This window comes from Heliomicrobium gestii, assembly GCF_009877435.1.
GTDB classification, from domain to species: Bacteria; Bacillota; Desulfitobacteriia; order Heliobacteriales; family Heliobacteriaceae; genus Heliomicrobium; species Heliomicrobium gestii.
Genome location: NZ_WXEX01000004.1, coordinates 1 through 115,343 on the forward strand (window position 1 = coordinate 1; position 115,343 = coordinate 115,343).

General features: G+C 58.4%; 108 protein-coding genes and 5 tRNA genes. 39 read left to right on the plus strand and 74 right to left on the minus strand.

Annotated features, from left to right (window positions below; translation table 11 throughout):
• Positions 1 to 138: 138 nt before the first annotated feature.
• Both yunB and tyrS read right to left on the minus strand, forming a co-directional pair.
• Entirely contained in the window at positions 139 to 834 is a 696-nt protein-coding gene (gene yunB / locus GTO89_RS05265) for a sporulation protein YunB (RefSeq protein ID WP_161261035.1), read from the minus strand.
• A 273-nt stretch (positions 835 to 1,107) separates the two neighbouring features.
• Positions 1,108 to 2,361 (minus strand): tyrosine--tRNA ligase, encoded by a 1,254-nt coding sequence (tyrS, locus tag GTO89_RS05270; RefSeq protein WP_161261036.1) that lies wholly within the window; start codon positions 2,359 to 2,361, stop codon positions 1,108 to 1,110.
• A 178-nt stretch (positions 2,362 to 2,539) separates the two neighbouring features.
• Between tyrS and GTO89_RS05275 the strand changes: the two genes are divergently transcribed.
• From GTO89_RS05275 to GTO89_RS05290, 4 genes are all read left to right on the plus strand, one after another.
• A complete protein-coding gene (locus GTO89_RS05275) occupies positions 2,540 to 5,044 on the plus strand; it encodes a transglycosylase domain-containing protein (protein WP_161261037.1) in 2,505 nt (834 codons plus the stop codon).
• A gap of 73 nt (positions 5,045 to 5,117) precedes the next feature.
• Positions 5,118 to 5,900, plus strand: coding sequence for a response regulator transcription factor (locus GTO89_RS05280; protein ID WP_161261038.1), 783 nt, complete (start codon positions 5,118 to 5,120; stop codon positions 5,898 to 5,900).
• Between the two features lie 25 nt (positions 5,901 to 5,925).
• Positions 5,926 to 7,362 (plus strand): sensor histidine kinase, encoded by a 1,437-nt coding sequence (locus GTO89_RS05285; RefSeq protein ID WP_161261039.1) that lies wholly within the window; start codon positions 5,926 to 5,928, stop codon positions 7,360 to 7,362.
• A gap of 144 nt (positions 7,363 to 7,506) precedes the next feature.
• On the plus strand, positions 7,507 to 8,121 hold the full coding sequence (locus GTO89_RS05290; RefSeq protein WP_161261040.1) for a hypothetical protein: 615 nt from the start codon (positions 7,507 to 7,509) through the stop codon (positions 8,119 to 8,121).
• Between the two features lie 108 nt (positions 8,122 to 8,229).
• Here GTO89_RS05290 and GTO89_RS05295 read toward each other — a convergent pair whose 3' ends face one another.
• Together GTO89_RS05295 and GTO89_RS05300 are read right to left on the minus strand one after the other, a co-directional pair.
• A complete protein-coding gene (locus tag GTO89_RS05295; protein ID WP_161261283.1) occupies positions 8,230 to 10,620 on the minus strand; it encodes an endonuclease MutS2 in 2,391 nt (796 codons plus the stop codon).
• A gap of 38 nt (positions 10,621 to 10,658) precedes the next feature.
• Positions 10,659 to 13,328, minus strand: coding sequence for a DUF3656 domain-containing U32 family peptidase (locus tag GTO89_RS05300; RefSeq protein WP_161261041.1), 2,670 nt, complete (start codon positions 13,326 to 13,328; stop codon positions 10,659 to 10,661).
• Between the two features lie 407 nt (positions 13,329 to 13,735).
• Here GTO89_RS05300 and GTO89_RS05305 point away from each other — a divergent pair, with 407 nt between their 5' ends.
• Together GTO89_RS05305 and cydB are read left to right on the plus strand one after the other, a co-directional pair.
• Positions 13,736 to 15,091 (plus strand): cytochrome ubiquinol oxidase subunit I, encoded by a 1,356-nt coding sequence (locus tag GTO89_RS05305; protein ID WP_161261042.1) that lies wholly within the window; start codon positions 13,736 to 13,738, stop codon positions 15,089 to 15,091.
• Complete coding sequence (gene cydB, locus GTO89_RS05310) at positions 15,088 to 16,125, plus strand: cytochrome d ubiquinol oxidase subunit II (RefSeq protein ID WP_161261043.1); 1,038 nt, start codon at positions 15,088 to 15,090, stop codon at positions 16,123 to 16,125. The genes GTO89_RS05305 and cydB overlap by 4 nt, the downstream gene beginning before the upstream one ends.
• Before the next feature lie 159 nt (positions 16,126 to 16,284).
• Here the strand turns inward: cydB and GTO89_RS05315 are convergent, their stop codons facing one another.
• The 11 genes from GTO89_RS05315 to infC form a co-directional block, all read right to left on the minus strand.
• On the minus strand, positions 16,285 to 17,241 hold the full coding sequence (locus GTO89_RS05315; RefSeq protein ID WP_161261044.1) for a Nif3-like dinuclear metal center hexameric protein: 957 nt from the start codon (positions 17,239 to 17,241) through the stop codon (positions 16,285 to 16,287).
• 85 nt (positions 17,242 to 17,326) lie between these two features.
• The gene (gene polX, locus GTO89_RS05320; RefSeq protein ID WP_161261045.1) at positions 17,327 to 19,090 is read right to left on the minus strand and encodes a DNA polymerase/3'-5' exonuclease PolX; all 1,764 of its coding nucleotides are present in this window, start codon (positions 19,088 to 19,090) and stop codon (positions 17,327 to 17,329) included.
• An 81-nt stretch (positions 19,091 to 19,171) separates the two neighbouring features.
• On the minus strand, positions 19,172 to 19,435 hold the full coding sequence (locus tag GTO89_RS05325) for a cell division protein ZapA (RefSeq protein WP_328793866.1): 264 nt from the start codon (positions 19,433 to 19,435) through the stop codon (positions 19,172 to 19,174).
• A gap of 180 nt (positions 19,436 to 19,615) precedes the next feature.
• Positions 19,616 to 22,075: a phenylalanine--tRNA ligase subunit beta gene (gene pheT, locus GTO89_RS05330; RefSeq protein ID WP_161261046.1), complete on the minus strand. Its 2,460-nt coding sequence runs from the start codon at positions 22,073 to 22,075 to the stop codon at positions 19,616 to 19,618.
• 27 nt (positions 22,076 to 22,102) lie between these two features.
• A complete protein-coding gene (gene pheS / locus GTO89_RS05335) occupies positions 22,103 to 23,125 on the minus strand; it encodes a phenylalanine--tRNA ligase subunit alpha (protein WP_161261047.1) in 1,023 nt (340 codons plus the stop codon).
• A 506-nt stretch (positions 23,126 to 23,631) separates the two neighbouring features.
• Entirely contained in the window at positions 23,632 to 24,447 is an 816-nt protein-coding gene (locus GTO89_RS05340; RefSeq protein ID WP_161261048.1) for a TrmH family RNA methyltransferase, read from the minus strand.
• Complete coding sequence (locus GTO89_RS05345; protein ID WP_161261049.1) at positions 24,447 to 25,118, minus strand: potassium channel family protein; 672 nt, start codon at positions 25,116 to 25,118, stop codon at positions 24,447 to 24,449. The genes GTO89_RS05340 and GTO89_RS05345 overlap by 1 nt, the downstream gene beginning before the upstream one ends.
• Positions 25,119 to 25,128: 10 nt before the next feature.
• A complete protein-coding gene (locus tag GTO89_RS05350) occupies positions 25,129 to 26,508 on the minus strand; it encodes a TrkH family potassium uptake protein (protein WP_161261050.1) in 1,380 nt (459 codons plus the stop codon).
• 129 nt (positions 26,509 to 26,637) lie between these two features.
• On the minus strand, positions 26,638 to 26,997 hold the full coding sequence (rplT, locus tag GTO89_RS05355; RefSeq protein WP_161261051.1) for a 50S ribosomal protein L20: 360 nt from the start codon (positions 26,995 to 26,997) through the stop codon (positions 26,638 to 26,640).
• A 62-nt stretch (positions 26,998 to 27,059) separates the two neighbouring features.
• A complete protein-coding gene (gene rpmI / locus GTO89_RS05360) occupies positions 27,060 to 27,257 on the minus strand; it encodes a 50S ribosomal protein L35 (protein ID WP_161259377.1) in 198 nt (65 codons plus the stop codon).
• Positions 27,258 to 27,291: 34 nt separating this feature from the next.
• Positions 27,292 to 27,891: a translation initiation factor IF-3 gene (gene infC, locus GTO89_RS05365; RefSeq protein WP_161261285.1), complete on the minus strand. Its 600-nt coding sequence runs from the start codon at positions 27,889 to 27,891 to the stop codon at positions 27,292 to 27,294.
• A 301-nt stretch (positions 27,892 to 28,192) separates the two neighbouring features.
• Between infC and GTO89_RS05370 the strand changes: the two genes are divergently transcribed.
• From GTO89_RS05370 to GTO89_RS05455, 18 genes are all read left to right on the plus strand, one after another.
• Positions 28,193 to 28,369, plus strand: coding sequence for a Flp family type IVb pilin (locus GTO89_RS05370; protein ID WP_161261052.1), 177 nt, complete (start codon positions 28,193 to 28,195; stop codon positions 28,367 to 28,369).
• Between the two features lie 118 nt (positions 28,370 to 28,487).
• Positions 28,488 to 28,664 (plus strand): Flp family type IVb pilin, encoded by a 177-nt coding sequence (locus GTO89_RS05375; protein WP_328793867.1) that lies wholly within the window; start codon positions 28,488 to 28,490, stop codon positions 28,662 to 28,664.
• Positions 28,665 to 28,766: 102 nt separating this feature from the next.
• Positions 28,767 to 29,264, plus strand: coding sequence for an A24 family peptidase (locus GTO89_RS05380; RefSeq protein ID WP_161261053.1), 498 nt, complete (start codon positions 28,767 to 28,769; stop codon positions 29,262 to 29,264).
• A 21-nt stretch (positions 29,265 to 29,285) separates the two neighbouring features.
• On the plus strand, positions 29,286 to 29,954 hold the full coding sequence (cpaB, locus tag GTO89_RS05385; protein ID WP_161261054.1) for a Flp pilus assembly protein CpaB: 669 nt from the start codon (positions 29,286 to 29,288) through the stop codon (positions 29,952 to 29,954).
• 16 nt (positions 29,955 to 29,970) lie between these two features.
• Positions 29,971 to 31,215, plus strand: a complete 1,245-nt coding sequence (locus tag GTO89_RS05390; RefSeq protein ID WP_161261055.1) for an AAA family ATPase — start codon at positions 29,971 to 29,973, stop codon at positions 31,213 to 31,215.
• A gap of 79 nt (positions 31,216 to 31,294) precedes the next feature.
• A complete protein-coding gene (locus GTO89_RS05395) occupies positions 31,295 to 32,578 on the plus strand; it encodes a CpaF family protein (RefSeq protein WP_161261287.1) in 1,284 nt (427 codons plus the stop codon).
• Between the two features lie 13 nt (positions 32,579 to 32,591).
• Positions 32,592 to 33,509 (plus strand): type II secretion system F family protein, encoded by a 918-nt coding sequence (locus GTO89_RS05400; RefSeq protein ID WP_161261056.1) that lies wholly within the window; start codon positions 32,592 to 32,594, stop codon positions 33,507 to 33,509.
• Between the two features lie 5 nt (positions 33,510 to 33,514).
• Positions 33,515 to 34,408 carry a type II secretion system F family protein gene (locus tag GTO89_RS05405; RefSeq protein ID WP_161261057.1) on the plus strand — a complete coding sequence of 298 codons (894 nt, stop codon included), beginning with the start codon at positions 33,515 to 33,517 and terminating at the stop codon, positions 34,406 to 34,408.
• A gap of 12 nt (positions 34,409 to 34,420) precedes the next feature.
• The gene (locus GTO89_RS05410) at positions 34,421 to 35,590 is read left to right on the plus strand and encodes a sensor histidine kinase (RefSeq protein WP_161261058.1); all 1,170 of its coding nucleotides are present in this window, start codon (positions 34,421 to 34,423) and stop codon (positions 35,588 to 35,590) included.
• A 3-nt stretch (positions 35,591 to 35,593) separates the two neighbouring features.
• Complete coding sequence (locus GTO89_RS05415; protein WP_161261059.1) at positions 35,594 to 36,088, plus strand: TadE/TadG family type IV pilus assembly protein; 495 nt, start codon at positions 35,594 to 35,596, stop codon at positions 36,086 to 36,088.
• A gap of 120 nt (positions 36,089 to 36,208) precedes the next feature.
• On the plus strand, positions 36,209 to 37,336 hold the full coding sequence (locus tag GTO89_RS05420; RefSeq protein ID WP_328793868.1) for a 3-dehydroquinate synthase II: 1,128 nt from the start codon (positions 36,209 to 36,211) through the stop codon (positions 37,334 to 37,336).
• 15 nt (positions 37,337 to 37,351) lie between these two features.
• Positions 37,352 to 38,161 carry a 2-amino-3,7-dideoxy-D-threo-hept-6-ulosonate synthase gene (locus tag GTO89_RS05425; protein WP_161261060.1) on the plus strand — a complete coding sequence of 270 codons (810 nt, stop codon included), beginning with the start codon at positions 37,352 to 37,354 and terminating at the stop codon, positions 38,159 to 38,161.
• A 20-nt stretch (positions 38,162 to 38,181) separates the two neighbouring features.
• The gene (locus GTO89_RS05430; protein WP_161261061.1) at positions 38,182 to 38,850 is read left to right on the plus strand and encodes a tetratricopeptide repeat protein; all 669 of its coding nucleotides are present in this window, start codon (positions 38,182 to 38,184) and stop codon (positions 38,848 to 38,850) included.
• Between the two features lie 19 nt (positions 38,851 to 38,869).
• Entirely contained in the window at positions 38,870 to 40,120 is a 1,251-nt protein-coding gene (locus GTO89_RS05435; RefSeq protein WP_161261062.1) for a tetratricopeptide repeat protein, read from the plus strand.
• A complete protein-coding gene (locus GTO89_RS05440; RefSeq protein ID WP_161261063.1) occupies positions 40,117 to 41,454 on the plus strand; it encodes a phenylacetate--CoA ligase family protein in 1,338 nt (445 codons plus the stop codon). Before GTO89_RS05435 ends, GTO89_RS05440 begins: the two co-directional genes overlap by 4 nt.
• Positions 41,451 to 42,227: an amidohydrolase family protein gene (locus GTO89_RS05445; RefSeq protein WP_161261064.1), complete on the plus strand. Its 777-nt coding sequence runs from the start codon at positions 41,451 to 41,453 to the stop codon at positions 42,225 to 42,227. Before GTO89_RS05440 ends, GTO89_RS05445 begins: the two co-directional genes overlap by 4 nt.
• Complete coding sequence (locus GTO89_RS05450; protein ID WP_161261065.1) at positions 42,224 to 43,477, plus strand: phenylacetate--CoA ligase family protein; 1,254 nt, start codon at positions 42,224 to 42,226, stop codon at positions 43,475 to 43,477. Before GTO89_RS05445 ends, GTO89_RS05450 begins: the two co-directional genes overlap by 4 nt.
• Positions 43,478 to 43,616: 139 nt before the next feature.
• Complete coding sequence (locus GTO89_RS05455) at positions 43,617 to 44,159, plus strand: hypothetical protein (RefSeq protein ID WP_161261066.1); 543 nt, start codon at positions 43,617 to 43,619, stop codon at positions 44,157 to 44,159.
• A 67-nt stretch (positions 44,160 to 44,226) separates the two neighbouring features.
• Here GTO89_RS05455 and thrS read toward each other — a convergent pair whose 3' ends face one another.
• Positions 44,227 to 46,158, minus strand: a complete 1,932-nt coding sequence (gene thrS, locus GTO89_RS05460) for a threonine--tRNA ligase (RefSeq protein ID WP_161261289.1) — start codon at positions 46,156 to 46,158, stop codon at positions 44,227 to 44,229.
• 169 nt (positions 46,159 to 46,327) lie between these two features.
• Positions 46,328 to 47,254 carry a putative sporulation protein YtxC gene (gene ytxC, locus GTO89_RS05465; protein ID WP_161261067.1) on the minus strand — a complete coding sequence of 309 codons (927 nt, stop codon included), beginning with the start codon at positions 47,252 to 47,254 and terminating at the stop codon, positions 46,328 to 46,330.
• Between the two features lie 130 nt (positions 47,255 to 47,384).
• On the opposite strand from ytxC, the gene GTO89_RS05470 reads away from it, so the two are divergent.
• Both GTO89_RS05470 and GTO89_RS05475 read left to right on the plus strand, forming a co-directional pair.
• Positions 47,385 to 47,927 (plus strand): GerD family protein, encoded by a 543-nt coding sequence (locus GTO89_RS05470; protein WP_161261068.1) that lies wholly within the window; start codon positions 47,385 to 47,387, stop codon positions 47,925 to 47,927.
• 250 nt (positions 47,928 to 48,177) lie between these two features.
• Entirely contained in the window at positions 48,178 to 48,657 is a 480-nt protein-coding gene (locus GTO89_RS05475) for a ribonuclease H-like YkuK family protein (RefSeq protein WP_161261069.1), read from the plus strand.
• Positions 48,658 to 48,687: 30 nt separating this feature from the next.
• On the opposite strand, the gene GTO89_RS05480 is transcribed toward GTO89_RS05475, so the two are convergent.
• Positions 48,688 to 50,115, minus strand: coding sequence for a GTP pyrophosphokinase (locus GTO89_RS05480; RefSeq protein WP_161261070.1), 1,428 nt, complete (start codon positions 50,113 to 50,115; stop codon positions 48,688 to 48,690).
• Between the two features lie 447 nt (positions 50,116 to 50,562).
• On the opposite strand from GTO89_RS05480, the gene GTO89_RS05485 reads away from it, so the two are divergent.
• From GTO89_RS05485 to GTO89_RS05495, 3 genes are read left to right on the plus strand one after another with little or no spacing between them, the layout of a single operon-like run.
• Positions 50,563 to 51,408 carry a YitT family protein gene (locus GTO89_RS05485; RefSeq protein ID WP_161261071.1) on the plus strand — a complete coding sequence of 282 codons (846 nt, stop codon included), beginning with the start codon at positions 50,563 to 50,565 and terminating at the stop codon, positions 51,406 to 51,408.
• Positions 51,409 to 51,451: 43 nt separating this feature from the next.
• Positions 51,452 to 52,555, plus strand: coding sequence for a DUF262 domain-containing protein (locus tag GTO89_RS05490; protein ID WP_235920263.1), 1,104 nt, complete (start codon positions 51,452 to 51,454; stop codon positions 52,553 to 52,555).
• Entirely contained in the window at positions 52,552 to 53,202 is a 651-nt protein-coding gene (locus GTO89_RS05495) for an MAE_28990/MAE_18760 family HEPN-like nuclease (RefSeq protein ID WP_204758179.1), read from the plus strand. Before GTO89_RS05490 ends, GTO89_RS05495 begins: the two co-directional genes overlap by 4 nt.
• Before the next feature lie 81 nt (positions 53,203 to 53,283).
• Here the strand turns inward: GTO89_RS05495 and GTO89_RS05500 are convergent, their stop codons facing one another.
• Both GTO89_RS05500 and GTO89_RS05505 read right to left on the minus strand, forming a co-directional pair.
• Positions 53,284 to 54,402: a helix-turn-helix domain-containing protein gene (locus GTO89_RS05500; protein ID WP_161261073.1), complete on the minus strand. Its 1,119-nt coding sequence runs from the start codon at positions 54,400 to 54,402 to the stop codon at positions 53,284 to 53,286.
• Positions 54,403 to 54,648: 246 nt separating this feature from the next.
• Positions 54,649 to 55,278 carry a deoxynucleoside kinase gene (locus GTO89_RS05505; RefSeq protein ID WP_328793869.1) on the minus strand — a complete coding sequence of 210 codons (630 nt, stop codon included), beginning with the start codon at positions 55,276 to 55,278 and terminating at the stop codon, positions 54,649 to 54,651.
• A 317-nt stretch (positions 55,279 to 55,595) separates the two neighbouring features.
• Here GTO89_RS05505 and GTO89_RS05510 point away from each other — a divergent pair, with 317 nt between their 5' ends.
• Entirely contained in the window at positions 55,596 to 56,327 is a 732-nt protein-coding gene (locus GTO89_RS05510; protein ID WP_161261074.1) for a LysE family translocator, read from the plus strand.
• A 64-nt stretch (positions 56,328 to 56,391) separates the two neighbouring features.
• On the opposite strand, the gene GTO89_RS05515 is transcribed toward GTO89_RS05510, so the two are convergent.
• Positions 56,392 to 57,060 (minus strand): PspA/IM30 family protein, encoded by a 669-nt coding sequence (locus tag GTO89_RS05515; RefSeq protein WP_161261075.1) that lies wholly within the window; start codon positions 57,058 to 57,060, stop codon positions 56,392 to 56,394.
• Positions 57,061 to 57,126: 66 nt separating this feature from the next.
• Positions 57,127 to 57,642: a DUF4178 domain-containing protein gene (locus GTO89_RS05520; protein WP_204758177.1), complete on the minus strand. Its 516-nt coding sequence runs from the start codon at positions 57,640 to 57,642 to the stop codon at positions 57,127 to 57,129.
• A gap of 138 nt (positions 57,643 to 57,780) precedes the next feature.
• Between GTO89_RS05520 and GTO89_RS05525 the strand changes: the two genes are divergently transcribed.
• Positions 57,781 to 58,476 (plus strand): peptidylprolyl isomerase, encoded by a 696-nt coding sequence (locus tag GTO89_RS05525; RefSeq protein ID WP_161261076.1) that lies wholly within the window; start codon positions 57,781 to 57,783, stop codon positions 58,474 to 58,476.
• Between the two features lies 1 nt (position 58,477).
• Here GTO89_RS05525 and GTO89_RS05530 read toward each other — a convergent pair whose 3' ends face one another.
• On the minus strand, positions 58,478 to 60,430 hold the full coding sequence (locus GTO89_RS05530) for a methyl-accepting chemotaxis protein (RefSeq protein WP_161261077.1): 1,953 nt from the start codon (positions 60,428 to 60,430) through the stop codon (positions 58,478 to 58,480).
• Between the two features lie 144 nt (positions 60,431 to 60,574).
• Between GTO89_RS05530 and GTO89_RS05535 the strand changes: the two genes are divergently transcribed.
• From GTO89_RS05535 to GTO89_RS05550, 4 genes are all read left to right on the plus strand, one after another.
• Entirely contained in the window at positions 60,575 to 60,865 is a 291-nt protein-coding gene (locus tag GTO89_RS05535) for a hypothetical protein (RefSeq protein WP_161261078.1), read from the plus strand.
• Positions 60,866 to 61,084: 219 nt separating this feature from the next.
• The gene (locus tag GTO89_RS05540; RefSeq protein ID WP_161261079.1) at positions 61,085 to 61,621 is read left to right on the plus strand and encodes a hypothetical protein; all 537 of its coding nucleotides are present in this window, start codon (positions 61,085 to 61,087) and stop codon (positions 61,619 to 61,621) included.
• A gap of 45 nt (positions 61,622 to 61,666) precedes the next feature.
• Positions 61,667 to 61,870 carry a hypothetical protein gene (locus GTO89_RS05545; protein WP_161261080.1) on the plus strand — a complete coding sequence of 68 codons (204 nt, stop codon included), beginning with the start codon at positions 61,667 to 61,669 and terminating at the stop codon, positions 61,868 to 61,870.
• A gap of 69 nt (positions 61,871 to 61,939) precedes the next feature.
• On the plus strand, positions 61,940 to 64,729 hold the full coding sequence (locus tag GTO89_RS05550; protein ID WP_161261081.1) for a putative amidoligase domain-containing protein: 2,790 nt from the start codon (positions 61,940 to 61,942) through the stop codon (positions 64,727 to 64,729).
• Positions 64,730 to 64,851: 122 nt separating this feature from the next.
• On the opposite strand, the gene GTO89_RS17145 is transcribed toward GTO89_RS05550, so the two are convergent.
• Both GTO89_RS17145 and GTO89_RS05565 read right to left on the minus strand, forming a co-directional pair.
• A complete protein-coding gene (locus GTO89_RS17145) occupies positions 64,852 to 66,663 on the minus strand; it encodes a LysM peptidoglycan-binding domain-containing protein (protein ID WP_207708916.1) in 1,812 nt (603 codons plus the stop codon).
• A gap of 300 nt (positions 66,664 to 66,963) precedes the next feature.
• Positions 66,964 to 67,605, minus strand: coding sequence for a YigZ family protein (locus GTO89_RS05565; RefSeq protein ID WP_161261082.1), 642 nt, complete (start codon positions 67,603 to 67,605; stop codon positions 66,964 to 66,966).
• Positions 67,606 to 67,743: 138 nt separating this feature from the next.
• On the opposite strand from GTO89_RS05565, the gene GTO89_RS05570 reads away from it, so the two are divergent.
• The gene (locus GTO89_RS05570; RefSeq protein ID WP_161261083.1) at positions 67,744 to 68,637 is read left to right on the plus strand and encodes an EamA family transporter; all 894 of its coding nucleotides are present in this window, start codon (positions 67,744 to 67,746) and stop codon (positions 68,635 to 68,637) included.
• A 239-nt stretch (positions 68,638 to 68,876) separates the two neighbouring features.
• On the plus strand, positions 68,877 to 69,344 hold the full coding sequence (locus tag GTO89_RS05575; protein ID WP_161261084.1) for a TspO/MBR family protein: 468 nt from the start codon (positions 68,877 to 68,879) through the stop codon (positions 69,342 to 69,344).
• Positions 69,345 to 69,402: 58 nt separating this feature from the next.
• Here the strand turns inward: GTO89_RS05575 and GTO89_RS05580 are convergent, their stop codons facing one another.
• The 5 genes from GTO89_RS05580 to GTO89_RS05600 form a co-directional block, all read right to left on the minus strand.
• Entirely contained in the window at positions 69,403 to 69,963 is a 561-nt protein-coding gene (locus tag GTO89_RS05580) for a rubrerythrin family protein (RefSeq protein WP_161261085.1), read from the minus strand.
• Positions 69,964 to 70,181: 218 nt separating this feature from the next.
• A complete protein-coding gene (locus tag GTO89_RS05585) occupies positions 70,182 to 72,308 on the minus strand; it encodes a methyl-accepting chemotaxis protein (RefSeq protein ID WP_204758176.1) in 2,127 nt (708 codons plus the stop codon).
• 32 nt (positions 72,309 to 72,340) lie between these two features.
• The gene (locus GTO89_RS05590; protein ID WP_161261087.1) at positions 72,341 to 73,297 is read right to left on the minus strand and encodes a ketopantoate reductase family protein; all 957 of its coding nucleotides are present in this window, start codon (positions 73,295 to 73,297) and stop codon (positions 72,341 to 72,343) included.
• Positions 73,298 to 73,801: 504 nt separating this feature from the next.
• Positions 73,802 to 73,888 (minus strand) — tRNA-Leu (locus tag GTO89_RS05595).
• 26 nt (positions 73,889 to 73,914) lie between these two features.
• Positions 73,915 to 73,989, minus strand: a tRNA-Cys gene (locus tag GTO89_RS05600).
• A 72-nt stretch (positions 73,990 to 74,061) separates the two neighbouring features.
• Here GTO89_RS05600 and GTO89_RS05605 point away from each other — a divergent pair.
• Positions 74,062 to 74,301, plus strand: a complete 240-nt coding sequence (locus tag GTO89_RS05605; protein ID WP_161261088.1) for a hypothetical protein — start codon at positions 74,062 to 74,064, stop codon at positions 74,299 to 74,301.
• A 159-nt stretch (positions 74,302 to 74,460) separates the two neighbouring features.
• On the opposite strand, the gene GTO89_RS05610 is transcribed toward GTO89_RS05605, so the two are convergent.
• From GTO89_RS05610 to GTO89_RS05700, 19 genes are all read right to left on the minus strand, one after another.
• Positions 74,461 to 74,535: transfer RNA gene (locus GTO89_RS05610), tRNA-Gly, on the minus strand.
• Positions 74,536 to 74,538: 3 nt separating this feature from the next.
• Positions 74,539 to 74,614: transfer RNA gene (locus GTO89_RS05615), tRNA-Phe, on the minus strand.
• Positions 74,615 to 74,618: 4 nt separating this feature from the next.
• Positions 74,619 to 74,695, minus strand: a tRNA-Asp gene (locus tag GTO89_RS05620).
• 68 nt (positions 74,696 to 74,763) lie between these two features.
• A complete protein-coding gene (gene speE, locus GTO89_RS05625; protein WP_161261089.1) occupies positions 74,764 to 75,603 on the minus strand; it encodes a polyamine aminopropyltransferase in 840 nt (279 codons plus the stop codon).
• Positions 75,604 to 75,732: 129 nt separating this feature from the next.
• Positions 75,733 to 76,191: a pyruvoyl-dependent arginine decarboxylase gene (locus tag GTO89_RS05630; protein ID WP_161261090.1), complete on the minus strand. Its 459-nt coding sequence runs from the start codon at positions 76,189 to 76,191 to the stop codon at positions 75,733 to 75,735.
• A gap of 170 nt (positions 76,192 to 76,361) precedes the next feature.
• Positions 76,362 to 77,609, minus strand: a complete 1,248-nt coding sequence (locus GTO89_RS05635; RefSeq protein ID WP_161261091.1) for a glycosyltransferase family 2 protein — start codon at positions 77,607 to 77,609, stop codon at positions 76,362 to 76,364.
• A gap of 170 nt (positions 77,610 to 77,779) precedes the next feature.
• Complete coding sequence (locus GTO89_RS05640; protein ID WP_161261092.1) at positions 77,780 to 78,508, minus strand: DUF421 domain-containing protein; 729 nt, start codon at positions 78,506 to 78,508, stop codon at positions 77,780 to 77,782.
• 153 nt (positions 78,509 to 78,661) lie between these two features.
• Entirely contained in the window at positions 78,662 to 79,240 is a 579-nt protein-coding gene (locus GTO89_RS05645) for a lytic transglycosylase domain-containing protein (protein WP_161261093.1), read from the minus strand.
• Positions 79,227 to 79,829, minus strand: coding sequence for a dephospho-CoA kinase (gene coaE, locus GTO89_RS05650; RefSeq protein WP_161261094.1), 603 nt, complete (start codon positions 79,827 to 79,829; stop codon positions 79,227 to 79,229). The genes GTO89_RS05645 and coaE overlap by 14 nt, the downstream gene beginning before the upstream one ends.
• 54 nt (positions 79,830 to 79,883) lie before the next feature.
• Positions 79,884 to 80,627 (minus strand): manganese efflux pump, encoded by a 744-nt coding sequence (locus GTO89_RS05655; protein ID WP_161261095.1) that lies wholly within the window; start codon positions 80,625 to 80,627, stop codon positions 79,884 to 79,886.
• A 69-nt stretch (positions 80,628 to 80,696) separates the two neighbouring features.
• Positions 80,697 to 82,700, minus strand: a complete 2,004-nt coding sequence (locus GTO89_RS05660) for an ABC-F family ATP-binding cassette domain-containing protein (protein WP_161261096.1) — start codon at positions 82,698 to 82,700, stop codon at positions 80,697 to 80,699.
• 15 nt (positions 82,701 to 82,715) lie between these two features.
• On the minus strand, positions 82,716 to 83,549 hold the full coding sequence (gene mutM, locus GTO89_RS05665; protein ID WP_161261097.1) for a bifunctional DNA-formamidopyrimidine glycosylase/DNA-(apurinic or apyrimidinic site) lyase: 834 nt from the start codon (positions 83,547 to 83,549) through the stop codon (positions 82,716 to 82,718).
• Positions 83,550 to 83,592: 43 nt separating this feature from the next.
• Positions 83,593 to 86,373 carry a DNA polymerase I gene (gene polA / locus GTO89_RS05670; RefSeq protein WP_204758175.1) on the minus strand — a complete coding sequence of 927 codons (2,781 nt, stop codon included), beginning with the start codon at positions 86,371 to 86,373 and terminating at the stop codon, positions 83,593 to 83,595.
• A gap of 84 nt (positions 86,374 to 86,457) precedes the next feature.
• Positions 86,458 to 87,567, minus strand: coding sequence for a glycoside hydrolase family protein (locus GTO89_RS05675; RefSeq protein WP_161261098.1), 1,110 nt, complete (start codon positions 87,565 to 87,567; stop codon positions 86,458 to 86,460).
• A 146-nt stretch (positions 87,568 to 87,713) separates the two neighbouring features.
• The gene (fdhF, locus tag GTO89_RS05680; protein WP_161261099.1) at positions 87,714 to 90,527 is read right to left on the minus strand and encodes a formate dehydrogenase subunit alpha; all 2,814 of its coding nucleotides are present in this window, start codon (positions 90,525 to 90,527) and stop codon (positions 87,714 to 87,716) included.
• 14 nt (positions 90,528 to 90,541) lie between these two features.
• Positions 90,542 to 92,518: an NADH-quinone oxidoreductase subunit NuoF gene (gene nuoF / locus GTO89_RS05685; RefSeq protein ID WP_161261100.1), complete on the minus strand. Its 1,977-nt coding sequence runs from the start codon at positions 92,516 to 92,518 to the stop codon at positions 90,542 to 90,544.
• Positions 92,519 to 92,532: 14 nt separating this feature from the next.
• Positions 92,533 to 93,024: an NADH-quinone oxidoreductase subunit NuoE gene (gene nuoE / locus GTO89_RS05690; protein WP_161261101.1), complete on the minus strand. Its 492-nt coding sequence runs from the start codon at positions 93,022 to 93,024 to the stop codon at positions 92,533 to 92,535.
• The gene (locus tag GTO89_RS05695; RefSeq protein WP_161261102.1) at positions 93,017 to 93,598 is read right to left on the minus strand and encodes a 5-formyltetrahydrofolate cyclo-ligase; all 582 of its coding nucleotides are present in this window, start codon (positions 93,596 to 93,598) and stop codon (positions 93,017 to 93,019) included. Before GTO89_RS05695 ends, nuoE begins: the two co-directional genes overlap by 8 nt.
• Positions 93,599 to 93,871: 273 nt before the next feature.
• The gene (locus tag GTO89_RS05700) at positions 93,872 to 94,549 is read right to left on the minus strand and encodes a redox-sensing transcriptional repressor Rex (protein ID WP_161261103.1); all 678 of its coding nucleotides are present in this window, start codon (positions 94,547 to 94,549) and stop codon (positions 93,872 to 93,874) included.
• Between the two features lie 265 nt (positions 94,550 to 94,814).
• Here GTO89_RS05700 and GTO89_RS05705 point away from each other — a divergent pair, with 265 nt between their 5' ends.
• Complete coding sequence (locus GTO89_RS05705; RefSeq protein ID WP_161261104.1) at positions 94,815 to 95,237, plus strand: PadR family transcriptional regulator; 423 nt, start codon at positions 94,815 to 94,817, stop codon at positions 95,235 to 95,237.
• A gap of 116 nt (positions 95,238 to 95,353) precedes the next feature.
• Here the strand turns inward: GTO89_RS05705 and GTO89_RS05710 are convergent, their stop codons facing one another.
• The 25 genes from GTO89_RS05710 to GTO89_RS05830 form a co-directional block, all read right to left on the minus strand.
• Positions 95,354 to 96,070, minus strand: coding sequence for a metal-dependent hydrolase (locus tag GTO89_RS05710; protein ID WP_204758174.1), 717 nt, complete (start codon positions 96,068 to 96,070; stop codon positions 95,354 to 95,356).
• 31 nt (positions 96,071 to 96,101) lie between these two features.
• On the minus strand, positions 96,102 to 96,986 hold the full coding sequence (locus GTO89_RS05715; protein ID WP_161261105.1) for a carbohydrate deacetylase: 885 nt from the start codon (positions 96,984 to 96,986) through the stop codon (positions 96,102 to 96,104).
• A 624-nt stretch (positions 96,987 to 97,610) separates the two neighbouring features.
• Entirely contained in the window at positions 97,611 to 98,261 is a 651-nt protein-coding gene (locus GTO89_RS05720) for a class II aldolase/adducin family protein (protein ID WP_161261106.1), read from the minus strand.
• A 14-nt stretch (positions 98,262 to 98,275) separates the two neighbouring features.
• Positions 98,276 to 99,325, minus strand: coding sequence for a tRNA (adenosine(37)-N6)-threonylcarbamoyltransferase complex transferase subunit TsaD (gene tsaD / locus GTO89_RS05725; RefSeq protein ID WP_161261107.1), 1,050 nt, complete (start codon positions 99,323 to 99,325; stop codon positions 98,276 to 98,278).
• A gap of 13 nt (positions 99,326 to 99,338) precedes the next feature.
• Complete coding sequence (locus GTO89_RS05730; RefSeq protein ID WP_161261108.1) at positions 99,339 to 99,641, minus strand: hypothetical protein; 303 nt, start codon at positions 99,639 to 99,641, stop codon at positions 99,339 to 99,341.
• A gap of 141 nt (positions 99,642 to 99,782) precedes the next feature.
• Positions 99,783 to 100,577: a methyltetrahydrofolate cobalamin methyltransferase gene (locus GTO89_RS05735; RefSeq protein WP_161261109.1), complete on the minus strand. Its 795-nt coding sequence runs from the start codon at positions 100,575 to 100,577 to the stop codon at positions 99,783 to 99,785.
• Positions 100,578 to 100,687: 110 nt separating this feature from the next.
• Positions 100,688 to 101,077, minus strand: coding sequence for a CBS domain-containing protein (locus GTO89_RS05740; protein WP_161261110.1), 390 nt, complete (start codon positions 101,075 to 101,077; stop codon positions 100,688 to 100,690).
• A gap of 77 nt (positions 101,078 to 101,154) precedes the next feature.
• Positions 101,155 to 101,700, minus strand: coding sequence for a ribosomal protein S18-alanine N-acetyltransferase (rimI, locus tag GTO89_RS05745; RefSeq protein WP_161261111.1), 546 nt, complete (start codon positions 101,698 to 101,700; stop codon positions 101,155 to 101,157).
• 3 nt (positions 101,701 to 101,703) lie between these two features.
• Complete coding sequence (gene tsaB / locus GTO89_RS05750) at positions 101,704 to 102,480, minus strand: tRNA (adenosine(37)-N6)-threonylcarbamoyltransferase complex dimerization subunit type 1 TsaB (protein WP_161261112.1); 777 nt, start codon at positions 102,478 to 102,480, stop codon at positions 101,704 to 101,706.
• Positions 102,468 to 102,980, minus strand: a complete 513-nt coding sequence (gene tsaE / locus GTO89_RS05755) for a tRNA (adenosine(37)-N6)-threonylcarbamoyltransferase complex ATPase subunit type 1 TsaE (RefSeq protein ID WP_235920265.1) — start codon at positions 102,978 to 102,980, stop codon at positions 102,468 to 102,470. Before tsaE ends, tsaB begins: the two co-directional genes overlap by 13 nt.
• A 158-nt stretch (positions 102,981 to 103,138) precedes the next feature.
• Positions 103,139 to 103,708: a uracil-DNA glycosylase gene (locus tag GTO89_RS05760; protein ID WP_161261113.1), complete on the minus strand. Its 570-nt coding sequence runs from the start codon at positions 103,706 to 103,708 to the stop codon at positions 103,139 to 103,141.
• 149 nt (positions 103,709 to 103,857) lie between these two features.
• A complete protein-coding gene (locus GTO89_RS05765; RefSeq protein WP_161261114.1) occupies positions 103,858 to 104,664 on the minus strand; it encodes a Dam family site-specific DNA-(adenine-N6)-methyltransferase in 807 nt (268 codons plus the stop codon).
• 226 nt (positions 104,665 to 104,890) lie between these two features.
• Positions 104,891 to 105,325 (minus strand): response regulator, encoded by a 435-nt coding sequence (locus GTO89_RS05770; protein WP_161261115.1) that lies wholly within the window; start codon positions 105,323 to 105,325, stop codon positions 104,891 to 104,893.
• A gap of 185 nt (positions 105,326 to 105,510) precedes the next feature.
• Positions 105,511 to 106,755, minus strand: coding sequence for an amidohydrolase (locus GTO89_RS05775; protein ID WP_161261116.1), 1,245 nt, complete (start codon positions 106,753 to 106,755; stop codon positions 105,511 to 105,513).
• Between the two features lie 5 nt (positions 106,756 to 106,760).
• Positions 106,761 to 107,762, minus strand: a complete 1,002-nt coding sequence (locus GTO89_RS05780; protein WP_161261117.1) for an asparaginase — start codon at positions 107,760 to 107,762, stop codon at positions 106,761 to 106,763.
• Positions 107,763 to 107,796: 34 nt separating this feature from the next.
• Entirely contained in the window at positions 107,797 to 108,954 is a 1,158-nt protein-coding gene (locus GTO89_RS05785) for an HD-GYP domain-containing protein (RefSeq protein WP_161261118.1), read from the minus strand.
• Positions 108,954 to 109,691 (minus strand): gamma-glutamyl-gamma-aminobutyrate hydrolase family protein, encoded by a 738-nt coding sequence (locus GTO89_RS05790; protein ID WP_161261119.1) that lies wholly within the window; start codon positions 109,689 to 109,691, stop codon positions 108,954 to 108,956. Before GTO89_RS05790 ends, GTO89_RS05785 begins: the two co-directional genes overlap by 1 nt.
• Before the next feature lie 76 nt (positions 109,692 to 109,767).
• Positions 109,768 to 110,118, minus strand: coding sequence for a type II toxin-antitoxin system PemK/MazF family toxin (locus tag GTO89_RS05795; protein WP_012282784.1), 351 nt, complete (start codon positions 110,116 to 110,118; stop codon positions 109,768 to 109,770).
• 5 nt (positions 110,119 to 110,123) lie between these two features.
• Complete coding sequence (locus tag GTO89_RS05800; RefSeq protein WP_161261120.1) at positions 110,124 to 110,393, minus strand: CopG family ribbon-helix-helix protein; 270 nt, start codon at positions 110,391 to 110,393, stop codon at positions 110,124 to 110,126.
• 97 nt (positions 110,394 to 110,490) lie between these two features.
• A complete protein-coding gene (alr, locus tag GTO89_RS05805; RefSeq protein ID WP_204758173.1) occupies positions 110,491 to 111,729 on the minus strand; it encodes an alanine racemase in 1,239 nt (412 codons plus the stop codon).
• An 11-nt stretch (positions 111,730 to 111,740) separates the two neighbouring features.
• Positions 111,741 to 112,211 carry a CBS domain-containing protein gene (locus GTO89_RS05810; RefSeq protein ID WP_235920266.1) on the minus strand — a complete coding sequence of 157 codons (471 nt, stop codon included), beginning with the start codon at positions 112,209 to 112,211 and terminating at the stop codon, positions 111,741 to 111,743.
• Between the two features lie 37 nt (positions 112,212 to 112,248).
• Complete coding sequence (locus GTO89_RS05815) at positions 112,249 to 113,796, minus strand: NAD(P)H-hydrate dehydratase (protein WP_161261121.1); 1,548 nt, start codon at positions 113,794 to 113,796, stop codon at positions 112,249 to 112,251.
• Complete coding sequence (acpS, locus tag GTO89_RS05820) at positions 113,784 to 114,179, minus strand: holo-ACP synthase (RefSeq protein WP_235920288.1); 396 nt, start codon at positions 114,177 to 114,179, stop codon at positions 113,784 to 113,786. Before acpS ends, GTO89_RS05815 begins: the two co-directional genes overlap by 13 nt.
• A gap of 97 nt (positions 114,180 to 114,276) precedes the next feature.
• Positions 114,277 to 114,753: a chemotaxis protein CheW gene (locus GTO89_RS05825; RefSeq protein WP_161261123.1), complete on the minus strand. Its 477-nt coding sequence runs from the start codon at positions 114,751 to 114,753 to the stop codon at positions 114,277 to 114,279.
• Positions 114,754 to 114,812: 59 nt separating this feature from the next.
• Positions 114,813 to 115,211, minus strand: coding sequence for an ATP-binding protein (locus tag GTO89_RS05830; protein ID WP_161261124.1), 399 nt, complete (start codon positions 115,209 to 115,211; stop codon positions 114,813 to 114,815).
• Positions 115,212 to 115,343: the final 132 nt, after the last annotated feature.

The window sequence follows — 115,343 nt, forward strand, 5'->3', positions numbered from 1 at the left end:
GTGACGCTGTCAAACACTGTAGCTGTTCTTGCGTCAACGAAGGATAGTTTATCACATTCGCTGACCAGAAGTCAACTGGGTATTTTTTGTTTTTTTCGTCAGCGACAAGAAGTATCTTAACACAGCCACCGATTTTCGTCAACTGCCACTTTTTAGATCTAAGGAAGGATGAATGGCCGACTCTCCGCGCAAGTAGACATTCGGAACAGCGCCGGAAATGATTGTTGTAGCCACAGGGATGCGGGTGCTTACGGGGAACTCTGCTGAAACAAGGGGAACAAGGATGCGGATCGACGCTTCTACAGTGAGGTAGATCATGTGTTTCGTTTGATTGATTCCCGCTTCTTCAAACGACTCAACCGGTTCCACCTTCACGTTCCCGATGGGCAGCATATGAACGTGCAGCTTCGGTCCCCAGTTTGCCAACAGTCGTGTGCCTGTCATCTGGCCCAACGGAATCTGGATGTCTTTTTCATTTAAGTTTGAAAGGGTCTGTTGCACGTCAATGGCTGTTTCCGCAGCCAACTGATTGATGCGCAGGGTATTCGGCTGCAAGAGGACAATGCGTCCCTCCTGGTCGGTTTTATAAAAAATCAGGTCGCGAAAGTTGGCGTCATTCGAAACCCGGCGCAGGATCGATTCATGAATCGCCTCTGTGGCGATGGTTTTTGCCTGATTTTCCGCAACTGCTAGGATGGTGTTCTTCATATTCACTTCCGCCAGTGTCAGCGCAAACAGGCACAGCAACAGCAGGATCACCGGGGCTATCCAATAGGCCGGCGATCCTCGCCGTGTCCATCGTTCCCATCGCAATCGCCAACGCAGCCAAAACAAATCGGTCACCCCCTGCCTAGTCAAACTATGCACGGGGTTTCGCAGAGGTGATATAAAAAGGACGCTGATTTCACCGCCGATCACTTTATCCAGCCACGTCCAGCAATTCACCAATAGGAATCGATTCGATATTAAAGGCCGGAAAGGTTGGTTAGTGCTTAAAAAAGAGAAAGTCCGGGCAGTCTTTCGACCGACCGGGCTTTCACTCAATTCACATCTGATTTATCGCCTAATAAGCTAAACGGCCTTTCAGGAATCCCTGCGGCTCACCGCTTACGACATAACCAGTCGGACAAACTTGCGCTTGCCCAACCGGAGCAGCGTGTCCCCCACAGGGACCATGGCGTTGATATCCTTGACCGTCTCATGGTTCACCTTGACAGCCCCCTCGCCGATCTTACGACGGGCCTCCCCGTTGGAGGCAGCCAACCCGGAGAGGACGAGCGCCTTGACCAGCCCAACCTGGCCATCGGCGATCTGATCCGCCGGGACGACGAAATCGGGGATCTCATCGGGCAGTTCTTTCTTCTGGAAGATGTTGATGAATTCTTCCTGAGCGTTCTGGGCCGCCTCGACGCCGTGAAAGAGGGCGACGATCTCCCTGGCCAGGCGCATCTTCACATCACGAGGATGCAGCGCGCCGCTCTTCACGCCTTCGGCGATCGCCTGAATCTCCTCGGCAGGCACCCGCGTCACCAGTTCAAAATAACGAACCATCAACTCATCGGCAATGGACATGGTCTTGCCGTAAATCTCCCGCGGCGATTCGTTGACACCGATATAATTGCCCAGGCTCTTGCTCATCTTGTTGACGCCGTCAAGCCCTTCCAGGATCGGCATCATCAGCGCCACCTGGGGTTCCTGGCCGTATTCCTTTTGCAGCACCCGGCCGACGAGCAGGTTGAATTTCTGGTCGGTTCCGCCCAGTTCCACATCGGCTCTCAGCGCCACCGAGTCATACCCTTGCATCAAGGGATAAAAAAGTTCATGAACACCAATGGGCAGATTCTCGCGCATGCGCTTCGAGAAGTCATCCCGTTCCAGCATGCGAGCGACGGTATATTTGGCTGCCAATTGCAGGATATCAGCAAAGTTCAACGGCTGCAGCCAATGGGAGTTGAAAGTCATCTCCGTCTTGGCTGGATCGAGAACCTTAAAAATCTGTTCCTTATAAGTGGCCGCGTTGCGGTTGACCTCTTCCTCGGTCAGTTGTTTGCGCGTCTCCGATTTTCCGGAGGGATCGCCGATGCGGCCGGTAAAATCGCCAATGACGATAACCACTTGATGGCCCAGATCCTGAAAATCGCGAAGTTTGCGCAGGACAACGGTGTGCCCCAGGTGAATGTCAGGCGCCGTCGGATCCAGCCCCAGCTTAATCCGCAGCGGGCGCTTCTCCACAATGGCCTTTTCGAGCTTTTTGACGAGATCCTCTTCAGGAACGATTTCGGCAGTCCCCCGCCGGAGCAACGCCAACTGGCGATCAATCTCATCCTGGATATGTTTCGGCAGTGTCTTCGTCTCGGACAATGTTCTCCCCCTCCCACGCGCCCCAACGGCGCGCCGCGCGTCGAGAAACCCCGCTTAAATACTTTGCCCATTTTATCATGTATTTCCACCTCTTTCAACAAAGACAGGCTGTCCATTTCTCCTCACTGTCGCCTATGCTATAATATCCCTAGTTTGACGCCACAAAGGAGGCTGTTTCGTGGATCCTGAAAACCGCCAGCCAAATACGCCCACCCCGCCCGGAACAACGCAAAAGGGCGCCCGCAAAAAAATCCGCTGGCCCCGCATGATACTGTTGATAACGGCTGTGCTCCTTGTCTCCACCATCGGCATCGGCTCCGGTCTCATCTTTGCCTGGGCAGTGGAAGCGCCCGGCTTTAAAGCCGGAGACTTGGATGTACATACCACTTCCGTCCTCTATGACATGAATAAACAGGAGTTCGCTAAGCTGCACGCCGGGGAAAACCGCACCCTGGTGGAGAACATCAACGACGTGCCCATTCAGTTACGCCAAGCTTTCCTGGCAATCGAAGACAACAAGTTTTACGAGCACCATGGCGTGGACGTGCTCGCCAATATCCGCGCCATCTTGGCCAACGTCACCGGCGGCTTTGGCTCGCAAGGCGCCTCGACAATCACCCAGCAGTTGGTGAAACTCACCTTCCTCACACCCGAAAAAACGCTGAAGCGGAAGGTGCAGGAACTGGTCCTGTCGATGCAGTTGGAACGACAGTACTCGAAGGACGAGATCTTCCTCATGTACCTGAACCGCATCAACTTCGGCGAAGGCGCCTATGGCGTCAAAGCGGCCGCAAAGACCTTTTACGGCAAGGAACTGAAGGATCTCAAACTGCCCGAAGCGGCCCTTTTGGCCGGTCTGCCCAATGCGCCCTCCAAATGGTCGCCCTATAAAAACCCCGATGGAGCGGAACAACGGCGGCAGTTGATCTTGACACAGATGGCCAAATACGGCTACATCACCAACGATGACGCCGAAAAAGCGAAAAAGACGCTCCCCCAGTTGCTTGATCAACCGAAGCGCTCCGTCACCGGCAACGACATCAACTTCCCCTATTTCACCGACGCCGTCATCGAGGAATGCATCGATACCTACGGCATCACGGAAGACATGCTTTATAAAGGCGGCCTGAAGATATACACCACCGTCGATCCGAAGGCGCAGAAGGCGGCGGAAGCCGCCCTGTCCGACCCCGGCAACTACCCGCAAGGAAAAGACAATGTTCCTATCCAGGCGGCTATCGCCGTGGTAGACCACAGCACCGGCGAGGTGCGGGCGGTCGTGGGCGGACGGGACTACACAGCCCGCCGTGGCTTGAACCGGGCCACCGCGCAAATGCGCCAACCGGGTTCCGTCTTCAAGCCCATCGCCGTATACGGCCCCGCCCTGGAAAAAGGGCGCTCGCCGGCGACGGTCATTGATGACGTGCCGACCCGCTACGGCAGTTATGAACCGGGCAACTATGACGGTCAGTACCGCGGCTTGATCAACATGCGTGAAGCGGTCCGCCTCTCCGTCAACATCTACGCCGTCAAACTGCTCAACGAGATCGGCGTGCAAAACGGCTTCGCCTTCGCCCGCAATCTGGGCATCTCCAATCTTGATGAGAAAAACGATATGACCCTTCCCCTGGCCTTGGGCGGCCTTTCGAAAGGAACGAATCCCTTGGAACTGGCCGGCGCCTACGGCGCTTTTGCCAACAAGGGCGTATGGATTGAACCCCACCTGATTGTCAAAGTGGAGGATCGCGAGGGTAAGCCCCTGGTGGAGGTAAAACCCAAGCGTCAGGTGGCGATGAAAGAGACGACCGCCTACCTGATGACAAACATGCTGCAAACAGCGGTCAATGAAGGCACCGGCTCGAAAGCCCAGCTTGACCGTCCGGTGGCAGGCAAGACCGGCACTACCGAACTCCCCAGAGAGGTCTTCGGAAACATCACCGGCAATAAGGACGCCTGGTTTGCCGGCTTTACGCCGGAACTGTCGGGCGTCGTCTGGATGGGCTATGACAAAACCGACCAAAACCACTACATGTACAAAACCTATGGCGGCTCCTATCCGGCGCAGATGTGGCGCTCTGTCATGAGCAAGGCCCTTCAAGGCGTCGGCGGCAAAGGTTTTGACCGGCCTCCCGGCATCGTCGATGTGAATGTGGACATCAAATCCGGCCTCTTGCCAAGCGCCCTGACACCGCCGGAATTTGTTCAGACAGAACTTTTTGAGGAATCAACGGCGCCGACCCAGACGAGCAACGCCTGGATCAAGGTGGATATCAACGCCGATACCGGGTTGCCCGTAAAGCCGGGAGACAATGCATCTCACGTTGAGAGCAGGATATTCTTGAAGCGGCCGGACTACGATCCCGATCGACCGCCGGCTGATGCGGAACTGGCTGCGCCGGCTGGCGCAACGCCCTCTGGGAGCAACGGTTCTGCCAAAGCAGAGGAAGGACACGGCGCAAACGCCAAGCCGTCCACCCCAAGCACAACGGACAGCAAAACCACCCCACCTACGGCTCCCACTCCTCCGGCCTCGCCCTCTGGGGCAAACGGAGCGAGCACCCCATCGGGCGGGGGCACAGGGACTTCGAAAAACGGAGCTGCCACCAACGGCAATGGCGGCAAGAACTCGACGACACCCGCCGTTCCGCCAACCCCTTCGGGTGTGGTGGGACCGCAAGGGTAGCTAGGAATCGTTGATCATGCATCATCAGAGCCTGAACGCAAGTTCGGGCTCTTTTTTAAGGAGTGATGATCCGATGACCCGGATTTACATCGCCGACGATGAGCCGCCGATTCTGGAACTCATCCGCCGTTATTTGGTCAGGGAAGGGTTTGAGGCGACCACCTTCACCAATGGCGACGATCTGCTGGACGCCTGCGGTCAGCAGGCCCCAGACCTTGTCATCCTCGACATCATGATGCCGGGAATGAGCGGTCTCGATGTCTGCAAAGCCCTTCGCCGAGACAGCGACGTGCCGATCATCATCGTATCGGCCAAGGATGATGAGATCGACCGGATTTTAGGATTGGAACTGGGCAGTGACGACTATCTCTCCAAACCCTTCAGCCCCCGGGAACTGGTGGTCCGCGTGAAAAACATCCTGCGCCGGGCGCGTCCCATAGGCACGGAAAAACCATCCTGCGAATCAACAGCCACCTCGACAGCGATGCTATCGGAAACTCGGCAACCGGCGGGCGTCGACTCGACAACGTCCCCGCAGTCTCTGCTCTGTCATGACCTGCAAGTCTGCCTCGATGAACGGCAGATCATCGGACCCAACGGCGAGATCGATCTGACGGCCAAAGAATTCGACATGCTTATTTTTTTGGCAAAACACAAGAAAAAGGTCTTCACACGGGAACAACTGCTGGATCAGATTTGGGGCTATAATTTCGCCGTGAGCCTTCGTTCTGTCGATGACCTGATCAAGCGGCTCCGCAAAAAATTGGCCCAGAGCGGCTCCACCCTGGAGATCAAGACCGTGTGGGGCTATGGCTACAAGATCGACGCGCCCCTCGCGGGCGAAAAGCAAGGGTAGCGACCATTCGAAGGGGAGCGATGGCATGGACAAAAGAGCGGCTTCTCCTTTCCGGCGTTCCCTGGGATTGCGCATCACCGCCAGCTATTTTATCCTGCTGGTCCTGGCCTTTCTCATCGCCGGCACCTCTTTCAACACTCTCACCCGCCAGTTTCTGATCCGTGAAACAAAAGAAAACCTGCGCGAACAGGGCAATGTGATTGTGAATATGTACAAAGGTCCGTCGTCTCTGCCCACCCAGAATGATCTGCGAACAGGCCGTGTCCTGGCCAACCTGATCGACGCCGATTCGGTCATTGTCGACACGAAGGGCGTCATTACAGCCACGAACCGCCCCCGCCGTTTTCCCGTCGGTGATATCCTCGTCTATCCGCGCATGCAAAAGGTGTTAGCAGGCAGTGAAGAGTCTGACCTATGGAACGACCGTGACCGCGACATGGTCGCCGTCGGTCTGCCCTTGCTGTATAAGGATGGCGCCGTCAAGGGCGGTGTCTTTCTGTTTTCTCGTCTGGAAGGCATCGATGCCATGGGACGCCAGATCAACCGCGCCCTCTTCAAAGGCCTCCTCCTGTCCGGACTGATTGCCCTCATCATCGGCGTCTTTTTCTCCCGTTCCATCTCCAAACCGGCCCGAACCTTGTCTGCTGCGGCCATGGCCCTTGCCGGCCGGCGCTATGATACGGACCTGCCCCTTGACCGCGCCGACGAACTGGGCGAAGTGGCCCGATCCTTCGCGGTCATGCGCGACCGTATCCGGCGCTTTGATGAGATGCAGCGTTCCTTCTTACAAACAGCCTCCCATGAGTTGAAGACACCTTTGATGTCGATTCAGGGGTATGCCGAGGGGATCAAAGACGGTGTTTTCGAAGGCGCCGAAGCGGAGAAAGGGCTTGACATCATCATCACCGAGAGTCAGCGGCTGAAAGGGATCGTCGATGAGATGATCCTCCTGTCCAAGCTGGAATCGATGGACGGCTTGTACCGCTTCCAACCGATCCGCCTCTCCGAGGTGGCTCACGAAGGAGTGGAGAAACTGCAAGGACTGGCGCTGGAGTTGGGAAAAGAACTTCGCTTTGCCGCCCCTTCCGACGTCTCTGGCGCTTCTGATTCCGATGAGCTTGTGTCCGGCGACCGAGACAAACTGCTTCAGGCCATCATCAATCTGATGAGCAACGCCTTGCGCCATGCCAGGGACGGTGTCCTTGTGACCGCATCAAACCATTGTATTCAGGTGCGTGATGATGGCGACGGCATCGACCCCGATGAACTTCCTCACCTGTTCCAACGATTTTTCAAAGGTAAACGCGGCGATACCGGTTTGGGTCTTTCCATCGCCATGGTCATCGCCGAAAAACATGGCGGAACCATCACCGCCAGCAACGCTCCTGCCGGTGGCGCACTTTTTGAACTGTCCCTTTCTTCTAGCCGCCATTCTGCCGAGGCAGTCGCTTCCCCCAATTAAATACGAAAAGGGCCGGCTTTTTCACAAAAAAACCACAATCATCCTATGAATCCGCCGCAAGTGAGTTTTAGTATAAGGATCACCGGGACGACAACACCGCCCGTCGCCGGAAAAAACTCAACGATGCGAGGAGGAACCATCACCATGAAAAAATGGGTATCCGCCATCACCCTTAGCGCCGTCCTGCTCATGACCCCAGCGGCCTTCGCCGCAGACGCCGCCAGCGCGCCAACGACCGCCACGGCAGACCAAACGGATACGAGCGCGACGCCTCAAGTGAAAATGACCGCCGAACAACGACAAGCCTGGAAAGGGGCGCTCGCACCCAAACTGGAACAATTGAAGGCCCTTAACGAACAACTGAAGGATTTGCACAGCCAGTTGAAGACACAGCAGGAAGGCAACAAATCGTTGCGCCAGTCGCTAAAAGGCCATCTGACGAAGGAACAGGCGCAGGCCCTTCACGCCTCGACCAAGGCCAACCTGGAAAAACAGAAGACGCTCCACAGTGATCTCAAGGCTCTGCAAGAACAGGTGAAAGCCGCCCGCGCTGCCTTGAAAGCAGCCCGGTCTTCGGTCGATATCACCGCCGCTTCCGCCGCACTCGACCAGTTGATCAGCCTGAAGCAGCAGATCCTGACCAAGACACCGGAACTCTTGCAGGCAAAAGAGGAATTGAACCAAATCTTGACGACAGCGCAATCACAAGCGACGGCTCCGGCGACGGCGGCCGCTCCCACGCCTGCTCCAGCACAATAAAACAGGGAAAATAAAAAGAACCGGCGAGTGCAGCGCATGCTGTAAGTCGCCGGTTCTTTTTATCATTCTGTTGGTATCCTCTGTAGATCGGTTTACCCCTTCGCCGGTTTAACCCTTCAGTTCGACAACCGTCACTCCGACGCCGCCCTCTCCATGTTCGCCGCTGCGGAAGGATTTGACATAGCGGTGCTTTTGCAGGTAGGCGCGGATGGCCGCCCGCAGGGCGCCGGTTCCCTTGCCATGGATCAGGTTGACCGAGTCCAATCCCGCCAAATAGGCGTCATCGAGGAATTTCTCGACCAACTCGATGGCCTCGTCAGCGGTGGTGCCCCGGAAATCCAACTCCCGCGACATGTCACGAGCCTTGTTGCGGGCCATGGCCGCATACTCCGTCTGGCCGATCGTGGGCTTATCTTCTTTTGTCGCTTGCAGTTCACTCAGCTTGACGTTCAGTTTCAGGATGCCTGCCTGGATCTGCAGTTCTCCCTGGGGGTTGGGAAGGGTGAGGACGGCGCCTTTTTGGTTGAGGCGCGGCACAAATACCGTCTGGCCCACCTTCACCGATTTGAGCGCCAAGGGACTGGCGCCGGTGTCCCGGCTGGCCCGGTCGTCGCCCAGCTTGTTCTGCATCTCCCGAAGACGTTGACGCTCCGTTTCGGCGCGGGCCATCTCCTCCTTGACAGGCGCCCGGTTCATCACCTCTCGCAGGGAACGGACGATCTGGTCGCTCTCCTCCTTGGCCTTGCGAACCAATGCGTAGGCTTCTTCACGCGCTTTTTCCAGGATGGCCGTTTCTTTTTCCCGCAGCGACTGCTCCCGCTGCTCCAGCTTGCGCCGCAGTTCATACGCCTCCCGGCGTAACTGCTCGGCCTCCTGCCGTTCCCGTTCCGCCGTCACCTGATTGGCTTCCAGGTGTTCGATCAGGTCAGCCACATCCCGCTCGTCCTGGCTGAGCAGGGCGCGGGAGCGATCGACCACAGGGGCGCTCAATCCCAGGCGCAGGGAGATCTCGAAGGCGTTGGAACGACCCGGCCGGCCGATGAGCAGCCGGTAGGTGGGCCGCAGTGTCTCCACATCAAACTCGACGCTGGCGTTTTCCACACGGCTGTGGCTGTAGGCAAAGGCCTTTAACTCGCTGTAGTGGGTGGTGGCGATCGTTTTCGCGCCGCAGGCGAGGAGGTGTTCCATGATCGATTGGGCCAGTGCCGCCCCTTCTGTCGGATCGGTCCCGGCGCCCAGTTCATCGAGGAGGACCAAACTGGACGGACCCACATTCTCCAAGATGCCGACGATGTTGGTCATGTGGGAAGAGAAGGTGCTCAGCGATTGCTCGATCGATTGTTCATCGCCGATGTCGACAAAGATATGTTCAAAAAGCGAGAGTTCCGTATCCGCCTCGGCAGGCACATGGAGCCCCGATTGGGCCATCAGCGTCAGAAGGCCCACCGTTTTCAAGGTCACCGTCTTGCCGCCTGTATTTGGACCCGTGATGACCAGGGTGTCGAAGGCGTATCCCAGTTCAATGGTGACCGGGACGACCTTTCCCGTGATCAGGGGATGGCGTCCCAAACGGATTTTGAGTCTGCCCTGTGTGTTAACGGCCGGCTCGCCGGCGTCCATACGGGTGGAAAGCTTGCCCTTGGCAAAGATGAAATCCAGCCGGGCCAGCACCTCCAGGCTGACGCCGATATCCTCGGCATCCTTGGCCACCAGCAGGGACAGATCGCGCAGGATGCGAACGATCTCTGTCCGTTCGGCCGCCTGGTTGCGCTTAAGTTCATTGTTCAGTTCCACCACGGCCATGGGTTCGATAAAGACTGTCGCACCAGAAGCCGACTGGTCATGGATGAGGCCCGGAATCTGGCCGCGGTATTCGGACCGGACAGGCACGACATAGCGATCGCCCCGCACCGTGACGAGGGCGTCTTGCAGATATTTCTGGTTGTCGGGGTTGCGGATCAACCCATCCAACTTCTCGCGGACACGGTTTTGAATCGTCTTCATGGCGCGGCGAATCTTTAGCAGTTCCGGCGAAGCGTCGTCGGCCACCTCCCCCTCGCCGACGATGCAGCGGTCAATCTCGACCTCGGCGTCGCGATAGAGGCCCAATCCCTCAGCCAGCGCGGTCAGGATCGGCGCGCTTTTTTTGTCGTCTCCCTTTTTCTCGTCGCCGAGCAGGAAAGAGCGAACCTGGCGGGAGATGCGCAGCGCCGCTGCCACCTGCTGCAGTTCCGCTGCCTCCAGGATGCCGCCGACAGCGGCTTTGCGGAGGTAGGGGCGAATATCGTGAAAAGCCGCCAGGGGGACATTGGGCCGCAGGCGCAGGACTTCCTTTGCCTCCGTCGTCTCGCTCTGTCCCTCCTGGACCTGCCAGAGCTTCCCTTTGGGCCGGAGCGCCAGGGCGATCTCTTTGCCCATCTCCGAGGCGCAGTGATTGGCGAGGCGCTCCAGGACGCGATCGTATTCCAGTTTGCGCAGGGTCCGTTCGTTCAACTTGATCTCCCTTTCCGTCGTGGGGGCTACTTCTATCGGGATTCCTACTCTACCCCTCGAAACAGGTGGCCCTTTGTATACCCCGCTGGATGAACTTTTTCCAATTCGGCGCGCCAGCCGGCGACGCGGTTTTCGTCCCAGCGACCGGAAGCGGCGGCCTGGATGGCTTTGCGGTAGAGGGGCAGCACGGCTTTCAGCCAGGCGGCGTTTTCGGTGCGCCCTTCGACACGCAGGCGTGTAAAGCCGAGGGTCATCAGTTCCGGCATATGCTCGAGCAGGGCGAGGTCTTTGGGATTCATCACATGCATTCGACAGAAAGCGTCCGTATAGAGGGGGAACCGGAAATTCAGTCGATCCAGCAGGTAGAGTTCCCGGTGGCGGCTGCAGGCGTTGTCGCAAGGCTTTTCCAGCGTTCGCCCGCCAAGCAGGGCGCCGGTGGCGCAGTACTCGCTGACCATCATCGGCAATGACCCATGGACGACGATCTCCGCATGTGATGGATGGGAATCGGCGCGGTGCAACCCATGACGGGACAGAGCTTTCAGTTGTTCCAGCGACAGTTCCGGGCTGACGGTGAAACCCGCAAGGCCCAATTCGGCAAGAAAACGAGCCGCCTGACCGTTAAACACCCACAAAGGGTAATCCGCGCGGGCCTCAACGCCTTCGATTTGCTGAAGCAACCCTAAATAGCCCAGGTTCGCCAGAAGAAACCGCCTCGCCCCTGCAGCATGCCAGCGCCGGATGATGTTTTCCACAGCCGAACGCTGATCCGGTCGATACAGGCGCGGGAGCGCCACGACAGCCGTTACGCCCGCCTCTCGGCAGCGTTGCATGGCCGCTGGCTCGTCGCCGGAACGGAAGGGGTTCCCGTGACGGTACCCTTCGACGCTCAACATCACCTCATCCACACCGGCAGACAAAGCAGCCTCTAATGCCGCCATACCTTCCAAGGCAACGGTCAGCAGCGGCGTAGCCGGAGGATTCCTCGTCTCGGAAGCCTTCCGGCCGGCCGGGTGACCACTCAGCCCCAGTTCCCCCAGCGCCTGCCGCCAGCCCACCTGTTCGATGGGCCTTCTCTCCGTCCCGGCGCTCCGCAGTGTCTCCAACGCCTCAATCGCCTGGCGGCGGGCTTCGTTCAACTGGCTCAAAGGAACCATCGCCTTGCCGTCGCCTTCGAGCGTCACGCCGTCAAGGCGAAAGGGTGTATTGCCCAAACGACCCAACTGCTCATGAAGCACCGCTTCCGTCAAGGGGCGCTTCAGCGCCGCCTGGGCCGCATCAGCCGTGATCCCCCGTCCCCTGCGACCCTCGTCGTCCCAAAATTCGACGGTCACCGGTTCCCCCACGTGGGCACGCACATGGGCGGTCAGCGGGAACCGGCGTTCGTCCCCCGGGCGCTGGTAGGACTCGCGGGCTCGCGCCTCAAGCGCCTCATCATGAATCTTGAAGATCCGATCGCCCGGGCGCAGGTGTCCGCGCCACTCGACAAAGGCCGCTTCACCGGGAAGCGCCTGTTCCCGCGTCTCGCCGCCCACGCGGAGGCGCTGCACCGTCACCGTTGTCCGGCCGCCCCGGGTCACCCAGGCCTCAATCTCGTCACCGATGCCAAGCGGCTCCACCAGGTCGACGGAAACCTCACCCTTCCGTGGATCAACGCTTGCCAGGCGCCCCAAAAAGAGACCCCGGTGATTGGGCCGCTTGTAGCTCATCAGTTCTCTGCCAGGGTTCCCTCGCAGATAGGCGGACGAAAAATCGCGGTTGAAGATCTGCCGCAGCGCCCGTTCCGCTTCATCATGGCTCCGACGCCCTTTTGCTTCTCTCTGGCTTCGCCCAGCGTCATGGGTCGACCTTTCTTCCGCCGCGCCTTTTGCCGCCTGGTCTGGCTGCGTCTCCCCGTCGAGCGAACACCTGTCCAAGGCCTCCCGGTACTGCCGGACGACGGTGGCCACATACTCCGGTCGCTTCATGCGGCCTTCGATCTTTAACGAGCGCACACCCGCCCGGATCAGGTCCGGCAGCAGTTCCAGGGTCATAATGTCACGAGGGCTCAACAGGTGTTGCCCCACCTTTTGCCGGTCCACCAGTTCCCGCCCGGCGCCGTCGACAAGACCGTAGCCGAGACGGCAAGGCTGGGCGCAGCGACCCCGGTTCCCGCTGCGGCCGCCAATCAGACTGGACATGAGACACTGGCCTGAATAGCCGATGCAAAGGGCGCCATGGACGAAGACCTCCACCTCGGCGCCCGACTCCCCCGCCACCTGGGCGATCTCTGGCAATGTGAGTTCCCGCGCCAGGACAACTCGCTTTACTCCTTGCGCTGCCAGGAGGCGCGCGCCTTCCACATTGCTGACGGTCATCTGGGTGCTGGCATGAATCTCCCATTCGGGCAAGAGCTGACGAATCAGGCGAAGAGCCCCCAGGTCCTGCACAATGACAGCATCGACGCCGGTTTCATAGAGTTCCCGAATGTAGCCGGGTAAGTCAGCCAATTCCCCATCGTCAAGCAGCGTGTTGACGGTCACATAGATCGGCACATTGCGCCGGTGACTATAGGCGACAGCCTCTTGTAGCTCTTCCTGATCAAAATTCGACGCATATTGGCGCGCGCCAAAACGCTTGCCGCCAAGATAAACGGCGTCGGCGCCGTTTTCCACGGCGGCCCGCAGCGCCTCCATCGAGCCAGCCGGCGCTAATAACTCCGGTAATTGCTTCAACGGGAAACCTCCACATCGTTTCTCTTCCTACTAGTATAACCTGTCAGAGATGAATGCGGGACAAAAAGCTCCCTTTCACTGGCAGGTTAAACAGAAACCTTGGTCACGAAGCGCGGCACTCGTTGATCTTTTGACGAGCGAACAGCGACTGAACGGTCTGCTAAGCTCCGTGAAACGCCAGCGAAAGTCAAACAGGCATACGGAAAGTTAAAAATTTCAATAATGATTATTGCTATCATTGAAGTTTAGCTTTTATTCGAATATAATTGTTATTGTGAGAACAAGACTCTGAAATTCCCCACTGATCACAAAGGGCACGCAAATCGTGTCCACCGAGCGGTTGCAACTCCCGGCACAGACACCGACAGCATCGCCGCACAAAAACAGATTCAAAGGAGGTTGTCTGGATGGACGTCGTTCTGTTATCGCGGATTCAGTTTGCTGTCACGGCGGGGTTTCATTTCATCTTCCCCCCGCTGACCATCGGCCTTTCTTGGCTGATCGTCCTCATGCAGACCCGCTACCTGCAAACTGGAGAGGAATTGTACCAGCGCATGACCCGCTTCTGGCTTAAAATCTTTGCCATCACCTTTGTCGTCGGCGTGGCTACGGGCATCACCATGGAGTTTCAATTCGGCACCAACTGGTCTGAATACTCCCGTTTCGTAGGGGACATCTTCGGCGGACCCCTTGCCGCAGAAGCACTCTTTGCGTTTTTTCTGGAATCGGCCTTTATGGGCATCTTAATCTGGGGCGCTGACCGGGTCTCGAAAAAAGTCTACTGGTTCTCCTCTCTGATGGTCGCCGTCGGTTCCACCCTTTCGGCCCTCTGGATCATCATCGCCAACTCGTGGCAGCAGACGCCGGCCGGATACCACATCGTCAACGGCCGCGCCGAACTGGTCGACGTGAAGGCGGCCCTCTTAAACGCGTCCACCGTTCCCCGTTACTTGCACACGGTGGATGGCGCGTTGGTCACTGGCGCCTTTTTCGTCATGGGCATCTCGGCCTGGTACCTGCTCCGTCGCCGGGAAGTGGTCTTTGCCAAGAAGTCGATGAAATACGCGCTCACCCTGGCCCTTGTGGCGTCGCTCGCTCAGATCCCCATTGGGCATATGCACGCCGTACAGGTCGCCCAGACTCAACCGGAAAAGCTGGCCGCCATCGAAGGCCACTTTGAAACAGAAAAGGGGGCTTCCCTCCTCCTCTTCGGCATCCCCGATGAAAAAGCCGGCGTCACCCACTTCAAGATCGGGATCCCCAAAGCGCTCAGCCTGCTGGCGACAGACGACCTCAACGGAGAAGTGAAGGGATTGAACGCCTTTCCTAAGGAAGAGCGTCCTCCCGTATTCCTGCCCTTCCTCACCTTCCACATGATGGTCGGCCTCGGAACCTTCTTCATCCTCTTTTCGCTCTGGGGCATCTGGCTGATGCGCAAAGGCACGCTGCAGGACAGTCCCCTTTTCCTCAAACTGGCGCTCTGGTCGATCCCGCTCCCCCTCATCGCCAATGAGGTCGGCTGGATCGCCGCCGAGGTGGGCCGCCAGCCCTGGATCGTGTACAAGCTCCTGCTGACGGTAGATGGCATCTCCTACACCGTGCCGGCCTGGCAGATTCTCGCCTCGATCATCCTCTTCGTGCTTGTCTACAGCCTGCTCTTTGTCGTCTGGTTCTACCTGCTGCGCAAAAAACTGGCGGCCGGACCTGAGGCTTTCGCGACAGCCGCAGGCGCCAATAAAACCGGAACGGGGGTGGGCGTATGATGGAACTGCAGATCACCTGGTGGGTGCTCATCGGCGTACTCCTGCTCGGCTACGCCCTGCTGGATGGTTTTGACCTGGGCGTCGGCGCCCTCTACCTGCTGACGAAGGACCCGGAAGAACGCAAGCGCCTGATCTACTCGATCGGCCCCTACTGGGACAGCAATCAGGTCTGGCTGCTCACTGGCGGCGGCGCCATCTTTGCCGCTTTTCCCATGGTCTACGCCACCGTGTTCAGCGGTTTCTATCTCGCCCTGATGCTGGTTCTCTTCGCCCTTATCTTCCGGGCCGTATCGCTCGAGTATCAGCACCAACTGGACAGCCCCGGCTGGCGCAAGTGGTGGGATCTCGGCTTCGGAATCGGCAGCCTGCTTCCATCGATCCTCTACGGCGTGGCTGTCGGCAACATCCTACGGGGCATCCCCCTCGATGCAAAGGGCGGCTACCTGGGCGACTTCCTGAGCCTGCTCAATCCCTACTCGCTCGTGATGGGTCTTGTCAGTCTTTGCCTCTTCGCCATGCACGGCGGCGCCTTCATCATTTCCCAGAGCGACGGCGCTCTCCAGCAGAAAGCCCGCCGTTGGGCTCGCGCCGCCTGGCTGGCGCTGATCCCCCTCTTCCTCATCGGCACAGCTTGGAGCTATCTGGGCACCCCCAGGCTCTTTGGCAATTACCTCAGCGTTCCCCTGATCTGGGTGCTCCCCTTGATCGCCCTGATCGGGCTTGCCTATTTCCCCGTCGCCTTAAAAGGCGGTCGCGCTTACGCCCCGCTCAGCGCTTCGGCCCTGACCATCTTCGGTCTGCTGTCCACCCTGGCGGCGAGCCTCTTCCCTTATATCGTTCCAGCGTCCAACAACCTGGCCAACAGCCTCACCGTCTTTACGGCATCCTCATCGGAGCGGACATTGATGATCATGTTGATTTTGGCGCTGATCGGCCTGCCGATTGTGTTGACCTATACGGCCTATATCTACCGGACTTTCATCCGGAGAGGACGGTCGGTTTCGACAGGAAATCATTTCAGCGTGAAGTCTTGAGCACTCAATCCGATATTTTATTAACCGCCGGCAACCAAGCCGGCGGTTTTTTCTTCTTACAGGCACCGCCACACGGCCAACATTCAGTAGCCTCCGATATCCAACAGCAAAAATCCCCCGGATCAACCAATCCGGGGGATTTTTGCGTCTGTAATGGCCTTATCCGTTCCGGCTCACGCGCGTGAATCCGGCGCAGGGCACGATCTCCACACCGCGCTTTTCCAGTTCGTCGAGCAACAGATTCATCCCCAAGGAATCGCTGGCCATGTGACCGGCGATGACCACATTGATGTGGTTCTTCTCCGCTTCCTTGCGGTGCTTTTCGCCCATGTGCATGCCGACAATGGTGCCGACGCCGGCCTGGACCAGTTTGGCGTAGGCGTCTTCCGAGCCGGAGGTGCCGCCGGTCATGTCGACCATCACTTTGCCGCAGCGACCTTCTTTGCGGCCCGCAAAAAGGGTCGGACCCGATCCGGCCCGTGCGGCCTCCTTGTATTCGGGGATCTCTTTGAGCAGATTGAGGATATCACCGACGGTAGCAGGCTTCTTCTCGTCGATCCGCTTTTCCAAAAAAGTCTGCACCTGGTTGTCAGCCGGCGTATGGACGCACATCATGGACAAACCCATGAGGCGGGCGGCGTCAACGGCGCGGTTGTGGTTCAAGGGGGCGAGGCCGCGCTTGACTTCGCTGATCCGGCTGGCCATGATCCCCTCGGCCACATTGATCGGCACGCCCACTTTGGCCAGCAAGTCTTCCTGCATATGCATCACATCGTGCAGAGCCGACAAGGCCTTGCCTTCCGGGTGGTGAGCGATAATCAGGTCGATGGCACGACCTTTCTCGCCAAGCCGGTCAGCCAACAACACCTCACCGACTTCCATGTCAATGCCGACGAGCACCCGTTTGACCTCTCGATCGGGCTCGCCCACGAGGAGCCGCGTGTCACTGTAGGGGTTGGTCAACGATTCCTGATCGTAGTTTTCCTTCTCTTCATCCTTCAGTTCGGCAAACTGCTTTTTCCGCTGGTTCAGTTGACGGTCCACATCCGCCCGTCCCCGTGGATCGGCGTCGATCCCTTTGGCGACAAAAAGTTCGTAAATCTCGCGGGCTTTCATATCCTCAACCTCCTGTATCCGTTTCCTCTATCCATTTCATGCACCTGTACCCGTTTCTATTTCCTCGATCCGTCGCTGATCCCCTTTAGCCTTTGGGCCGGGAGAGAATCTTTTTCACCTCTGCCAGGGGTTTCGTGTTCAAGATGTCCTCCCGCTCCAACCCGGCCCGCCGCGCGTTGGCGACGCCGAAAGCCATTTCGCTCAACCGGGCGCGGTCATGGGCGTCTGTATTGATGGCGATCATGACGCCTCGCTCTTTGGCCAGACGGGCATGGGGGGCTGAGAGATCGAGCCGGTCGGGCGAAGAGTTGATCTCAAGGATGGTCCCCGTCTTGGCGGCCAGGTCGAGCAACCAGTCGATGTCTACATCATAAGGTTCCCGCGTGCCGATCAACCGGCCGGTCGGGTGGCCGATGATGTCCACATGGGGATTTTTCAAGGCCGTTTCGAGACGGCTATGAACCTTCTGACGTTCCTGACGCAAACCTGTGTGCACGGAGGCGATGACCACATCCATCTCTCTCAATATGTCATCGGCGTAATCAAGACGTCCGTCGCCGAGGATATCCATCTCAATCCCCGAAAAGACGGTAAAATCCTTCTCCCGCGCAGCCAGTTGGCGGATCGCCCGCTGCTGTTCCCGCAGTTTCGTCTCCGAAAGCCCACGGGCGACCGTCAAGGACTGAGAATGGTCGGTGATGGCCATATAGGCGTAGCCTCGATCCCTTCCGGCCCCTATCATTTCCTCCAGCGACGATACACCGTCACTCCAATTGGTGTGGATATGAAAATCACCCAGGATGTCGTTCATTTCTACCAACTGGGGAAGGGTTCCCCCTTCCGCCTGGGAGACCTCCTGTCCTGATTCCCGCAATTCCGGCGGAATCCAGGGGAGTCGGAGACCTTCATAAAAGGCTTCCTCCGCTTCCTGGGAGGAGATAAACCGGCGCCAGTCGCCATCATCCCTTCGGGGAGCGTCCCATTGTTGACAGATCAGTTCTCCTCCCGACTCGTCGGTCACGGCTTTGGCCGGCAAGGCGCCCCGGCTTCGCAAGGCTGACCAGTGCTGGGCCGTTCCTGTCGTTTCCACCCAGCGGGCGATGAAATCGGACTCAGGGGTGATCTCGACGCGGACCGGCAGGCCAAAGGCGAAGGCGAAGCGAACAAATCCAGGGCCTTCAACCAGCACTTTCGCCGCTGAGGGATGTTTTTTCACGAGGGCCAGGAGCGCCTCCGGTTCGTGAGAAGCGACGAGCAGGTGGATCTCCTCTACGACCTCCTGGCTGCGACGCAGGTCGCCGGTGATTTCGGCGCGACTCACCTCGGGGAGGTTTTGCAAAAAGCGGAGAAGTTCCTCCGCCAGCGGCTTGGCCACGCCAAGACCGAACTTCCCCGAACGCCGTCGCAGCATCTCGGCGCCGCGAATGACCGCGAGCTCTGTCTTGGCGGCGATGCCCGGCAACAGGCGCAACCGGTGTTTGCGGGCGCCCTCCTCCAGTTCATCCAGCGTCGTATAGCCTTCGGCAAAAAAGGTCCGCACTGCCCGTAGGCCGATGCCAGGCAGTTGCAGCATGTCAAGCACACCAGGCGGGACCTTCTCCCGCAGTCGCTGCAGTTGGCGGCTCTCGCCGGCTTGCAGCAGTTCGTCGATCTCGCTGCAGAGCCCCTTGCCGATGCCGTCGATCTTTGCCAACTGTCCACGGGCGGACAGGACAGAGACAGGAGTTTCCAGCCCTTCGATAACCCGGGCGCCCTTGCGGATGGCTCTCACCTTGAAGGGGTTCTCTCCCAGGATCTCCAGCAGGTTGGCCATCTCGACCAGCGCCCAGGCGATTTCCTGGTTGTGCACGGCTTTCCCTCCTTCCGGCTATTGTGCCCAAGGGGCAAGGAAAAAAGCGCCGGAACCCGGCGCTCACCTTTGCGATGGTTCTCATTTGGGGGAACTGGAATCCTCAAGGAGTTTGATCAGATCGTCATAGTCCTCCTGAAGTTTGGCCAAGTCATGGGCGAAGTGCAAGGCCGCCATCACGGCCACCTTGGAGACGGAAAGGTGGGGGCCCTTGCTGGCGATCTCCTGCATCCGTTCGTCGACAGTGGCGGCCAGTTGCCTCATCTGTTGCGGCGTCAAGGGACTCCGGATCGTATAGGGTTCACCGTAGATGTGTACGGTCGTTTTGTGGACTTCTTCTGGCACAGGTAGTTCCCCCTCGACAACGACAGCGCTCGATGAATCCGCCAAAGCCATTCTTCGACGAATCCACTACCGATATGACTTAACTCTGCAAAGAATCTCTTTCTAGGCGAGGAATTGATTCCCTCTTCGCTGCCGCTGTCGAAAAAACCTTCTTCAATTACCGTCCAAGAGGCGCTTTATTTACCGGAACCGGGCGCCAAGGCGTTCGGCAAGGGCGGCTTTGATGGCCTCGTGGCGGTTGTTGACCTCTTCGTCGGTGAGGGTGCGATCGGGCGCCTGGTAGCGGAGGGTGTACGCCAGGCTACGGTACCCCTGGGCGATCTGATTGCCCTGGTAGACATCGAAGAGGCGCCACCGCTCCAGGATATCGCCACCCATCTCAGCGATCACCGCTTCCACTTGGCCGGCCAGGATATCGAGGGGCAGCACCATGGCCATATCGCGATCGGTGGAAGGATAACGGGGCAGCGGCGTATACTCCCCTTTGGCCCGGGCGAGCAGGATCAACGCCGACAAGTCAAGTTCCATGACAACGGGTCGCGCCGACAGGTCATAGGCCTCACGCGCATCGGGATGGACCTCGCCGAGGACGCCCAGGTCGATCTCCACGCCCTCCCGCTCCACGGTGAGCCGCGCCGACCGTCCGGGATGCAGGTAGGGAACCGCCCGTTCCGGACGCCAGGTCACATTGTCGATCTTCAGGGCTGCCAGCAGTTTTACGACGACGCCCTTGAGATAATAAAAATCGAGGGTCTGAGGTTTGCCGCTCCAGTGGATCGACTCGTCGCCCATCACGAGCGCCGAAACCTTCCAGGGTTCGGCGGGCAGTTCCTTTAACGGCAGCGCCCGCGGCGAGAAGGTGCCGCCGACCTCGAAGATGGCCAGATCGGCGATCCGGCGGCTGGCGTTGCGGGCAGCCACTTCCAACAGGCCCGGCAAGATGGATGGACGGAGAACGCCCTGTTCTTCACTGAGCGGGTTTTGCACCGGCACGACCTGACGCATCGGGTCTTCGGCGGACAAACCGAGCCGGTCCAGATGGCGCGGGTTGATGAAGGAGAAGGTGACCACTTCGCGCAATCCGGCGCCGACTAGCGTATCGGCGATGCGTTCGCGCACCGTCTGGGGCCAGGTGCGTTGACCGACGGTGGTGTCGCCTTTCGGCAGTGTCGTCGGGATGCGATCATAGCCGTAGAGGCGAGCCACCTCCTCCGCCAAGTCATGTTCCCCTTGCATGTCCGGACGGTAGGTGGGCGCTTCCACAATGCCGGAAGGCATCTCTCCCTCCCCGGCGTGCTCAGCCCAACTGACAGGGAACCGCAGCCGCCGGAAGATGGCGTCCATCTCAGCGCCCGTCAACTGGGTGCCCAGGAGGGCATTGATCCGGTCAACAGAAAAGGGGATCGGAAGAGGGGCCACCTGCCGCAGGTAGTTGTCCACATGGCCGGGGACCACATCGGCCACGTTCAATTCGGCCACCAGCTGGGCGGCGCGGTTCATGGCCAAGGTGACCGTGTCGATGTTGACACCCTTCTCAAAGCGCTGGGACGCCTCGGAGCGCAAGCCCAATTGCCGGGCGGTGCGACGGATATTGGCGGGGTGAAAATGGGCCGCTTCCAGCAGAACCGTGGTCGTGCCGGCGGAAATTTCGCTGTTCAGCCCGCCCATGACACCGGCCAGGCCGACGGCTTTCTCCGGATCGGCGATGACCAGATTTTCGGCGTTCAATTCCCGCTCCTGCCCATCGAGGGTGACCAGTTTCTCACCGGTCCGGGCGCGACGGACGATGATATGGCCCTCGTTGATCCTGTCGTAGTCGAAGGCGTGCAGGGGATGGCCCAGTTCGAGCATGACATAGTTGGTGATGTCGACGATGTTGTTGATGGGGCGCATGCCGGCCGCCTGCAGCCGTCGCTGCATCCAGGCCGGTGACAGACCGGGGCGCAGGTTGGTGAAGAGCCGGGCGGCGTAACGGCCGCAGAGGTCGCCGTCTTCAATGGTGACCTTTACCCGCTCTTCGGCGCGTCCCGCTGCTTTTTCTACGACCGCCACCTCGGGCAGGCGCAGTTCGGCGCCGGTGATGGCCGCCACCTCGCGGGCCACATTGACGACTGCCAGGCAGTCGGCCCGGTTGGGCGTCAGCTCCAGTTCCAGCACGGGATCATCGAGGCCGAGGGCGGTCGCCGCCGGTTGGCCTGTCACCGTGTCGTCGCCGAGGATCAGGATGCCTTCCCGGTCTTCCGGAGCGATCGTCTTCTCCTCCAGGCCCAGTTCTTCGGCAGCGCAGAGCATCCCCGACGATGGGACGCCCCGCAACACCGACTCGTTGATGTGGACGCCATTGGGGAGATGGGCGCCCGGCAGGGCAACAGGGACTTTTTGTCCCACACGGACATTCTGGGCGCCTGTTACGATGGTGCGTACACCGTCGCCGGTGTCGACCCTGCAGATCCAAAGGCGGTCTGCCTCGGGGTGTTTCGTCATTTCGGCGATTTTTCCGACGACGACCTTATCGAGCCCCTTGTCCCGGCGCAGCACATTTTCTACGGCGATGCCGGAGCGGGTCATCTTCTCGCCCAGTTCGGCGGCTTCCAGGCCGGCGGTGACATAGTCGCTGAGCCAGTCTATCGATACGCGCATTTGTTTTCCACCTCGTTTGGTTTCTTCCTAGAACTGCGACAGGAACCGCATGTCGTTCTCATACAAGAGGCGCATGTCGTCGATGCCGTACTTGAGCATGGCGATGCGTTCGACGCCCATGCCGAAGGCGAAGCCGGTGACGTCTTGGGATGTGTAGCCGCCGTATTCGAGCACCCGGGGGTGAACCATGCCGGAACCGAGGATCTCCAGCCAGCCCGAGCCTTTGCAGACGCGGCAGCCGCTGCCGCCGCAGATGACGCAGGAGATGTCCACTTCGGCGCTCGGTTCGGTGAAGGGGAAGAAGGACGGGCGCAGTCGGATCTCCCGGTCGGGGCCGAACATCTGGCGGGCAAAGGTGAGCAAGGTTCCACGCAGGTCGCCGAAGGTGATTCCCTTATCGACGACAAGCCCCTCGACCTGATGGAACATGGGCGAGTGGGTGGCGTCGTCATCACGGCGGAAGACGCGGCCCGGGCAGATCACTTTCACGGGCAGTTGGGGACGGATGCGCTCCATGGCGCGGACCTGCACCGGCGATGTATGGGTGCGCAGCAGGATATCGGGGGTGATATAGAAGGAATCCTGCATGTCCCGGGCCGGATGGTCCGGAGGCAGGTTGAGGGCTTCAAAGTTGTAGTAGTCCAGTTCCACTTCCGGGCCCTCGGCGATCTCGTAGCCCATGCCGAGAAAAATCTGCTTGATCTCGTCGATGACCAGTGTGAGGGGGTGTTTGCCGCCGAGGGGCAGCACCCGGCCGGGCAGGGTGATATCGATGGACTCACTGGACAGGCGGGCCTGCTTTTCTTTTTCCTTCAGTTCCCGGCCCTTCTCTTCCAGCTTAAACTCCAGTTCAGCCCGCACCTCGTTGACAAGGGCGCCCATCAGCGGACGCTCTTCGGCGGGCAGGGCGCCAAGGCCGCGCAAGATGCCTGTCAGCGCTCCCTTTTTGCCGAGAATGCGAACGCGCCAATCCTGAAGCGCCTCCATCGTTTCGACGCTGCACAGCGATTCCGCCGCCTCGCGCCGGATCTGATCCAGTTGTTCACGCATTGTTAGACCTCCCGATTTTCCCAATTCGCCAAGAAAATAAAAAAACTCCCGATCCCCAAGGGGACGGAAGTCATTTCCGCGGTACCACCCCGCTAGGTTGCCCAAAAGAGCAACCCACTCGGCCGACTGATTCGTCGTTCCCCGGTAACGGAGGGAAACCGTCTAGACCTACCCACCCAGGAAGGCGGCCTTGCATCAGGGTGCTCTTTGCTCCCCCGAGTGTGGCCTGTCTTCCAGGCTTCAGCCCGAAGCTCCCGGGCGAATTTCCTCCCCTCCGCTTCGACGTCGCTTCCAGTCCATGACGATCGTCTCCCTGGCAAGCGGTATGAGGAGTACTTCTCCCGATCAATGCCCTATCCTTTAATTATTGCACCAGTAACCGCCGGTAGATCATATACGCTGCAACGGAACCCGTCATTTCAAAGATACGCCAGAAAAAGTCAGCGGGAAACACCGACGACCACAACCTTTCTGCGTTCCAGGGTCCACCAGCTAGGGAAATTATATCATAGCCCCTTTTTCGAAGCAACTGAGCGATGGCGGGCCGCTTCGAAAAGGAGCACGGCCGATGCGACGGCAGCGTTAAGCGATTCGACCGGCGGCGCCAGGGGGATGCGCACCAGCAGCCCCGCCCGCTCCCGCCAAATCGGCTGGGGGCCGTGGGCCTCGCTGCCGATGACAATGGCAAGCCCTTCCTTCATCCAAGGGGCTTCATAATAGGGGACGCCGTCACGGGCATCGGCGACAGCCAGGGCAATCTCCCGTTCCCGCATGGCGGAAGCGAGCCCTTCGGCCGAGGGGGCCGTCGCCACAGGCAGGCGAAACAGCGCCCCCATGGTCGCCCGGATCACCTTGGGACTGTACGGATCAACAACACCCGGCGTGAGCAGGACGCCGGTCACACCGGCCGCCTCGGCTGTCCGGACGATCGTGCCCAGGTTGCCCGGATCCTGCACACCGTCAACGATCAGCAAAAAGGGCGCCGGAACATCGAGTAGGGCTTCCCAGTCAGCCGGCGTCAGTGAAGCGGCGGCGACAATCCCCTGGCTCTGCTCCGTCTCGGTGATCGTGGCGAGGGCGCGCTCGTCCACCTCTAAGCAGTCGACGCCAGCAGCAGCCAGGCCTTCAAGCAATGAGCGCCCCCGCGGCAGGGACGACACCCGCGCCGTATATAGGCAGTAGGCCAGCGAGACCGCCGAGGCGACCGCCTCTTCGACAAGGCGTACCCCTTCGATCAGGTATTTGCCGGTAAGGCCCCGCTCCTTCTTTCGGGAGAGGGAGCGGGCCTCTTTCACATATTGGTTGTCTGGAGAGGTGATCATCAAACGGCGTCCCCCTCAAAGCGGTTTAGATCATCATTGGAACCGACGGCGACAAGTATGTCACCCTTTTCGATCATCGTATCAGCGCCGGGTGAAGCCAGCACCTCGTCGCCCTTGCGGACAGCGATGACGGTGATGCCGTAGCGGGCGCGCAGATCAGCCGCACCGATGGTCTGTCCGACAAAACGATCGGGACAACGAATTTCAACAAGCGAGTGAACAGGCGAGAGCTCCAAATAATCCATCACCGTGGAGGTGACAAGGGCGTGGGCCACTCGGACGCCCATATCCCGCTCCGGGTAGACAACCCGGTCGGCGCCTACCTTGGTTAACACCTTGCCGTGCAGGTCGTTCTGAGCTTTTGCCACCACATGGCGGACGCCCATGTCTTTGAGAATGACGGTCACCAGGATGTTCGCTTGCACATCGGAACCGATGGCGACGATGACTGTATCGAAGTTGCGGATGCCGAGCTTTTTCAGCACTTCTTCGTCTTTGGCGTCAGCCTGCACCGCATGGGTGACGAAATCGGCGATCTCGTTGATCCGTTCTTCCGAACTGTCAATGGCCAGCACCTCATAACCCATGCGAAAGAGGGTTTTGGCCACACTTGTGCCGAATCGCCCCAAACCGATGACGGCGAAGAGCTTTTCCGTTTTCACTTTGGCCATATCTGAATCCCTACCCCACCATAATTTTTTCTTCCGGATAACGCAGCTTCGCCAAAACATTGCCGCTCAGGGCGATAGCGAGTGTCAACGGCCCCACCCGGCCGGCAAACATCGTCAGGGCAATAAGGACACGACCAAAGTCGCTCAAGTGGGAGGTCACACCCATCGTGAGCCCAACTGTGCCAAAAGCCGAAGTCGCTTCAAAGAGCAAGGCCAGAAAATCAGCATCTTCTGTGATCGTCAGCAGCATGGTGACGGTGATCACAAGCAGGACTGCCATGACGGTAATCCCGATGGCCTTGTAGATGGTGTCTGGCGGGATGCGCCGCTCGTAAAAACCCACATCGATCTTCCCCTGGCGCATGCTCCAGACTGCGGCCAACAGGGCCGCCAAAGTTGTCGTCTTAATGCCGCCGCCGGTAGAGCCTGGAGAGGCGCCGATAAACATGAGGATGACCATCAGAAACTGGGTCGCCGGTTTGAGATCGGCGATGCTCACTGTGTTGTAACCAGCCGTCCGCGGCGTCACGCTCTGAAAATAGGCAGCCAGCAGCTTGCCGTCCCATCCCAGTACCCCCAGGGTCTTGGGATTGTTGAACTCAAGAAAAAAAATCGCCACAGCGCCGACAATGATCAGGGCGATCGTCATAGTCCAGACCAGTTTGGTATGGAGGCTGAAACGCCGTATTTCCCGGTAGCGGAAGGTCTCGGCGATAACGGTGAAACCCAGTCCGCCAAAGATGATCAACGACGAGATGGTCAGGTTGACGATCGGATCGTCCACATAGCCGGTGATGCCGCGAAAACCGCCGAAGAGATCAAAACCGGCGTTGCAAAAGGCGGAGATGGAGTGGAAAAAGCCGTAATAGAGCCCTTTCCCTAGGCCCATCTGCGGAATAAATCGCAACGACAAGACGACGCCGCCGATCCCTTCAATGAGAAAGGTGGTCAGCAAGACATGGCGGGCGAGGCGGACAACCCCCTGGACAGAGAGGCTGTTCAAGGCTTCCTGCATGAGCAAGCGTTCCTTCAGGTTGATCCGCTTGCCCATCAGGAGGTAGATCAGGGTGGCCATGGTCATAAAGCCCAACCCGCCCACCTGGATCAGGGTGATGATGATCAACTGGCCCACAAGGGAGAAGTTGTCATGGGTATCGACGACGACAAGGCCGGTCACGCAGACAGCCGATGTGGCCGTAAACAATGCGTCCAAGAAACGCGTCCCCAGACCGCTCCGTGACGCCATCGGGGTGCTGAGCAGGAATCCCCCGATCAGGATAATCAAAGCGAAACCGGCCACAAGCACCCGGGCCGGCGACAGCCCGTAATTGGGCCGCTTCCCCTGCACGTAGGGGGCAAAAATGGGTCTGGGCGGTTCATACCTGTGCATAGAGGAACAGTCCATCCTGTCTTTATGTTGGTTCCGTCACCAGGGATCCATGATCTATCGGCTAGTCTCCCCAGAAAAACAGACATGACCCCACGGCCATGTCTGCTTATTCAATCACTCGATTTGATTTTAGGCGTTCACTTTCGCCTTGGCCACATCGACGAGCTTGGCGAAAGCCGCCATGTCGTTGACAGCCAGATCGGCGAGCATCTTGCGGTTGACAGCGACGCCGGCTTTTTTCAGGCCGTTCATCATGGTGCTGTAAGAGATGCCGTTCATCCGGGCAGCAGCATTGATCCGGGTGATCCAGATCTTGCGGAAGTCGCCCTTCTTCTTCTTGCGGTGGGCATAAGCGTAGGACAGCGCCTTCATGACCGCCTGGTGGGCGGTGCGGAAGAGCTTGGAATGAGCGTTGCGGTAGCCGCGAGCGAGTTTAAGAATTTTTTTATGTCGTTTACGGGACATGGGACCCGTCTTGACACGAGCCATACAAAGACCTCCTGTGCTGCCTGAGGCGTATTTTCAATAGAGAAAGAGACCGGCTGGCCGGCTTAGAGATAAGGAAGCAGTTCCTTCAGCTTCGGCGTGTCTTCCTTGGCGACGACAGAGGTGCCGCGGAGCTGGCGCTTGCGCTTGGCCGACTTCTTCTCCAGGATGTGACGGGTGAAGGCGTTTTTGGCTTTGAATTTGCCGGAGGCGGTTTTCTTGAACCGTTTGGCCGCCCCGCGGTGCGTTTTCATTTTAGGCATGTCGTTCAACTCCTCAATGCGAGTAAAGGGGCGATTATTCGGCGGCGTCTCCGGTGGCCGGGGTTGCCGCTTTCTCAGCCGTTTTGGCATCCCGAGGCTTCTCGGCGCGAGGTTCCCGCTGGGTCTCGGCTTTCGGCGCCAGGATCATGATCATGTTGCGGCCTTCCACCTTGGCGTCGCGTTCCACATTGGAAATGGGTCGACAGACCTCAGCCAATCGGACACACAACTGCCGGCCCAACTCGGGGTGGGTGATCTCCCGTCCACGGAACATGATCGTGACCTTGACCTTGTCGCCGTCCTCCAAAAAGCGGATGGCGTTGCGGGCCTTCGTGTCAAAATCGTGGTCCTCAATGTTCGGGCGCAGTTTAACCTCTTTGATACTGACAATTTTCTGTTTTTTGCGAGCTTCCCGTTCCCGTTTGCTCTGCTCAAACTTATACTTGCCGTAATCCATGATCCGGCATACGGGAGGTTTGGCCGTCGGCGCCACCTCCACCAGATCGAGGTTGCTCTCCTGGGCGACGCGCAGGGCGTCGCGGATATTGAGAATACCCAACTGTTCCCCTTCGTTGCCCACCAAGCGAACTTCGCGGACGCGGATCTCCTCGTTGATGCGCAGGTCCTTGCTGATAAATGTTCACCCCCTGATTTCTTCCAAACGAAACAAACAAAAAATGCGGGGTCTTCCACCCGCATGCTTCTCCCATTGCACGACGCAACCGGTTCGGCGAAGGCCGTTCCTGAGCTGCGCGGCTCTGACGGATAAACCCAGCTGCACTCTTTCGCGCCTGGGTGAGAAGCGGATGGCTTCTGCTTGTTTGTCGTTCCGCTGGTAACTATAGCATATGGCGCAGAGACATGTCAAGAGAATTGGCACATCCTTTCTTTCGCCCGCTTACATTGGATATAAATGGCATATTGGAGGGAGTCCCATGACGCATCCCTTCTCTCCGGCTTTCACTAAACTCCTGCACAATGAGGACGGGCAAGGGCTTGTCGAATATGGCTTGATCCTGGCGCTGGTCGTCATTGTTTGTATCGCGATGTTGCGAAGTATGGGGGGATCTCTGACGAACAAGTTTACAGAAATCAACAACGCCATCAATTAATTCACTTTAGCAGCCAATTACATGCTTTTGGGGGTAGCGAAAGCTCAAAGCGCGCATGTAACTATTTTCCAACTATTTGTGTAGTGTGTATTATAAAAAGACAAAAGGAGGGACTGTCGTGAGAGAGTGGATCACCAACAATATGCAGCTTCTGATTGATGACGAAGACGGGCAAGGGCTTGTTGAATACGGTCTAATCCTAGCACTCGTCGTCATCGTCTGCATCGCCTTACTAAGAGGAATAGGAACCTCAATGACCAACAAGCTGAATCAAGTCAACAACGCGCTTTCCTAATAGGCACCGAATCAACATTCCCACGCCAACAGTTTCTTCTAAACTACAAATCGACCCTACTCCCGTAGGGTCTTCCTTTCTATTCAAAGGTGGTTTGCGCCGATGACCCTTTCCCTGAACGCGCTCCTGCTCTCGGCGCTCATTCTCTCGGCCGGCTACTGTGACCTCCGCTACGGCAAGATTTACAACAAATTGAACCTGGCTTTTTTCTTAACTGCCCTCGCAGCCAACAGCATCCTCCATGGGTTCAGCGGGTTCCTCCATTCGCTGGCCGGCGCAGTCGCCGGGTTGCTCCTGCTGCTCATCCCCTTCTTTCTCGGTTGGGTAGGCGGCGGCGATGTGAAATTCCTCGCCGCCGCCGGCGCCTTCACGGGACCTCTGGCCATCGCCTGGTCGGCGGCCTATGGCATCCTCCTCTTCGGCATCGTCTCCTGCCTGATCATCCTCATCCGCGGCGGCGCCCGCAACTTCTTTTCTTATCTGATCACACTCCTCTTGCTCCGGCAACTGCCGGCAAGCCCCGACGGCGACTATGGGCGTCTACCCTTGGGGCTTTTTCTCGGACTGGGGATCGGCCTGCACTGCGGGCTGGGCCTTTAGGGACGAGGGGAGGAACGGCCCATGCGACGTCTTGAGCGAAAATCCCTGTTCCTTGCCTTGAGTGTAGCCCTGACGCTGACGGGACTGCTGCTCTATGTGACCCAGCAGCAAGCCCGCCAGGATAAACCCGTCATCCCTGTCGTCATCGCCGTAGAAAAGATCCCGGCCCGCTCCGTCATCCAGGCCAAGCAGATCGAGGAAACGCTCGTCCCGGAAAAATACGCCCTCACCGGTCACGCCGCTCAGGCGAGTCAGGTGGTGGGCCAGGTCGCCCGAGAAACGCTCTTCCCAGGCGAGCAGATCCTCACAGGCCGGCTCGTCCAAGGCTCCGACGGGCTCGCGGCGATCATCCCCAACGGGTACCGGGCCATCTCCGTCAAGGTGGAGCCGGTGGCCGCCGTCGGGGGGCTGGTGAAGCGAGGCGATTTTATTGACATCCTCGTCTTTACGGGGCCGCCCTTGGTCCCTTCCCCCTCTGCCAAGACGATCTTCGAGAACGTGGAGATCCTGGAGACCGGTCCAGGCAAAACCCCCGAAGAGATCACTGTCATCACCCTCTGCATGAAGCCGAAGGACGCCGAAACGCTCTTTCTGTACAACAAGACGGGAGAACTGCGGCTGGCCTTGCGAGCGCCAGGCGATACAGGCCCCATCCTGCTTCCCGTCCGTTCGGCGGAACCGGCGCTGTGAGGAGGACCTAAGGACGATGGATAAAATACGCCTCCTGCTTGCCAGTGCCAACTACGAGACAAACGTCTCCCTCCGCGCCCTCCTGGAGCCTTTTCACGAGTACAAGATCATCGGCGACGCTGACAACGGACAAAAAGCGATCGAGATGGCACTCCACTACCTGCCCGACATTGTCGTCCTATCGACCCACTTGCCCGGTATCGATGGCCTGGAGGCGACGCAGCAAATCGTGGGGCAGGCGCCTTATATCGGTGTCATCCTCTTTGGCGCCGGCGATCCCGTGGAATTAATGCGCCGGTCCATGCAGGCGGGCGCCGGCGATTTTCTTGAGTTTCCCGTCACCGGCGCCCGCCTGCGCAAGTCAATCACCAGCCTATTCGAGGTAAAAAAGCGCCAGCGCGCCCACCTGAGCGAAAACCCGCTCGTCGTCCCCCGGCGCCAGCCCCGGGTCATCTCCGTCTTCAGCAGCAAGGGCGGCGTCGGCAAAACGTTGGTGGCAGTCAATCTCGCCGTTTGCCTCCGTGAGTTGACCCGCGGCGATCTGCTTCTCCTCGACCTGGACCTGCAGTTCGGCAATGTGGCCGACATGCTGGGCCTGGAGGCGAAGACGAACATCATCAATCTGTTGGCCGATCGCGGTCAGATCGAGCACACCGAGTTGGACCGCTATCTCGTCGCCCATGAGAGCGGCGTCCGCGTCCTGCCGGCGCCGCCGGAACCGGACCAGGCCGATCTGGTCGGCGAAGAGGATGTGCGGGACCTGCTCTCGCTCTTCACGAAGACCTTCGATTACATCGTCATCGACCTGCCGCCGCTTTTCAACGACGTCGTGTTGACGAGCCTGGAACGAGCCGATCACCTCCTCCTGATCACCACGCTGGAGATACCGACGGTCAAAAACGTCAAAGGGGGGATCGACATCCTGAAGCGGCTCGACTTCCCTCCCGAGAAGCTGCATCTGGTGATCAACCGTCACAACCCGAACCGTGAACTGGGTGTCGATGACGTGCGCCGCTATTTGGGTGTGCGCAACCTCTTCCTCATCGATGACAACCCGGAGCGGGTGATCCAATCGATCAACACGGGTGAGCCGCTGGTCTTGCAATCGCGAGAGGCCCCGGCGGCCCGGCAGATCGCCAAACTGGCCGATCACCTGATCCGCTATGACCGTCCCGGCGAGCTGGATCGCCGCGCTTCCGGCGACGGCAAGCCATCTTTTCTGAGCCGTCTCTTCGGAAAGGGGGCGCCGCAGGATGGCTAACCAGGATGGCCGGAAGGACGGACGAGAGAGCCTTTTTGCCAGCAGCGCCTCTCGGCTGCAAGAATCCCTGCTCGAACGGATGAAACAGCGCAAACCGCCGTCCTCTGAGTCGCCGGAACCGGAGGCTTCCTCCGATACAGCCCTGCTGGGAACGGTGCAAAAGCGGGTGATCAATGAGTTGGAGGTGTCCGCTCTCGGGGGCGTGAGTGACGAAGGGGAACTGAAGCGCCGGATCGAGCCGGTCTTGGAGGTCGTCTGCGCCCGAGAGTTCCCCAACCTGACAAAGTTCCAAAAAAACCAGGTCGTCGCGGCGCTGATCGATGACATCACCGGCCTGGGTCCCTTGCAGCGGCTGATGACCGATGAGACCATCTCCGAGATCATGGTCAACGGGCCCACTCAAGTCTATGTGGAGCGACGGGGTGTGATCGCGCCCGTCAACATCCGATTTCGCGATGACGACCATGTGCTCCAGATCATCGATAAAATCGTGACCCCCATCGGACGGCGCATCGATGAAAGCTCTCCCATGGTCGATGCGCGACTTCCTGACGGTTCCCGCGTCAATGCCGTCATTCCGCCCATCTCCCTGAAGGGGCCGCTGCTGACGATCCGCAAGTTTTCCAAGATTCCCTTGACCATCGCCAACCTGATCCACCTGGGCGCCCTGACCGGTGAGATGGCCAAGTTTCTCGAGGCGGCTGTCATCGCCGAGGCAAATATCATCATCGCCGGGGGTACCGGCAGCGGCAAGACGACCTTTTTGAACGTACTCAGTTCCTTCATCCCCCAAGGTGACCGGATCATCACGATTGAAGACGCGGCGGAACTCCAACTCCACCAGCCCCATGTGCTCTCTCTGGAAGCGCGCCCGGTGAACATCGAAGGGCGCGGGGAAATCTCGATCCGCGATCTGGTCCGCAACAGCCTGCGCATGCGCCCCGACCGGATCGTCATCGGCGAGGTGCGGGGCGCTGAGGCCCTCGACATGCTTCAGGCCATGAACACCGGTCATGACGGCTCCCTGTCAACGATCCACGCCAACTCTTGTCGCGACGCCCTCAGCCGCCTCGAAACGATGATCCTCTTTACAGGCATTGAACTGCCCCTGCGGGCGATCCGCGATCAGATCGCCTCCGCCATCGACATCATCCTCTTCCTGGAGCGGCTCTCCGACGGATCGCGCCGGGTGACAGAGGTGTCCGAGGTGACAGGCACGGAAGGCGATGTGATCGTCACCCAAAAGCTCTTCCACTTCGAAAAAAAGGGGAAGCTGAACGGAAAAATACTGGGCGATTTTCATCACGCCGACATCCGACCCAAGCTCTATGACCGCTTCGCTGCGCTCGGCATCTCCTTCTAGAGGAGGCGGCGGCATGCTCTCCTTGCTCGTGGTCATCCTGACGCCGATCCTGGTCTACGTCTTTTACCAACTCTTCCACTCGATCCTCTACGGGCGCTATGTGCAGCAACGATTCGAGAAAGCCAGCGCAACATCGCCGGAGAAGCCCAAACGGTTTATCTGGCGCCCGCCTCCGCTCGCCAAAAGCCTGATCAATCGCATCGAAAAAATGCTGTCCGAGGCCTCACTGCCCGTCGATCCCCTTCGCTTTCTTCGCCAATCCGCCTCCGCCTGCCTGATCGCCGCTCTCCTGGCATGGGCCCTGACGGGACAGATCTGGACCGGCGTCCTCTCCCTCACCGGCAGCCCCCTGATCATCCGTTGGTGGCTCACCCGGGCCAAAGGGCAACGGGTGCGCCACCTGACCAACCAGTTGCCAGACGTGCTCGACACCATCTCCGGCAGCCTCCGCGCCGGCTACAGCCTGATGCAGGCGATGAGCATGCTTGCCGCCGAAGGCGCCCCGCCGACGTCGGAAGAGTTTTATCTGATCCTGGAAGACATCCGCATGGGCAAGAGTTACGAAGACGCCTTCGGGCGCTTTGCCGAGCGCAACCCCACCGAAGAGATTCAAGCGATCGTCACCGCCACCCTGATCAGCCGTGAGACAGGGGGCAACCTTTCGAACGTGCTCGACACGGTGGCGCAAACGCTCCGGGAAAAGGAGCAACTGCGCCGGGAGGTCAACAGCCTGACCGCGCAAGGTCGCCTGTCCGGTCTGATCCTGTTTCTGCTTCCCTTTGCCATGGCCCTGTTCATTCAACTCATCAATCCAGACTACCTGACACCGCTCTATACGACCACACTGGGCCAGGCGCTCGTCGTCGGCGGCTTGTTGGGGCAGCTTGTAGGCGCCCTGGTCATCCGCCGGATCATCATGATTGACTGGTGATTTCCATGGGTCTTGATGACAGCGGATTGCTCCTCTTTTTTGGCGGCCTCCTGGCCACCTTCTACACCTTTTTCCACCGTCGCTTCCTGCAGGATGCCATCCGTCGCCAACTGCTCCAGAGGGCGTCGGCGTCGCGAAGGGTGAAGCAGAAGACTCCCCTTCTCTCCGACCTTCTTCTGCAATCCCTCAAAAAGAGGCTCCTCGGCCTCGCTCCCCGCTCTTGGCTGGAACGCTTTGAGCGGATGCTGCGACGTGCCGGTTACCGGTGGGGAACAGGCGACGTGATCTTCCTCAAGGGCCTGCTGACCCTCGTCGGCTTCTCCCTCGCCTTGCTGCTGGCGCCGGACAGTTGGCGCCTGGCGCTGCGAGGCGCCGTGGCTGTCCTGGCCGCCGCCGCCGCCTTTATGCTGCCCGACTTCTTCCTGATCCGCCAGGCGCAGTTGCGACAGCGCCAGATCCGCCAGTCGCTGCCATCCTTTATCGACAACCTGATCACCTGTGTCGAGGCGGGACTGGGCCTCGACCTGGCGCTCAATCGCGTCGTCCAATTGATGGGCGGTCCCTTGTCTGACGAGGTTTCCGGCGCCCTCACAGAGATCCGCTACGGGAAAGCGCGGCGCGACGCCTTTCGCAGCCTGTCGGAACGAGTCAACCTGCCAGAGTTGAGCGCTTTTTTGACAGCTCTCGTCAACGGCGAGCAACTGGGCATGAGCATAGGCGCTATCCTGCGCGTCCAGGGGCAACAGATCCGGGAGCGGCGCAAGCTGCAGATCCGCGAGGAAGCCTACAAGATCCCCGTCAAACTGCTCTTTCCCCTCGTCCTGTTCATCTTTCCCGTCCTGTTTCTCGTCCTCTTGGGACCCGCCGCCATCAAAGTTTCTGAGTCCATGTTCCGTTAGGGAGGCGATCCTATGACCCTGAATCCGGAGTGGTTTCTCTATCTGGGCGCGGTCCCCGTTGTTTTGATCTTCTCCTACTTTCTTTTCCGCTTCTGGTCGAGCCGCAAATACCGGTTAGCCGCAGGAAAGGTTCAGCCAGAGGCATCGATCCTCTTGGTCACGAAAAACAGCGAGAACCTGACCGATCATGTCCTCCAGCGCCTTCTGCAGGCAAAGGACCGGTTCAAAAGCGTCACCGTCATCGACCTGGGTTCGATCGACAAGACCGTCGAAAAAGCCCAAGAACGGCTGGCAGATGTACAGGGGAAGGAAATCATCCCTTTGCTCAATCGCCTGTCCTTGGAAAGCCCCTTCAACCGGATCAAGCCTCGGCTGGACGATGATGTGGTGCTTGTCGTCAACGTGGCCCGTCTCGCCGAGCGAAACCCCAACGTCTATGTGCCCGACCTGTTTCTTCCACTGGAGGATATCTTGACCAAGAACCTCCCGGCCCCCGACAACCGGATCGACGGTGTCAACCTGCTCTACCTGGACCGAATGGAACGGGAAAAGAACCGCCATGTCCTGAACGAGTACATTACGGTCACCCTCTCCAATATCCGGATGCGCCTGGAGGCCTTCGCCGAAAAAGGCAAGCTGGCGCCGGAGCGTATGGAGGCGCATCTACAGGAGATGCAGGCGTACCTGGATCGTTCCATCACTCACCTGCAGCAGCTCACCCTGCTTTTGGGACCGGCCGATCTGGCCGGCGAGAGCGTAGAAGGGCGGTTGCTGTCCCTCTTTGACGGTTTCAGTCGCGATTATCAGGTTTCGATCAATTTCGATGTTTCTGGTTCTGCCGTAAATCCGCCGGAACCGATCGCCTTGCTCGTTGTGTCCATCTGCCAGGAGTTGCTCTATACCTTGTTTCAATCCAACCTCTCTTCCGCCATCCAGGTGCAGGCTCACTTCCGGCGCAAGGAACTGCAACTGCTCTTCCGCTTTCTCGCCCCCAGGGAAAAAGCGGAACGGTGGTTCCAGCCCGATCAGGGGCTTCCCTACCATGTTCTCCACTCCATTCAGAACCGTCTGGCTCTGATCGGAGGAAAGCTTCGGCTGCACGTGAAAGGATCGGAAAAAGTGTCCATCTATGTCCGATTGCCCATCGACCAACTGAAGCGACAGCCTTCACCGGCAGGCTGACCGATGGCGCGCTTCCGGCTCTTTGCCGACCGGCGCGGGCAGGCGCTTGTCGAGTTTGCCCTGATCCTGCCTCTCTTTCTCATGCTCCTTTTCGGTGTCATCGAATTCGGGCGGATCCTCTGGCACCACAGCCACCTCGATCAGGCGGCGCGGGAGACGCTGCGGCTGGTGTCGATCGGCGCCGACCGGGCAATGGTCAAGGGACGCCTGATCCAATTGACAGTCCCCTTGGCCGGGAACTGCAGCGCCAGCGAAGGCAGCGGCGCCGACGATCTGGGAAACAGCTGCACACGGATCGTGCTCACGCCCGCAGCTGGCCACCCGCTCACCGCGACGATCACACCGCCCTACTCGAGCAACCTGAAAAACGGCGACAGTCTCCGCGTGGCTCTTCGCTACCGCATGGATCTGATCACCCCCCTCTCCTCCCTGTTCGGTCCAACACGGGAACTGCAGGCGATCTATGTCACCTTGGTCGAAACTCCGCCGCAACCCTAGCGGTGGGGTTTTTTTACTGGTCATCGGTCGATTCCGTCACCCCAATTATTTCCAGCGAATAGACTTCAAATAGCCGGGGGATCTCCGGCCTGGAAAATCATGGATATGGAGTTGGTGCTCGTGCCTAGTGAGACTGGAACGGTCGCCGCTACGCGGGAGGTCTGGTTTGACGGACGACTTGTGCCTTTGGAGCGCAGAGACATCTGGGGGTTGGTCGACAACTCGCCGATTCAACACATTGTCATCACGCCGGCGCAACGGCGCGACGGTCATTTTCCGTTAAAAACGGTTCTCATCACAGAAATCAAAGAACCGGAAGATCTCAAGGGTTTACCGGAAGGGGATATCGTCCTCTCCACCGCCCCCTCGCTGCTGAAGGCGGCGCGGGAACAGGGACTGCGCACCTGCATCGCCTTTTTCATCGAAGGCGGGCAACAGGACCTGGAGGAAGCGAGCCGCCTCGCTGCGGGCCATGACTACGCCGTGGTGGACTTTGATCTGCCCACCAACATCCCCCTTGAACTGATCATCGCCCGTTTGCAAAAGAGCAACACAGTGCTGCTCAAAGCGGAGAGGACCGTGGAAGCGATGGAGGTCGCTTTCGGCGTCCTGGAGCAGGGAAGTGACGGTGTCCTGCTCTCCACAGCCAATCTGGAGGAAATCGTCCGGCTCAAGAATTTCCTGGCTCGCCAGGGCGCCGAGCGACTCGAATTGCATCCCTTCACTGTGCGGGAAGTCCGCCATATCGGAATGGGGTTGCGCTCCTGTGTGGACACGACCGGCATCATGGGCCGCGATGAAGGGATGATCATCGGCTCGACCTCCTCAGGAGGCATCTTCGTCTGCTCAGAGACGCACTACCTGCCCTATATGAACCTACGGCCTTTCCGGGTCAACGCCGGCGCCGTCCACTCCTATATCTGGCGCCCCGGCAACGCCACCGACTATCTGACCGATCTGCGCGCCGGAACGCCGGTCCTTTGTGTCAACACCAAAGGTGAGACGCGAGCCCTCAGCGTCGGGCGGGTGAAGACAGAGGTGCGGCCGCTGCTCCTGATCCAGGGCGTAGCCAACGATGTCGAACTGAACGTCATCGTCCAGGATGACTGGCACATCCGTGTGATGGGCGCCGACGGGGAGCCGCGCAACGCCACGACCATTCAAGCGGGCGACCAGCTGCTGGCCTATGTCTGTACGCCGGGACGGCATGTGGGCATCAAAGTGGACGAAAAGATCATCGAAAGCTAGGAGGCAGCGACAGCCATGACAGGAAAAGCGATTCGCCTGAACCGGCTCTTCGCGCCCTCCGGACAGTTGCTCGCCGTCCCGCTCGATCACGGCGTCACCCTGGGGCCCCTTGAAGGGCTGACAGAGATACACAACCTGGTCAAAGCCGTCACTGCCGGCGGCGCTGACGCCGTCATCGTTCACAAGGGATTGGCCCGGCAGATCGCCGGCGTGCTCTCTTCGGGACAGTGCGACCTGATCGTCCACCTATCGGCTTCGACGGCCCTCTCGCCGGAGCCCAACCACAAGGAAGTGGTCTCTTCGGTGGAGCATGCCGTCCGCCTCGGCGCGACCGCCGTCTCCGTCCACGTCAACCTGGGCGCCGCCACCGAAAACAAGATGCTCGAAGACCTGGGCCGGGTGGCCGACGCCTGCGAACTCTGGGGCATGCCCCTGTTGGCCATGATGTATGTCCGCGACGGCAAGCCGGCGAGCGAGTACGATCCGGTGAAGGTGGCCCATGCCGCCCGTGTGGCCGAGGAACTGGGAGCTGACATCGTCAAGGTCAACTATACGGGATCACCGGAGAGCTTCATGACCGTCACCGGCGGCATTCGCATCCCTGTCCTCATCGCCGGCGGTCCAAAGACAGCGAGCACCGGCGAACTGCTCACCATGATTTACGAGGCCCAACAGGCCGGCAGCCTCGGTGTGGCCATCGGGCGGAACATTTTCCAGCATGCCCACCCGCTCCAACTGACCGCCGCCATCCGGCGCATCCTCGACGGGAAAACAGAGGCCTCGCAACTGGCAAAACTGGCATCCTCCGTCGACGACCAGCACTGATAGACCGGGAGGAATGAACTGTGACCCAACAGAAGCCCCCTTCCCAGCCGGCCGGTCGCCCCCGGGCGGGGTTCACCGTCACCTTTCCGGCGAATGGGACGACGCTGCCCGGTTCGCCTGCGCCGCCATCGCCTGTCGAGGAACCGGTCGAACTTCGCAAAATCGTTGCCCTCCATGACGCCGGCATTGACGGTGACAAGGCGGCTGTCCTGCAAGCCCATCGGCTGCTCAGTGAACTGCGCAAGACAAAAGCGACACCGCTGGTGGAGGCTTACTACGGCAGCGTCGTCGCTCTCGTCGGCCGGGACGCCGTCGATCCGTCAGAACGATTCGCCAAGGCGCTGGAAGGCCTGAAGTCGCTCGACAAGGTTGTCAAGAGCCATCCGGATCTGGTTCAGGCGCGCATCCTCCGCGGCCAGGTCTGTTTCCGCCTGCCGGAGCAGTTCTTCCACCGCAGCCGGACCGCCATCGAAGACTTTCACTATCTCATCTCCCGCTATGAACAAGACAATCGCCTGTTTTCAGCCGATTTTTACTGGCGCATCCTCTTTCAACTCGGTGTGGCCTACAAAAACATCCACCTCATCCACGAGGCCAAGGCGGCCTGGGCGAAGCTGCTCACCCTGGCCAAAGACCCCCAATACCGCACCCTCGTCGAACAGGAAGGGTTTGTTCCCCAATTCGGTTAAACCGGGAGGTTTTTACCTGATGGCTGAATCGACTCGTTTTACCCTGCCCCGCGTGACCACCTGGTCGGGCCTGCGGGATGAACCGCGAGGCGCTCAAAGGCCAGCGATCGCCCTTGTGCCGGCGCCCTCCCGACCTGCCCCCGATGACGCCATCGCCGAAGGCGCCGCGCTGCACCGCCAGGCGATGACCGGCGACCCGTCGGCCATCCAGAAGGCCTTGGCGTATTTTGAAAAGCTGCGTGAGCGGCACCCTGCCGATGACCGTGTCACCGCCTATTTCGCCGACTGCCAGTCCATGACCGGGAGCACCGTCGACGACTCCTACGGCATGTTCAAAAACGCCATCCCCTCCATCAAACTCCTCGACCAGGCTGTGGAGAATCGCCCCGATGACATGGAGATCCGCCTGCTGCGGGCCTACCAGAGCTTCCGCCTGCATGAGGGCTTCTTCCGGCGCACCTCCACCGCCATCGGCGACTTTGAAGCGATCCTGTCGGCATGGGATGAGAGGCGTTTTGACCTGTCCCCGGAACGGCGCAAAGCGGTCCTCTTTGACCTTGGCTGCGCTTATCACCGCCTCGGCATGACAGAGGCCGCCGATGAGACCTGGAACCGTCTCCTCTCCCTGGACGGCGCGGAAGCCTTTCGTCGCGCCGTCGAAAAGGCGCGGGGCGACTTCCCCGCTGATCAGGAGGCTGAATTGCTCGCCTTGACCGACAAGGCGGATCTGCTCCAGGAGGGCATCCGGCTCTTCGAAGCCGGCGCCGCCGGCGACCGGGGAGCCGCCCGGGTCGCTCGGGACTTGCTGAAAAAAGCCCATGCCGCCGATCCGGAGGATCCCCTCGCCCTGGCCTACGCCGCCTCGGCAACAGCGCTGACGGAAAAAGACGCCATCGAGCCGAACGCCCTCTTCGGCAGCGCCATCCGGACGATGAAAGCCCTCCGGGAAGCGAAGGAGAAAGCGCCCGAGAATCCGCGCATCCGCCTGTTGCGGGCCTATCTGGCCTACTCCCTGCCAGAGGCTTTTTTCCACACGGCCCAGACAGCCATCCAGGATCTCCGTTTCGTCCTGGAAGCCTATGAAAAGGACCCGGCGCTGCTGAGCGGCGAGGAATACGCGCGCGTTCTTCATCACCTCGGCCAGTGCTACCGGCGATCCAACAATGACTTTGAAGCGAAAAAAATCTGGTCCCGCTTGTTGGCCGACTGCCCTGACTCCTCCTATTGCGCCGCCATCCCCGCCGCCCTCCGAGAGGAGGCGACACCATGACGTTGGCCTTTGAAGACCGCATCCGGGCGGCCCAAACACCGGACCTGTTTCGTCGCTACTTCCGGGATGCCGCCGACGTCATGCCCCTCGAACGGCTGGCCGCCTACCAGACAGAGGCGCTCAAAGAGATCGTCGCCATCGCTCACGCCAAATCGCCCTTCTATCAGGAGCGGTTTCGCCAGGCCGGTGTGCGGCCCGAGGACGTGCAGGAGCTCTCCGACCTCGCCAAACTGCCCTTTACGACCAAAGACGATCTCCGTCACGACCCCTGGCGCTTTCTCGCCTGTGACAAAGCCGATGTCAGCATCATCCATGTGTCCACAGGAACAACGGGCGGCAAGCAGATCTATGTGTTGCACACCTGGGCCGATTACTACATGCACGACCTGGCGCCGGGCTTCCCCGTCCTCGTGCCCGTCGGTCGCGGTGACATGGTGTTGAACGCGCTGCCCTATGAGATGAGTTCCGCCGGCCTGGCCTTCCACAAATCTTTCATTAATAGTTGCGGCGCCACTGTGCTCACGGCCGGCAAGGGGGGCGCCTACTCGACACCGGACAAGACGGTGCAGATGATCCGCGATCTGCAGCCCAACTGCGCCGTCACCGCCCCCTCTTACGCCGTTACGCTCTACGAGACAGCCCTGCAAGAGGGCCTGGATCTGACCTCGCTGGGCTGGAAAAAGATGTGGCTGACTGGGGAAGGCTGTTCGCCGGCCTTCCGGGAGCGCGTCGAAAGGCTATGGGGGACGCGGGCCAACATGTACTATGGCACCCTCGAAGGCGGCGTCGTCGGCATCGAATGTGATGAACACCGCGGCTATCACGTCACCGAGAGCCATGTCATCCTGGAGATTGTGGACCCGAAGACAGGCGAACCGCTCGAACCGCTGGAAGTGGGCGAGATCGTCGTCACCTGCCTGGCGCGCCGTGACGCGCCCTTGATCCGGTATCGCACACAGGATATCGGCTATTTTGACCCTGACCCCTGTCCCTGCGGCGTTCCCTTGCCCCTCTTACACCTGCGGGGCCGGCAGGGCGACCAGATCCGGATCAACGGCGTCGATTTCTCCCCATTCTATCTGGAAGAGTTTTTGATGCGCCAGCCCGAAGTGGGCAACTGGTACCAGTTCGTCGTCAAGGGGGGAGACAACGATCGGTTGAAGATCCGAGCCGAACTAGCCCCCCAGGTGAGCGCCACGCCCGATCTGGCCGACAAACTGTCAAGCAAGATGGAGTACGCCGTCGGCGTTCCCTGCGAGTTTGAGATCGTCGACAGGATCCCCCGTCCCCGCGGCAAGACTGTCCGGGTCGTCCGGGAGGAGGCAACGCCATGATCATTGACGCTCACGCTCATTTGTCAGACACGGAGTACGGCAACAGCGACCTGTATCAGGCCCAGTTGCGCGAAGCCGGCATCGACAGCGCCGTCGTCGTGCCTGGCGGTATGATGGATGTGCGCCGGATGACCGACTATATCACCGGCCGGGCAAAGCCGGAAAAGCCCTGCCCCGACAACGCCTACCTTGCCGCCGCCTGCTCTTCCCTCGGCGGCAGGTTGACGGCCTTCGCCTGCATCGACCCCCACGACCCGCAGGGGCCGGAGATGTTCGAAACACTGCTGAAATCCGGTTTTCGCGGCCTGAAACTGTCGCCGATGAGCCACCAGTTTTCCTTCGCCAGCAAGGGTGTCGCCGAACTGGCGGAGATCTGCGGAACCTTCGGCGTCCCCGTTTACACGCACACCGTCTTCAGCCCCGGCGCTTCAACCGCCAAATTCGTCTCCCTGGCGCGCCGCTTTCCCAAGGTCAACTTCATCCTCGGCCATATGGGATTCGGGCCGGCCGATCAGGAAGGGCTGGAGGCGGCCATTGCACTGGATAACTTTTTTCTGGAAACATCGACGGGCAGCTACCTGCATATCAAGGAGTCGGTCCGCCGCGCCGGTCCTTCCAAGGTCATCTTCGGCTCCGAATTCCCCCTCTCCCACCCGAAAGCGGAACTGGCCAAGATCCTTCTCCTCGGACTGAAAGGGGACGATCTGGACCAGGTGCTCGGCGGGAACATCGCGCAACTGACCGGAATTTCTCTCCGGAGCGATAAGCCATGACTCCCGAAGAACGGCTGCGAGCGTTAAACGACGCCCTCTGCCGCTACCGCAAAGCCCCCTTTTTCAAGGATCGGCTGCCAGAACCCCCCCTCTCCTCACTGGGGGATTTGAGCAGCATCCCCTTGATGACCAAAGCCGATCTGATCGCCCATTCCCCCTTCGGCATGCTCTGTGTCCCCCAGGCAGAGGTGTTGCAGTACCACGAATCCTTCGGCACCACAGGAACACCGGCCTCCACCTGGTTTCACCAGGGCGACCTGCAGGACAATGCCGACCAGGTGAATGCCTGCGGGATCGACTTTACGGCAGCCGATACGGTCCTCATTCGCTATCCCTACGCCATCTCCATGATCGCCCATGCCGTGCACCGGGCGGCCCAGGACCGGGGCGCCGGCGTTATCGCCGCCAGTTCCCGCTCCACCGTCAGCCCCTTTCCCCGGATCATCGACCTGATGAGCAAGCTGCAAGTGACCGTGCTGGCCAGCCTGCCCCTGCAGGCGCAGTTGTTGGCCGAAACGGCAGAATTGCTCGGCTTGCGCCCTGACCGTGACTTTCCCCACCTACGGGCGCTGCTTGTGGGCGGCGAGCCGATTCCCCCAGGCCGCCGTCGCCTGTTGGAGGCCATCTGGGGCGTTCCGGTCTTCACCATCTACGGGATGACCGAGATCGGCACCGCCGGCGCCGCCTGTCGTTACGGCAGGCTGCACCCACTGGAGGATTACTTCATCTTCGAGGTTTTGCGGGAGGATCTGGTGAGCGAGGCGGCACCGGGCGAAACAGGCATCCTCGTCGTCACCAGCATCACCGACAAAGCGACGCCCGTCGTCCGCTACATCACTCAGGACCGTGTTTGCCTGATTCCGGAACCATGCCCCTGCGGCCAGGGGAGCACCCTCAACATCCGCGGCCGGAGCGCCGACACCATCACGCTCGGTGGACGCACCCTCGATCTGTGGGACCTTGACGGGCTCGTTGACCGCCTCCCCTGCCGCCGTTTTTGGATCGCCGGCGTCGAGCCGCCCGGTTTGCGTTTCGTCGTGGAAGCAGAACCGACTGCGTCCTTGCCCCCCGGTTTCACCGAAGCGCTCACAAGGGAAATGGGGTTTCCCGTGACCGTCGATTTCGTCCCCGAGGGCGCACTCTACGACCGCCGGGACCTGCTCAGCGTTGGCGTCGTCGGCAAACCTCGCTACATCTATCGCGCCGATGAAATGGCCTCCGGCGCCTATCTGCGCTCGGCAAAGCTGTGATCAGCCCATCTGTCATAATATAGTGGCAATATTTTCCACATTGAATACCCTGTTAATGGAGTGGATTGCGTGTTCACCATCACGAGCTGCTCCCGAACCTTCTTTTGACGCTTTCAGATCTACGAAGGAGGGATACGTAGTGGATCCAAAAAAAATGGAAGATGCCATGAAGCAAATGCGGACAAAAATGGCAGAAGCCAAAAATGCCGAAAACAAAGTGGAAATTGTCGCCGACGCCATCCGGGATATGATTGTCAACATGGGTGTGAACATCCCCGATAAAGCCTTTGACGTCATCAGCAAAATCAAGATCCCGGCCAATCTGGGCACTGGAGAGAACAAACCGGCCGCTCCCGCCGTTCCGTTCACCGTGCCCAAAGCAGCCACCGCCGCCGCTCCGGTCACGGTGACCAAACCGCCTACCCCAGTCGCTCCGGTCACCGTAACCAAACCGCCTATCCCAGCCGCTCCGGTCACCGTAACCAAACCGCCTACCCCAGTCACCCCGGTGGCGAAGACAGGCGCTACGACCGTTCCCGTCACGGTTACCCCACCGCCCGTACCGACGCCTCCGGTCACAACGACACCGACCTACCATGTGGAAGCCGTTCAAAAGGCGATGGCGAAAATCCCCAAGAAAGAAAAAACCTGCCCCAACTGCGGCCACAAGATGACCAAGTAGCTTTTCAGGGCAGGAAAAAAGGCGACAAAGCCGTCGCCTTTTCTTTTTTCTTTTTTACTGCGTTCCCTTATTGCTTGTCACAGGACATATCGGGATTGTTCTTCTCTGCGATTTCCTTCAAGAGCATCGCCTTGAAGGCATCCAGCGGCATGGCTCCCTTGTCGCCTTCCCCACGCTTGCGAAGGGCGATGGCGCCATTCTCCGCTTCCTTGTCGCCAACGACGAGCAGGTAGGGGATCTTCTGCACCTGGCCTTCGCGGATCTTGTAGCCGATCTTCTCGTTGCGGCCATCGACCTCCACACGGATCCCCTCTTTGGCCAGCGCTGCCCGGACCGATTCGGCATAGTCATGGTGGCGGTCAGTAATGGGCAGCACCCGCGCCTGCACCGGCGCGAGCCAGGTCGGGAAGGCTCCGGCAAAGTGTTCCGTCAGGATGCCGATGAAACGTTCAATGGAGCCGAAGACAACGCGGTGGATCATGACGGGCCGGTGCTTCTGTCCGTCCTCACCCACATAGGTCAGATCAAAGCGCTCGGGCATTTGAAAATCCAGCTGGATGGTGCCGCACTGCCAGGTCCGTCCGATGCAGTCTTTGAGGTGGAAGTCAATCTTGGGCCCATAAAAAGCGCCGTCGCCAGGGTTGATCTTGAAGTCCATCCCCTTGGCTGTAAGGGCCTCTTCGAGGGAGCGTGTCGCCAGTTCCCAGATCTCATCGCTGCCCATGGCCTTTTCCGGTTTCGTCGACAGTTCCACATGGTACTCAAAGCCGAAGGCCTTGTAAATCCGGTCGATCAACTCGATGACCCCGATGATCTCCTCTTTGATCTGTCCCGGCGTCATGAAGATGTGGGCGTCATCCTGGGTGAAGCAGCGTACCCGCATCAAACCGTGCAAGGCGCCGGAGATCTCGTGGCGGTGAACCAGCCCCAGTTCGCCCATGCGCAGCGGCAAATCACGGTAGGAATGGATCGACTGCTTATAGACAAGCATGCCGCCAGGGCAGTTCATCGGCTTGATGCAGAAATCCTGCTCATCGATTTGGGTGACGTACATATTTTCCCGGTAATTGGCCCAGTGACCTGACCGTTCCCAGAGGGCGCGGTTGAGAATGATGGGCGTGCGAACCTCGTGGTAGCCGGCCCGCCGGTGCTCCTCGCGCCAGAAATTTTCCAGTTCGTTGCGGACGATCATCCCTTTCGGGAAAAAGAAGGGGAATCCCGGTCCCTCTTCAAGGATCGTGTACAGTTCCAGTTCCTGGCCGATCCGGCGGTGGTCACGCCGCTTGGCTTCTTCGATCCGGCGCAGGTGCTCGTCCAGTTCCGCTTTTTTCGGGAACGAGGTCCCGTAGATGCGCTGGAGCATCTTGTTCTTCTCGCTCCCCCGCCAGTAGGCGCCGGCCAGGCTCATCAGCTTGAGGGCCTTGATCTGACCAGTCGACGGCAGGTGGGGACCGGCGCAGAGGTCCACAAAGTCGCCCTGACCGTACATGCTGATGACGGCGTCTTCGGGCAGGTCTCTGACCAGTTCAACCTTGTACTGCTCCCCCCGCTCTTCGAAGAAGCGGATGGCCTCTTCCCGGCTGACCTCACGCCGTTCGATGGGGTAGTCGGCCTTGATGATATCGGCCATCTCTTTCTCGATGGCTTCGATATCCTCCGGCGTAAACTTGTGTTCCGAATCGAAATCATAGTAAAAACCGTTTTCAATAGCCGGGCCGATCCCCAGTTTTGTGCCAGGGAAGCGGCGCTGAACCGCCTGCGCCAGCAAGTGGGACGATGAATGGCGGTAGACCTCACGGCCTTCGGGATCGTCAAAGGTGAAGATCTCCAAAGCAACATCCTTTTCAATGGGCGTCGCCAAACCCACCACCTTGCCGTCAAGCTTGCCGGCGACAGCATGCTGGGCCAGTTTGCGGCTCAACGCTTCAGCGACGGCGCCAACGGTCGTTCCCTGGGGGAATTCCCGGACAGCCCCGTCTTTCAAAGTCACTTTCACGATATTGCTCAAGATGTGCATCCTCCTTAAATACAGTTAAGCCTCTCGCCCCCTGATCGGGACGAGAGGCGGTGAGTCCGTCTCTTGGATTCAGTTTAATCGTCGCGTAATGGCTTGTCAACTTTGGGGTGAACCGGACGACGTGGCGTTGCAGCATCTGTGTCCTTTGTCGTTATGTCTGCATCTCTCTCGGTTCCCGCGCTGCCACAAAAGCCTGGCAGCGTTCACAGCCGGGACAGCGGTGCAACCGATCGCCGAAGACAGCCTGGATGGTGCTCAAGGTCTCACTGACCGGCATCTCTTCCCGCGAGTGTAGGACAACCTGCACTGGCGCCACCGTCACCAGGGCGCTGATCAGCAGATCTTCGAAACTGATCTCCTCATGCTCCAGGTAGTCGCGGTTGAAACCGTCGACCACCTCGTTGTTGACCGGATTGCCCCCGTCATCAAGCAGTTGAAAGCCGCCGGGACGCAGGAAGACATGGACCACCTGAACACGGGACTCCTGGATCTCGAGAAAGTAGCGCAAGAGGCGGATAAACTCGTTGTACTCCTTCTCCATCATGTACTCGTCAACGGCGGTGTCAACAGCGTCGGACACGGAGTGAAGATAATCCTTCAATCGGAAGCGAAGAAAACCATCCACATGAATCCGGCCGTAATCAACCAGCACCTCCACCAGGCGCTCCAGGATGCGCTGGTTGCGGCCGATGCGGTACATGATGTATTCCTTCGATACCTCTTCTTTGCGCTTCATTATATGAGCGGCTTTCTCTCCGATCACCCTTCGTTCCTGTTCATTGAAGTGGGGATGATCGGACCGCAACCGTTTCATGATCAGGTCCCGTTCCCAAACCTCCAGGATCCATTCCATCAGCACCCGGGCGCCGAATTGACGCAGGATCAGGGTCATCTCGTTCGATGATTCACCGGCGGGGTGTTCCTCCAAAAAGCAGGTCAACTGGTGAACCCCGTTGGACCGTTCCTGTCGCATGCTGAGCCGCCAACCTTCTCCGGCCAGCGCTTGGATCTCCTGGGTGAGCCGCTGATTAAGGCCGTCCAGACTGCGGCTCGCCCCGATGGATAAAATGGCGGACAAGGAGTTCACCTCCCCCTTCATGCTGTAGTATATGAGAAGTTTTTTCAGAGTATACAGTTTGTGAAATCGGGGGAATAGGCGCTCCCGCCTTGAGGGAATCTTAAGGGTGATCGCAGAAAGGGGCGAGGGCATGCAGCGATTGCTTTGGTTACTGATCATCGCCTTCTTGCTCATCACCGGGATCACCTCCTGTTCCCCCCAGCGTCGCCCGGCAGAAACACAATCACAACAACAGGGGAAGCAGGGACAGCAAGATCAGCAGGGGCAGCAAGGCCAGGAAAAGCCCGATTATCAGAATATGAAGACGATGATGATCGATATCATCAAAACCGACGAGTACCAGCAACGGCTGGCCCGCATGATTCGTGATCCCGAGTTTCAGGCGATGGTGCTCTCCCAAGACCCCAAGTTCCAGAAAACGCTCCAGGAGATGCTCCGGGACTCAAAGTTTCAGGAAAACCTGGCCCTGGTCATGAAGGAAAAAGAGGTGCGCAAGTCCATCAAGGAAACCGTCAAAGAAAGCATGGACGACCCGGAGATCAAGAAAAAGATCCAGGCAGCCGCCAAGGCGCAGCAAGGCAGCAAAGGCAGCGGTAGCAGCGGTGGCGGCGGTGAAAGCGGAGGAAACAAAGAAGCCGGCCAGGGAGGCGGCGGTGGCGGCAGCGGTGATTGACACTCTCCCGGCGGCGGCCAAACCCCGCGCAAAAGGCTCCCCAAAACAAAGCGAAGGTTTCCGTCAAAAACAACGGAAACCTTCGCTTCTTTCGCATCCATAAAAACACTCTTGGATAAGATGTAACGGGACCGAAAAGGGAAAGAACCATACTTTTTTCATTCAAGGTTAACACATGGTTAACCCCGTTGGGATAGGATTAGAATCATCCAATGTCACAAGGCGCAATCCGGAAAGGAGGACACCTTGCATGTTATTTCGCGGGCACCAAGGGCTCCTTCCCCTCGAACAGGTGATACAGGCCTTTCAACATTTCTCTGGAGAATTCCCGGACGCGCCCATGCACCTGTGGATCGGAACGGACAGCCAGTCCCATGGCAGCTCAACCCGTGTCGTCACCTCGATCACAGGCTACCGGGAACGCAAAGGCGCCCAATCCTACCAGTACACACAGGTGATCAACCGCTGCCTTCCCCTCGGAGAAAAGCTGGACTTTGAAACCCACATGTCCATTGAGGTGATCGGCAAGCTTCGCCAGAGCCTCAACAGCCGCCTGCTCTGCTGGGAGTTGGAGCTACATATCGATGGCGGCGAGAATGGACTCAGCCGCCTGCATCTGCCTCGAGTGGTGGGTTGGGCCGAGAGTCTCGCCCCCGTCTATCAATATGCCGTGCGAACCAAGCCCTTTGCCGTCGGCGCCACCCGTGTGGCTGACCGCTACTCAAAGTGATCGGCACGGTTCATTTCCTGCTTGTCACCTTCAACCGCCTACGCCGGTCCGCAAAGCCCCGTGCATTTCCCGGAGCGTGCTGTCTATCTGTGTGAAAATCCTCTCCAGTTCAACTTCGTTATAGCCAAAGGATTCCGGCTCCACCAACTCCGGTTCATGGAATTCGTCCCACTCGATCTCGGGATAGCGGTAGGTGACCGTCAATTTTCCGATAACACGGTAGTTGACCTTGAAGTAAAACGAGAGGTTTTCCAGCTCGGCGTTTTGGGGGTCCCAGTCCGAAGCCACCTGCACGCTCGACCCGTCGCCGAGCTTCGCTTTCAACAGCGTCACAGCGCCGACATTCAGGTTTGCCGGACAAACAGTCAGGTGTTCACCCAGCAGAATGGACGCTTTTTGCAACCGTGTCAGCAGGGGCGTCTGAATTTTATCCCCGTAAAACTGTTGAAACTTGCGATTGAGATGGCCCGCCTCTTCCGGTTCCCGCTGTTGACGGACGCGCTCCTTCACCGGCGCCAGTTCCCAGCGCAGGATTGGGAGAACGAGAGAGTAGCAGACATTGCAGAGCCGGACAGGGTCGGAGATCGGTTGCACATGATCCATCCGAGGTAGAATGGCACGGACCTCCTCATGGAGAAGGAAGGGCGCCTTGCAGCAGGAGCAGCGCGCCAGTTCCTGGGGGCGAAGGCTCTGAGGGTGCATCCCCCGGCGACCCAACTGAAAGCTCAACTCGAGGACGGTCAGCGTCTCAAAATGGTGAGCGGGATCAGGCGGAATCTTCGCCATCGGCGCTTCCATGCGCTGCAGGATGCCCGCCAGATGGCGCGCGTAGGCGCGGATCTGGTCTGTCTCCAGATCCTTGGAGACGGCTTGACGCATGACCATCATCTTCTCGTCGGCCTTGTTCGTCTCTTCGGCGATCAGGCGCAGGTTCTCGGCAATGTGGTCGGGGACCTCAAGACCGTATTTATACATCATGGAATGCTGCAACACGGCCCAGAAATGCTGTCCCACAGTCCGCACCTGAATTTCGGCAAACAGGGTGACGGCGCCATCGGGCGTGTACATCTCATACTCGACGATCAGGTGATGGCTCCGATAACCGCTCGGTTTTGATGAGCGGACAAAGTCCTTTTCATTGATCAACCGCAGATCCCGTCGATTTTTGAGAATGGACACGACTCGCTCGATATCGTCCAGGTGTTGCACGATCACCCGCAATCCGGCAATGTCTTTGATGCGGCTGCTGATTTCGCTGTTGACTGGCCAGCCATACCGTCGCGCCTTTTCGATCAGACTCTTCGCTTTTTTCGTCCGGCTTTCGATAAAGAGGATCACAGGTCGCCCGTATTTCGCTTCCAGGGGCGCCCGCAGCGATTCCAGCTTGACACGCAGTTCCACTTCCATCTGCCGGTACGTGGCAAGCATGTTATCCAGTTCGGCAAGGGTTAGTTCCACCGGCAATCACCTCACAGCCCCGGCGGCCGTATGATTTTTCTCCGTTCCCTCTTTGTTCGGATTTCTGTCGTACCATCTTTTTATTCGCCAATTCGGAGCGTCGTTCCTTCACGTTCTTTAATTATACAAGTATACAGGCCCCAATCGTGCTATATTCAGACATCCAATCCCCCGTCGACCATTCGCCTTCCATCGGTTCATCGGCGGCCTGCTTTTTCGCGGAGGAAAGAGCGGGTGAAAGGACATCCGGCGTTACCGCTCCCCGCCTTCATCTCCACTACATAGACGTCAGGCGTGACAAAAAGGTTGCTCCGGCGGTCTGTTTTCTTTACAATTTTTTCATCAGGATATGACATCCTTGGGCCGGCGCAGGCTAATAGGGTGACACCCCTTCAAGCCATCGACTGCGACACCATCGGAAGAGAAGGCGGAAAGGATTCGATAGCAATGAATACGTTCAACCTGCGCGAATACCTGCTTGTCATCGTTGGAGCACTCCTCTTTGCCATCGGCACCAGCGCCTTTATCCTGCCTTCGAAGTTGGCGCCAGGCGGGGTGGCCGGCTTGGCCACGATCATCTACTATTTAACCCACCTGTCACCGGGGATCATCATGTCACTGCTCAACTTTCCCCTCTACATCCTGGCTTACCAAAAGATCAACCGGGAGTTCGTCATCAAAACCTTTATCGCCGTCACCACATCATCGCTGTTCATCGACTGGCTTCAATACCTGCCCAATCTATCGACCCAAAATATCCTGCTGAACGCCCTTTACGGCGGTTTGATCTATGGTTCTGGCGTCGGGCTGATCCTGCGCGTTGGCGGCAGCCTGGGCGGCGTCAACATCCTCGCTAAGATCTACTCCGTTCGCGCTGGCTTGTCCTTCGGAACCTTGAACCTGGCGTTGAACTCGGTCATCGTCCTCTTGTCCGGTTTGACGGTCGGACACGAAGCCGCTATGTACACGATCGTGGCCTTTTACGCTTCCAACCGGGTTGCCGACTTTATTCAGGAGGGGCTGCCCAAGAAGGCCGTCACGATCATCTCCCGAGACGCGGAACAGATCGCCGAGGCGATCATGGGGGAATTGGGGCGAGGGGTCACCTTTTTGAAGGGCGAGGGCGCCTTCACCCACGACGACAAGAACATCATTCTCTGCGCCATCGAGCCCAACCAGCTTTTTGCCCTGAAACGGACCGTCTACGGAATCGATCCGCAGGCTTTTCTGATCATCTCCGACGCCAAGGAGATCCTCGGTCGAGGGTTTAAGTCCCTGCGGCCCACGACATAATGGTCATTGAGTTTCACCGGATCGCAAAGGAAAGGGTGTTATTATGGGCCTGTTAGAACAAATAGAAGAACGTGGAAAAGAGATTTCTACTGATTCTTACTCCATGTCTGTCGGTGAATTGCTGACGATGTACAAGGATGGGGATTTAGTCCTACGCCCGGAATTTCAGCGTTTTTTTCGCTGGTCTCCAGAACAAAAATCGCGTCTCGTAGAATCGTTGCTGTTGGGGATCCCCATACCATCAATTTTTGTTTCACAGCGAAATGATGGAAAATGGGAAGTGATTGACGGTCTCCAACGACTGTCCACTTTATTTGAACTAGCGGGAGAATTACGCAATCCGGACGGGGAAAAAAGACCGCCTTTGGTACTGACGAAAACAAAATTCCTGACAGACCTCAAGGATCTGCAGTGGGAAAGCGAAGACAAGTCAAAACTGTTTCCAGAGGAAGCCAAACGCCGTATCAAGCGTTCAAGAATCGATGTGAGCATTGTCCTAAGCACTAGTGATCTATCGGCAAAGTATGAGCTATTTCAGCGATTAAACACGGGGGGTTCCCTGGCGACAGATCAAGAAGTGAGAAATGCCATTCTCGTCATGATCAATCGAGATTTTTTCACTTGGGTTTCAGAATTGGCAAATCGCGATTATTTTCGAAAGTGTATTCCATTAACGGATCGCGCGCTGGAAGAACAATTCGATCTCGAGCTTGTCACTCGATTCATCGTTCTCTCATTAGTGGAAAACAGCAAGCTCCGGGAGATTGAAGAACTCGGCGTTTTCTTGACCGAAAAAATCGTCGAAATGGCAGAAGACACCACCTTTGATAAAGAAAAAGTCACACGGGCGTTTCACCGAACCTTTGAAGCCTTGTCCCGTATTTTAGGGGAGCAGAGCTTTAAGAAATATGATGAAGCAAAACAGCATGCCATGGGTGCTATGTTAATCTCCATTTTTGAGGTGCTCGCAATCGGAATCGGCACATATGCAGGGGATCCGACTTATGTCATACCCTATGAAAAGATCCGAGAGCTTCACCGACGTCTGGCAAAAGAAATCCGGTTTACATCGTCTGGCTCTGGAATTAGCGCTACGAGAAGAATCCCCAACACCGTCGGGCTGGGGCGTGAATTTTTTGCGCCATGAAAATTCGCAGCCAAACAGAACTCCAGGATTTCCTAGACCAGTCTCTCTCAAAAAGAAAGCGAGAATTGACTACGCTGCGCTTCATATTACTGCAGTGCAAACGCAATCATGAAAAAGAGACACTTCTCCGAGCTACGCTTCCGATGTTGTATGCCCATTGGGAAGGTTTTATCAAGGAATCATCCCTCGCCTACCTTGATTATGTTTTGCGTCAAAGAGCGACTTTAGAAAATCTAAAACATAATTTCATAGCGCTTACGTTACGCGGGAAAATCATTTCCGCGGGGTTATCAAAAAAGAATCAAGTTCACACGGAGCTAATTGACTTGATCCTCAACCACTCTGAACAAGTTGTTTCATACGATCCAAATGAGGTTATCGACACACAATCAAATCTTTCATCCAATGTGCTGCGAGACATCATGCATACGGTCGGCATCGACTTTGACAGTGCTTGGAAAAAGAAAGCTCCGCTTATCGATCACCAGTTACTAAAGAGCCGAAACGAAATTGCTCATGGCGAACTGGTTTCGGTAGATATAACACTTTTTGAGCAGTTACATAGGTTTGTGCTTGAAAGTCTGGAACAGTACAAGACAGAAATTGAAAACGCCGCTGCGTTAGAGAAGTATAGAAGTACGGTTTGACTGTTTTGATTGTTCCTTTAACGCCACAAAAAGAGAAGAACGGAGATCTCCCCCGCTCTTCCCGTCCTATTCCGATAGAATCTACTTGGACAACACCGGCGTGTGGGAGCGTCCCCACAGCCGGTTCCACCAGCCTTTGACGCCGCGCTTGCTCTGCTCCATTTGCATTTTCTGGCGCCACTTGATGATCATCTCCGTTGAGCGGTCCACAGAACGACGGACACCGTCGACAGAGGACTTCACATCGTCCAGGCGTCGTTCCAACGTCTGAGCGCCGCTCTGCTGGGCGCTGATCATTTGGCCCACCGTTTCGCTCACGTCCACCATCAGCTTCTTCACCTCGCCCATGGTGGACTGGTTGTCCACCGACAACTTGTGTACAAAGGCCTGGCGCATCTCCGCGTCAGACTGGCTGGCGGCCACCTCCTGGAGCGTGGAACGCATGTCGTCAAAGACCGTGTCCACATTATGCTGCCAAGCGTCTAGGCCGGAGCGGAACTCATCCAGTCCCGCATTCATCCCCTGGCGAATGCGCTCCATCGATGTCCGCAATTCACCATTCACACTCTGCTGCAGGTTGACCACCCGTCCCTCGACCTTGCTCAAGTGCTGGTGAAAGCCTTTCTTCAGACCGAAGACATCGGACTGAACCTCTACAATCTGCTGAAGCATCTGTTCCAGCCGATCTTCGACGCGCCCATCAGCGCGTTGTCCCTCCCGAGGGAGCGTGCGCAACAACTGGATCAGTTCCTGCGTGGATTCCTTAAACTCCTTCCAATCCGCCTCCAAGGCCATCGCCTCCAGCGGAGTCAACCTCGACGAACCGGCTTTCTGGGATGCTCGATCGGTGTCGGGGTTAGCCCCTTCTCCCGTCAGAGCCCCCTCCGGCTTGACCATCAATGATGCAGATACAACTGCAACAGCCGGCGCCGTGGCAGTCGTCGTCGCAGCCGCCGTCACAGCGGATTCGCCCACAAGGGCCGGCTGCGCCCCCTCGAGCCCGAGCAGGCTGGACTGCACACCCCGGCGCCGCGCGAATTCCCGCAACGCCTCCAGGGGAATCAGGTACTTAAACCCTCCAGGGACTTTCTGCTGCCTGGCGGCCAGATCGCCGCGATGGATCGCATCCCGCAGGGTGTACCGTTGCAATCCCGTTACTTTGGCGGCTTGAACAACCGTCAACTCATCGGGCAACTTCATGTTTCCTGCTCCCTCCTTCTTAACCACCTATTCGACGGCTATCTTCCATATCCTTCCATTCTATCCTGTTTATATCAAAAAAATTCTTTCTTGGCAATGTTTAAAAAAGAAAGAGCAGGTTCTTTTCGCCTGCTCTTCTTCCCTAATCGATCATTCGATTTTTTCCCTTAAATAAAGATTCTCCCCCTATGATGGATCGCGATCCAAAGCCCCTTCGTTCACAGCAATCAGCCAAAAACTCGCCTTCTAGCAGGCGCCCTCATAAGCCGTGATGATCTTATCCAGCACTGCCTCCCGGTCATCGGGATTGTGGACAAAGTCCAGAGCGCCCACGTCGATCGTCAAAAGTTGGCCGCCTTGGTAACCGCGGTAGTTGTTCTCATAAAAAAGATTCAACATGGCCCAGTATTCCCGTTCCACCGTCAACTCATCGGACCGACCGCGCCGTTGAATGCGGCGAATCGCCTCGTCGGTGTCCGCCTTCAAGTACACCATCAGTCGAGGCGGGGTCAACCCCTCCAGCATGCTGTTCAACAGGTTTTCGTAAACGCTGTACTCCTCCACCGTCAGGTACCCCTGCTCACGATACATGCGGGCGAAAATCGCGTCGGAATAAATGGATCGATCCATAATTGCCCGGTTCGTGCGCGACGCCTCCCGGTATTGTTTGAACCGATTCGTCAAAAAATTGATCTGCATCGGAAAGGCCCAGCGCTCCCGGTTATGAAAAAACTTGTGAAGCAGTTGGTTCTCATCCTCAAACATCTCACTGAACGCAACCAGCTTCAGTCTTTCCGACAGAATATCTACCAAACTGGATTTGCCGACGCCGGTTACGCCGTCGATCACCAGTTGCAACTTGCTTCTGCCATACACCGCACTCCTTCGTCAAAATACTCCAAATAGGTTCGTTATGTTCGTTAAAGGCCGCCGCTCCATTCACAGATTCGCGAAGGGGCAACCGTTTCCCTTCTGGCACAGTGGATGATTCCGCCATCTCTCCGCCCTTTCCTACTCATTTATCAGACCGGATTGCTACAAAGGCTACACCTTCAATTAGACAATCGACGATCGCCTATGCTATACTGAAAAAAGTCTAAGCAAACTCCTGCTTTTGATTTTTATGGTAATTGATAAATCTATCCCTGCATAAACATATTTGGTAAAGCAATCGGAAAGGAGGCTTTCCTCCCTTGGCCTTTGCACTTCCGCCCTCGCCGGCGCAACTCATCCAGGCCCTCTTCAGCGGCCTGTTATTAGGCGTCACCTTGGCCCTGCCGCTCGGTCCGATCGCCGTTGAAGTGCTGCGCAATTCCATGCGATATGGCTTTTGGATGGGTCTCGCGGTCGGAACAGGCGCCATCATCGCCGACGGCTTTTACCTCCTCATCGTCCAGTTCGGCCTTGTCCCCCTGTTGGAACAGCCGGTCATCCGCACCGTCTTCGGTTTGGTCAGCACGGTCATCTTGCTGCTTCTCGGTTACTCCCTGTTCCGTCCCGGCAAGCAGATGGCTCGCGCGACGGCCGGTTCAGTCGATACCGTGTCGGAATCGGCGCCTTCGGGAAAAAGCAGCCCTTTTCCCCTGAAAGCGCTCTTCTCTGGAGAGTCGACGAGCCGCTCCAAAAAGCAAGCCCTCCTGAATGGGATGATCCTCACCGGTTTGAACCCCTTCACCCTCACCCTCTGGATCGGCGTCGGCACAACAGCGGTGGCCAGTTGGAACTCGACTTCGCCACTCCTTGGAATTATTTTTATATTCGGCATCCTTTTTGGCCAAGAGATCTGGTTTGCGGCGATTTCCCGGCTGGCCCGGACCCGCTTTTTTCAGTGGCAGATGCACATCCTCCCGAAAATACAAAAAGCCTTCGGCCTCCTGATGATCGGCCTGGCCCTCGTCACCCTGTACTGGACTGTGATCGGTTGATTCATGAAAACGGAAGACCCCCGCTGCGCGGCGATTCACCGCGCGCGGGGGTCTTTTCGCTCTGTTACTTGCCCAATTGGCGTTTCAGCGCCGCCAGTTCGTCATCGACTACAGAACCTTTGTTCAAGGACGCCAGCTCATCGTCCAGGCTCGCATTCGGTCCCCGGGAGAGTTCCTTGCTCGCCTCAGCCCTGGCTTCCATCGATGCGACCTTGTCCTCCATGCGTTCAAAGCCGCGACGGGCCGACTGGCTGTCAAAACCGCCCATCAGGTTGTGCACCTGCTCGGTCGCCTTGGCGGCATTGGCCCGGGCGACAAGGGTATCGCGGCGGGCTTTCAGCTTATCGAACTCACCGCGCATGTCGGACAGTTGTTGCTTCAGTTTTTGTGAAGTCGCCGAATGGGTTTCAAACTGGGTCTTGTATTCGTTCATGCGGGTTTCATGGTTTTTCTTGTCTTCCAACGCTCGCCGGGCCAAATCATCGCGACCGGCGTTGATCGCCTTCACCGCATCATCCTGGCGCTTTTGCACCATCGCTTCGGCTTCACGGTATTGGGTCTCAAACTTCTTGGTCACAGCGATCTGCTGGGCCACCGCTTCCGAGGCGTCCTGAATATCCTCTTCCATATCCCGGAGGTACTGGTCAAGCATCTTTACGGGATCTTCCGCTTTGTCAAGCAGGGAGTTGATATTCGCAAGAGTGAGGTCTTTCAGCCGTTTGAACAGGCTCATCAGGTAAATCCTCCTTAGTCATGTACGATTGTTCATCCGGCAGCGTCGCTGCCGGTATGTGGCGGCCTAGCCGGCGACGATCGACACCTCAAAGGCGTCGATCCAACGCCCGTCATAATGGAAAAAGCGACCCTCCTGCCACTCGATCCGGTAGATCTCGCGCTCATCCGTCTCAAACTGCCAGTACATGACCTGGCCGGTTCGGATCGGTGTCACAGCGGAGGCGTCGACAATCCCTTCCCCGTTATAGTCGAGAAAATAATGCTTCCCGTCAAGGATATATTCTGTCTTTACCTCATTCATGTTGTCGGTACGACCGGGGAAGGGGGTAATGACGACCGCCTTGTCCGGCACTGAACGGTCCAACAAAAGCCCCTGCCGCTGGCGTCCCGATTTCAGCCAGTACATCACCCAGCCAGGCAGACTGTGATAGATCACTCTTCCTTCGATCACCCAGTCTTCCAGGTCAAGAGAGACGATATCGTTTACATCGAGGTCGAACAGCGTGCGCTCTCGAACAACCGGCTCACCGGCATGGGTCTCCGAGTCAAAGATCCGACGCATGCGATCAAAAAGGCTCACGGCCTCACCTCCTCTACCATCTTCTCATAAAAGCCGGCTTATGAAAACACTCTATGAGCAGGATGTCCCAACTTGTTCCACCTGCTTGAGCCGATTATACTAAAAACGTCGCCATTTTACATGAAAGGATGAGTTCCCATGCAAAAAATGTGGAAAACCGGTGTCGCCGCGTTGGCGCTGATGGCCCTCGTGACGTCCGCCGGCTGCAGCAGTTCACAAGAACAGAAACAGGGGCAGGAACCGCCGAAGCCGGCCGGTTCAACAGCGCCCAGTGGCGCCAACGCGTCCACGGCGGAACGCAACAAAAAGTACCAAGCGCCGCCAGCGATGCAGATCGATCCGAAAAAGCAGTACAGGGCGACCGTCCAGACCAATCGGGGCGCCTTCACGATCGAATTGCTGGCCGCCGACGCGCCGAAGACCGTCAACAACTTTGTCTTTCTGGCCCGGGACGGCTACTTTGACGGCATCCGGTTCCACCGGATCGTCAAAGACTTTATGATCCAGACGGGAGATCCCCTCGGAAACGGAACCGGCGGCCCTGGTTACACCTTCGCCGACGAACTGCCGCCCAAGCTTTCCTACGGGCCGGGCGTCGTCGCCATGGCCAATGCCGGCCCCAATACGAACGGCAGCCAGTTCTTTGTCTGCAACGGCGAGAAGGCGAAAAATCTCAACCAGATGCCGAATTACACCGTCTTCGGCAAGGTCATCGACGGCATGGATACGGTGCTCAAGATCTCCGACACACCGGTGACAGCCAGTTTCGGCGGCGAGAAAAGCAAGCCAGTCGAGGAGATCGTCATGGAAAAAGTATCCATCGAAGAGAAGTAGCTTACTCCAGGATAAACCGTTCCGCCCTCATCCGGGAGGCGTCCGCCAAATCGGACAGTTGCGCAGCCGTCTGCGCCACCTGTTCCGATGAGGCGGCGACCTCCTGGGCGATAGCGGTGACCGACTGCGAATGGGACGAGGCAGCGTGAGCTTGTTGCGAAAGGGCATTGATCGCTCGCGCTGCCTCATCGGCGTCTTTGGACTGGGTTCGCGCCTCATCGATCACCTGTTCCAGCCGTCCCAACTGATCCTGCAGCAGTTGCGCCATGGCTGTGATCCGCTCCAGGTTGCTCCGGGCATGGCTTTCTTCCTGTCCGGCCATGGTCATCCCCGTCGCCATCACCGCCACGGTGGCCTGCACATCCTGACGGACATCATCAAGCATCCGCTGGATCTCTTCTGCCGATTTTCGCGATTCCTCCGCCAGTTTCCGGATCTCTCCAGCGACGACGGCGAAGCCCCGCCCCTGTTCCCCGGCCCGGGAGGCTTCAATGGCGGCATTCAACGCCAGCAGATTGGTCTGCTCCGCTATCCCTGTGATCGCTTGGCTGATCACCTCGATGCTGTGACTTTTCTCCTCCAAACTGCGCACGGTTTTCGTCCCGTCCGACATGGCGCCCGCGAGCTCTTGGGCATGATCCAATGCAACCTGGACATCATCGACGACACTCCGGGAAAGTTCGGCGATCCGCTTTCCTTCTGCTTCCGCCGCGCCGCCTTCTGTGGCAATTGAATCGGCCAATTGGGCCAAGCTGTCGATCCGCCGGGCAATCTCCACCACCCCGGATGAACGAGAGCTGACACCGGCGGCAAGCTGCTCATTCGTCCGCGCCAGTTCTTCGGCAGCCTGAGCCGTCTGCCGGCAGGAGGAATCCAGTTGGGATGTCTCCCGGTTCAACTGTTCGGCCGATTGAAGCATATCACCGATGAGCGATCGCAGTTTGCCCACCATCTGCTCAAAGGCCTCGGCCAAATCGCGAATTTCAAGCTCGAACTTTTCTTTGCCGTTGACGGCGACGTTCAACTCACCCTCTGCCATGCGCGAAGCCTGTTCCCCCAGATGCCGCAACGGGTGAATGATTCGCCGCGACAGCACAGTCGCCATAGACAAGGCCAACAGAACCGTCACCGCCGCCATCCCGGCGATGAGAATGAGGAGCCGCTGCACCTCGGCAAAGGCCACCTGGCTCTCTTCACGGATAAGGATGGTCCAACCGCTCAATTCAGATTGGTTGATCGTTGCCAAATACTCAATGCCGTTCTCATGGTAACGAAAGTCGCCTGTCTTCGCCGGCAGTTCCACGACCTGATCCTTTGTCATTATTTCTGGATCCGGATGATAGAGCAGCTTCCCATTGCCGCCAGCGATAATCACCTTGTTCTCCGCATGGGGGTCAACCTGTTTCAACCCAGCCAGGTAATGTTGAACCACCTTGTCCAAGCGCACATACCCAGCTAGAACGCCGACGGTTCTGCCCTCCTGCCGGATCGGAACAGACAGCCCCATGATGGCGCCGCCCGTCGACTTGCTGACAACCGGCGTTCCGATGACCGCGTCTTTGCCGCCAAGGATCCCCTGAAAATAATCGCGATCGGCCACATTGACTCGCTGGGCTTCATTGGAGCGAACCGTTTGCATCCCCGCGGCGTCGATCACAACAAGGGCGTCCATGTCGGAAAACACTTTGCTGTTTTCGACCAAAACTGCCTTCTGTCGCGCCGGATCCATCCCAGTGAGATCGGGCTGTTTGGCCAGCGCATTCAGCAGGTTTATTCGCTCCCGGATCCGGTCATCCAGGCTGTTGACCACATCGGTAGCCCAAAAGTTCTGTTCCCGGCGTATCTGATCCTCAATGGATGATCGGGCTTTAACGAAAGCGCCTGTTCCCAACAACAAGGAAGGCAGCAACGCAAAAAGCACAAAAAATGCCATCAGTTTCGTTGTTAATCGCACTGTGAATCCCCCTCCAGACCCCAAATCAGACTAACCTCTTTATATTTTAACAAATTCCTGCACATCAAAAAACTAGGATGTCGAATTTTGCCAATAAAAAAACCGTGATCGCTCACGGTTTAATGAGGGGGGTGTTTACTTTTGTTGAGCTGGCCACTGGCATTTGCATTCGGGACATTGCCAGGCCACGGTCTGATCACCATTGTAGTTCAAGATCCCAATCGTCCGGTAGCAGGTGTAGGTTCTCTTGAGGCTTTTTTTTGCGCGCGATTCCGTTTTGGCCAGCAGACTGGCGCCACATTCGGGGCAGACCGTCAGCATCTTGCCCATGGAATTCATCTCCTCCGGATTCTTTTGGTGCTTTTTATTTCGACAAGTTTTGTGAAATACGTTCCGCAAATGGCGGTCATTGACTGCAACATTATCTATTCATAACCTTAACATATCTAAAACAGCATCTGCAATACAGTTGTTTATTTACAGAAAACTTAGTTTTTCTTACTATAATTGACTTTTCGGAATTAACAGATTATTTGGAAAAAAAACTATCCAAACGAGAAGGAGATCCCGCCCGGTCTGCGGTGATAAAAAGTCCCGCCAAAGGACATCCCGCCCTTTTGGCCTGCATATATGGTGAACAAAGGGGGCCTGCCCATGCAATCCGTCAACCATGGCAAAGCATGCGATTTGGCATGCCAACAGGCATTCCAGGAAATCGTAGCGGCCTTTGCGTCGGAAGAAAAGAGCCTGGCGAACCTGATCGAGGCGGAAGCAGAACGGGTGATGCATTCGATCAAAAACCCGCAGGTCAGCCTCGATCAGTTCATCGAACTCAACCAAAGCATCGGCAATATCTTATCAACGCTCATCAAAAGAGAAGTGTTGATGCAGTTAAAACTCGATCTGTTGCTACGCCTGTATGCAGACAGGTTCAACACCGAGGCCGAGAACCCCGTTCCCAACGAGCCGGCGGAAGGAACCGCCGCCATCCCTCCAAGCCAGGTGATCTCCACCGTGCCTCCGGAAAAGAAATCACCCTATGCGTCTTTCCCATCCGCCGCCTTTCCGTCTGCAATCTTTGATCAAAGAGCCGATGTGTCACCGCCGATCGTTGTGCGTTTTTTAATCGGGAAAAAGAAGGTTCGCCTGGCAAAGCAAAGGCCATGTCCTCTTTCCGATAAAGAAAAGTAGCATACGGGCAAGATTTTTTCACCTTTAGGCGAAAGGAGAAGGGCCATGGGCAAGCATACATGGCAACGGCTGATCGATTCCCAACAAGGCCTCTGGGAATCCCTCGTCCGCCTGGAAAGCGCCCTCGAGCAGCTGCCTACCGGTGTCCACTCCCCGGGAATACAGGCGGAATGCCGCCATCTCCGCTTCCTTCTCGATATCCGTCATGAAAAGATCGTCGCCATTCTTTTCCCCTCCCGCCAACCATAACAGCGAACCATTACTTCCTCCCGCCGTATGCTGTTAGTAAGCAGTGTGATATGGGAGGTATTATCGTTCATGGTTGCTGACCAACCGCCCAAGGGAGGCGAATGCCCCACCGAGAGCACCGGCACCCCCCCCCTCCGCAATCCTCCGCAAGCGCTACGAAACGTCAAGGACAAGGAAACGACCATTCGTCTGCTGCAACAGAACCGGATCGCCTGCCCCGAGATCATCGAACCGACACCGGACACGCTTTTTCCCATCCTGGGACGCGCCTACGGCCATCACCAGGGAGAGGATATCCGGGTTATCGAGGATTATGAGTCCAGCCGGGAACAACCCAGTGATTATTACATGCAATGGGTGAATGTCAACGAGGAATACAGGATTGTCGTCATCGGCTTGGAAGTGGTGGATGCCTTCAAGGTCCTTCCAAAACGCATCCTCAGCATGGAATATCCTGTCCGCACACCGGCGTACGGTTGGTCCTATGAACACATGACCGCTTCTGACGAGATGAACACCCTGGCTGTCCGTTCTACCTATGCCCTGGGGTTATGTTGGGGACAGGTCGATCTGGCCCTGAATCATGAAGGTAAGCTCCTCGTCCTCGATGTCAACGCCGGTAAAACCCTCCCTGACGACTGGATCGCCCGTTACCCCGCAGCGGTGCAGCGCCTGGCCTTTGATCAACTGCCATCGCCGCTGCCCACCGACTTCACCCTGGGCTGCGATGTCGAATTCATGCTCCGGCAGACACCGGCGATGCGCTTGCTGCCGGCATCCTTTTTCTGGCCCATGGAAGGTCCCATCGGCTGCGACGACCGCAGTCTGGAGAACGCCAACAAGATTTTCCCCCTGGCAGAGATCCGCCCCGAGCCGTCGACCGATCCCGATGCGATCATCACTTCGATCGAACGAATCATGCGGACGGCCAACCAGGCCTGCCCTTACCGGAATGTTCAATGGCTGGCCGGAAGCATGCCTTTTGCCGGCTATCAGGTAGGGGGACATATTCATTTCGGCATCACCCCAACCTTGGAGATGATCCGCGTTCTCGACAACTACCTCTGCCTTCCCCTTCTTTTTGTGGAACATCGCCAGCGAGGCCGTCGTCGGCACCGGACAAGACACGGCCAGTTAGGCGCCTTCCGCATCGCCCCGCACGGATTTCAGTACCTGTCGGCGCCCAGCTGGATCATCGATCCTGCCACCGCCCGAGCAGTCCTCCACTGGGCGAAAATCATCGTGAAAAACTACCGGCTCTGTCCCTCCCGCCCCCTAGCATCGCCTCTTCTGCAGGAGGCTTTTTACAAAGCGAAGACGGATCTGCTCCATGACGAAGTCAAGGGGATCCTCGATGAGATCGCTCGCCTTGATGATTTCGCTGACCGCAAGGATGTGTTGCTCCCTCTTTTCCAACAGATCCTTGCCCATACCCCCTGGGACGACAGTTCGGACCTGCGCACTGCTTGGGGGATCGCCATTCCAGACAAGTTTTACACCACACCAGCGTTAGCCTTTTTAAGCGGCCCCCTTCGCACCTGGCTGGGCGTCAGCAGAGGCGAGGCGCTGTCCATCCGCGCAGGCGCCGCTGTGGCGCAAGCCCAAGTGGAGCCGGCCGCAGACCCGGAAAGCGCCTTTGTGCAGCTTTCGCCTGAAACGGCGCAACTGTTGCAACTTCCCGCTCTGGAAAATCAAAACTATAGTCTGCTCCGCGATGGCGTTCACGCCATCCGTATCGGCCCTTTTCTCGGCATCCTCGGTCCCCGGGCCCAACATGGCGAACTGTTCTTCGGCCGCCAAACGAAGATCTACCGCCGAATCATCCGCATGGCCCGGAGCAAAGGGATCTGCGCCTTTGTGTTCAACGTGGACAGCATCGTCCCGGGAAAGCGCACGGTCCGCGGTTATGTATCGACGGGCAGCGAGAACGAACAGTGGATCCCCCATGATTTTCCCATGCCGGACGTGATTTACGACCGCATGTTCGCCGATGAATACGCCGAGGTGTACCGGGCCAACGCGATGCGGGAGCGCTTGCAATACCACTATAAGATCCCCTTCATCAACCCGCCGTCCCTGTTTAAGATCAGCGGAGATAAGATGCTCAGCCATAATGTATTGCAACGTCATCCCGAGATCGCCCCTCATCTTCCCGATACCCAACCCCTGCTGGACGCCGGCCAGGTCTTGGAGATGGTCTTCCGTCACGGCGTCATCTTCATCAAACCGGCTTCCGGTTACAGGGGTCGGGGCGTCATCAAACTGCAATACGAACCGGACAACAAGATCATCGCCCGAGGGCGGCAATTGGAAGAACGGACAGCCTGGAAAGAGGTCCTCAATCCCACCGAGAAGGAGTTGGGCGCTTTTCTCAGGGAGATCCCTCACAGCAACAAGGCCATCATTCAACAAGGCATCTTGCCCCTCCTGTACCGGGATCGGCCGGTGGAAACGCGTTTTTACTTTGTCAAAAACAGCCGTGGCCTGTGGCTGCGCTCAGGCCTCGTCGCCCGCGTCGCCCCAGACAACGTCTATCCGATGAACGCCAATGTGGAATGGGACCTCCTGGCCAGCCGCGTCCTCAAAGAAGCCATGGGCGCGGAGCGGCGCGAAGTCTACAAGGAGCGGGCCGACGCTCTCTGCAGGAAGGTGCTCGCCACGTTGGAGAAGGAAGTTGGTCCCTGCGGAGAATTGGCCATCGACATCATCCCCAACCGCGCCGATTTCCCCTATATTGTCGAAGTAAACGCGAAGCCGGACTCATTGTTGCATATGACAAAGGCCTTCCGGCGGCGGAACCTCAGCATCCTGCGGATGCTGGGATATGCCAAGCGGCTGGCGGGGTTTGGTGAAGAGTAAGGCGGGAAGGTTCCACTGTCGCATAAATAGTAAAAGATCGCTCCCCAACCTATCTAGAATGTGATAGTGCTTGGAGAGCGATCTTTTCTATCGGAAGCCTTCTTTTGCGTCACATGAATACATCAGTTCGCGCTGATAAACTCCTGCACCCAAGCGCCTTGGTAGTACCCGACGCCGATCGTGTCATAGTTGGGGCTGAGAATGTTGGCGCGGTGACCGGAACTGTTCATCCAGTCGTTCATCACCTGCTGGGCCGAGGTCTGCCCTTTGGCGATGTTCTCGCCGGCATAGCCGTAGTGGATGCCGTACTTGTCCATCATGGCAAAGGGAGAACCGAAGGTCGGCGAGGTGTGACTGAAGTAGTTCTTTTGAATCATATCGACAGCCTTGTCACGGGCCATCCGGTTCAGGGTGGCGTTGTCGGCGCGGAGCGGTTTCAAACCGGCTTTTGCCCGTTCGGCGTTCACCAGTTGGACAACCTGCTCCGCCATGGTCAAGGCGGGAGCCTGTTGGGGCGCCGGCTGGGGAGCCGGCGCTTGGCTGGTTTGGGGAACCTTCAGGATTTGACCGACATAGAGCTGGTTGGCGTCCACACCCGGGTTGGCCTGGATCAGGCTGTTCAGGGAAAGGCCCAGCTTAGCGGCGATTTTATACAGGGTGTCTCCGGCTGCGACACGATACTCACCGGCAGCGGCGGCAGGGATCTGCAGCACCTGGCCGGGGTAGATGGAACCGGAGGTCAGATTGTTGGCCTTCATCAGGTCATTCACCGTGACACCCTGGCTGTTGGCAATGGTCCAAAGGGTGTCGCCGTCCTTCACCGTGTAGGTGTTGGTGACGCCAGCCACCTGGGTGTTCAGCTTCACATAGGTGGGCGAGTTCGTGATATAACCCTTCGTGCCGTCAGCGGCTTGGACATAGATCCAGTAGTTGGCATTTTTCGTCTGGGAGATGACCTTGACGGTCGAACCGGCGGAAATGAGCTTGATGGAAGAGGAGGCGCTGCTGGCGTCGCTCTTCAGGTAGGCGCCTTTGACCATCGTCAGGGTGTCGCCAGGCTGCGCGTAGATCCGTCCCTCAATGCCGCCGGGAGGCGTCGTCGGGGTCGGGGTCGGCGTAGGAGTCGGGGCGGGAGCCGGCGCAGGGGTCGTCGTCGTGCCGCTCGGCATCACGACAGGCCGTTGCGGAGGCAGAATATAGGATGCAGGAATGACCGGCGGCTTGGCCGTATGACCGGTGATGGTCTGGCCGGGGGTCCAGGAGCCGGCGGGCAAAACCCGTTGGACAGAGAAGAAGTTGCTGCCGTACCAGTAACGGAAGTCATTGACGGTGCCGATAGCCGTGGGCCGGTTGTCCATGGTGTTGATGATCAGCGGCTGTCCGTTGACCATGCCCATGAAAAGGGCCGCGTGGCTGATATAGGTGCTGCCATTGGCGTCAGTGGCGTAGAAGGTGAAGATGTCGCCGGGAAGGAGTTTTTCCGTCCCTTTGATCGTCCAGGAACTGCCCTCTTTCGCAGCGTAGACGCCCTGGACCTTCGTGCCGACAGAGCCGTATTCCCGAGAGGTCGTCGTGATGTTGAAACCGAACTCACTGTAGACCAGCGAGGTGAAGTTCGAGCAGTCGATCACGCCGTAGTCCTTGTACCCTTTATAGAGGTGGCCATAGACTGCGTAGCCGTTGTCCATGTACCAGACAGCCCGTTCAATCAGTTGGTCAGCGAGGCTGCCTTTGATGTTCTTGTACTGTTCACGGTACTGGTTGACGCGCGGAACGTCGAGGTTCCTGTAGTTGCTCAGGTACTGGTTGTAGTTGGCAATCGCCTGTTCGGTGGTGAACTTCTGATAGAAGGCGGCCGCCGGGGAGATGGAACCGGTGAAGAAAATCACGCCGGCCAGCAGGCTGGCGGCAATGGATGCAATCTTCCTTTTCATGTTGCGTCACTCCTTTCGCCAATAAAATAAAGTCGCTATCGGGATAACGACTTGAAAAGAAAGACGAGTAGGAGTATAACGCACATCCAGAAATGACGCAACCCATTTTTACTTATTACATAGAATTACCGGGCTTTTCTACATTCTGTAACAGAAGCAGAAAAGGATTTTATAGCTAAAAGGACAGCAATCATCAGCACTATTTTCTATTTCTATTTTTACTCCCAACGAATCACTCGACACATACTTCTGTAATCATATCATTTTCATAAAAGTTATCAAACTGTGTTTCTATGCCATTTATTGCGCATTCACTGGGGCGTCCACATAGACAGCGTCCCGGCGCATCAGTTCGGCGCAGCCAGATGACCAATCAGCAGCCATTTTCTCCAGGCGCTCCTCCTGCCCCGCTTCTTCCAGGGCGATCACCGTCACGGCAGCGCCGAATTGGGTCTCCATGATGCGATAGCCTCGGAGTCGCAGTTCCTGTTCAAACTTCCCGTACAGCCCGTAGTCGATTGCCATGGCGATGGGAGTAAAGAGCCGTCGTTCAATGATCCCGGCGGCTTGCAATCCCACGCTGGCGCTTTTGCCATAGGCCCGGATGAGACCGCCGGCGCCAAGCTTGATCCCGCCAAAGTAGCGGGTCACGACGACAACGCTGTCCTTAAGCCCCATCTTTTTGATCACTTCCAAGATCGGCTTTCCCGCCGTCCCCGACGGTTCGCCGTCGTCATCAGCTTTTTGTGTCTCGTCGCGCTCGCCACACATATAGGCGGCGCAGTTGTGGGTGGCGTCCCAGTGTTTTTTCCGGATGGCTGCGATGAAGCGCTGGGCGGCTTCCGGCGTCTCCGCCCGATCGGCGTAGGCGATAAAGCGCGACTTTTCGATCTCAAAAGCGGCTTCACCGTACCCGCTCACTGTGCGATACTGCGGTAACAAGTTGTCATCCACCTCACATTCATGCATTACCTTGCTTCACCCACCTGGCAGTGATGACGGAACAACTGGCAGGAATCGAAGACCGGCGAACCGAAATCAAAGAGGATAAAAGGATCGGAAGAAAGGATCATCAGAACGTTGAACACACGGCACCGCTGGCTCGGCTTCGCCCTCATCGCCCTCGCCTCCACCCTCTGGGGGATCAACGGCACCATCGCCAAACTCCTCTTTCAACGGGCCGTCAGCCCCCTCTTCGTCGTAGAGACACGCCTCTTTGTGACCGCCGTCGTCCTTTTCACCCTGCTAAAACGGTTCCGCCCACGCTGGCTCTCTCTACCCATGGGCCGGTTGCCGGTCGTCCTGCTTCTCGGCGCCGTCCTCGGTGGCGTGCAGTTTACCTATCTCTTTACAGTCAGTCAGACGAACGTAGCGACAGCCGTATTTTTGCAGTACACCAGTCCCGTGGTGCTCGTAGCCTACCTGGCCTGGCGCGGCCGGGAGCCCATCGGTCTCGCCCACCTCGCCGGCGTGGCCCTTTGCCTGGCCGGCGGTTTCTTGATGGTGGCCAACAGCCTGCGCATCACCCCCGTCGGCCTCGCCTCCGGGATCGCCTCGGCTTTTTTCGTGGCCGCCTACACCGTCGCCGCCCAACAGGCCGGACGCTATCTCCACCCTTGGGCTTGCCTGGCCTACGGGTCGGCTATTGGTTTTCTCCTCTGGTTTTTTATCGCCCCGCCCTACACCCTTCCCTGGCCTGCGACGTCGGAAGAGTGGTGGTTCCTGCTATATGTGGCCCTTTTCGCCACCTTGATCCCCTTCGGCCTCTACTTCCTCAGCCTTAAATACCTGCCGGCAGCCACCGTGGGCATCGTCTCCACCCTGGAACCGGTGGTGGCCGCCTTGGTCGCCTGGCTTGTCTTGCAAGAGGCGCTGACACCAGGCCAGATGCTGGGCGCCCTGTCGGTCATCGCCGGGGCTTTGGTTGTGCAACTGCGTTCTTCCGGTTCTTCGCCGGAAAGCGGTCATTCGTAACAGCCATTTCTGATATGAAACAAGTCGGCGTTGTGGGCCGTCATATACGCACTCATCATATCAACATTCACGGTGGCCCTTCGCGGCCATTTTTTTATTTTAGACAGTTGTCGTCCTTTTCCTCTATTTCCTCATCTTCCTCACTGAGCAAAACCGTCCAAGGTAAGGGATATACGATGAAGGGGTTGCGTAAAACTAAGGCGACAAGGGAAAAGAAATGAGAAAAGGAGACTGGAATGATGGGTCGACTTTCATCGGTTGCCGTTTTCTTTCTCGCCTATGTCGCCTTTAGCGCCCTGAGTTGGCTTTTCCCCATGGACCGCAAGTGGATCGAATCACTGGAAAAGCCCGCCTGGTCGCCGCCAGGGATGGTGATCGGCATCGGCTGGGTGATCATCTTTGCCCTCATCTCCCTGGCCGTGGCAATCCTCTATGACAAAGTGGGCCTGCGACGCCTTGGCCTCACCTGGAAAGCGGTTTTTCTCGCCAACTGGGTCTTCAACCAACTCTTTTATATCGGCCAGTCGTTCAGCCGCAACCTCTTCTATTCCTTTTTGGATACGGCGGCCATCGCTGTGACGGCGATCCTCCTGGTCTTTGCCTCCTGGCCCTACTCCCGTCCGGCGGCGCTGCTGTTCGCGCCCTACGCCCTTTGGTCCTCCTTCGCCACAGCGCTGGCCTGGACGATCTACCGCCTGAATCGTTGAAAAAATGAGGGGTCCCGTCAAGCGGAACCCCTCCGATAGGCCTTTGTCATTTTACCGTTCAGGCGCTGAAGGTGTGGAACTGATCCTTTTTCGCACTGCAGATCGGGCAGAGATCAGGCAGCCCTTCGACGACAGTGTGTCCACAGATTGAGCAGATATGGACAGGCCCGAGCGCCAGATCAAGGCCTTGCTGCGCTGATTTGCGCGCTTCTTCGAACAACCGGGCATGGATCTTTTCCGCTTCCAAGGCATAATGGAAAGACCGTTCGGCGCCCTTTTCCTTCTGGAACCGGGCTGATTCCAGATAGACGGGGTACATCTGCTCGATCTCGTGCAGTTCGCCGTTGCGAGCGCCGATCAGGTTTTCTGCCGTCTTCCCTACCCCGAAGACGGCGCCGGCTGGAACGGTAAAATCCCCTTTTGGCTCACGGAGCTCATGGAAATGGTTGCGGGCGTGAGCCCACTCGGCATAGGCGATAGCCCGGAAGAGCCGGCCGATGTTGGGCATGTTCTCCTTGTCCGCCACATCGGCCCAAATGGTGTAACGCATATGGGCCATGCTCTCGCCACCATAGGCGGAACGCAAAAAGTCAGCGGTCATCGCATTCTCCAAGGGCATGCAGATCTCTCCTTACACACTAAGCGTATATCGTCAGTATGACCGGACACGATGTTTTTAAACAAAAAAATCCCCGACTCTTGAGTACAAGAGAGCCGGGGTTTGCTTTACCTTTGCGGCAAAGCAACTAGTAATTGTGCCCATGTCCATGTTACCACAATGTACGTTTACGTACAATCAAAACTAACGAAATGCTGTCAAAATATTGTTTAAACCGGTTAAAGCTTGAACTGCCCCACCACCGATTCCAGTGTTTCCGCGCTCCGAGCGCTGGTTTCCGTAGTCTTCCGGATTTCCACCAATTCGTTGTCTATTGATCCGATCTGGAGCGAAATCTGTTCCGCCCCCTGGGCGACGGCAGATACAGTAACCGTAAATTCGTTGATGGCATTGGCGATATCGCTGACTGTGGCCTCCAACTGCACCGCCATGCTGGAGAACTCGGCCATCAATCCCTTGATCAGCGACGCGTCGTCGCGATAGCGCACGCCCACTTGGATCAAGTGTTCATAATCAGCGAGGACCCGACCGTCAAAGAAACGCAAGATCGTCTCGGAACTGCTGGACAAGTGACCGACCGATGTGTTGACGCTGTTGACAATCTCCCGGATATCGGCCACCGTCCGCGACGACTGTTCAGCCAGTTTACGGATTTCCTCGGCAACGACGCCAAATCCTCGCCCGGAATCACCAGCGCGGGCGGCCTCAATGGCGGCATTGAGGGCGAGAAGGTTGGTCTGCTCGGTGATTTCAAGGATCGTCTGAGCCAACAGATTGATTTTCGCCACTTTTTTCGATTCTTCTATCGCCTTTTCCAATTCTCCACGCACTTCGCTGTAAACAGAGTGAGCCTCTTCGCGAGATTGACGGGACGACGCTTCTAAATGGTCAGCCCGTCTGTCGATTTCCATCGACAAGGTAGCCCCGTCGGTCGCTTTGGACGCAACAACCCGCACCGCCTGTTCCAACTCACTCGTGGAAGCGTTCACCTCTTCTGTGGTTGCCGCCAATTCCTGCATGCCTGATGACAATACCATCGATTCTTCGGCGACGCGATCGGTCTTCCCAGTGAGACAGTCTGTTTTATGTCGCACCGTCTGCGCGATCGCGTGAATTTGCGCCGAGGCGCCGGCAATCTGCCGGCTGATCCCCATCAGCGCCTCTCGCATCGCTTCCATCGACTGCGCCATTCGTCCAGTCTCATCCTTTTTCCCTGAGAGTTTCCCGTAGGAGGCCCCCATCCGGGTGAAATCAAGAGTGGCCGTTTTATCAATGATTTCAGTAAGCGCAACAACAGGCGACGTCAACCAACGGGATGCCAGCCACGCCACTGCTCCCGCCAAGCCGATGAGAATCACAGCGAGCAAAAGAATATAACTCCCCATATTCCGCAGCGGTTTTTCCATGTCAGCAACATTGCCTGTCAATGCAACTGTCCACTGAAGTTTTGGGATGTATGAGTATGCGGCCAGCTTCAGTATTCCGTCCTTCCTGTACTGTAGATAACCTGTTGACACATTGGGGCTGCTGGCATTTGTTTGGGCGATCTGGGCCAACTCGCTGACCGGGGACGGCTCCCCGAGCAACTGACTGTCCGGATGGGTCACCAATCGTCCCATCCCATCAAGGATAAAACCATATGCGCCATCAGAATCGATGAAACGAAGATTCGATAGGTCACTGCCTAGTGATTCTGCAAAAACACCAAAAGCGACAACCCCTAGGACACTTCCGTTATCGTCTTTTATGGGCGCAACAAATGCGATGGCTACCTTTCCCGTCGATTTGGATTTCACTGGTTCGGAAAGCACTGAACGTCCCGATGATAAAACCTGTTTAAAATAGCCCCTATCTCCGACGCTGATGCCGATTAATTTGGGATCGCTATCAGCAATAATCTTCCCCTTCCCGTCGGTTATCAAAATATGTTCAACGCCGTTAGAACTCTTCACAAACTCACGCAACCATGCCGATTCATTGTCCGACTTGCGTTTCAACTCTTCTTGTGATCCAGCGAGGGTTTCCGGTTTTACTAAATCTTTTACCGACTGTCGGGCAGCCACAAGTTCTACTTGCAGTGTCAAGCCATTGGTGACACGGGTGATGCCCCCCGACTGAATGTTAGCAATCTCTATAATATCTCGTCTGATCTGACTTATTAACATATCTTCCGATTTTTCGTAACTAAGGAACCCAAACATAGTCGCTGTAATTGCAATAACCACTGTCATGACTAGGATTATTTTGTTTCGGATTGTCATTATTTTACCTCCTACAGATGCGCTCAAAAAAAATGAATTCACACCATACAGTCCTAACCAAAAGATATCCCCGGTCAGTTTCAAGTATGCTACACATGCCTCCCGAAGGTGTCGCTTTAATCGGCTCTCCCTGTAAGCACAATAGATTCTTTCGTCTTCAGCAAATGAGTAAGCATCTCATTCGTAGGTGTGGACACGCCGTATCTCTTTCCTAGCCGAACGATGGCTCCGTTAAGCGAATCTACTTCCGTAGGGCGACCTCTTCGAAGATCTTGTAGCATAGAGACACAGTGATTTTTCATGTGAGGCACCAATTTGTTAAAAAATACGGATAAATATGACTCAACATCCGGACAAATCGTCTGTTGCCCCATGGTAATTAAAAGCGAATAGATCTCCACAATTAAGCGTCGCATTAACTCACGGGCATTGGGGTTCTCTACCAACATACCCGGTGTCGTCTCCAACAAGGCGCCTAATGAATTAATGACCGAATTGAATGTGATTTTCCCCCAAACATATTTCATGATTTGATCCGTAGGTTGTGTCGGCATTGAAGCCTCCCGAAAGAATTCAATCCATTTATTAATCTCCGCTTGAGAGATCCGATTACCCGGCGATCCTAGGCGAATTTCCTCTGCCATCGCTTTTACATTTGATGCTCCAGGACCCAACGATTCCGCACCAAAGAAGACGGTGCTTACGAGCAGGTTCTTTTCCGGAATATGTTCAGCGCTCGCTTCATAATTTCCATAGCCGTTCTGAGTAAGTAACACAAATGAATCGGGCGAACGAACAGCAGCGATGGCCTTGGCAGCGTCGGTGATGGCAAAGGACTTAACGGTTACAATGATCAACTCCCAATCGCGACGGACACAATCTTGTAATGAAGCGACTACTTCATCAAGAAGATAGTGGTGTTCGCCCCAAATCCCTTGCACATGCACGCCCTGTTTTTGCACATCATCCAGAATATTTGGACGAACCATTGCCGTGACATGGTGACCGGCTTTTTTTAGCAAAGCCGCATACACGCTGCCTAGCGCTCCAAGGCCGTAGACAAGGACATTCATAAAATGCGCCCCTTTCACCCAGATAACAGATGAGCCTATAAAACAAAATCTTTATTACATTATGAAATTTTTTACATATTGACTCTCGCCAAACCATGAAATCGCCTCCTAAACGGACGAAAAAAAATCCCCAACTCCTCTATCTGTATTAATCAAAAAACCCCATTGATGCTTTGGAATATTTGTCCATAACACCAACGAGGTCGCTCGCTAGAAGTTCCTGTTCCAGTTCAATGATCATTCGTTCGAAAGACATCCAATCATCACCGATATACCTCCCTGCGTTCAAATAGTGGGCGAAACTTCAAACCATCTGCAAGGAGTTGCGGATCTCATTGCCGATCTCGCTATACGAAAAACACATGTACATTTTACGGGATAACCCATTTTTTGTCATGTAAAAAAATGTCGATGTTTGAACGATGAATTAAAAAGATTTTATTAGTGTATTTGTCAAAAAAAAATGACCCCAGGAGTTATCCTGAGGTCATTGGTTCTTATGTGTGGTGCCGGTGGCCGGACTCGAACCGGCACGGTCTTGCGGCCGAGGGATTTTAAGTCCCTTGCGTCTACCAATTCCGCCACACCGGCAGCTTGAATGGGATAAAAAGTCAATTTGGAGGCGGCACCCGGATTCGAACCGGGGAATAAAGGTTTTGCAGACCTTTGCCTTACCACTTGGCGATGCCGCCGTTCGCGACTTAAATTTTACCAGCTTCAAGGGTCTCTCGTCAAGGGAGACTAAAGCAGAGGAGGTGATTTGCTTGGTCGACTTCTCTACCGATGTGGGCGATATCGTCTATCCCGACGACATCCGCCGTCTGGACCGTTTCGTGAACCAACTTCGCGACGGCGATGAACTGGTGATCTCCGTCGACGCCAATGATGCCCATCAGACCGATTCCATCCTGACCTTCCTGCGAAAAAACGGGATGAACTTCCACACCGAAGGATCTCACGACGGTCGGGAGTATTACATCGTGGCCCGGCGCAAACTCCACTGAGCTAGCGACATTCCTCATGCCACCGGTGTTACTGGCTGTTCGCAGCCTTTGCGCTCGTCGCTGAGGTCGTCTAGGCGACCATGGGGGATCAAGAAACGGATCAACCGTTCTTGGGAATAACAACGCCACCCAGCTGGGGGTGGCGATTTCTTATGATTCTGGAGCGGGAAACGAGATTCGAACTCGCGACCCTCGCCTTGGCAAGGCGATGCTCTACCGCTGAGCTATTCCCGCAGGTGGTGCCTCGGGGCGGAATCGAACCACCGACACGAGGATTTTCAGTCCTCTGCTCTACCGACTGAGCTACCGAGGCAAACTGGCGGAGCAGACGGGATTCGAACCCGCGATCTCCAGCGTGACAGGCTGGCATGTTAGGCCTCTACACCACTGCTCCGCACCGACAAGGGATATTCTATCGTATATCACCCTTGTCGTCAATGCTTTTTTATTTGGTATTATTTTCTATTCTTTGATCAGATCTTGGACAAATTTGGGCAGGCAGAAGGCGGCTTTGTGCAGCGCCGGTGTGTAGTAGCGCGTCTCCATCTCCGGGATGGCGCTGACATCGACAGCCTCGGGATCATACTGCTTGGAGCCCATGGTGAAGCTCCAGAGACCGGAGGGGTAGGTCGGGATCGAAGCGAGGTAGAGCTTCGTAACGGGGAAAATCGTACGGATGTCCTTGACGACACGGGAGATCAGGTCGGCGTTGACGAAGGGCGACTCCGTCTGGGCGACCATGATGCCGTCTGGCTTTAAGGCGCGGTAGACAGCCTGGTAGAATTCAGCGGCGAAGAGCCCTTCGGCAGGCCCGACCGGTTCTGTCGAGTCGACCATGATCACATCGTACTCGTTCTCGTTCTCCTGGATATGTTTCACACCGTCGGCCACCAGGACCTCTACTTTGGGGTGCCCGAAGAGCGCCGAGGCGATCTCGGGCAGGTACTCTTTCGATGTCTCGATGACGCGGCCATCGATCTCGCACAGCACCGCCTTCTCCACCTTCGGATGTTTGACACACTCGCGAATGGCGCCACCATCGCCGCCGCCGATGATCATCACTTTTTTCGGATTGGGATGGGTATTCAGCGCCACATGGCTGATCATCTCATGGTAAACGAATTCGTCCTTGATGGTCGTCATGACCATGTTGTCGAGGACCAGCATGCGCCCCCACTGAACGGTGTCAATCATGGCCAGTTCCTGAAAGGGCGTCTTCTCTGTGTGAAGGGTCTGGGTGATTTTGCTGCTGTAGCGGAGGTTGGGCGTCTGCTCTTCTGTATACCAGAAACCGGAGGACATGCGGACATTGCCCCTTTCCATTCGATTACTCAGCGTCTTCGCTTTGACGATTTGAAGACGGGCGTGATTTGGACGCAGAAGAAAGAAATCACCTGCCGCTTGCAGGCAGGTGAGGGATGTCGATACGGTTTAATACCACAGGGGAGCGGCGGCAAAGGCGCAGCCGATCTTCTCCACCGTGTGTTCAACGGCCCGGACCTTAATCTCCTTCAGTTCCATACCCCGCACCTCAAAGGCTTCTTGCACCATGCGAGTGATGCGGGCTTCGGCCTCTTCCTTGGTGAACTTGCCTGTCAGTTCCATGATGACACCGAAGCTATCCGGCGAAATCCCGACAGCGATGGCGGCCGCAATGGTCTCGCCAGGGATATCGGAGACGATGGAGCCGTAGGCGGTCGGCACAAGGGCGCCGTAGGGAATCTTCATGCCAGGGGTATACTCGCAGTCGGGAGGCAAGATACTGCTGACCCGAACCAGGTTGACATTGCCGATCTCGGCTTTCAAGAGGGCGTTGTCGAACGCCGTCAGTTTGCTTTTACCTTCTGCAGCCGCGGCTGTGATGAAAAATTTCTTCGGCACGGGTAGCATAAGCATACCTCCAATGATTCGTTTTTAATGTGGTCGCAGACCTCGTTTATTATACCAGACGGGCAGAAAAAATAAACAATAATTTTGCGATAAAAATGAAAGCAAGGGAGGCGGTCGCCTCCCTTGCCTGGGAACGGTTGAATTGGTATGTGTCTTCTGATCGGCGCAGCCTACTTGATCACCTCGTTGTAGGAGAGGCCGCGCGTATGCAGGGTGTGGCTCCATTCCCGTTTGTTGCGATGCCAAAAGCCAAGGAAGACGATCGGCACCCAACTGTAGACAAAGACGGGATAAACGAGAACCCATTTCCAGGCGCGCCGGTCGACCTTGTCCAACATAAGGGCGACGAGGGGCAAGGCAAACTGGATATAGGAGAGGAACATCCATACCTGCTGGTGTATGGTCGAACTGAAGAGTTGAGTAAAGCTCAAGCTGATCGGTTCAACGACACTGAGCAGCATGAACAGGGACACCAAGACGACAAGGGCCGGCTGAAAGAGGTGCAAGGCCCCGTCCAGCATGGAGAAGTCGCCAGACGTCAGACCGCGCCAGAACAGTTTGGGGAAGTAGCGGAAGAAGATATCGACGTGCCCCTGGGCCCAGCGTTTGCGCTGGCGCCACGATTGGGCAAAAGTCAGGGGTTTCTCATCATAGATGACGGCCTCATGGCTCCAGGAGGTCTTGATGCCGTTCATCAGCGCTTTCATGGAGAACTCCATATCCTCTACCAGCGAGGTGGCGCCCCAGCCGTATTCACGGAGCAGGTTCGTGGAGATGCACATCCCCGTGCCGCCCAGCAGGTTGGAGAGGCCCAGGTTGTACCGGGCCAGTTGGAGCAGCCGGTTCGTGTGCCAGAAGGCGATGGAGAAGGTGGCCGTTACCCAGGTGTCAAAGGGGTTTTTGGAGTCGATATAACACTGGATGATCTGGTGGCCTTCCACCATTTTTTTGTTCATTTCCATCAGAAAATTCGGTTTGACCAGGTTGTCAGCGTCGAAAATGCAGATGCCGTCAAAATGCCGCTCCATGCGGAAGATCTTTTCGAACATCCATTCCAACGCGTAGCCTTTGCCTCGCTGCTGGCGGTTGAAACGCTCAAAAACCTGAGCGCCGGCTTCGCGAGCGATGACGGCTGTCCGGTCGGTGCAGTTGTCAGCGACGATGAAGACCTCATAGAGTTCCTTGGGGTAGTCAAGGTTCTTCAGGTTCTCCACCAGTGGACCAATGACGAATTCTTCATTATGCGCTGCGACGACTAAGGCGAAGGTCTTTTCCGGCGGCGCCGGCGGTCCTTCCTTTTTCCTCCAGAAGCCAAAGACGGACAAAATCATGTAGTACACCGTGCAGAATACGATCAACAACTGTAGCGGCACCATGATGATGTCGTATTTCTGGGCAAACAGAGTCTCCCATATCATCAAGGGTCAACTCTCTCCTTTCTCTGCCCTCTCGCCGAGGGAAGAGGTCTCTTGCAACAGATTATGGAAAAACCATCGACCATCCAAAGGTAATTGTACCGAAAAATACACCCAACCGTCAATGATTGTTATGTAAGGGGGCGGCAAGAGTTAGAAAAATCCGCGCCGCCTTAAGGCCCTTGCCATGCCGGTTGCGGTTTTTCCTTGCGCAAGGACATTTTCGGGCAGAGATAAAACTCTCCCTTCGAGTCAATCGAAGCAAAGAACACCTGATCGACCGTATAGGCTCCATGCATTTGCAACTGTTTGATCAACCATTCCTCGTCCAGATCGATCGTTCGAAGATTGCGATGATCCACCTTGCCGTCGAGGATGAGCGGCGTCGGCAATCCCTCGTAGGCTGTCGGCACATGCAAGTCCTCCGCGGTGAGTGGACGTTTTTGCGACTTGGGGATGATGCTCAATTTGCCCGACGTCTCTAAAATGGCGAACTCCACATCATTGATGTTGGGCACATTCTTTTCCCTCATTTGAGCCATCAGGTCATTCAGGTTGTAGCGGGTTCGTCGCATCTCCCCTTCCAGCAGGCGCCCGTTTTCAATGATCACCGTCGGCGATCCATTTAACCAGTCACGGGCGACAGGCGATTTCATGGCAAGGTAGGAGAATCCTACTTCCGCGATCACCAACACGCCGATGGGTATCAGCCCGTGATGCAAGGGGATGGCGGGATCCTCCATCGGGATTGCGGCCAATTCCGCGATCATGATGGCCACGACGAGATCAACAGGGGACAGCTTCCCGATCTCCCGCTTGCCCATGATGCGCATGATCAACAGCACGGAAAAGTAGACGATGAGGGCTCTACCGATGATGGTCAACACTTCTTGCAGGTCCATCGGCGCCACCTCGCATGGCCAAGTTTGAAATCCTTACTATTATGGCCGCAAGAGGGTCGAATATGAATGTCCGGTGGCGCAAAAGAGGGGAATCGCTGCCCCTTTTCCGGCAATCAAGGGGGCAATCGCCGAAAAAAGCCGTCAAATTTATCCTTAATCGTAGAGTTGATGGTATATGGCGTAGTCGTGAAGGACGCCCTTCACATAGGCCCGTGTTTCAGGGAAGGGGATCATTTCGATGGTCTGTTCCTTGCCTGTCCACTTTTGCTCCTGAAGCCACTGGCGCACATTTCCCCTGCCGCCGTTATAGGCGGCGATCGTCAGGGGGATATTGCCGTTGAACTCCTGCCGGAGGTCGGCCAGGTACCAACAGCCCATGCGGATGTTCGTTTCGGGGTCATGGAGCGATTCCGGAGAAAAATCACGGAGAGGCACCTGTTCGGCGATCCATTCCGCCGTCTGGGGCATCAGTTGCATCAAGCCCCGGGCGCCCTGACTGCTCTCCGCCCAGGGCAGGAATTTGCTCTCTCGCCGGATGATCGCCGTGACCAGATAGGGATCGACATGATACTCGGAAGCGTACTTCATGATCAGTGGCTTGTGCGGGATGGGAAAGAAGATCTTTTGCACCCAGGGGCTGTACCAGAGGAGGTTGCCGGCGACAGCGAGGATGATGACGGCCACAGCCAAGCGAGGGAAGGACAGCGTCCGGATCGGTTCACTCCACTTCACCGGCGGCCTCCTTCCAAAGCTGTTCTACCTGTTTTTTCATCTCCGGCAGGGGTTGTCCGGCGTCGATGAGCCGATCGGCTCGCTTGATCTTTTCTGCGAGAGGCATCTGAGCGAAGATGCGCGCCCTCGCCGCCGCCTCGTCAAGGTTGTCCCGTTCCATGAGGCGGCGAACTTGGGTCACCTCGTCGACAGCCACCACCCAGATCTCTCCGGCCATGGCCTCCATGCCGGCCTCAAAGAGCAGGGGCACATCAAGGACAACCACTTTTGCGCCTTGCCGGGCAAGCCGAGCCATCTCCTGTTCAAATCGCTCGATCACCTGTGGGTGGACGATCCCGTTCAAGCGCGCTCGCGCTTCCCCGTCGGCAAAGACGATACGCCCCAGCGCCGCCCGGTCAAGGTCGCCATCGGGACGAAAAACAGAGGGACCGAAGACCCTCTGAATGTCCCGCCAGGCCGGTTTCCCCGGCTCGACAACCTCACGGGCGACCACGTCGGCGTCGATGACAGCGGCGCCCAACCTTCTCAGGCAAGCAGCCACAGTCGTTTTCCCGGCAGCGATGCCCCCGGTCAATCCGATCACTTTCACGAGGCCCCTCCATTTCCATATTTATGCGCCGAAACGACGGTTTAGACAGCGCAGTCATGAAACGATTTTGACAAAACCAAGCCCCATCAGGGCGAGACCTGCGCCGTAGGCGAGCCATGTTCCGCCGGCCCAGCGTGCCTGCAAGCGGCCAAAGTAGAGTCCGGCGCAAACGAAGAACAGTTGCGTCAGGGCAACCACCGGCGGAGCGTACAGCGGCAGCGCCCCGACCATGGAAGCGCCAAAACCGGCGGCGAGGGCGTCCATGTTGAGCGCCAAGCCCAGAAGCAAGGCTTCCTGCGGTCCCAATTCGCCGGAACGGTCGAGGTCAGCCTGAGTCGGCTCACGCAAAACCTGGATGACCAGCCCGAAGGGTCGCAAGGTGATCGACAACACCTCTTCCGCTTTCACCTCCAGTGTCTCCTCAGCGGTCAACGCCGGCGCGCCGTAGCCCTCCTCGCAGGAACCAGCCAGTTCACCCGCGCCGGCTGGGCCGACGGGTGAGCTTTGGCCTCCTTGAGACCCCTTGCTCCGTTCTTCCCTGGCTACGTTGAAGACTTGAAAGAGGCCCAACAAGATCAGAATGCCGCCGCCAAGCCGTCCGGCCCATTCGCCGGGAATCAACGCCGTCAAACCGTGTCCGGCGAGAAGGGCGATCGCCATCGCCAGAGCGGAACAGAAACTGATCACGAGTAGGGAACTCAAGGGAACGCCGATGCGCTTGAGTCCATAGGCCACCCCCGCTCCGAATCCGTCCAAACTCAAGGCGACTGCCAACCCCAACAACGACCATAACGCCACGATGGGTCCCTCCCGGGTTGCACATTTCCCGATATACTATGCGAACCCGGGAAAAGGTCCACTGAGGGGCTACATCGACTCGACGACAGCCTCCCATTCGGTATAGGCGTCGGTCAGTTCCTGGCGGACCTGTTCGTATTCCTCCTGGGTGCGGCGGGCCTGTTCGCCGTCCCGGTAGGTGCTCTCATCGGCCAATGCCTCGCTAAGGCTTTGCAGTCGCTCCTCCAGGCGAGCGATCCGTGATTCGGCCTCCTTCAGGGCCTGTTCCCTTTTCCAGGGATTGGTCAACTTCGGCCCGCCAGACTTGCCGGCGCCGCCGGTAGGGCTGGCGGCGCCGCTGCTGGCGCCTTGGTTGCCGGCATTGCCGGGCATACCAGGGCGATCGCTCGTTTCCGCATTCGTCCGGGCCTTAGCCCCGGCGGCCCGCTGGGCCGCTTCTTTTTCCGCCGCTTCCCGCTCAGCCTTTTTGCTCCGATAATCGGAGTAGTTGCCCAGATACTGGGTGAAATGCCCATCGGCCAGTTCCAACACCCGATCGGCTAGGCGATCCAGGAAGAACCGGTCATGGGAGATGACCAGAAGGGTCCCCGGAAAATCGGCCAGGGCCTCTTCGAGGGCCTCCTTGGCGCCGATGTCCAGGTTGTTCGTCGGTTCGTCGAGCAGAAGGAGATTGGCGCCTGTCAAAAAGAGCTGCGCCAAAACGAGCCGGCTCTTTTCTCCGCCGCTTAAGACGCCAACCGTTTTGAAGACATCATCGCCCCGGAACAAAAAGCGCCCCAGGAGGGTGCGCGCCTGCTCCTCCGTCATGGGTCGCATGGCGCGGATCGCTTCCAACAGCGTGTCGTTGTCGTTGAGGTGTTCCTGCTCCTGAGCATAATAGGCGGGCTTGACCCGGAGGCCGAAGACGATATCGCCGCCGGCGGGTGGCAGTTCGCCGAGAAGAATCCGAAAGAGTGACGTCTTTCCGGCGCCGTTTTTCCCGAGTATGGCGATGCACTCGCCCCGCCGGACTGTCAGATCAAGGCCGGCAAAGAGCGGCCGGCCCGGATAGGCCGCTGCCAGATCGCGCAAGACCAGGACCTGCTCGCTGCTGGACGTTTGGGGCACAAACTTGAGGTCCTGAAGGCTCATGCTCTCGACCGGCTGGGCGATCCGCTCCCGCCGGGCGAGCCGCGTCTCCCGCCCCCTCGCCTGCTTGGCGTTGACGCCAGCCTTGTTGCGCCGGATGTATTCTTCGATACGGGCGATCTCCGCCTGATCCTTCGCAAAGGCCCGCTTTTGCGCCAGCAGCGCCTCATCGCGGAGCTGCAAAAACCGCGAGTAATTCCCCGGGTACATGTCAAGGCAGCCTCGTTCCAGATGGAAGATGCGGCCGCAAATCTTGTCCAAAAAGTACCGGTCATGAGAGATGACGAGGACAGCGCCGCGGTAGTCGCGCAGGTAATCCTCCAACCATTCCGTCGCGCCGATATCGAGGTGGTTCGTGGGCTCGTCGAGCATCAGCAGGTCATAGGGCCGCAGGAGCAGGCGGGCCAGGGCGAGCCTTGTCTTCTGACCGCCGCTGAGCACCTCTGCCGGCAGGTTAAAATCGTCCTCCGTAAATCCGAGGCCGCGCAGGACGGAGCGGACTTTGGCCTCGGCGCCGTAGCCGCCCCCTTCCTCATAGCGATGAAGCAGGTCAGCATATTCGGCCATGACCTGCTCCAGGACCTTTTCGTCGGCCAGGGTGTCCGGGTGCTCCATCGCCTGTTCCAGGCGGCTGATCTCAGCGCGCATGGCCAGGATGTCAGCCAACTCCTCCAGGGCCGCCGCGAAGACCGTCTGGCCGGCCGGCGGGGTGCGCACCTGCTGGAGGTAGCCCACACGGACGCCCTGGGTCCAACTGAGAACGCCTTCGGCCGGCTCCTCCGATCCGGTGAGCACGCGAAAGAGGCTCGTCTTGCCTGCCCCGTTCGGTCCGACAAGACCGACCTTGTCCCCCTCGTGGATGATGAAGGTGACATTTTCAAAGACGCGTCGTGCGCCATAGTTGAGCGCCAGGTTTTTACTCTGTGTGATAATCCGGTTGCTCATAATTCCCTTTTCCTTTTATTTTTGACAGTTGGGGCAAAAATGGGTGCTCCGCCCGCTGCGTTTTTCTCGAACGATGGCGCCGCCGCAGCGACGGCAGAGGGCGCCTTCCCGCCCATAGGCCCACAGCTTTTCCTGAAACTCCCCTTTGCGTCCCTCGCCGTCGACATAATCGCGAAAGGATGTCCCCTTGGCGTCAATGCCCTCCTGGAGAACGGTGCGGATGCTGTCGTAGAGGCGGCGGCTCTCGGCCTCATCGAGGGAGTCGGCCGGCCGATCCGGGTGGAGAGCGGCCCGGGCGAGGGCCTCATCGGCGTAGATGTTCCCGAGACCGGCCAGGAAGGACTGGTCGAGCAGCAGCGGCTTCAGCTTGGTCTTGCGTTTCACCAGGGCGCCGTGAAAAAGGGCGAAGGAGAGATCGTCGGCCAACGGTTCGGGACCGAGCCGGCCCTTTCCCGGCTGCACCAGCGCCTCCGCCGTCGCCATGAGGGTCAAGGTGCCAAACTGGCGCACATCAGCGTAGCGCAGCAAACTGCCGTCGTCCAAGCGGAAGACGGCATGGGTATGGGGCGGTTCCGGCGTTTCCCTTTCCTCCTTCCGGAGGTGGACGAGGCGTCCGGTCATACGCAAGTGGATCACAAGGGTCTCGTCACCGTCCAGGTGGATCAGCAGGTATTTCCCTCGTCGTCCTAATTCACGGATCTGTCGCCCCCGGAGGGCGTCGGCGAAAAGCGTGCCCGGCAGGGCAAAGGCGATTTTGGGCAGGCGCAGTTCTACATCTTCTATCGTCCGCCTCGATATCCGGCTCGCCAGGCTGCGGCGGACGGTCTCTACTTCCGGCAATTCGGGCACTGGACAACCTCCGTTAGCGCGAAAAATCGATGTCAGGCGACGATCACCCGGCCGAATAGGGTTTCATCTCATACCAGTTCGGCCCCGTCTTGACGTCCACCGTCAGCGGCACGTCGAGCCGGATCGTCTGTTCCATCGTTTCCTGGATGAGGGCGGCCGCTTCGGCGAGCTCTGCCAGCGGCGTCTCGAAGATCAATTCGTCATGGACTTGCAACAGCATGCGGGTGCGCAGCCCCTGCTTGACCAACAGGTCGGGGATGCGGACCATGGCCGCTTTGATGATGTCGGCGGCGGTGCCCTGGATGGGCGTGTTCATGGCCGCCCGCTCACCGAAATTCTGGCGGATTTTATTTTTGACAAAGAGATCGGGCAGCCGCCGCCGCCGGCCCAGCAGGGTCGTCACATAGCCTTGCCGGCGCGCCTCGGCGATGATCTCGTCGATGTAGCCCTTGACGCCGTTGTAGCGTTCGAAGTAGCCGTCGATGTACTGGCGCGCCTCGGCGCGGAGCACCCCTAAGTCGCGGCTGAGGCCGAAGTCGCTGATGCCGTAGACGATGCCAAAGTTGACCGCCTTGGCGCGCCGGCGCATCTCGCGGGTCACATTCTCCATGGGCACGCCGAAGACTTCGCTGGCGGTGCGGGTATGAATATCCTGATTCTTGGCAAAGGCGTCCTTGAAGGAGGGATCACCGGAGAGGTGGGCCAGGATGCGCAGTTCGATCTGCGAGTAATCGGCGGCCAAGAGAGTCCAGCCGTCACTGGGGGCCACAAAGGCCTTGCGGATGCGGCGTCCCTGTTCGAGGCGAACCGGTATGTTCTGCAGGTTCGGTTCAGTCGACGAGAGCCGGCCTGTCGCCGTCACCGCCTGGTTGAAGCTGGTGTGGATGCGGCCGCCGTCACCGTCGATCAGGGGCAGCAGACCCTCTACATAGGTCGACTTGAGTTTCATCAGTTGTCGGTATTCCAGCACCTTGGGCACGATCGGGTGCCGGTCGGCCAGTTCTTCCAGAACCTCTACATCGGTGGAGTAGCCGGTCTTCGTCTTTTTGATCACCGGCAGCCCCAGCTTTTCAAAGAGGATCTTGCCGAACTGCTGTGTCGAGTTGATGTTGAAGGTCTCACCGGCCAGATCATAGATATGGGCCTGCAACCGGTGGATCTCGGCGCCCAGTTCGCCGGCCATCTCTTGCAGGACGGCGGGATTGACCTTGACGCCGGCCCATTCCATGGCGCCCAGGATCGGCGCCAGCGGCAGCTCCACATCGCGGTACAGGGCGCTCAATCCCTCTTCGCCGAGGCGCGCCTCCAAGGCCGGCATCATGTGAAAGAGCGCCGCAGCAGCGCGGGCCCCTTCCTCCGGCGCAAGGGCGTTGCGTCCGGCGTCAGCGTCGATTTTCCAACCGATCAAGTCGTGGGCCGACCGAGCCAAGTTGTAGCTGTTCGCGAGGGGATCGAGCAGGTAGGCGCCGATCAGGCCGTCACCGTCGATCCCTTCGATCAAGGTGTCCTCCCGGCGAGCGAGCAGCCAGAGCGACTTGGCGTCAAAAAAGAGCTTGCGATGGTCCTTGGAGATCCAAAAGGGGCGGGTCGCCGCAAAGATCGCGCCCGGCTGGTCGATGACCCAGACGCGCGGCAATATCGGCAGGGCGTCTTTTCCCGCAGCGATGATGAGTTGTTTCAATTCGCCGGTCCGTGGCGAGCCGTCCCAGGCGGCCAGCACCGCCGTCCGGCATCCCGGTTCAGCGCCAAGCTGCATCAGTTCCGTCAACATCTGGCCGGTCGTCGCCTCATCGTCGACAAGGGTGAAGTCCACGGTGAGGGGCGCTTCCACCTCGACATTGACGGCTGTTTCGCCGGTTTTCCCCTCCTGTTGCGCTCCCGGTTCGGCAGGGAGCCCGCCAGCGCCGGCCTTCTCCTCCGTTCCGGCAAAGAGGCTGCCGCTTTCCGCCCCGTCCCCTTCCCCCTCGGGAAGGTGGCGCAGGAGGCTGCGGAATTCCAAGTCCTTATAGAGTTGACGCAACGCCGGGTAATCGGGCGCTGCCGCCCGGCAAGCCTCCCAATCGGGGGTAAGGGGAATATCGCATTTGATCGTCGCCAGTTCCTTCGAGAGAAAAGCCAGTTCACGATGGGTGGCCAGCTTCTCCTTCAGTTTCCCTTTCACCTCGTCGAGCCGTTCGTAGAGGCTGTCCATGTCGCCAAACTGTTCCAGCAACTTGAAGGCCGTCTTCTCGCCCACCCCCGGCACACCGGGGATGTTGTCGGAAGCGTCGCCCATGAGGCCTTTCCAATCGATCACCTGGCGCGGTGTCAAGCCGATTTTCTCCTTCAGCGCTTCCTCATCATAGCGTTCGATCTCGCTGATCCCCTTGCGGGTGAAGAGCACCTCCACTCCGGGGGAAATCAACTGCCAGGCGTCGCGGTCGCCCGTGACGATCAAGCTGTATATCCCCTGTTCCCGGGCCTGGCAAACGAGGGCGCCGATGAGATCGTCGGCCTCAAAGCCCGCCTCCTCAAAGACAGGGATGCCCCAGGCGGCGAGGACCTCCTTGAGCAGGCCGAACTGGGGCCGCAGTTCATCGGGCGTCGCTCCCCGCTGGGCCTTATAGGCTTCATATCGCTGCGTCCGGAAGGTGACGCGACTTTTGTCGAGACAGACGGCCAGGTGATCCGGTTGATAATCCCGGCGCAGCCGTTCGAGCATCGTCAAAAAACCGTAGACGGCGTTGGTGGGAACGCCCTGGGAAGAAGACATGGGCGGCAGCGCGTAAAAAGCCCGATGAAGCAGGCTGCTGCCGTCGATGACCATAAAAACTGCATTGCGCACAGATTCGGTGCTCCTTTAATCGCGTACTGAATCGAAGAATCAAGGTCTCCCAAAAGGTTCTCGCTGCATCTCCACAAACCCTGCTTAGGCCTGTTCCCTTTCAGAATCAATCGCCTCGCCCAGTTCCCGCCAGGGTAAAGCGGCAGCCTTGATCGACGGCTCACCGTCTTCATTGCCCTGGTAATAGACGACGACCAGATCATCGTCGACGACAGCGAGATCGGTATATCCCCCATCATAGGGATTTCCCTCATACATATCGAGCGTCAAGCCGCTGTTGCCGCTTTCGCGAGACGCGGCGTCTTCTTCATCGTCCCCCTGGTTTTCGCCGGCAGATCCGTTCGAGGAACAAACCTCCTGCTCCCAGCCTTCATTGGCGCGCAGAAGGCGGATCGCCACAGCGCTTTTCCGCTTTTCCCGCAGATCCCGGTAGGCGAGAGCGATGCCCTCCGGCAGGGAGACGGCCATGGGCGCGTGGGCTTTGGAAAAAATCCGTATCGGCTTCGACCAGCGCTGGAGATCGTCCGAATCGGCGAGCCAGATGCCGAAGGGGGCACTGTCCTGGCGGCTGAACATCCGGTAGCGGCTCCCGTCAAAGACGATGGTGCTTTCATTCAGGACAGCGCCGTCGATATTGCTGGGAAGATAGGACAAGACATCCCAGTGTTCAAAATCGTCGGTCACGATGACAAGGGGGCGGGTGAAGGTCTCGCCCTTCAGGATCCCATAGGCGGGAAAGATGCAACCGGTGGGGCTTTTGATGGCCTTGCCATAGAAGACGATCCACTCGACCCCCTTCAGTTCGACGGCGCAGCGTTCGGTGAACCGGGGCTCGTCGGCGACGGAGACGAAGGCCGGACAGATCCTTCCCCGCAGGTATGTACGGGTGCAGAGGGTGAAGAGGTCCTCATCAAGGCGGGAGACAATGGCGTCGATCTCGTTTTCGCTGCGGAAAACGACCTTGTCTTCGCCAACGTCAACAAAACCTTCCCCCCTGTCCGCATGCATCCGTTCCAGGAATTCACCCTTGTCCAGCCGCAGGCAGCGCACGGTTCCATCGACGCCGTGGCACTGGCGAGCGCTCGTCACCCCCTGGCGGTAGAAGATATAGACCCGGTCCCGGTGCTCCGTAAAGGTCGGAAAGGCGGAGTAGCGGTTTCGCTGCCTGGGCACAAGCGTTTTTCGCGCGATCACATCGATCCCCTCCATGGTCAACAGCGCGCCTTCGGCTGTTCATTATCTACTGGTGATTATACCCCTTCGGTTTCATCCAAACGCAAAAAAAGCGCCTGGATCCGCGATTTTTTCGCGGCCCAGGCTGTCGTCGGGAGAATGCCGGGTTACACCAGCGCCCGTTTGCCCGCTGGCGGTCGATACCCCTCCGGCGGTTCGACCCGTTCGACACGGCAGGCGCAAACCTTCAGTTCAGGGATCTTGGCGACGGGATCGACGACACCGATGGTCAGCTTGTTGACTGCCGCCTCGGCGAAGTGGAAGGAGGTGAAGACCGTCCCTGCCAGGATGCTTTCAGTCAGTCGCACCGGCAGGGCGATGGCCCCCCGGCGGGTGGACAGGCAAACCCAATCGCCGTCAACCAGGCCGCAGGCGGCGGCGTCACCGGGATGCATCTCCAGGTGTTCCTCCGGATAGATCGTCTCCAACCCGGTCCGCCGGCTCATCGTCCCCGTATGGTAGTGAAAGAGGCGCCGGCCCGTGGAGAGCACAAGGGGATAATCTCCATCGGTCGCTTCTGCCGGCGGCAGGTAGTGAACGCCATGGAAGCGGCCTTTTCCCCGGGTAAAGCGATCCACATGCAACCGGGGCGTTCCCGGATGCTCCGGCGACAGGCAGGGCCAGCAAAGCCCGCCGTCCCGGTCGATCCGTTCGTGGCTGACACCGCCATAGGACGGAGTGAGGCGGGCGATTTCCGCCATCACCGCCGCCGGGTCTTCCAAGTCAAAGGGGCGCCCCAGGGCGGCGGCCAGATCGGCCATGATCCGCCAGTCGGGCCGCGATTCGCCGATGGGCTCGATGGCCTGGCGCACCCGCTGCACCCGCCGTTCCGTGTTGGTGAAGGTGCCTTCTTTTTCAGCGAAGGTGCAGGCCGGCAAGACCACATGGGCCAGTTGGGCCGTCTCGCTCAGGAAGATATCGACGGCGACGAGGCATTCCAATTGTTGCAAAGCCTCGACGACATGGGAACTGTCCGGGTCAGACAGAACGGGGTTCTCGCCGACGATCAGCATCGCCTTCAGCGAGCCTGAGCGGGCTGCTTCGAGCATCTCGCCGACGGTAAAGCCCGGCTGTTCCGCCAGGTCGGCGGAAGCAACGCCCCAGGCTCCGGCAAACTTCGCCCGCACGGCCGGGTCTGTGACCGGCTGGTAGCCGGGAAAAACGTTCGGCAGCGCGCCCATGTCACAGGCGCCCTGCACGTTGTTTTGCCCGCGCAGCGGGTTGACGCCGCTTCCCTCTTTGCCGATGTGACCGGTCAACAGGGCCAGGTTGGCGATGGCCATCACGTTGTGGCTGCCGGTGCGTTTCTGGGTGATCCCCATGGTGTAGAAAATGGAGGCTCGTTCAGCCTTCGCGTACCGCCGGGCTGTCTCGCGAATCACCTCCGGCGCGATCCCGGCGATCGGCGCCGCCCATTCCGGCGTGCAATCGGCGACAGCCGCCTGCAGTTCGGCAAAGCCTTCCGTCCGTTCCTCGATAAAGGCTTGGTTCGATAGTCCTTCCGCGATGATCACATGGGCCAGGGCATTGAGCAGCGCCAGGTCTCCACCGGGTCGGATCGCCAGGTGATTCGTCGCCGCAGCAGCCAGTTCCGTTTGGCGCGGATCGATGACGACACAGGGGGTCCCCCGCCCGATGGCCTGCAACAGTTTCTGGGCCAAAACAGGGTGAGACTCAGTCGTGTTCGACCCGATGACCAGCAAGAAGTCGCTCTTGGCGATGTCGCCGATGGGGTTGGTCATGGCCCCAGAGCCAAAGGCGGCGGCCAGGCCGGCCACCGTCGAGGCGTGGCAGAGGCGGGCGCAGTGGTCGATGTTGTTGGTGCCGAGGACGGCCCGGGCGAACCGGTTGATCAGGTAGTTGTCCTCATTCGTCGCCTTGGCCGAAGCCAGCACGCCGAAGGCATCGCCGCCATGGTCAGCCCGGATGGCCTGAAAACGCTCCGCCACGAGGGCGATCGCTTCCTCCCAGGAGGTTTCGACAAAGCGGCCCTCCTTTTTCACGAGAGGCCGGCGCAACCGATCGGGGTGGTGAATAAAGGAGAGGCCAAAACGCCCCTTCACACAGAGGTGGCGTCCGTTGACCGGCCCATCAGACGCCGATGCGACGCCGATGACCTCCTCCCGCCCCGGTTCACCGGCGCCCGGCCGCCCCACGACCTCCAGATCGAAGTTGCAACCGGTGCCGCAATAAGGACATGTCGTCCGCACCTTGCGGCGCACGTCCCAGGGGCGACCCTTCCCAGCCTTCGTCTTGTCCACGAGCGCGCCGGTCGGGCAGAGAGCGACACAGGAGCCGCAAAAGACACAGTCCGACTCGCCCAAGGGCCGCTCAAAAGCCGGCCCGACCGTCGTCGCGAAACCGCGTTTTACATAGTCGAGGACATGGCGTCCCTGCACCTCGGCGCAGACGCGGACACATTTGCCGCAGAGGACGCACTTGTTCATATCGCGCCGGATAAAGGGGTTGCCGTCATCCAAAGGATCATGGCGGCGTTCCCCGTCCAGGGCAGAGCCGGGAAGGGGAAAGTCGGCGCCATACTCGTAGGCGTAGGTCTGAAGCTTGCAGCGACCGGTCCGCTCGCAGCGCAGGCAGTCCTTCGGGTGGTTGGCCAGGAGCAGTTCCAGCACCGTCCGGCGCGCCTCAACGACAGCCTCTGTCCCGGTGCGGACGACCATTCCCGGCGATACGGCCGTGACACAGGAGGGCGGCAGGTTGCGCATCTTCATCATCCCGCCCGCCGTGGCCACTTCGATCTCCACTACACAGAGGCGGCAAGAACCGGGATTGGTCAATTCGGGATCGTGACAGAGGGTCGGGATGTCGATGCCGAGTTGCCGCGCCGCTGCCAAAACGGTCGTGCCCGCCGGCACGGAAAGGGCTTGTCCGTCGATGGTCAATTCCACTGTTGCGTCTATCATCGTCATCCTCCCTCCTATCGGCGTATGACCGCCCCGAACTTGCACCGTTCCAGGCAGGCGCCACACTTGATGCAGCGGCTTTCATCGATCACATAGGCTTCCCTCGGCTTGCCGGAGATGCAGCCAACAGGGCAGGCGCGGGCGCAGAGAGAACAGCCGCGGCACTTGTCCCCTTCGATGCGGTAGGTCAAAAGCGCGGCGCAGAGGCCGGCAGGGCAGCGCCGGTCGCTGATATGGGCCTCATACTCGTCGCGGAAATAGCGCAGCGTCGTCAAGACGGGATTGGGCGCCGACTGTCCGAGGCCGCAGAGGGACGTGGACTTGATCACAAGGGCCAGTTTTTCCAGCGCCGCCAGGTCTTCCCCTTTTCCCTGGCCGACCGTGATCCGCGTCAGGATCTCCAGCATCCGTTTCGTCCCTTCCCGGCAGGGGGCGCATTTGCCGCAAGACTCCTGCTGGGTGAAGTTTAAGAAATAGCGGGCGATGTCGACCATGCAGGTCGACTCGTCCATCACGACAAGGCCGCCGGAGCCCACCATGGCGCCCACTTCCAGGAGGGATTCATAATCGACAGGCGTATCGAGGAGCGATTCCGGCAGGCAACCGCCGGAAGGTCCGCCGATTTGGACGGCTTTGAAGGCCTTGCCGCCCTGGATGCCGCCGCCGATGGCGAAGATGATCTCCCGCAGGCTGAGACCCATGGGCACCTCGACAAGGCCCGTGTTGTTGACCTTGCCGGTAAGGGCGAAGACCTTCGACCCTTTGGACCGGCCCACACCCATGTTGGCGTACCAGTCGGCGCCGTGGCGCAGGATGTGGGGGATGTTGGCGAAGGTTTCCACGTTGTTGATGTTGGTCGGCTTGCCCCACAGGCCTTTTATGGCCGGATAAGGCGGCCGAACGCGAGGCATCCCCCGGTTGCCCTCGATCGACGTCAGCAAGGCTGTCTCCTCGCCGCAAACGAAGGCGCCGGCGCCAGCCTTGACATGGACATGGAAGGAAAAACCGCTGGCCAGGATGTTTTCACCGAGGAGGCCGCAGGCTTCCGCCTGGGCGATGGCCTTCTGGAGGCGACGGATGGCGAGGGGGTACTCAGCCCGCACATAGATGTACCCCCCTTGGGCGCCGATGGCGTATCCGGCGACCAGCATCCCTTCCAACACGGCATGGGGATCGCCTTCCAGGACGGAACGGTCCATGAAGGCCCCCGGATCGCCCTCATCGGCGTTGCAGACGATGTACTTCTCTTCCCCTGCCGCGCCGGCGGTGAACTCCCATTTCTGACCGGTCAAAAAACCGGCGCCGCCCCGTCCGCGCAGGCCCGAACGCTTTACCTCGGCGATGACGGCGGAGCGGTCCATGGCCAGGGCCTGGAGAAACCCCCGGTACCCCTGGCGCGCCATGTACTCGCCCAGGTCCTCCGGGTTGATGTGGCCGCAGTTGGCCAATACGATCCGGTGCTGGCGCGCGTAAAAGGGGATCGACGGGTAGCTCTCCAAGACTTCCCCCTCGGGGAGCCGGTAGAGAAGCCGCTCGACGACCTGTCCGCCAACCAGGTGGGCCTCAACGATTTCAGGGACGTCAGCGGCGCTGACGCGACGATAAAAGGTTTTTCCGGGCTCAACGACGACGATCGGCCCTTGCTCACAAAAGCCATGACAGCCGGTCAGGGCGATCTGAACATCCTCCGCCATCCCCCGTTCCGCCACCGCCCCTTGGAGCGCCTCCAGCACCGGACGGCCGCCCGAAGCGATGCAGCCGGTGCCGGCGCAGACGAGCAGGCGCCAGCGAAGGAACCCCCCTCGCGCTTCCTTCTGGTCTCCTGTCTGGCCGGAAGGTTCAACCGCCTCTATCCGTCTTTGCCGGGCGATCCGGCATGCGTCGTCATCATGACAAAAAGGCCCCTCAGTGCGACAGCGGACGTATTCCTTGCAGGGTGTGGCCGGTCGATGGGCGCACCGTTCACAGCAAGATTGCATCAAACTTTTCATGTCAGGGCGCCTCCTCATTCATACCGGGCCAGGATGGTCGGCAGGCTCTCGGGCGTCAAGCGTCCATGGGTGTCTTCGTCGATCATGATCACGGGAGCGAGTCCACAGGCGCCGATACAGGCCACCGATTCGAGGGTATAACGCAGGTCTGGCGTCGTCTCGCCGTCTTCAACCTCCAGTTGTCGACGCAAGGCCTCGAAAATCCGGGCGCCGCCGCGAACATGGCAGGCTGTGCCCAGGCAAACGCGAATCACATGGCGGCCCCGCGGCGCGAAATGAAACTGAGCGTAAAAGGTGGCCACACCGTAGACCTGGGCCACAGGCAACCGCAACGACCGGGCAATCCTCTCCATCACCGGCTCAGGGAGATAACCGTATATCTCCTGGGCGCCTTGAAGCAAGGGGATCAAAGCGCCCCGCGCCTCCCGGTATTCAGCAAGCAACGCCGTCAGGCGCTGATCTTTTTCTGTTTCGACATGTTCTTGGCAGCAGTGACATTCAACCATGAGCGCGTTCCTCCCTGCAGTCGATGACCTGGCTCTCGGTGATGATCTGATCCATCGGAATGTCGTGGTCATCGGGGTGTATCTCTTTGACGATCTGTAGGTCGAAGGCCAGCGCGATTTTCTGGGCGTCGGCCCGCAAGGAGGGGAGAAAACGATCGTAATATCCGGCGCCATAGCCAAGACGGTTGCCGAGCCGGTCGAAGGCGACGCCAGGAATCACCACCAGATCGATCGCGGCAGGCGGAACCGGTTTCATTGAAACCGGTTCCATGATCCCCCAGGTTCCCCGCCGGAGATCGTCCGGGTAGCGGTCGATCCGGCCGGCGATCAGGTGACGCGTAGCCGGTTGGCAAATCGGGACGGCTACCGTCTTCCCCAAACGCAGGCTCTGGGAAAGAATTTCTCCCGTCAACACCTCCTGGCGAAAATCAACATAAATCATCACCGTCGACGCCGCCGCGTAGGCCGGCATGGCCAGCAAGCGGTCGACAATGAAACGGCTTTTCCCTTCTATCTCCTCTGATGTCAAGGCGCTGCGGCCTTGCAGGGCCGATTGTCGCAGGCTCTGCTTCAAGCTGTCACCCTCAATCCGACAGAATGTTGTCATACTCATTAAGATTCGTCGCAAAGTGCCTATTCCCTCGTCGACCCAGGTGAGGTTTTATGGTTGCTCCCCCCTTGCTTGCAGACAGAATCGAGAAAACCGGATTACGGCGATAGCGACAATAGAAAACTCAGGAAAAAGAGAACGCAAAAAAAGGCCAAAAAAAAGAAGGCCCAGAGGCCTTCGAAACGAATCGGAACAAACGATTGGAGGCAGGAAATGGAGTGGCGTTAGGCGAAAATATCAGCGAACGGCGATCCCGCGAACGTTAGACGCCTGGGGTCGCAGACCGTTGTCGTTGAGGTTTTGAGTGAACCGCATCAGGTCAAAGTAGACCGTCAGGTCGACGTTTTGCACCTGCGCTTTCGAGGGTCCTTTCAAGATGATGGGCGAGAAGTTGAGAATCGCTTCGATTCCGAGGTCGGTCAGTTGCTGGGCGACCGCCTGTACAGAGTCGGCGGGTACAGCCAGGATGGCCATCCGAACCCCATGCTCTTTGATGAGCTTCTCCGCTTCTTCCCAAGAAACGACGATCTTGTCGATGATGGTCGAACCGATTTTTTCCGGATCCGTGTCCACCAGCGCAACCACGTCGAATCCACGTTGACGGAATCCCGGGTAGGCGGCCAGCGAGGAACCCAAGTGACCGGCTCCGACGATGATCACGGGCCAATTGCGGTCTTGGCCCAGGAGCTTGCGGATGTTGTCCCGCAGTTCCCGCACATTGTAGCCCACACCGCGAACACCAAATTCCCCGAACATGGACAGATCCTTACGGACGACACCCGAGTTGATTCCCACGGCATCACCCAACTCCACCGAGGAAATGATCGGGACACCGCGTTCTTCCAACTGTTCAAGGATTCGCGAATAGAGCGACAAACGCATGATTGTCGGCTCAGGCACCTTGAAAAACTTCACGTCCTCATCCCCTTCATTGATGTCAAATTATGTGCGTTGGGCTTACCTTGGATATCGTTTGTCCGATATCCTATCAATGTTTGTCTATCTGTAATTTAACTATACATGCGATAGTTTCCACATGCAATACCTTTTTTGCAACTTTTGCGTAAAGTTTGCAACATTTTTTTTAATCCCCTTTTTGACATCTCCTGTCGGTTGATCATATTATAGGGGTGGGGGTCTTTTGGTCCCCTTTGATCTGCTCGAAAGGAGACCATGGGTTATGTCCCGGCTTGTTGACTCTCTTCAACCGGAGGAAAGTTCCCTCCCTTACACCGTGGGCCGCATCAACCGCTTCGTCCAACCGGCGTTGCTCCTGCTGCTTTCGGAAAAGCCTTCGTACGGCTATGAACTGATGGAACGAATCGGTGAACTGGTCCTCTTGGACGGACCCACCGACCCTGCCCTGATCTACCGCACCCTGCGCCGGATGGAAGAAGAACAACTGGTGCGCTCCAACTGGCAGACAGGGGAAAGCGGCCCGGCGAAACGCTGTTATGAGTTGACCGACAGAGGTGTCGAGACATTGCATAGATGGGCCCGGGAAATCACACGGCATCGCAGGGCTCTTGACGAATTTTTGTGCCGCTACCGTACGCACTTCAATCATTCCCCGCTAACAGACAAGATGCTGGACATCGGTTAAAAGATGTGGGAACTCCGCTCTCAGAGCGGAATTTTTTGTTTTTGTCCGGAAAAACAGGAAGCCCCGGAGACCGAGACTGGTTTCCGGGGCTTTTACGGTTTGTTGTTTGTTGAACCTTAGCGGACGTTGCCGTTCAGACTCAACACCTCACCTGGCGACAGGATGTGACACTCCGCGTCGGTCTGTTCTGTAACAGACTTTTTGAAGGCCAGGGCATCCTGTTCGATGACCGGGAAGGTGTTATAGTGCATCGGCACGACGACGCGTGGGTGGAGCAGTTTGGTGGCATAGAGGGCATCTTCCGGTCCCATGCTGAAGTTATCGCCGATGGGCAGCAGGGCGAGGTCGAGACGCCCCCCCTTCAGGAAGCACATGTCGATAAGTTCCATGTCGCGGGTCAGGCCCGTATCACCGGCGTGATAGATCGATTTGCCGCCCATATTGATCAGAAAACCGCAGGGGTTGCCCACCTCGATCTGGTTGTCGCCCTCGACGATCCCCGAACCGTGTACGGCGACCGTAAGGCGCAACCGGCCAAAGGGAAAGTCCCGTTTGCCGCCAATGTGCATCCCGTGGGTTTTGGCGCCTTTGCGCTGGCAGTAGCCGGCCAGTTCAAAAGGAGCGATGATGGTGGCGCCGGTGCGTTTGGCGATATCGACGGCGTCGCCAAGGTGGTCGCCATGGCCGTGGGTGATGAGGATGTAATCAGCGTTCACCTCGTCGGCCTTGACGGGACAAAGGGGGTTGCCTGTAAAAAAGGGGTCGATCAGGACCTTTGTCTGCCCGTCATCAAGCAGGAAGTTGGCATGACCAAAAAAAGTCACTTGCAACATGAGTCAATCTCCCTTCGAACGTTCGGTTTTGTCACAGCGATGATAGCGCTTCCCGGTAGTTGAGCAACTGCACCCTTGTAAGCAGGTCGCCTGTCTCAGGCGAGAGCAGTGTCGTCAGTTCATCCCATCGACCTTCGATAAACCGGCTGAATCGCGACAGTTCTGAGTCGGGGATCGCGGGATGGCAGAAAAACTCAGCCGTTTCTTCCCCAAGATTCTGCAACGTTGCCCGGAGCCGCCGCTCCAGGTTGTCGCCGGCGGAGGGGAAGCCATAGACGCCTCCACGGCAAAACCGGGGGGCACCCGGCTTCCCTTCTCTGTCGCAGGCCATCTGCCACGTTTCACCGAGCCCCTCTGGGGACAGGATGGCGGCCGGGTTGAGGGCCTCGTCCATCTCCTCCCATGGCACACATCGGGGGGGAACGACCCGCAACGCCGGAATGGAAAAGGCGGCGCAAAGGTCGAGAGCGATGGGAAACAGGCGCGGATGAAGGTGAACATGATGATGGCTATCCAAATGGGTCGGTTGGAGTCCGGGAGCGAGAAAACGAAGGATCTGGGCGCGCCACTCCCGCTCGACCCAATCCAGCGGCAGGCGGCTGAGTTGCAAAAAGGGGCGCTGAAACCACCCTGTCTCTCCAGTGCGTCTCTCCGGTTCCCTCTCCCCTTGTTCCCTCGCCGGCGCAGGGAAAGGCTCGCCGGCGACAGGCGGACCGACAGACAGGTTCAGATGAATCCCGACGGACAGCGCCGGGTTTCTCCGGAGAATGTCAATCGCGCCGGCAAAAGCGGGCACGTTGACCATCAGGGAGGCCGAGGTGACGGCCCCACGCCGGTGCGCTTGTTCGATCCCTTCGTTGACACCAGGTGACAACCCAAAATCATCGGCGTTGATGATCAGCAGCGACTTCTTCATTCGGCCCTCCAAGGCTCAACACTCTATCCAATTGCTTACATTGAATGCTAACATATTCCATTCTCCAGCAATAAAAAAAATCCTGCTCCAACAAATTATCGTTCCGTTAAGGAATGCCTCTTTTTACGTAACACAAGGGAGTGCGCCGTCGACGGCCATCTCAGCCGAGGTCTGGCCTCGACGTCGTCGAACGTTTTCTGTTCGGACCGCCATCTCTACCATTGTGAGCCCGCAAAGAGGGATTATGCAGTGAAGAATACAAAATACGGCTTTGTCAAGGAGGGAACACTTTTTTAACAAACTCTTTATTTTTTACGGGCCCATCTTTTTCGGTTTTCCACAACCTTTTCCCCAGACGCCAGGCTTATGAAATAAGGCTTTTTTCGATTTATCCACCTAATCCACAGCCATCGAATCCCCTATCCTTCCACGGGGTTTCCACATGATAAATCCCTGTTAAACAAGTAATCAACAGACTTATCCCCATTATCCACAGTTTTTTCATCCACAGTGGGGATAAGTCGAAGATGTGTTTGCCCCTTGACAACAAAAAATCCGGGACTATGTTCCCGGATTTTTCGTGCACTTATGACAGGCTTTGCGAGGATAATTCGACAATAAGTCCTACCCTTGGCCATAGCGACCTTGCAGCCAGAGTCGCTCCCGCTCAACCACTTCAGGCGAAAGCGCTATGGGACCGCCGGCAAGGAAACTCAGGAGATAGATCATGGCGCATTCCTCTAACAGTTCAGCAAGCGAGAAGGCTTGCGCCAGGTCTTTGCCGACAGCGACGGCGCCGTGATTGGCCAACAAAGCCACCGGCGCATCCCCCAGTGCCTGAAGGGTGTTTTGGGCCAGTTCCGGCGTTCCTATGAGCGCGTGCATGGACGTGCTCACGCCGCCGCCGAAGTAAGCCACCATGTTGTCGAGGATGGGTGGCATGTCCTTGCCTGTGGATGCCACCGCTGTCGCATGCTTGGAGTGGGTATGGACGACAGCCCGCACATCGGGGCGACCCTGGTAGATGGCGCGGTGGAGTCCCTGTTCGATGGACGGCCGCCGGGTTCCCTCGATCACCTCGCCGCTGTCGATCGCCACAATGACCAGGTCTTCTGGCGCCAGCTTGTCATAGGCCATCCCGCTGGGCGTGACAAGCATGCGGTCCCCCTCCGGCAGGCGGCAACTGATATTTCCGCCAGACCCGGACACCAGCCCCCGTTCGATCAACAGCCGGCCATAGCGCAGCATCTGGTCGCGCAGGTTTTCCACTTGCATCGATTCCTCTCTCATCAAGTTCCCAAAGGCCAATCAGCCACCGCATTCAAATCAGCCGCCGCCGTCTCTCCCGCCATCAGCCGGTGATACCCGGCGCAGGCGATCATGGCCGCATTGTCGGTGCAGAGGATCAGCGGAGGCGCCACGAGACGCCGTCCATCGGCCGCCAGCGCCTCCTCCAGGCGTTGGCGCAGGTAGCCGTTGGCCGCGACGCCGCCGGCGAGCAACACCGTCGACACAGCCATCTCCCGGGCGGCCCGGCGCGTCTTCTCCACGAGCACGTCGACGACCGCTTCCTGAAAAGAGGCGGCCAGATCGGCCTGGTGTACGGCCTCCCCTTTCTGACGGGCGCGGTTGAGCAGGTTCAATACAGCCGACTTGAGTCCGCTGAAGCTGAAATCGTAGCTGTCTTCCTGCAACAAGGCCCGGGGAAGCGGGTAGGCGCCGGCTGTGCCCTCGCGGGCGAGTTTTTCCACCAAAGGACCGCCGGGATAGCCGAGTCCCAACGCGCGGGCGACTTTGTCATAGGCTTCTCCGGCGGCATCGTCGCGGGTCGCCCCCAGGATGCGGAGCTGGCCGTGGCCGGTCAGATGGACGAGGTGGGTGTGTCCCCCGGAAACGACCAGACAGAGCAGCGGGAAGGCCAGATCCGGTTCAGAAAGAAGGTTGGCGTAGATATGGCCCTCGATGTGATGAACGCCCACCAGCGGCAGATTCCGGGCCAGGGCAGCGCCCTTGGCGTAAGCAACTCCGACGAGCAACGCGCCGACCAGGCCCGGGCCTGACGTAACGGCGACAGCCGTCAGATCGGACCAGGTGACACCGGCTTCCCGCAGGGCCTCATCGACAACGACAGTGATGTTCTCCATGTGTTTTCGCGAGGCGATCTCCGGTACCACGCCGCCATAACGCTGGTGTGTCGGCACCTGAGAAGAGATGACGTTGGAAAGGATCACGCGGCCATCCTGCAATACCGACGCCGAGGTCTCGTCACAACTCGTCTCCAGCCCCAAGATAAAACGACCGGCCGCTTGGGCCGGTCCGCGCAGTGAAAATATCGACAAATCGATTACTCCTCTACAAGACCCGCACGTTTTCTACGTCAAATTCGCCGTAGGACCAGCGACCGGCCTTTTTGACTTGCGCAGGCTGATTTGCGTCGATCAACTGGAGGACACGAGGGTAATGAATGGTATAGCCTGACGCCTGCCCGGTCAGATAATATTCGGGCTGGTCCGGCAATCCGGCTCGGAGCACCGGATAGTAGGTATCCATGCAGGAACATCCCCCTGATGTGCAGATCCGCGTCAGTTCCACCGTAAAAACCTCGCCTTGCTCCGCCAGCATTTCGCGGATATCCTCGTCTATCACCCATTGCATCGGTTCGGCCCCCTTTATGTTCCCCTATGGGGTTCCCTTCCATTATACCCCATACCCCTATCAGAGCAACAGTCAGGCCGGCTTTTCTCCCGTCACAATGTAAAAAGCGGCGCTGACCGCGCCGGTGGCGATGGGAGGACGTTACGTCAACAGCCCTTCCCGGAAGGCCAGCAGATAGCGCCGGAAACCGGGGTCCTTTTGCAGGAGCGTCTCGGTGCTGCGCAGGGAGGCCATCAGTCCCTTGTTTTCCGGATCGAGGATCGCCCCGTCCAAACCGGCGTATATGGCCAACGTCAGGAAGGTGCGGTTGAGCAGCGACCGTGCCGGCATGCCCTGGGAGATGTTGGAGATCCCGCAAAGGATGTGCACCTGGGGAAACTCCTCACGGATGCGACGGATGATCTCGAGGCCGAAGCTGCCCCACTGTTCATCCTGGCCGACGGGACGGATAAAGGGATCGAGATAGATGTCTTCGAAATCGACGCCATCGCGAACGAGGCGCGCCACCAGGGAACGGGTGACCTGCAGTTCTTCCTCTACCGTGTTCGGCACGCCGCCGTCATTGAAACAAAGGGCGACGACCTTGCACTGATAGGCGCGAATCAACGGGATCAGCATCTGGTAGCGGCACTCTTCCGCTGAGATGGCGTTGATGAACGCTCTTCCCCTGTGGACGCGCAAGGCGCCTTCGAGGGCCAACGGGTTGGGGCTGTCCAGGCAGATGGGCTCATTCACAACGGTCTGCACCGTCTCGACAAGCCAGCGCAAAGCCTCCGGTTCGCGATGGCGAAGGGTGGAGCAATTGAGATCAAGAACATCGGCGCCGCAAAGCTTCTGCCGCAGCGCCAGATCCTGGATGAAGGTCACGTTTCTGGAGATGACGGCGCCCTCAATCCCGGGACGCGCCGTATTGATCTTTTCCCCCACGATCAGCATGGTTATCATCCCTTCTCAGCTTCGGGCGGCTGCGCCGCCGCGAATCAGGGGTGTCTCTACCGGCTCGAAACCAAAAAACCCTGCCCGCGGCAGGGTGTGTCGGTCATCGATTACTCCTCGGCTTCGAGAAGTTCGGCGCACAGATCCAGAATATCGCTCACAGAGAGAATACCAACCACTTTCTCCCCGGCGACAACGGGAAGGCAGCTCACCTTATAGCGACGCATCATGCGGACGCTGTTGGCCAGGGGCATATTGGCCTCCACAGCGACGGGGTTTTTGGTCATCACCCATTCCACCGGCGTCAAGGGGATGACACCGGGGGAGCGCATGGCTTTGTCGATGTCATGGAAGGCGACGATGCCGACCAGTCGTTCCTTGTCATCAACGACCGGCATACGCCGGATATTTTTCTCCGTCATCATCCGCAACGCGTCACGAATCGGTGTGAATAAACCGGCAGTGACTACGGGGGCGACCATCTTATCCCGAACGATCATGGCGGCCAACCTGCCTTTCCGCATGTTTTGAAAGACTTGGTTGTGATCCTTTTCGGCAAAGGCGGAGGAAATCCTTCTTACCCTTCTCCCTTGTGGGGCTGCTTTTTTGGGGTCTCCAATTCGCGCCACATGATGATGGCGTCTTCCCCCGTATCGGTGTAATAGCCCCGCCGGCAACCGACATCCTGAAAGCCGATCTTCCGGTAAAGAGCGAGGGCGTTGGTGTTGGAAGGACGAACCTCCAAGGTGATCCGCTCCCCGCCCAACTGTGCCGTTTCAAAAAAGAGATGATGCAGCATGGCTTCGCCGAGACCTTCGCCGCGCCGTTCAGGATGAACGGCGATGGTGGTGATATGCACCTCATCGAGGATGATCCAGACGCCGGCATAGCCGATCACCTGCTCCTCCTGTTCCGATTGCGCAGCGAAGAAGGCTGACCGCGCCTCCCCCTCTCCCGCTTCGATGCAGACCCAGTAGTGAGACAGGCGGCTTTCCGTCAGTTCGGTCACAAAAGCGCTGCGGCTCCAGGGAGTGGGAAAGGAGACCTGCTCGATGGCGAGCACCTCGTCCACATCGCTCAGCGTCATGGGGCGAAAATAGTGCTTGGATGCTATTTTTTGCATGTTCTACGCCTCCGGAGCTACCCGGCAGGGGGCCGGATCGGATCCATGTTTTTTCGCCCAGTTGACCTCCGCTTCCGATGGTCGGATGTACATCGGGGTCAATTGATGCAGATCGTCCGTGTCACCCTCCCGCAGCCGTCGCCAGCCGAGACGGGCCACCTGGCTGCCACGGGGATAACGCGTTTCGGCGGCAGCGAAGACGGCGCCGTCGCCCAGGCTTTGTTCGATCAGATCCCGGTAGACGGGAACGGCGTCGCCCAGAAAGAGCACCGGCCCAGTCGCTTCCGGCGCTTCCTGTCCGTCCATGGATTCCTCCATCCGCCGGCGCAGCTGCTCCAGCAGTTCTTTGGGCGCAACCGCCTGGGCACTGCCCACCTTCTCTAGACCTTCCGTGCAGCCTCGGTAGAGACAGCTATAGACCTCGTTCTTGCGGGCGTCCAGTATGGGACAGATGTACCCCCGATAGGGCCAGCCGTTTAAGGCCAGGGCGTCCAGCGTGGGCACACCGACGACAGGCAGGCCGAGGGGATGGGCCATCCCCTTCACCGTCGCCAGGCCGATGCGCAAGCCTGTAAAGGATCCGGGACCGATGGCGACAGCGAGCCCGGCCATATCGGTTAGCGACAGCTCCGCCAAGGCGAGCAGCTGTTCGATGGCGGGCAACAACCGTTTTGAGTGGGGCCGGTCGTTATGTAAAAAGGTTTCCGCCACGACCTGATCATCATCGACAACGGCCAGCGCCGTTACGCGGGTGGAACAGTCGATCCCTAAGACATACACGTTGCTTTCCACTCCTTCACCAGGGCTTCCGAATGCTCGCCCCGTCCCGTCACTTCGACGAGGCGTCCGTCGATGACCGGGTCCCCCGCTTCGCTGCAAGGGGACTCTTCGAGATGGGAGAGTCGAATCGTCAGCGCCTCTTCCGGGAGCAGGCTGCCGAGGCGCTCCGGCCATTCGATGCAGAGAATGCCCTCGCCGCGCAGGTAGTCGGCCCAACCGATCTCCCAGACATGATCAGGCTCGTCCAGGCGGTACAGATCAAAATGGTAGATAGGAACCTGTCCCTCATACTCATGGACAAGGGTAAAGGTCGGACTTGTCACCCGTCCCGTATAGCCAAAGCTGCGGGCGAGGCCGCGCACCAGGGTCGTCTTGCCGGCGCCCAAGTCGCCATAAAGCAACAGGATGTCGCCCCGTTGCACCCGTTCGGCCAGCCACTTGCCGAAGGCCTCTGTGGCCGCCTCATCGGGCAGGATTGTCTGCCATCGTGGTTCAGTCAATGCAGGGTTCCCTCGCAATCTGTAAAAACGTTGGACCGCCTTTATGGTGAAGCCGGCGGCAAGGGGTTTATCGATCAGTATTCCCCATCGCCGGAACAGGCAGACCCTTTTTTCTATCAACCCGATCCGAGGCCTTTCCGCGCTCCCGGACTGGGCGCTCAAATGACCCCATTGTCATGATAAACGGCCATCACCATCTGGATATCCTCCCAGACCGGCCTTTTCTTCGCCGGATCCCGCAACAGCGCCGCCGGGTGGAAGGTGGGCATGAGCAGGCGTCCATCCTTGCGCGCCCACTTGCCCCGATCCCGTGTGATCCGGGCATTCGGATCGATCAGGGTCTGTGTCGCTAAGGCGCCCAGGCAGATGATGATCTGCGGGTTGATGATCTCGATCTGCCGCTCCAAGTGAACCCGGCAGGCCCTCACCTCATGCGGCAGGGGCAGCCGGTTGCCCGGCGGGCGGCACTTGACCACATTGGCGATGTATACCTCGGGGCGGGGAAACTTTCCCGCGCTCAAGATCCGATCCAACAATTGACCGGCGGCCCCGACAAAAGGGCGTCCCAGGCGGTCTTCTTCAGCCCCCGGACCCTCGCCGACAAGCATCAACCGCGCTTCGGGATTGCCCTCGCCAAAGACAACCTGCTGACATCCGTCGCGCAAGGGGCAGAGGCGGCAGTCCTTCACCATTGTTTCGTAGGTTGCCAATTCCGATTGACGATTCATCCAGACACCCCCATCCCATCGTACACGAAAAAAACGGATCTGGCAAAAGGACAATCATCTGCAAAAAAAATCGCTCTCCCGGTTTATCCTTTGGATAGAGGGAGAGCGGTTTTTTTGCAGAAACGATTCCTTCTTTGAACGAGCGCCGTTTACCCGAAAAGGGCCAGCACCTCTCCCGCCTTCCCCCGCTTGGCGCCGTTGCAACTGACAAAGCGTTGCACCTGAAAGCGCTCAATCCGCGCAGCATGGTAGGCCTTCTGCGTGAATTCGGTGTCATGATTGGAGATCAGCACGGAGACGCCCCGCTCGGCTAACTGGCGGGCCAATTCGGCCAGTTTCCATTGCTCCGCTTCGCCGAAGCCGCCGGCGCTGTAACTGGTGAAGTTCGACGTCTGGGAGAGGGGCACATAGGGCGGGTCACAGTAGACCACATCGCCTTCACGAGCCATCGCCATTGTTTGCGTGAAGTCCTGGCAAACAAATTGGGCCTCACGGGCTTTCGCCGCGAAGAAGCGGAGTTCCTCTTCCGGAAAATAGGGCTTCTTGTACCGTCCCGCCGGCGCGTTGAACTTGCCGCTGGCGTTGTAGCGGCAGAGGCCGTTGTATCCATGGCGGTTCAGGTAGATGAACAGGGCCGATTTGAGGGCGCCATCGCCCGTGGTGTTAAAGAGTTCTCGAAGCGCATAATACCGCTCCGGACAGTTGTTTGCTTCCGTGAAAAAGGAGCGACTGTATTCGAGGAAACCCTCTCCCCCTGTTTTTACCGTCTCATACAGACGGATCAGGTCGTCATTGCTGTCGGAAAGCAGATTTTCCCGAAAGTCTGTGTTCAGGAAAACGGCGCCGGAACCGGCAAAAGGCTCGATCAGCCGCCTTCCGGCAGGGAGGACGGTCAGGATACGGTGGATGATCCGATATTTGTTGCCAGCCCACTTCAAAAAAGGTCGCTGTCGCATCTACATGCACTCCCTTGATGAGTCTCTTCTTTCGTCCCTGTCGCCTCCATTTCCTCTATTCCCTAAACCGGAAAAGGGCATGACAAAAAAGCCCCCCGATAAACGAGGAGCTTTTTGCGCACAGCCATCAGCGGGCATGCCCAGGACATCATGGGTACAGATCCGCCATCCCGACGGATCCAATCGTAAACGCGCGGAACCTAACGCGCCGGTCGTCTTCCGGCTCTTACGTCGATGTCCCTGTCTTCCGGTTCTCGGCCCCACCGGCGCGAACCAACCAGCCGCTGCCGATGGTGGCGTCCCACATGCGATCGATCCGTTCGCGCAGTTGGTATACGTCAAAAGGCTTCGTCAGATAGCCGATCGCACCCTCTTGCAACGCCTGCTGGATCAGGTTCTCGTCAGAAAAGGCCGTCATGAGGACGACTTTCACATCGGGATTCTGCTTCACCATCTGCAGCATCGCCTGAAAGCCATCAAGCCCAGGCATGCGCACATCCATCAACACAAAGGGAATGCCACACTCTTCCACTTTGCGAACCGCTTCGATACCGTTAACGGCAGTGTATACCTCATATCCGGCGTCCTGGAGGATGATGCGCAACAGCGACCGGACCCCGGCTTGATCATCAACAACAAGAATTCTTTTCCCGACTTCCATTGGAGCTTCACCTCTCGACAAAATCCGACAATCAATTTACAACTTATCATGTATTTACCATTTCTCCTTGCATTCGCAAATTCCTGCCGAATTTTGAATTTCCACCGGGAAAAGATACATTTTTTTCCGAGCTATCTCGCTTTTTTGTCTCCCTTCACTCTTTTGAGGACGATTTTACCGCCTTTTCAGCCGCATTTGTATGTATTCCCTTCACCCGGGCATCGGGACGCTTCAGGCGAATACACCATTCTCCCCCGGATCCAGACCTGGGTGACAGAACTGCGCGTATCAAAGGGATGACCATCCCAGAGGACCACATCGGCCTGTTTTCCCGGTTCCAGGCTGCCGACGAAGGCATCGAGGCCGAGAATGCGGGCGGCATGGAGGCTGATGGCCCGCAGAGCGGTCTCCTCCTCCATGCCGTGGCGCACGGCCAGGCCGGCGCAGAGGGGCAGGTACTGTATGGGGATGACGGGGTGATCGGTCATCAATGCGACGAGGACGCCGGCGCCATGGAGGATGCCGGCTGTCGCCGGCGTGATCTCACGCATCTCCACCTTGGCCCGGTTGACCAGAGAGGGTCCGACCACAGCAGGGACGCCGGCCTGAGCCAGTTCGCCGGCGATCAGGTGCCCCTCGGTGCAGTGCTCCAGCACAGCCTGTAACCCGAACTCCTGAATGATCCGCAAACCCGTGAGCAGATCATCGGCCCGGTGGGCATGGAGCCGAAGCGGGACCTGCCGCGCCAGCAGGGGTTGCAAGGCTTCCCAGCGCAGATCGACTTCAGGCGCTTTGGACGGTTCGCCGGCCGTCTCGGCGCGCCTGCGCCCATACTCGCGCGCCCGGGCGAGGGCCTCCCGCAGCAGCGCCGCCGAGGCCATGCGGGTGATGGGCGCCTTCTTCTGTTCCCCATAGACGCGTTTCGGGTTTTCGCCGAGAGCGGCCTTTACGGCGGCGCTGTTGCAGACAACCCGCTCAGCAAAGGGGCCCGCCGTCTTCATGATCACCGCCTGTCCACCCATGATGTTGGCGCTGCCCGGCAGCACACAGACCGTTGTGACACCGCCGCGCAAGGCGTCGGCAAAGGCGGGATCAAGCGGGTTGATGCCGTCGAGGGCTTGCAGGTGAGGGGTCAACGGCTCCGATGTTTCATTCAAGTCGTCGCCTTCGATCGGCGCTCCCTCTTCGGCGATGCCCACATGGCAGTGGGCGTCGATGAAACCGGGAAGGACCAACCTGCCTGCGCCATCGATCACCTCAATCGGCTCTTCCACAGGAAGTTCCATAGGAAGTTCCGCCGTCAGCCGCTCATGGCCGGGGTCGGGCCCGACGGCGACGATCGCCCCCGCATCCGTAAAAGCAAGAAAGCCGGGGGAATAGTTCTCCCCGGCCAAGGTGATCACATGGGCGCCGCGAATCACTGTTGCCATCGTCGTCATCCCTCCAGCGTGAAGGCCGCGCGGGTTTCGCCGACGACCTGCTTGAGGTTGTTTTTGACGGCGAAGCGGTCATGGGCGGCCAATGCCTGCCGCTGCTCCGGCGACAGGACGCCCAGTTGGCTCAAGGCTTCCAGGATGATGGGGCCAAGCACCTTCATGTTGCCATCTTCCACCTTGGCGGCCAGACCCCAACCCTTTTCCGGCACAGCCAGGGCGTAGACGCCATCGGCGCCGATTTTGGCGACGACGGCGCCGCCGGTGGCTTCCATGAGGTTTGTGTCGAGCCGGCCCGTTCCGGAGATCAAAAAGGGATGGTCGATCATGGCCTGAGCGATGCGGCGGCAAGCCTGTCGCCGTTCGGCTCTCCCGTGGTTCGCCACGCCGAGGCGGGCAAAGGACAGAGCGATGCTCTCCAGGGGCATGCCGTAGACAGGGATGCCGCAGCCATCGACGCCGATGACAACGTCTTCCGGCTTTACGCCAGCCATGTCTGCCACAGCCGCCAGGATTTCCACCTCGGCAGGATGGTTCGGGTCAACGTAATTCTCGATGGGATAGCCCTTGAACGAGGCATAGGCAAGCACCCCTGTGTGCTTGCCGGAACAGTTGCAATGAAGCACAGTCGGCTTCTGGCCGGCGGCCCGCAAGGCGTCGGCTGTCTTGCGGTCAAAGGGGGTATGGGTGCCGCAGGCAAGGGCCGTTTCGGCGAGGCCGATCTTTTGCAGCGCTTCCAAAACGATGCGGCGGTGTTCCTCCTCGCCGGCATGGGAGCTGGCGAAGATGGCGAGGTGCTCGTCACCAAGCCCGAAATGTTCCAGCCCCCCCTGCTCGACGAGGGGCAGCGTCATCAAAGGCTTGGAGGAGGAACGCATATAGGTGACACCCGGCTCGCCCACGGCGGCGATCCGTCGCCCTTCTCCATCGACGACAACAATGGCGCCCCGGTGACGGTTCTCCACCATGGAACCGCGAACAACTTCGACCAGTACTGCAGACATGCTGACTCTCTCCTTATGCTGTATGTTTGTCATCTCAACCGAAAGACCGGACGATGCAGAGGGTCGTATGGGCAGGCTGGGACAGATCGACGACATGCTCATGGCGCAGAGGCATGCGCCGGTCATCGAAGACGATGCGCACGACAGGGCGCGATGGCAGCTTGGCGTTGGCCTTGACGACGACGCCCGTGGCGCCGTTGCTCAGTTGGACCGCCGATCCGATGCGGTAGATGGTGATGCTGTCGAGCAGCGCCTTGACGATCCGTTCAGGAAAGAGGGTGCTGCTGGCGCCCATCAGATACTCGACGATCTCCACCGGGTTGAAGCCGGGGCGGTAATTGCGGGTCGACGTCATCGCCTCAAATACGTCGGCCACGCCGACCAACTGGCTGAAGAGATGGATCTGATCTCCTTGCAACCGGCGGGGATAGCCTGAGCCGTCGAGCCGCTCATGATGCTGCAAGGCGATCAGAGCGATCTCTTCCGGCAGCGCCGTATCCCGCACGAGGGTATCGTAGCCATGCTCCGTATGCTCTTCGATCCGGCGGCGGCTCTCGGGGCTGAGCGCCCCTTCGGCAAAGAGAATCTCCGGCGGCACCTTTTTTTTGCCGATGTCATGGAGGAGGCCGCCTAAGGCTACCATGCGCAGGCTGTCCTCGGACAAACGCATGGTCAGTCCTGTCAGCACCGCCAACACAGCCACATTGACACAGTGTTTGAACGTAAAGGCGTCTGTCGACTTGACCTCCAACAGGTGCTGGACGCGATTGTGTTCCTGGAAGAGATCGCCGAAGAGGGTCAACAGATCGCCCAGTTCGCGGTCATGGCTCCCCTCTTGGGAGTAGTGGACGATGGCGCTGTTCACCTGGACCAGGAGATCCTCCCGCAGCAGGTCGTAAAAGGCCTTCGTCTCCGGCGGTTCCTGATCGCGAAGGGCCGGCGTGCCATCGTGGCTCTTCTCTTCGTTCGCTCCGGCCGCTGCGCGGGTCAATCGACCGTTGGCGGCTTTTGCATTTTTACGGGCAAGCTTGGTCGTCACCTCGACGGATTCGACGCCGAGGTTTTTCAAAAAGTGGATATGTCGTTCATCGAGGACGGTGCCCCGGGGCAAGAGCAAAGCCCCGGTTTTAGTATAGATGGGCTCGTCCAAAATCAATCCTTTTTGGACAGCGTCGACGGTGATCCGGCTCATCAACCCCCACCCCCAGCGGTTTCTCCCCTTTTTTCCATAACTCCCCTACAAGCTTCGGCAAAGAGGTGAAACAATCCTCTTGACTCGGCTTCGCTGTGACACAAATCTTCCGGATGCCACTGCACGGCCAGGACAAAGCCGGCGCCGATCCCCTCAAGGGCTTCAATGATCCCGTCGGGGGCGGCGGCGACAGGTCGCAGGTCGCGACCAACCCGGTCGACAGCCTGGTGGTGGAAGCTGTTGACTCGTCCATATCCAGCAGGATAGATCTCCCGCAGATAGCTGCCGCCGGCCACCTCGATGGCGTGCGAGAGGTACCAGCGAGGAGCCTTCTGCTGGTGGCGCAGGGCCATGGGACGCTGGTTGGGGATATCTTGAATCAGCGTGCCGCCCAGTGCCACATTGAGAACCTGCATCCCCCGGCAGACGGCCAAAACAGGCAGCTGCCGGCGGAGCGCCTCGGCGATCAGGGCGAACTCAAGGGCGTCCCGCTCCGGGTCAACCTCGCCCAGGGCGGCATGGGGCTGCTGTCCATAGCGGGTCGGGTCGATATCGCCGCCGCCGGAGAGGACGATGCCATGAGCCATGTCGAGGTAGTCCCAGGGCGATTCGGCGGCGTCCATGGGTACAGGCCATGCGGTGAGGCCGGCGTCTGCCAGCGCCCGGCAGTACTCTCGGCGAAGGGACAGGCGGCCTCGCTCGAAGGACGGTGTGAGCAACACACGAGGTCTTGCCATCGTCTTTCCCCCTCCTGCTGGACATGTTTTGGGACAAATAGAAAACCCGGGGCAATTCCCGGGTTGTGCAGCGCTTTTAGATGTCGACGAGGCCGAGACTGATCTCCAGCGCCCGCGCGACTTTATCCATCATTTCGTCATCAAGCATGCCGATCTTTTCACGAAGGCGGGTTTTATCGATGGTGCGGATCTGTTCCAGCAAAACGACCGAATCCCGATCCAGCCCGCTGCGGCGGGCTGGCACCTCCACATGGGTCGGGAGTTTGGCCTTGCTGATCTGGGAGGTGATGGCGGCGACGATGGTGGTGGGAGAGTATTGGTTGCCGATGTCGTTTTGAATGATCAAAACGGGTCGGGTTCCTCCCTGTTCCGAACCGACGACCGGGTTCAATTCGGCGTAGTAGACTTCTCCTCTTCGAATGGCCATCAGGATTACCTGGCCAACCTGGCCTCGTAAAGGCGCTCCACATCCATCTCGGCCACAAAGCCTTCAAGCGCAAGTTCAAGGTTGATGCGGGCCATTTCCGCATAGCCCCGGCGCATCTGGTCCCGCATGACCTTGCGCTTGTGCTCGTTCATGTATAAATTCACCGCTTCCCGAATCAGTTGGCTGCGGTTCATCTTTTCGGCCATCAATACCCGGTCCAGTTCGTCCAGCAATGTTTCCGGCAAGGTAACCTGGATGCGTTTCAACTCGGGCACACAGTGCACCTCCCAGGGATAATCCGCCTTCGTACTCCATTATAGTAATTGTGCCCCAAAGTGCGCAAGGGTAACATGGCCCCCTGGCACAGCCAATTTATGGAACGTAAAAACGAGGGACCCGCGGTGAAATGCCGCTGAGGATCTCGTAAGAGATGGTTCCGGTCGCCTGCGCCCAATCTTCGACCGGCGCGGTCCGCCAGGCGCCGCCGGTTGGCCAACGCCCAAAGAGTGTCACCTCGTCCCCTTCGACCACTTCGGCGTCGCCGATATCGATCATGAACTGATCCATGCAAATCCGGCCCACCTGGGGAAAGCGGTGCTCTCCCTTGAAGACGCCGATGCGGCCTGACAGGGTGCGCCGGATCCCATCGGCATAGCCCAGCGGAATCGTGGCGATGCGCGTCGGCCGGGGACAGCGGTATGTACAGCCGTAGCTGATCGGCGTCCCGGCGGCGACCTCCTTGATGAAGACGATGCGGGCTTTCAGCGTCATCACCGGCGCCAAGGAGGCTCCCCCTGGCGGCGGCGTGTCAAAGGGCGACGATCCGTAGAGGGCGATCCCGGCGCGCACCCCGTCGAGGTGGGACTCGGGGAAATCGAGGATGGCCGCCGAGTTGGCCATATGGCGCATAGCGATGTCCAAGCCGGCCTTTTTCAGCCGTCCCGTCGTGGCCAAAAACCGCTCCAACTGTTCCCGGGCAAAGGCTTTGTCGGGAGCGTCGGCAGTGGCGAAGTGGCTGAAGACGCCCTCGACAACAAGGCCCGGCAGACGAGCGATGGCCAGCATCTCTTGCACACCCCCGTCGCCCTGAAAGCCGACACGGCCCATGCCCGTCTCCACCTTCAGGTGGATCCGCGCCGTCCGGCCAAGCCGGACAGCCGCCGCCGAAAGGGCTTCCGCCACTGACCGGTTGTAGACAGCCTGGCTGATATCCTCGGCGACGACGCGGTAACAGGCTTCCGGCGGCGTGTATCCTAAGATCAGGATGGGCTGGACGATCCCGGCGTCGCGCAGTTTTAACGCCTCATCGAGCAGGGCCACGACAAAGCCGTCGACGCCCTGACGGACGGCTTCCCGAGCCAAGGCGACGGCGCCATGTCCGTAGCCGTCGGCTTTGATCACCGCCATCAAACGGGCTTGCGGATTTGTGGCCTGTCGCAAGACCTGTACATTGTGGGCAAAGGCGCTGAGGCGGATTTCCGCCCAAGCCGGTCGCCCATCCATCGGATAGGCGGCAACGGTTTGCCTGCTCCCCTGTGGTTCACCAGAAACTTGATCTGCCCAGGTCAATAACCGGTAATTTTCACTGTTCTCTTCCAGAGCGGTAGCCATGTTGCATCCCCTTACTCGAAATCAGTGACGAGCGCGCGGAGAATATCGGCGCGGGTCACAATCCCGACCAGCTTGCCGGCGCGCAGCACCGGCAAGCGATTGATCTGCTGTTCCGTCATCAGGCCGGCCATTTGCGATACCCGAGCCGCCTCATCGACGGTGATCACCTCGCTGGTCATGATCTCCTCCGCCTTCAGGGCGATGGACTTGCGGAATTCCTCTTCAAAACGCTTGGGGCTTTCCAGGTAGATCATGCCGCCCAGGAGGGAAATGAAGGTGGGATAACGGAGATCCTTGTCCTTCAATAGGAGGTCGCCTTCGGAGATGATGCCGATTACGCTGCCCTGACGGGAAATGACAGGCACGCCGCTGATTCGCTTCTCGATCATCAGTTTGACCACATCGGCGACAGGGGTGTCGGGATAAACGGTGTAGACCTCCCGGCTCATGATTTCAGAGGCTTGCAAATCTTTCGAACTCATCAGGCGCCCCACCTTTCTATCCACTTCGTCCGGTTATTCAGGCCGGCTCCAGTTGCAGCCACGCCTCGGCCAAGCTGTCGGCGATGTCGCCGGCGTGCATGGCGCGCTGGCCGAGACGCCGCGCCGCGAGATCGCCCGCCAGCCCGTGGATGTAAACGCCGAGCGAAGCAGCCCGCTCGACGGCCAATCCCTGAGCGGCCAAGGCGCCGATGATGCCGGCGAGAACATCGCCGCTGCCACCGGTCGCCATACCGGGGTTGCCCGTTGGATTGACGTAAAGATGCCCATCAGGGGTAGCCACCAGGGTGCGGGCGCCCTTCAGGACGATCACACAGCCCCACTCCCGGGCATAGCGAGAGGCGACGCCAAGGCGGTCCGACTGGACATCGGCCGTGGCGCACCCCGCCAACCGGGCCATTTCACCGGGGTGGGGCGTCAAAATGACAGGCCCGCCAGCGGCGGCTAACAAGTCGATATTGCCTGCCAAGGCATGGAGGCCGTCGGCGTCGATGACAACGGGACCCACGGCGCCTTCCAGGCAGGCGAGCAGGAATTCGGCCTGGTCAGCCTCCCGCCCCAAGCCCGGTCCCACGACCGTGGCCGCAAAGGCGCTCCTGTCCCGGTCCTGCAAGGACTGCCCCGTCAAAGCGCCCTCCTTGTCGGGCAGGGACCATGTCATCGCCTCCGGGACCTGCGGCCCCACAAGCGGAAGAATCGCTTGCGGGACAGCCGCCGTCAGCAGACCGACGCCGGAACGCAGCGCGCCCAGCGCCGCCAAAACGACAGCGCCAGCCATCCCCGCCTGACCGCCGGCGAGCAGCAGGTGGCCAAAATCTCCTTTGTGCGCCGTGGCGGTCCGTCGCTTGAGCCAACTCCGGCAAAGGTCTTCTGTCAAAAGGGCGCGAGGGATATGGGTCGTCTCGATCATCTCCCGTGGCAGGGAGATATCGGCCACAACGATCTCACCGGCAACCGATGCGCCCGGTTCGACAGCCAAGCCGAGTTTGGGCATCCCCAGGGTGACCGTGACGGTCGCTCGCAGGCAACTCGAAGGGATCCTGCCCGTGTCGGCTTCCAGCCCTGAAGGGACGTCGACAGCCACAACTGGCAATCCCACTTCGTTGATCATCTCAAAAGCGCGGCCCGCCAATTCCGGTGTCTGCCCGGTAAACCCAGTGCCATAGACGGCGTCGACGACCAGATCCGTCGACAGAATCGCCATCCGCAAGGCGTTCAGGTCTTTGGGGTCCATGAGGGAATAGACCTTGCCGCCCATGCGGTGATAGATGGTCAGGTTGGTCAGCGCATCACCGCGAACCTCCCGTTCGGAAGCCAGCAAAAAAAGCTTCACTTCGGCGCCGCTGTTCACCAGATGCCGGGCGACGACGAAACCATCGCCGCCGTTGTTGCCCTTGCCGCAGAGGAGCAACACCCGTTTTCCCCGGACGCTGCCCGGGAAGCGGCGCGCCACCTCGCGGGCAACCTGGATGCCAGCGTTTTCCATCAGCAACAGGGAGGGTATGCCAAACTCGTCGGCAGCCCGGGCGTCGAAGCGACGCATCTCTTCGGCGGTCACGAGTCGCATCCCATCGCCTCCTCCCTCTTCGCCCGCCAGGCGATCACTGTGGCAATGGCATGGTCCCGATCATGGGAAAGGCTCACCGACCAGCCGTTCCAACCGGATCGGCGCACCCATTCGGCAGCCGAACCGCTGAACCGGATCTGGGGCTTCCCCGCCGGATCGCGCAGGATCTCCATTTCCGTCAAGGTTGGCGAACAACCGGCTGGCAGCGCCTTGATCACCGCCTCTTTGGCGGCAAAGCGGGCGGCAAAAGACTGCCAGGGATTGGCCCGGCCCTCGCACTCGGCGATTTCAGCCGCTGAAAAGACGCGGCGCAAAAAACGCGGATGCCGCTGCGCCGCCTCGCGAATGCGCGCAATCTCCACAATGTCACAGCCCACAGCCATGGAATCCACGGAAAACGTCGCCTCACAGTTATTCGAATAGTATATCCTGAGAATAAATGCCAAAACCCTGTTCCATCCACAGGGTTTTGGCGTTTTTTTACAGCGGGCGAGCCGTCAACTCGGCTTTTTCCCGCTCCGTCAATATTTTGTCCAGATCCAACAGGATGAGCAGTCGTTCGTCCACTTTACCGACGCCTTTTAAGTAGTCGGCAGAGATGGTGCTGATCATCGGCGGCGGCGGTTCAATGGCGCTCTGGGCCATGCGCAGCACCTCGGTGACAGCGTCGACGATGATGCCCACCGTATGTTGCTCCACATTCACGACGATGATGCGCGTATTCGCCGTATGTTCTTCCTGAACAAGGCCGAAACGCTTTTTCAGATCGATGATCGGGATGATCTTCCCCCGCAGGTTGATGATCCCCTCGACAAAAGACGGCGCCTGCGGAATTTTGGTCGGCGTGAGCAACCGGTTGATTTCCTGGACCTGCGTAATCGGCACCCCGTATTCCTCCGTGCCCAGCCGGAAGACGACCAATTGGATCTCGCTCGAATCGCCTTTGCTTTGGCTCATGCGCCCTTCCTCCCTTCACTGCCTGCCGTAACAGGCGATGCGATCCTACACAGCCGCGGTTATTTCGCCCGTCGGTGTTTCACCAGCCGGATGGTATTGCCTTTTTCATTGAAGGTCACTTCATCCATGGCGGCCCGGATGAGCAGCAACCCCCTCCCCGTCTCGCTGAGCAGATCAAAGGCTGCCACCGATTGGGGATCGAAACCGTCGCCTTGATCAGAGACCTCCACCCAAAAGTGGTCTTCTTCGACAGCAAAGCGAAGGGTCACCTCTTTTTCGGGATCCCCCTCGTTCCCATGAACCACTGCGTTGACAAGCGCTTCAATCAGCGCCAGCTTGATGAAGTCAAGGTCCATCGCCTCCCAGGGGAGGGATTTCACCTCGCCGATCACCTGCTCAACCGCTTCTTCCACATGGGTCAGGGAACTGGCGAATCGTAAACATCTTATCGCCGCCATCAGGTACTCCCTTTCTTCGGACGATTCACTTCGTTACCGAAGCCCCCCCCTCCCGAGCCGCAGGCGTTCACAACGCCGCGTCACGGTCCGCATCAAAGGCAACGCATGCCTTTCCCTTCGTCATGAAACTCT

Coding starts and splice junctions, on each gene's coding strand:
- alr (WP_204758173.1), bottom strand. CDS start 111,729: ATGGCTACCGCTCTGGAAGAGAACAGTGAAAATTACCGGTTATTGACC.
- GTO89_RS05415 (WP_161261059.1), top strand. CDS start 35,594: ATGGCGCGCTTCCGGCTCTTTGCCGACCGGCGCGGGCAGGCGCTTGTC.
- rplT (WP_161261051.1), bottom strand. CDS start 26,997: ATGGCTCGTGTCAAGACGGGTCCCATGTCCCGTAAACGACATAAAAAA.
- GTO89_RS05660 (WP_161261096.1), bottom strand. CDS start 82,700: ATGAGCAACCGGATTATCACACAGAGTAAAAACCTGGCGCTCAACTAT.
- pheS (WP_161261047.1), bottom strand. CDS start 23,125: ATGCGTGAACAACTGGATCAGATCCGGCGCGAGGCGGCGGAATCGCTG.
- GTO89_RS05370 (WP_161261052.1), top strand. CDS start 28,193: ATGACGCATCCCTTCTCTCCGGCTTTCACTAAACTCCTGCACAATGAG.
- nuoF (WP_161261100.1), bottom strand. CDS start 92,518: ATGAAAAGTTTGATGCAATCTTGCTGTGAACGGTGCGCCCATCGACCG.
- GTO89_RS05575 (WP_161261084.1), top strand. CDS start 68,877: ATGGGTCGACTTTCATCGGTTGCCGTTTTCTTTCTCGCCTATGTCGCC.
- GTO89_RS05770 (WP_161261115.1), bottom strand. CDS start 105,325: ATGGAAGTCGGGAAAAGAATTCTTGTTGTTGATGATCAAGCCGGGGTC.
- GTO89_RS05395 (WP_161261287.1), top strand. CDS start 31,295: ATGAAACAGCGCAAACCGCCGTCCTCTGAGTCGCCGGAACCGGAGGCT.
- GTO89_RS05640 (WP_161261092.1), bottom strand. CDS start 78,508: ATGGACCTGCAAGAAGTGTTGACCATCATCGGTAGAGCCCTCATCGTC.
- GTO89_RS05525 (WP_161261076.1), top strand. CDS start 57,781: ATGCAAAAAATGTGGAAAACCGGTGTCGCCGCGTTGGCGCTGATGGCC.
- GTO89_RS05710 (WP_204758174.1), bottom strand. CDS start 96,070: ATGTTGCAAGTGACTTTTTTTGGTCATGCCAACTTCCTGCTTGATGAC.
- GTO89_RS05440 (WP_161261063.1), top strand. CDS start 40,117: ATGACGTTGGCCTTTGAAGACCGCATCCGGGCGGCCCAAACACCGGAC.
- GTO89_RS05280 (WP_161261038.1), top strand. CDS start 5,118: ATGACCCGGATTTACATCGCCGACGATGAGCCGCCGATTCTGGAACTC.
- GTO89_RS05780 (WP_161261117.1), bottom strand. CDS start 107,762: ATGTCTGCAGTACTGGTCGAAGTTGTTCGCGGTTCCATGGTGGAGAAC.
- GTO89_RS05720 (WP_161261106.1), bottom strand. CDS start 98,261: ATGCAAGTGGAAAACCTGCGCGACCAGATGCTGCGCTATGGCCGGCTG.
- GTO89_RS05475 (WP_161261069.1), top strand. CDS start 48,178: ATGTTATTTCGCGGGCACCAAGGGCTCCTTCCCCTCGAACAGGTGATA.
- rimI (WP_161261111.1), bottom strand. CDS start 101,700: ATGCAAAAAATAGCATCCAAGCACTATTTTCGCCCCATGACGCTGAGC.
- GTO89_RS05705 (WP_161261104.1), top strand. CDS start 94,815: ATGTCCCGGCTTGTTGACTCTCTTCAACCGGAGGAAAGTTCCCTCCCT.
- GTO89_RS05340 (WP_161261048.1), bottom strand. CDS start 24,447: ATGATCACCTCTCCAGACAACCAATATGTGAAAGAGGCCCGCTCCCTC.
- GTO89_RS05380 (WP_161261053.1), top strand. CDS start 28,767: ATGACCCTTTCCCTGAACGCGCTCCTGCTCTCGGCGCTCATTCTCTCG.
- GTO89_RS05410 (WP_161261058.1), top strand. CDS start 34,421: ATGACCCTGAATCCGGAGTGGTTTCTCTATCTGGGCGCGGTCCCCGTT.
- GTO89_RS05795 (WP_012282784.1), bottom strand. CDS start 110,118: ATGGCCATTCGAAGAGGAGAAGTCTACTACGCCGAATTGAACCCGGTC.
- GTO89_RS05590 (WP_161261087.1), bottom strand. CDS start 73,297: ATGAATGTCCTTGTCTACGGCCTTGGAGCGCTAGGCAGCGTGTATGCG.
- GTO89_RS05760 (WP_161261113.1), bottom strand. CDS start 103,708: ATGAATCGTCAATCGGAATTGGCAACCTACGAAACAATGGTGAAGGAC.
- GTO89_RS05790 (WP_161261119.1), bottom strand. CDS start 109,691: ATGGCAAGACCTCGTGTGTTGCTCACACCGTCCTTCGAGCGAGGCCGC.
- GTO89_RS05810 (WP_235920266.1), bottom strand. CDS start 112,211: ATGAGTTCGAAAGATTTGCAAGCCTCTGAAATCATGAGCCGGGAGGTC.
- GTO89_RS05545 (WP_161261080.1), top strand. CDS start 61,667: ATGGGCAAGCATACATGGCAACGGCTGATCGATTCCCAACAAGGCCTC.
- GTO89_RS05390 (WP_161261055.1), top strand. CDS start 29,971: ATGGATAAAATACGCCTCCTGCTTGCCAGTGCCAACTACGAGACAAAC.
- GTO89_RS05830 (WP_161261124.1), bottom strand. CDS start 115,211: ATGGCGGCGATAAGATGTTTACGATTCGCCAGTTCCCTGACCCATGTG.
- GTO89_RS05635 (WP_161261091.1), bottom strand. CDS start 77,609: ATGATATGGGAGACTCTGTTTGCCCAGAAATACGACATCATCATGGTG.
- GTO89_RS05290 (WP_161261040.1), top strand. CDS start 7,507: ATGAAAAAATGGGTATCCGCCATCACCCTTAGCGCCGTCCTGCTCATG.
- GTO89_RS05765 (WP_161261114.1), bottom strand. CDS start 104,664: ATGCGACAGCGACCTTTTTTGAAGTGGGCTGGCAACAAATATCGGATC.
- GTO89_RS05405 (WP_161261057.1), top strand. CDS start 33,515: ATGGGTCTTGATGACAGCGGATTGCTCCTCTTTTTTGGCGGCCTCCTG.
- cydB (WP_161261043.1), top strand. CDS start 15,088: ATGATGGAACTGCAGATCACCTGGTGGGTGCTCATCGGCGTACTCCTG.
- GTO89_RS05775 (WP_161261116.1), bottom strand. CDS start 106,755: ATGGCAACAGTGATTCGCGGCGCCCATGTGATCACCTTGGCCGGGGAG.
- speE (WP_161261089.1), bottom strand. CDS start 75,603: ATGTCCTCCGGTTTCTGGTATACAGAAGAGCAGACGCCCAACCTCCGC.
- GTO89_RS05345 (WP_161261049.1), bottom strand. CDS start 25,118: ATGGCCAAAGTGAAAACGGAAAAGCTCTTCGCCGTCATCGGTTTGGGG.
- GTO89_RS05435 (WP_161261062.1), top strand. CDS start 38,870: ATGGCTGAATCGACTCGTTTTACCCTGCCCCGCGTGACCACCTGGTCG.
- GTO89_RS05350 (WP_161261050.1), bottom strand. CDS start 26,508: ATGCACAGGTATGAACCGCCCAGACCCATTTTTGCCCCCTACGTGCAG.
- GTO89_RS05305 (WP_161261042.1), top strand. CDS start 13,736: ATGGACGTCGTTCTGTTATCGCGGATTCAGTTTGCTGTCACGGCGGGG.
- nuoE (WP_161261101.1), bottom strand. CDS start 93,024: ATGGTTGAATGTCACTGCTGCCAAGAACATGTCGAAACAGAAAAAGAT.
- GTO89_RS05425 (WP_161261060.1), top strand. CDS start 37,352: ATGACAGGAAAAGCGATTCGCCTGAACCGGCTCTTCGCGCCCTCCGGA.
- GTO89_RS05400 (WP_161261056.1), top strand. CDS start 32,592: ATGCTCTCCTTGCTCGTGGTCATCCTGACGCCGATCCTGGTCTACGTC.
- acpS (WP_235920288.1), bottom strand. CDS start 114,179: ATGGCTGTGGGCTGTGACATTGTGGAGATTGCGCGCATTCGCGAGGCG.
- GTO89_RS05735 (WP_161261109.1), bottom strand. CDS start 100,577: ATGCTGATCGTGGGGGAAAAGATCAATACGGCGCGTCCCGGGATTGAG.
- GTO89_RS05825 (WP_161261123.1), bottom strand. CDS start 114,753: ATGAGCCAAAGCAAAGGCGATTCGAGCGAGATCCAATTGGTCGTCTTC.
- GTO89_RS05445 (WP_161261064.1), top strand. CDS start 41,451: ATGATCATTGACGCTCACGCTCATTTGTCAGACACGGAGTACGGCAAC.
- GTO89_RS05540 (WP_161261079.1), top strand. CDS start 61,085: ATGCAATCCGTCAACCATGGCAAAGCATGCGATTTGGCATGCCAACAG.
- GTO89_RS05450 (WP_161261065.1), top strand. CDS start 42,224: ATGACTCCCGAAGAACGGCTGCGAGCGTTAAACGACGCCCTCTGCCGC.
- GTO89_RS05470 (WP_161261068.1), top strand. CDS start 47,385: ATGCAGCGATTGCTTTGGTTACTGATCATCGCCTTCTTGCTCATCACC.
- GTO89_RS05285 (WP_161261039.1), top strand. CDS start 5,926: ATGGACAAAAGAGCGGCTTCTCCTTTCCGGCGTTCCCTGGGATTGCGC.
- cpaB (WP_161261054.1), top strand. CDS start 29,286: ATGCGACGTCTTGAGCGAAAATCCCTGTTCCTTGCCTTGAGTGTAGCC.
- GTO89_RS05740 (WP_161261110.1), bottom strand. CDS start 101,077: ATGATCGTTCGGGATAAGATGGTCGCCCCCGTAGTCACTGCCGGTTTA.
- GTO89_RS05630 (WP_161261090.1), bottom strand. CDS start 76,191: ATGCTACCCGTGCCGAAGAAATTTTTCATCACAGCCGCGGCTGCAGAA.
- GTO89_RS05730 (WP_161261108.1), bottom strand. CDS start 99,641: ATGCAATGGGTGATAGACGAGGATATCCGCGAAATGCTGGCGGAGCAA.
- fdhF (WP_161261099.1), bottom strand. CDS start 90,527: ATGATAGACGCAACAGTGGAATTGACCATCGACGGACAAGCCCTTTCC.
- GTO89_RS05515 (WP_161261075.1), bottom strand. CDS start 57,060: ATGAGCCTGTTCAAACGGCTGAAAGACCTCACTCTTGCGAATATCAAC.
- pheT (WP_161261046.1), bottom strand. CDS start 22,075: ATGCGCGTATCGATAGACTGGCTCAGCGACTATGTCACCGCCGGCCTG.
- GTO89_RS05500 (WP_161261073.1), bottom strand. CDS start 54,402: ATGAAGTTGCCCGATGAGTTGACGGTTGTTCAAGCCGCCAAAGTAACG.
- GTO89_RS05490 (WP_235920263.1), top strand. CDS start 51,452: ATGGGCCTGTTAGAACAAATAGAAGAACGTGGAAAAGAGATTTCTACT.
- GTO89_RS05715 (WP_161261105.1), bottom strand. CDS start 96,986: ATGAAGAAGTCGCTGCTGATCATCAACGCCGATGATTTTGGGTTGTCA.
- rpmI (WP_161259377.1), bottom strand. CDS start 27,257: ATGCCTAAAATGAAAACGCACCGCGGGGCGGCCAAACGGTTCAAGAAA.
- GTO89_RS05495 (WP_204758179.1), top strand. CDS start 52,552: ATGAAAATTCGCAGCCAAACAGAACTCCAGGATTTCCTAGACCAGTCT.
- GTO89_RS05815 (WP_161261121.1), bottom strand. CDS start 113,796: ATGCGACTCGTGACCGCCGAAGAGATGCGTCGCTTCGACGCCCGGGCT.
- GTO89_RS05550 (WP_161261081.1), top strand. CDS start 61,940: ATGGTTGCTGACCAACCGCCCAAGGGAGGCGAATGCCCCACCGAGAGC.
- GTO89_RS05580 (WP_161261085.1), bottom strand. CDS start 69,963: ATGCCCTTGGAGAATGCGATGACCGCTGACTTTTTGCGTTCCGCCTAT.
- GTO89_RS05485 (WP_161261071.1), top strand. CDS start 50,563: ATGAATACGTTCAACCTGCGCGAATACCTGCTTGTCATCGTTGGAGCA.
- GTO89_RS05315 (WP_161261044.1), bottom strand. CDS start 17,241: ATGAAAGCCCGCGAGATTTACGAACTTTTTGTCGCCAAAGGGATCGAC.
- GTO89_RS05785 (WP_161261118.1), bottom strand. CDS start 108,954: ATGAGCCGGATCACCGTCGACGCTGTCCAAAAAGGATTGATTTTGGAC.
- GTO89_RS17145 (WP_207708916.1), bottom strand. CDS start 66,663: ATGAAAAGGAAGATTGCATCCATTGCCGCCAGCCTGCTGGCCGGCGTG.